We start from the raw sequence: 115,343 nt of genomic DNA, 5'->3' as shown, positions 1-115,343 counted from the left end.
GGAACAGGAACAGCGCAAATGCCGCCAGATAGGTCAGACCATACCAGTGCACAGCCAGGGGACCGATTTGCACGGCAACGGGATCAATTTGCGGATACATCAGCATGACAGGCATTGTGCCGTAGCCAGACATGCCCCCAGGAATGCGCCGCAGGAAAACCACTCGGGCCGGACTGCGGCGACCCGCCACCCTATGCCACATCAATGAAAACAGCCTCAAGCGCTTGATGGACAAGCGCGTCAAGCTATTGATTTCATTGCATCAAGGCTTGCGCACGGTTTCCAGTTTGATCAAGCCTTCTTTCACCATATCGCGCACGCCGCGGTTGGCCTCCTGCGTCATCTCTCGCAACTGCAGGGGCGATCCGCCCAGCACCTGAACCCCCATGGCCTGCAAGCGCTCCTGCATGACGGGCTCGTTCAACACGGCGTTGGCAGCCGTGTTGAGCTTGTCGATGATCTGTGGCGGCGTGCCTGCAGGTGCCACCAAACCGAACCAGGTAATGGCCAGATCGTTGAGAGCCGGATGACCCAGCTCTTTGAACGTGGGCACCTGGGGCAAGGCTGGCAGCCTCTCCTGCGCTGCCACAGCAATCGGTATCAGCCGACCCGAATTCACATGGGCGGCAGACGAGGGATACTGATCGCTCAGCACATGCGTCTCTCCCGATAGCGCACTGCTCACCACCGGCCCCTGACCTTTGTAGGGAATGTGGTGCAGCCGAATCTTGAGCGAGGCATTCAAGCGCTCGATGATCAGATGCCCCACCGAGCCCACGCCCGACGAACCAATATTGAGCAAAGAAGGCTTGCTGCGCGCCAGCATGACGAACTGGCCATAGTTGTGCACGCCCAGACTGGGGTGTACCGAGAGCACCGAGGCAATCGAGGTCAAGGCCACGATCGGCGCCAGGTCCTTGCTCGGATCTATGCGGGAGACATGGGCCAGCAGCACGGGATTGACGGCCAGGGTGCTGATGGTGCCAAGCCCGATGACATAGCCGTCGGGCGCCGCATGGGCCACGGCTTCGGCACCGATCAGGCCGCTGGCGCCGGCGCGATTTTCGACAATCACGGCCTGCCCTAGCGGGGCCTGCATGGCATCGGCCACCATGCGGGCGATGATGTCGGCAGAGCCTCCGGGAGTGAAGGGCACGATGAGGCGCACCGGACGCTGCGGATATGTAGCATGCCGCGCATCGACCAAGCCTTGCGCCCAGGCCACCGAGCCTGCCGAGCCTGCCGAGCCCAAAATGCAGACACTGACAACGCTAGCGAAAGCACGCCTGACCCTGGGGTATAGCTTGCTCCACTGAAGGCCTGTGGCCTGCTTCATGGCGAAAACTTCCTCATTGCAAAAATGACGACAGCCGCCCAACCCTCAGGGTTGCGGCGGCTGTCGGGATTGTCCATCAACGCTGGCACCAGCGCGGACAAAAAGTACAGAAACCTCAGTCGTCCAGCAGCGACAGATCGCGCACGGCACCGGTATCGGCACTGGTCACCAGCATGGCATAGGCCTTGAGCGCTGCGGAGATCTTGCGAGGACGGGCCTCCACAGGCTTCCAGCCCTTGGCGTTCTGCACTTCGCGGCGTGCCGCCAACTCTTCGTCGCTGACCAGCATGTTGATGGTGCGATTGGGAATGTCGATACGGATGATGTCGCCGTTCTGCACCAGACCAATCGCACCGCCAGCGGCCGCTTCGGGAGAGCAGTGGCCAATCGACAGCCCAGATGTGCCGCCTGAGAAGCGGCCATCCGTCAGCAACGCGCAGGCCTTGCCCAGACCCTTGGATTTGATGTAGCTGGTAGGGTAGAGCATTTCCTGCATGCCGGGGCCGCCCTTGGGGCCTTCATAGCGCACGATGACCACATCACCTGCCTTGACCTTGTCGGCCAGAATATTGGCCACGGCTTCGTCCTGGGACTCAACCACGTGGGCTGGGCCTTCGAACACCAGAATAGATTCATCCACACCGGCGGACTTCACTACGCAACCGTCCAGCGCAATGTTGCCGCGCAGCACGGCCAAGCCGCCTTCTTTGCTGAAGGCGTGCTCATAGCTGCGGATACAGCCTTCGGCACGATCCAGATCCAGGCTGGGCCAGCGGGTGTTCTGGCTGAAGGCAACCTGCGTGGGAATACCAGCGGGGCCTGCCATGTAGAAGTGACGAACGGCTTCATCTTGCGTGACGGTGATATCCCACTGGGCCAGCGCATCGGCCATGGTCTTGGCGTGCACGGTGGGCACATCGGTGTGCAGCTTGCCGGCGCGGGCCAGCTCGCCCAGGATAGCCATGATGCCGCCTGCGCGGTGCACGTCTTCGATGTGGTACTTGGGCGTATTGGGCGCGACCTTGCACAGCTGGGGCACAACGCGCGAGAGGCGGTCGATGTCGGCCATGGTGAAGTCGATTTCGGCTTCCTTGGCAATGGCCAGCAGATGCAGGATGGTGTTGGTGGAGCCGCCCATGGCGATATCCAGCGTGATGCAGTTCTCAAACGCTTTGAAACCCACGGAGCGTGGCAACACGCTGTAATCGTCCTGCTCGTAGTGCTGGCGGGCCAGCTCGACGATGCGACGACCGGCGCGCAGGAACAGCTCTTCGCGGTCAGCGTGTGTGGCCACCACGGTGCCGTTGCCGGGCAGGGACAGACCCAGTGCCTCGGTCAGGCAGTTCATGGAGTTGGCAGTGAACATGCCCGAGCAGGAACCGCAAGTGGGGCAGGCCGAACGCTCGACCTGCGCGACCTCTTCATCCGAGTAGCGGTCATCTGCCGCAATCACCATGGCATCCACCAGATCGAGCTTCTTGAATTCGATCACCTTGGTATCGGGATTGGCCAGCTTGGTCTTGCCCGCTTCCATGGGACCGCCGGAAACGAAGATCACCGGAATGTTCAGGCGCATAGCGGCCATCAGCATGCCGGGGGTGATCTTGTCGCAGTTGGAGATGCACACCAGTGCATCGGCGCAATGCGCATTGACCATGTATTCCACCGAGTCGGCGATCAGATCGCGGCTGGGCAGCGAATACAGCATGCCGTCATGGCCCATGGCAATGCCATCGTCAACGGCGATGGTGTTGAATTCCTTGGCAACACCACCCGCCTTTTCGATCTCGCGTGCCACCAGCTGGCCCAGGTCCTTCAGGTGCACGTGGCCGGGCACGAATTGCGTGAAGGAGTTGGCAATGGCGATGATGGGCTTTTCGAAGTCGCCATCTTTCATGCCAGTGGCACGCCACAGGGCGCGCGCACCGGCCATGTTGCGGCCGCCAGTGGAAGTTTTGGAACGATATGCGGGCATGGGGTTAACTTGGTCAGACGTTATCGTGGAATGAACAGCCAATTATGTCCCACTGCTTCCCGCATAGGTGCATGCATTGGTTTACGCGGCAGACAAACTGTCTTAAACAGTTTCGCCAGCCATCGTATTCCAAGAACCCCAGGTGTGGATGCGCGCTCTCAGCGCCGGCGCGAACCGGGCGCCAGCTCCTTCTTCTGGCGCTCAATGCGCTCCTTCTTGCGCTGATCCATCTTGTCCATGGCCTTGCGCTTGGTGTAGCCGCTGGCATCGGCCCAGGCCCACCAGGCCGCTGCAGCGCCATAAACGCCCAGGATGACCCACCAGCTCCAGGCAGCCACCGGGCCGATTTCTGCCACCTTGAGCAAAGACAACAGAATCGCCAGACCTAACAAATACATACACCCTCCTCACTTTTCTCAACAGTGCCTACATCAGTACATACACAATACCGCCACTACAATGACGATGTAATCGAACTTTAACAACTGCACCCAGGATTACCTCATGATGAAGCAAACACTGATCGCCTTCGCCCTGTCCGCAGCGGCGGTGGCTCCTGCCATGGCTGACCAGGCTTTGGCTCAGTCCAAGAACTGCATGGCCTGCCACGCAGTTGATAAAAAACTGGTCGGCCCTTCCTTCAAGGACGTGGCTGCCAAGTATGCCGGTCAAAAAGACGCTGTCGACAAGCTGGCTGCCAAGGTGATCAAGGGCGGCAGCGGCGTCTGGGGCCCCGTGCCCATGCCTGCAAACGCCCAAGTGAACGACGCCGACGCCAAGAAGCTGGTGACCTGGATTCTGACGCAGAAGTAATTACTACTGTTTGCATAGCAAAACAAAGCCGCACGGTATACGCCGTGCGGCTTTTTTGCATCTGCCATCAGATTTCGCCATGGAGCAAGTACCCCGTCCAGGCAATAAAAAAGGCCCCTGGGGGCCTTTTTTATGGATCTGACCGGCGTCAAAGCGCAGATCAGGAATCGCGGGAAGCACGCTTGCGGTCGTGTTCCTTCAGGTGGCGCTTGCGCACGCGCAGGCTGGTGGGGGTGATTTCCAGCAGCTCGTCGTCTTCGATGAATTCCACGCCGTATTCCAGCGACAACTCGATAGGAGGCGTGATCTTGATCGCGTCTTCCTTGCCGCTGACGCGGAAGTTGGTCAGCTGCTTGGTACGCGTGGCGTTCACCACCAGGTCGTTGTCGCGGCTGTGGATACCGATGATCATGCCTTCGTACACGGGATCGTTGGCCTTGACGAACATGCGGCCGCGGTCGTCCAGCTTGCCCAGGGCGTAAGTGAAGATTTCACCGTCGTCCATGGAAATCAGCACGCCGTTCTTACGGCCACCGATGTCACCCTTATGGGGTTCGTAGCTGTCGAAGATGTTGGCGATCAGACCGGAACCACGTGTCAGGTTCAGGAATTCATTGGTGAAACCGATCAGACCACGGGCGGGGATACGGTATTCCAGACGGACGCGACCGCGGCCATCGGGTTCCATGTTCACCAGCTCGCCCTTGCGCTCGCCCAGGGCTTGCATCACGCCGCCTTGATGGCCTTCTTCGATGTCGACAGTCACCAGCTCGATAGGCTCGTGCTTGACACCGTCAATCATGCGCATCACCACGCGGGGCTTGGAAACGGCCAGCTCATAGCCTTCGCGGCGCATTTCTTCCAGCAAGATGGTCAGGTGCAGTTCGCCACGACCCATCACTTCAAAGATACCGTCTTCATCGGTTTCCTTGACGCGCAGAGCCACGTTGGAACGCAGTTCCTTTTGCAGGCGGTCCCAGATCTGACGGCTGGTCACAAACTTGCCTTCACGACCGGCCAGAGGCGAGGTGTTCACGCAGAAGTTCATGGTCAGTGTGGGCTCGTCAATCTTCAGCATCGGCAGAGGCTGGGGATTGGCAATGTCAGTCACTGTTTCGCCGATACCGATGTTTTCAATACCGCTGACCAGCACGATTTCCGAAGGACCGGCTTCGGTGGCTTGCACGCGATCGATACCCTGGAAGGTGTGAACCTGGTTGATCTTGCCGTTGTAAGCCTTACCGTCGGGACCAGCCATGACAGCCACTTGCTGACCGGGCTTCAGAGTACCCTGGGTGATGCGGCCCACGCCGATACGGCCCACGAAGGTGGAGTAGTCCAGAGCGGAGATCTGCAGCTGCAGAGGTGCAGAAGCGTCACCTTGCACCGCAGGCACGTGCTCGAGAATGGTGTTGAACAGGGCGGACATGTCCTCACCCCACTTGGCACCTGGCTCGCCTTCTTCCTTGGAAGACCAGCCGTTGATGCCCGAGGCGTACACCACGGGGAAGTCCAACTGCTCGTCGGTGGCACCCAGCTTGTCGAACAGGTCAAAAGCGGCGTTCACCACCTTGTCGGGGTTGGCACCAGGCTTGTCCACCTTGTTGACCACCACGATGGGGCGCAGACCCAGGGCAAGAGCCTTCTTGGTCACGAAACGCGTCTGAGGCATAGGACCTTCTTGCGCGTCGATCAGCAGCACCACACCGTCAACCATGGACAGAGCACGTTCCACTTCACCGCCGAAGTCCGCGTGACCGGGCGTGTCGAGAATGTTGATGTGCGTACCTTGCCAGCTCACGGCGCAGTTCTTGGCCAGGATGGTGATGCCACGCTCGCGTTCGATGGCGTGGTTGTCCATCACGGTGTCCACGACTTTTTCGTGTTCAGCGAAGGTACCCGACTGGCGCAGCAGCTGGTCAACCATGGTGGTCTTACCATGGTCAACGTGCGCAATGATCGCAATATTGCGGATTTGTTTGCTCATAATGTTTTCCCATTGCCGCAATTCGTTATTGCGGCGTGCCTTCCAAAATCTGTTGAATTTCGAGCGGACTGAGCAGGCGCTCGGGAATCAGCTCCCCTTGCTCCACACGGCCGACCCCCAAAAGGGCTTGCGGACGCTCACCATACACGGCCACAGCCTTGGCGTCAGGCCAAGTCCCTCTGCGACGCATGCCTGACAAAAATCGTCTCGCATCCTCTTCGGACAAAGTGACAACTGCATGGCGATGCAGCAGCGCCTGCGCAGGCAATACCTGCGCCAGACGGTCCTCTTCACTCATGGCTTCCAGCGCCTGCAATGTCACGCAGCGCGAGACATCAATGCCACCGGTTTCCACACGGCGCAAAAAACGCAGGTGTGCGCCGAAACCCAGCGCCTCACCCACGTCTTCACCCAGCGTACGGATGTAGGTCCCCTTGCTGCAGGACACTCTCATCTTGATAGCTGGATACGCTTGATCATCCTGCGTCAGCGTCAGTTCCAGTGCATGGATCGTGACATTGCGTGCGGGACGCTCAACCTCTACGCCTGCGCGGGCGTATTCGTATAAAGCCTTGCCGTCTTTCTTGAGCGCACTGTGCATGGGGGGCACTTGCTGAATATCCCCCGTGAACTGCGCCTGGACAGCTGCCAGACGCTCCGGCGTGATAGCTGCCAGATCGACAGCACGCTCGCGCACCACATCACCTTCGGCATCGGCCGTAGTCGTGGTCTGGCCCAGTCGGGCAATGGCTTCGTATGTTTTTTCAGCTTCCAGCTGGAGCTGACTGAATTTGGTTGCAGCGCCAAAGCACAGCGGCAGCACGCCACTGGCCAGCGGGTCAAGCGTGCCGGTATGCCCGGCCTTTTCGGCGCGCAGCAGCCACTTGACCTTCTGCAAAATATCATTGCTGGACCATCCCAGCGGTTTGTCGAGCAGCAACACCCCATGCACAGGGCGCCGCTGCACCCGGGTGCGAGGGGCGTTCATGTGCTTAGCCTTCTTCAGGTCCGCGCGACGCCACTGCCTTGGCAATCAAGGCATTCATATCGGCAGCACGCTCGGTGGTGCGGTCGTAGATGAAATGCAGTGTGGGCACGGTGTGAATGTGCAGGCGCTTGAACAGGCCGTTGCGCAGAAAGCCTGCAGCCTGGTTGAGCGCCATTTGGGTTTGTTCAGGATCACCTACCAGCAAGCTGAAGAACACCTTGGCGTGGGCATAGTCAGGAGTTACCTCCACGCTTTGCAGCGTGACCATGCCAACACGCGGGTCCTTCAACTCGCGGGCGATCAGCTCCGACAGATCACGCTGGATCTGGTCGGAGACTTTGAAGCTGCGGTTAGGCGCAGCAGATTTCTTACGAGTAGCCATTAGAAATTACAGCGCTCACAAGGTGCGGGCGATTTCCTTGATCTCGAACACTTCGAGCATATCGTTCTCACGAATGTCGCTGTAGTTCTTGAGCTTGATACCGCACTCGAAGCCTTCCTTGACTTCCTTGACGTCGTCCTTCAGACGGCGCAGCGATTCGATTTCGCCCGAGTAGATGACCACGTTGTCGCGCAGCAGACGGAAATGTGCACCACGGGTGACATGACCTTGAGTGATGTAGGAACCCGCAATCGTACCGATCTTGGTTGCCACGAACACCGTGCGGATCTCGGCCATACCGATGATCTCTTCGCGCTTCTCGGGGGCCAGCATGCCGGACATCGCAGCCTTCACTTCATCTACGGCGTCGTAAATGATGTTGTAGTAGCGAACGTCCACGCCATTGCCTTCGGCCGTCTTACGGGCCTGGGCGTCTGCACGCACGTTGAAACCGATCACGATGGCCTTGGAGGCGATCGCCAGGTTGATGTCGGATTCGCTGATACCACCCACGCCGGAGTACACCAGTTGCACCTTGATCTCGTCGGTCGAGAGCTTGAGCAGCGAGCCGCCCAGTGCTTCTTGCGAACCCTGCATGTCGGCCTTGATGATGATGGGCAGTGTCTGCACATCGCCAGCACTCATTTCGGCGAACATGTTTTCCAGCTTGGCCGCTTGTTGCTTGGCCAGCTTGGTGTGACGGAACTTGCCTGCACGGTAGGTTGCGATTTCACGGGCACGGCGTTCGTCAGCCAGCACCATGAAGTCATCACCAGCCTGTGGCACTTCGCTCAGACCCTGGATTTCCACTGGAATCGAAGGACCAGCCGACTTGGTCTGCTTGCCGTCTTCATCCAGCATGGCACGCACGCGGCCATAGGTCTGGCCAGCCAGCACCACATCGCCAACCTTCAGCGTACCGGACTGCACCAGCACCGTAGCCACGGTACCGCGACCCTTGTCCAGCTGGGCTTCGATCACGATACCCTTGGCAGCGGCTTCCACCGGGGCCTTGAGTTCCAGCACTTCGGCTTGCAGCAGCACTTGCTCGAGCAGCTCGTCGATGCCCATGCCGGTCTTGGAAGACACGGACACGAAAGGCGAATCGCCACCGTACTCTTCAGGCAACACCTGCTCGGTCACCAGCTCTTGCTTGACGCGGTCTGCGTTGGCATCGGGCTTGTCCGACTTGGTGATGGCCACCACCATGGGAACACCAGCCGCCTTGGCGTGCTTGATGGCTTCCTTGGTCTGAGGCATCACGCCGTCGTCGGCAGCAACCACCAGAATCACGATATCGGTTGCCTGTGCACCGCGAGCACGCATGGCCGTGAAGGCCTCGTGACCGGGAGTGTCCAGGAAGGTAACGATGCCGCGAGGCGTAGTCACATGGTAGGCACCGATGTGCTGGGTAATACCACCCGCTTCGCCCGACGCCACCTTGGTGCGACGGATGTAGTCCAGCAGCGAGGTCTTGCCGTGGTCCACGTGACCCATGACGGTCACCACAGGAGCGCGAGGCAGAGCTTCGGCTTCCGACTGAGAAACTTCGTCGTCCGTGAAGGCTTCCAGGTCGTCCAGTGCGGCAACCTTGGCCACGTGGCCCATTTCTTCCACCACGATCATGGCGGTGTCTTGGTCCAACGGCTGATTGATGGTGACCATCTGGCCCATCTTCATCAGTACCTTGATGACTTCCGATGCCTTGATCGCCATCTTGTGGGCCAGTTCGGCCACGGTGATGGTTTCGGGCACGTGCACCTCAATGGAGCGGAACTCGGCTGGTGCGTGCTGCTGGTGTTGCTGATCGTCGCCACGGCCGCCACGACGGCCGCCCTTGGAGCCACCACGCCAGTTAGAACGGGAACCCACGCCACCGGAGCTGTCGCCACGGGTCTTGATTTCCTTTTTCTTGCCGTTGGCGTCGTTGGACCAGCTCGAGGAGAGCTTGGCCGACTTGACTTCCTTGCCACCAGCATTGGCGTTGCGTGCCCCGGCGTTGCCAGAATTAGCACCTGCACCGGCAGCGCCGGTCTTGGGTGCATTCTTCTTGGCGTCCGCCGTGGTTGCAGCAGGTGCAACCTTCTTGGGCTCTTCCGGCTTCTTGGCAACCAGCACCTTTTTGGGTGCGGCCATCATGGCGCGGATCGCTTCAGCTTCAGCCAATGCCTTGCGGCGGCGGTCATCGAGGTCCTTGGCACGACCGGCTTCTTCCTCGGCCTTCGCCTTGGACTCCGCCTCAGCCTTGGCGCGAGCCTCGGCTTGTGCAGCAGCACGAGCAGCTGCACCAGCAGCATGCTCACGCTTGACTTCTTCCTTTGCAGCCTTGGCTTCAGCAACCTTGGCTACTTCTGCAGCTGCGTAGGCAGCTGCACGCTCTTCAGCTTCGCGCTCACGGCGCTCGCGCTCTTCGCGCTCTTGACGTTCTTTGGCCAATTCCACTTCCTGATGGCGCAAATGCTCTACCTCATGGCGAGCAACTTCTTCACGACGTACCAGCTCTTGAGCAGCGGCACGTTCCTGCACTGCCTTGGCCATGCTTTCAGCATTGGCCTGGGCTTCTGCGGGTGTGTCTTCCCGCTTGACAAAGGTACGCTTCTTGCGCACTTCCACCTGGATGGTTCGTGCGCGGCCAGTCGCATCCGCCTGCTTGATTTCGCTGGTGGATTTCTTGGTCAATGTAATTTTCTTGGCGCCACTTCCGTGGCTGGCCTGCAGATGGCTGAGCAAGCGTTGCTTGTCGCCTTCAGTCAGTGCATCACCTGCACTGGCTATTTCCAGCCCTGCCGCCTTGAGCTGTTGCAGCAAGGTTTCAGGGGTCTTGTTGAGCTCTTTCGCAAACTCGGCAACCGTATTACTCGACATATATGCTCTGTACCTCCCTGACCTTACTCTTGCCCATCGGTGAACCAGTGCTCGCGCGCCTTCATGATCAATGCCTTGGCTTCATCTGCGGTCTGACCGGTGATATCGGTCAACTCGTCAATGGCCAGATCGGCAAGATCATCACGGGTGAGCACACCTGAAGTAGCCAGCTTGTTCACTATTTCGGGCGTGATGCCGTCCAGTGCCACCAGATCTTCAGAGGCCTTGCTCACATTTTCCTCGCGAGCGATTTCCTGCGACAGCAATGCATCCTTGGCACGGCTGCGGAGTTCGTTCACCGTCTCTTCATCGAACGATTCGATTTCGAGCATTTCCTGCAGAGGGACATAGGCCACTTCTTCCAGGGTCTCGAAACCTTCGTCGATCAGGATGTTGGCGATATCTTCGTCCACATCCAGCTTTTCCATGAACAGGGTACGGGCCACTACGGACTCGTCTTCCTGCTTTTGCGCCGACTCAACGGCGTCCATGATATTAATTTTCCAGCCAGTCAGCTCGGAAGCCAGGCGCACGTTCTGACCACCACGACCAATCGCGATAGCCAGGTTCTCCTCGTCCACTACCACGTCCATGGCATGCTTTTCCTCGTCCACCACGATGGAAGAGACATTGGCAGGAGCCAGAGCACCGATCACGAACTGTGCGGGATCTTCAGACCACAGCACGATGTCCACGCGCTCGCCGGCGAGCTCGTTGGTCACGGCATTGACGCGGGTGCCACGCACGCCGACGCAGGTGCCGATGGGATCAACGCGCTTGTCGTGAGAGATCACGGCAATCTTGGCGCGGGAGCCGGCATCACGTGCGCAGCTCTTGATTTCCAGCAGGCCTTGTTCAATTTCGGGCACTTCGTTTCGGAAGAGCTCGACCATGAATTCAGGGGCCGAACGCGACAGGATGATGGGGGCGCCGCGCAAGGTGGCATCCACTTCCATGATCATGGCGCGCACACGGTCGCCGCTGCGCAGATTTTCCTTGGGGATCATCTCGCCACGACGCAGACGGCCTTCAACACGACCGGATTCGACAATGATGTCGCCCTTGTCCATGCGCTTGACGGTACCGGTGAAGATTTTGTCGCCGCGATCCAGGAACTCGTTGAGCAGCATTTCGCGCTCGGCGTCACGAATCTTCTGCAAGATGACTTGCTTGGCTGCCATGGCACCAATACGGCCAATGGGCAGCGATTCGATCTGCTCTTCGATGTACTCGCCGACCTGAATACCGGGCATGCGGTCTTCCGCATCCATCAGCATTTCTTCGGCTTCCGGGTTTTGCAGACCGGCATCATCGGGCACGACGAGCCAACGACGGAAAGTATCGTAGTCACCGCCGTCGCGATCAATGGCCACACGGATGTCTACTTCACCTTGGTACAGTTTCTTGGTAGCCTGGGCCAGAGCGGACTCCACGGCACCGAACACCACATCGCGCTCCACGTTCTTTTCGCGCGAAATGGCTTCAACCAACATCAACAGTTCGCGATTCATGCGACGACTCTCCTATTTCAATCTCACAAAGAGGATTACATTGACGGCCTCTTTGTCCCAACGACTCGACACCCAAGCCAGCCTTAAACAGGCTTGGCCGCGCGCCCTTTGAAATTCACAATGGGGGCCAGACGAGCGTCTCTCAACTCATCCAGCGTAAACCCCAGAGCCTGCAACGGAGCAGGCTCGCGCTTCTTGCTGACGCGTACGCCCGGCTTGACGGGCGGCTCGTCACTCCAGACGATTTGCCAGCCACCTTCATCCGTACGTTCCAGTGTTCCGCGAAATTTTTTACGATTGGCATTGACCTGACCACCTGCAGCGCCACCAATGGGCTCCTTCAGGGTCAAATCAATCAAAGCACCGTTAAAACGGATGAAATCCTGTTCGTGACGCAGCAAGCGGTCGATACCCGGAGAGGAAATCTCCAGGCGTGCGTACTCGATGCCGTCGACCTCCAGCGCAAACTGCAGCTGACGCGTCACCTTCTCGCAATCTTCCACGGTCACGAACTGCTCGGGCAGCACAGGCGCACCTTCGACCGGTGCCTGCCAAGGCAAATCAATTGTGATGCGCAATAGGCCGCCCGCAGTGCGTTCTATTTCAACCAGGTCATAGCCCAGACCGGTCACGGTTTGTTCAACGATTTGCTGTAGTGCCACGTGTAATCAGTTCAGTCCCGAAATGTCCACCAATCCCTAAATAGCTGCTGTTGCAAGCTATTCACCAGGGAATTGCCCAAAAAAAACGGGCGGTAGTTACTCGCCCGTTTGGTCGTGAAGCAGCGATTGTAGCCGCAAACCGTTGTTTTCGCAAAAACGCTTTGCACAAAACAGGGCTCAACGCAAGACTTCGTCCAGGTCTCTGGCCGCCAGCAGCCTGTGCAGCAATTGCTGGGCTTCCAGAGCGTTGGCAGCCCGGGCCGCCGGATCATTGGGCAAGGACTGCAGCATGCGCGCAAGCACCTGAATTTGCGGCAGCACCGGCCCCAGGAAACGGGCTTGATTTGCATCGTCGGCGACCAGAACCGAGGGAAAGGTTTCGATGTCCAGATCCCCGGTCACATCTTCACGCTCCTCCACATCCACCCAGACAAAGCGCATCTGCGGAAACTGGGCCGCCAGCGCTTCAAAAGGCTGGCGGTACTGCTTGCAGGTACCGCACCAGTCGGCACACAGGCAGACCACCTGCCAGCCCTGTGCGTTTGAATCGTTTTGCATTTGTGTCATTGGCAAGCCCGGCATGCCGCCCGGCGCATCTGTCTGGATAGTTGCAGCACATCGCGCTGCTCTCATTGAGATGGTAACGACTATTGAATACACAAGAGGACGACCCACTTTTTCCATATCTGCCGGCAAGAGCTCTGGCAACGCCTGCTTTGGCTCTTGTCCCGCCAGGCATGGCGAACTATGCTTTCCATAGCGTGTTTAGCGTGCTGCACTGCGGCATGAGCGCCGCCTGCGGCCTTTTCTTTCCGACGGACTCAACAATGGATGGATCCATGGATCACAAGGACTACTACCAGATACTGGGCGTGGACAAGCACGCCAGCGCTGACGACATCAAAAAGGCCTTTCGCAAACTGGCCCGCAAATACCACCCGGATATCAGCAAGGAAAAGAATGCGGCCCAGCGCATGGCCGAACTCAACGAGGCCAATACCGTGCTCTCGGACTCTGAAAAACGCGCCGCCTATGACAGCATGGCCGACGCGCCGCGTTACGCCGGTGCACAAGGCGGCAGCGGAGGTTTTCAGCCACCACCTGACTGGGATCAGCACGACTTCCAGTTTCATAGCAGCACCCCCGGCAATGACGCCGACTACAGCGAGTTTTTCTCGCAGATGTTCGGCCAGGGTGCCCGCGCCAGACGCAGCCGCACCGGCAGCCGGGGCGACTTTGAGCAATCCACGCCCGATGTGCGTGGCCAGGATCAGCACGCCAGCATCGAACTGGAGTTGCAGGACAGCTACCAAGGCGCGGTTCGCTCGCTGCACCTGCGCACCACCGCCATCGACGAGTACGGCCAGCCCATCTACAAGGACAAGGAACTGCAGGTCACCATTCCCAAGGGCGTGCGTGAAGGGCAGATGATTCGGCTGGCCGGCCAGGGCGGTGCCGGCCTGGGCAAGGGCCCCGCGGGCGACATCTTGCTGGAAGTGCATTTCGTCAGCGACCCGCGCTGGTGGGCCGAGGGCAAGGATGTGTACCAGCATGTCGCCCTCGCCCCCTGGGAAGCTGCCCTGGGCGGACCGGTGCAAGTCAAGACCATTGCCGGCGAGCTGGAAGTGAACGTGCCTGCAGGCTACCGCGCCGGACGCAAGCTACGCGTCAAGGGCAAGGGCCTGCCGGCCTCCACGCCCGGCGACCTGTATCTGGTTCTGGACATTGCCATTCCCGCAGCCGAAACCGATGCCCAGCGCGCGGCCTACCGGGCATTTGCCCAGGCATTCCCCGGTTTTGACGCTCGCCAGCAAGGCCAAGGAGCATCACGATGAGCACCGCACCCTACCCTTTTTATGAAGCCGCCGAGCTGCTGGACCAGGCGGCCCTGAGCCTGCAGGATCTGGCCCGCCATTGCAGCACCAGCCCCGAATGGGTGATAGAGCATGTGCAGACTGGCGTGCTGACGCATGACGGCAGCACGGCATCAAACTCCGGGGCCGAGCAGTGGCGCTTCAGCGCCCAGACCCTGGTGCGGGCCCGGCGCGTGGCCCATCTGGAGCACAGCTTTGATGCCGACCCCCAACTGGCAGCCCTGACCACCGACCTGATAGAGGAAGTCCAACAGCTGCGCCGCCAGCTCAAGGCCTTGCAGCGCTAGATCCAGGCCTAAAAAACAAAAGCCCTCGACGCATGGCATCGAGGGCTTTTATCAATCTGCGGCAACACCAGCCAACGCTGGCGCGACTGCTGATTAACCGTGGCGCTTGCCAGGGTTCTTCTTGCTGCGAGTGTGCGAACCACGCTCCAGGCTGTTGCGGTTGCCACGGCCGGGAGTAGGCAGAGTCACGCCGTTAGGAGTCTGAGGACGGGGAGTGGCCTTGCGGTCTGCTTCGGTAACGATCTTATTGCCCATGTCTGATTCTCAAGGGTAGGTTGAAAAACTTCAATTAGGCCACAGCCAGAGAATTCGCGCCGAAGAAACTCGGACTTTTGCATGGGGGTTCTTGAAAAAACCCAGAAAACCCATCAAAAACAGAGCTTAAAGCGCTTATCCCCCTTCAAGAAAGCAAGGAAATCATGGTTGATTGGATAAAATTCATGCACTGGCAGCTATCAGTTTTGACTGTTTCCAGGCTTAAAGCGTCTGCTCCAGCACGCCGACCGCTTCGACCAGCTTGCGGGTGTAGCTGTTTTGCGGTGCGCTCAGCACCTGTTGCACGCTGCCGCTTTCCAGCACCTGCCCATCTTTCATCACCATCACCTCGTGGGCCATAGCGCGGATCACGTCCACATCATGGGTGATCAGCAGATAGGCCAGACTGCGCTCTTTTTGCAAGCGCTGCAGCAAGCTCAGCACCTGCTGCTGAATGGTCACGTCCAGCGCACTGGTCGGCTCGTCAAGCACCAGTAGATCGGGCTCCACAATCAGCGCGCGGGCAATGGCCAGGCGCTGCCGCTGCCCACCCGAGAATTCATGCGGGTAGCGCGCCAGCAGGCCAGGAAACTGCACCTCCGTCAGCCCAACGGCCTCCAGCACGGCAACGACCCGGGTCTGGCGCTGGGCATCGCTGAGCTCTGGCGCATGCACCAACAGCCCTTCGGCCACGATCTGCTCCACCGTCATACGCGGCGACAGCGAGGAAAACGGGTCCTGAAACACCACTTGCACCACCCGCCTCAGTGCCCGGTTATGCGGCAGGTTACGCATGGCCGGCTGCTGCCACTGCTGGCCTGCAATCTGCAGGCTGCCGCCAAAAGGCAGCAGGCCCAGAACCGCCTGGGCCAGCGTGGACTTGCCCGAGCCCGACTCCCCCACCACCCCCAGGGTGCGACCGGGTAGGATGCGGACATCGGCAGCTTGGAGCGCCACAAACTCGCCTTGCTTGAACCAGCCTTTGATGCCGGGCAGCGGCGTGGGATAGCTCACCCGCAGGCCCTGGCCTTGCAACACCGGCTGGGTACCTTCCGCCACCGGGCCCTCCAGCACATCACGCCGGGGACGGCTGGCCAGCAACTTGCGGGTATAGGCATGGCGGGGCTGCTGCATGACCTCGGCCACAGGCCCCTGCTCCACCAGCAGACCGCGCTCCATCACCGCCACCCGGTCGGCAAAGCGGCGTACCAGGTTCAGGTCGTGGGTGATGATCAGCACAGCCATACCCGTCTGGCGCTGCAGATCGCCCAGCAGATCCAGAATCTGGCCGCGTAGCGTGACATCCAGCGCCGTGGTGGGCTCGTCGGCCAGCAAGAGCTTGGGCCGACTGGCCAGGGCCATGGCAATCATGGCGCGCTGACGCTGGCCGCCGCTGAGCTGGTGGGCATAGGCGGCGGCGCGGCGCGCCGGCTCGGGAATGCCGGTAGTGGCCAGCAGCTCCACCGCCTGCGTCCAGGCCTGCGCCGGGCTCAGCGCCTGCTTGAGTTGCAGCACTTCGGCAATCTGCGCCCCCACTGTCATCAGCGGGTTGAGCGCCGTCATGGGCTCCTGAAAAGTCATGGCGATGTCGCCACCGCGCACGGCCCGCATCTGACGCTCCGACAATGTGAGCAGATCGCGCCCGTCAAACAAGGCTTGGCCTTGCAATTGAGCGTCACCCACCAGGCGCAGCAGCGCCAGCGCGGTAATCGTCTTGCCCGATCCAGACTCCCCCACCAGCGCCAGCTTCTCGCCGGCGCCGATCTCGAAACTCACATCGCGCACCACGGGCTTGCCGGCAAAGGCCAGCTGCAGATTGCGCACGGACAGCAAGGGTTGGCTCTCTGTCATGCTCATGCGCCCTCCTTGGCTGCAGGTGTTTGCGCCGCCTTGCGCGGGTCCAGCGCATCGCGCAGCGCATCGCCCATGAAGGTCAGCAGCAACAGGGTGACGACCAGCACGGCAAACGTGGTCAGCGAAATCCACCAGGCATCGATATTGTTCTTGCCTTGCGAGAGCAGCTCGCCCAGGCTGGGCGTGCCCGGCGGAACCCCCAGGCCCAGAAAATCCAGCGAAGTCAGCGCCAGAATGGCGGCACTCATGCGAAACGGCAAGAAAGTGACCACGGGCGTCATGCTGTTGGGCAGGATATGGCGCCAGATGATCTGCCCGTTGCCCACGCCCAGGGCCCGAGCCGATTTGACGTAGTCGAGCTGGCGGTTGCGCAGAAATTCGGCCCGCACATAGTCGGACAGGCCCATCCAGCCAAACAGCGACAGCAGCACCAGCAGCAGGGAAACACTGGGCGCAAACACGGCGCTGAAGATGATGAGCAGGTACAGCTCGGGCATGGAGCCCCAGATTTCAATGAAGCGCTGAAAGATCAGATCCGTCTTGCCGCCGAAAAAACCTTGAATGGCGCCGGTGATCACGCCCAGCGCCACGCCAATCACCGTCAGCGCCAGCGCAAACAGCACGCTGACCCGAAAACCGTAAATCAGCTGCGCCAGCAGATCACGCCCCCGGTCGTCGGTTCCCAGCCAGTTGGCGCGGGACGGCGCTGCCGGATTGGGCTGCTCGGCAAAGTAGTTCAACGTATTGGGCCCATAAGGGTTGAGCGTGAACAAGGCCCAGTTGCTGCCCGCAGTGAGCTTGTCGCGAATAAAGGGGTCTAGATAGTCGGTAGGCGTGTCGAAGTCGCCGCCAAAGGTTTTTTCGGGATAGTCCTGCCACAGCGGCCAGTACATCTGCCCCTCATAACGCACGGCCAGCGGCCTGTCGTTGCTGATCAGCTCCGCCCCCAGGCTGAACACCACCATCACGCAAAACAACAGCAGCGAGACAAAACCCAGGCGGTTGCGCTTGAAGCGCTGCCAGGCCCGCCTGCCCGGAGATACCGAAGCCGGCACGGCAGGTGCCACCGGTGGCTCCGACTCTGTTTTGATAGCTGCTTGCGCAGTCTGCACTTGCGTTTGAGCCATTTTTTAATCAAATTTCACGCGCGGATCAACCCAGACATAGCAAAGGTCGCTGACCAGCTTGGTCACCAAACCGATCAGGGTGAACAGGAACAAGGTGCCCAGCACCACGGGGTAGTCCCGGCGAATCACGCTCTCATAGCTGAGCAGGCCCAGACCGTCGAGGGAAAACAGAGTCTCTATCAGCAGCGAACCGGCAAAGAAGGCGCCAATGAAGGCCGCAGGAAAGCCCGTGACGATGGGAATCAGCGCATTGCGCAGCACATGCTTGTAGAGCACCTGCCGCTCGGACAAGCCCTTGGCCCGGGCCGTCAGCACGTACTGCTTGCGAATTTCTTCCAAAAAGGAGTTCTTGGTCAGAATGGCGGTGACGGCAAAACTGCCGGCCACCATGGCAATCACCGGCAGGGTGATGTGCCAGAGGTAGTCGGTGATGCGGGCCACCCAGCCCAGTTCTTCCCAATTCGTCGACGTCAGCCCTCTGAGCGGAAACCACTGCAGCTGGCCGCCAAAAATCACCAGCAGCGCCACGCCCAGCACAAAGCCGGGTATGGCATAGCCCACCAGGATCAGCAGCGTGGTCAGCAGATCGAAGCGCGAACCGGCGCGCACGGCCTTGGCAATGCCCAGCGGCACGGCCACCAGATAGCTGAGGAAAAACGTCCACAACCCCAGACTGGCCGAGACGGGTAGCTTTTCCTTGATCAGCACCCACACTTCCTTGTTCTGAAAAAAGCTGCGCCCCAGATCAAAGCGGGCAAACTGGCCCAGCATCTGAAAGAAACGCTCATGCGCAGGTTTGTCAAAGCCGTACAGCGCCTTGATCTGCTCTATGCGCTTGGGGTCCACTCCCTGCGCACCACGGTAGGCCATGCCCCCGCCTTCTGCGCCGCGACCGGGACCAGCCTTGGCCTCGGCCAGGTACTGCTCCACCGGGCCGCCCGGCACGAACTGCACCACCACAAACGTCATAAGCAGCACGCCCAGCAAAGTGGGAATCATGAGCAGCAGGCGTTTGAGGATGTAGGCAAACATAGGTTCAGAAAGCAGTCACAGACAAAAAGCCAGCACCATCATGCCAGCGAATACGCCAGCCGGGCACGCTGCGGCAGGCGGCGCTTTTCAAGCACATGCGGCGTCTCTCACTTGGCGGGCGGGCCCGGCGGCTGTCTGGCCCACCAGGTGAAGATGGCCCACAGCTCGCCGGTCGAATACGCCGGGGTCTGCACCGGCCGCGCCAGCCGCCAGTCGTCATACACCATGCGGTGCGTGGTGGAGTACCACTGCGGAATCAGATAGTGGCCGTGAACGATGATGCGCTCCAGCGCATGGCAGGCCGGCAGCAACTGCTCCTGGGTCTTGGCAGACGCCATGGCGGCAATCATGGCATCCACAGCCGGGCTCTTGAGCCCCACGTAATTGGATGCACCCTCCTGATCCACGGCGGCACTGCCAAACAGGTCGGCATACTCCTGACCCGGGTTGTGGGTGCCGGGCACGTTCAAAGAAATGATGTCGTAGTCGTACTTGTCGGCCCGCTGCTGGTATAGCGCATAGTCCACCACGCGCAGCTTGAGCGTGATGCCCAGTTTTTCCAGATTGCGCATCCAGGGGCTGAGCACCCGCACGCTGCCTTCGCTGCTATCGAGGTACTCGAGCACCATGGCCTGCCCCTGGGAATTGCGCAGCGTGCCGTCTTTTACGGTCCAGCCCGCTTCGCGCAGCAGTTGCTGGGCACGCCGCAGATTGGCGCGCAGACTGGAGTCGCCATCGGTTCGAGGTGGCTCGGTCATGGGACCCAGAGTGCCTTCGGGCAAGCCGGACTTGAAGGGCTCCAGCAAGGCCAGTTCGGCCGCACTGGGCTCGCCACGGGTTTCGCAATCGGTGTTGCCGAACAGCCCGCGCACGCGCCGGTAGGCGCCGTAGAACATCTGGCGGTTCATCCACTCGTAGTCCATGGCCAGGCCCAGGGCCTCCCGCACCCGCTGGTCTTGCAGCATGGGCCGGCGCACATTGAGAAAGTAACTTTGAAAGCCCGAGGGCAGCTGAGTCTCGAACACGCCTTTTTTCAGCTCGCCCGAGTCAAAGCGCTTGCCATAGAGGCGCCGCGCCCAGTCTCCGGCGCTGTTGAAGCGCATCAGATCGAACTCACCGGCCTTGAGCGCCTCCAGTCTGGCCGTGTTGTCCTTGTAGATATTGACCGTGATGCGCTCGAAGTTGGCGGTGCCCACCCGTACCGGCAAGGCATTGCCCCAGTACAGGGGGTCGCGCACATAGGTGATGTCCTTGCCGAACTTGACCGGGCCTATCTTGTAGGGGCCGCTGCCAATCGGGGTATCCATCACCACCTGATCAAAAGGCTTGGGTTTGCCCTGCTCCATACCCCATTCGCGGCTGAAAACCGGGATCGCCCCCACGATCAGAGGCAAATCGCGGTTGGGCTTTTTGAAGCGAAAACGCACCGTGCGATCATCCAGCACGTCACAACCGGCCACCTCGATCAACAGGCTTTGATAGGCGGGAGCCACATATTTGCTGTTGAGCGTTTCAAAGCTGTGCTTGACATCCTGGGCTTGCACGGGCTTGCCGGTATGAAAGCGCGCCTGCTTGCGCAGCTTGAAGGTGGCCGAAAGCCCGTCGGGCGCCACGGACACATCCTCGGCCAGCAAACCATAGCCGGTGGCTTTTTCATCCAGGCTGAGCGTGAGCAAGGTCTCGAACAGCATCTCCGACAGATAGGCCGGGGGCGAGCCCTTCAAGGTGAACGGGTTGTATTTGTCAAAGGTGGAGTAGCGCAGATTGCTGACCAGCCTCAGCTCGCCGCCCTTGGGCGCCTGCGGATTGACATAGGAAAGGTGGCTAAAGCCCTGCGGATACAGCGGTTTGCCCCACAGGGCATAGGCGTGATCGGCTCTGGCAGGAGCACTGAGCGAGGTGCTGGCAAGCAGCAGCGAACAAATCATCCAATGGCGCATGCGACAATTCTGCACCACACAAAGGTTTGCGTGCACTGCAAGCCGCGACGATTGCCAGGGCTGCCACCAGTTGCCAGCGCCGGGCGACGCCGAATTCCACTCATCTTTTTTGGAGAACAACAATGGGTTTTCTCGCCGGTAAGAAACTGCTGATCACGGGCGTGCTGTCCAACCGTTCCATTGCCTACGGCATTGCCAAGGCCTGCCACCAGCAAGGCGCCGAGCTGGCTTTCAGCTATGTGGGCGAGCGTTTCAAAGACCGTATCACCGAATTTGCAGCCGACTTCGACTCCAAGCTGGTGTTTGACTGCGACGTGGGCAGCGATGAACAGATCGAGAAGCTGTTTGCTGATCTGGGCCAGACCTGGGGCAAATTCGACGGTTTTGTGCACTCCATCGGCTTTGCTCCCCGCGAAGCGATTGCCGGCAATTTCCTCGACGGTCTGTCGCGCGAATCCTTCAAGATTGCCCACGACATCAGCGCCTACAGCTTCCCCGCTATGGCCAAGGCAGCCATGCCTTACCTGAACGACAAGTCCTCGCTGCTGACGCTGTCCTACCTGGGCGCGCTGCGTTCCATCCCCAACTACAACACCATGGGTCTGGCCAAGGCCTCGCTGGAAGCTTCCGTGCGCTACCTGGCAGAAGCCGTGGGCCGCACGGCCGACGGCCGCGCCATCCGCGCCAACGGCATCTCCGCCGGCCCCATCAAGACCCTGGCCGCCTCCGGCATCAAGGACTTCGGCAAGCTGCTGGGCCGCGTGGCCGATGCATCGCCTCTGCGCCGCAACGTGACGATTGAAGACGTGGGCAATGTCGCAGCCTTTCTGCTGTCCGACCTGGCCTCCGGCGTGACGGCCGAGATCACCTATGTGGACGGCGGCTTCAGCCAAACAGCCGGCCTGTCTGCCGATCAGGTCTAAAAGACTCGCCCATCAAACAGACCATCGCTCTTTAGCGATCCAGCCCCAAGGCCAAGCGCCACCGGTCCATTCCGGCAGCCCCGGCCCCCACAGCCCCGCAGCTTGCAAAGCCTGCGGGGCTGTTTTTATTTGCGCGGCCTCAAGCGTATTCAGCTCGCCACGAGCCAGCCCGACAGCCCAAGCCGACCCACAAGCATTCAACCCCGGCTCATGCACATGCCATGTCGACTTGCGTGGTTAATCTTAAATGCGAATAATTCTCATTAATGAATGGATTGTTTTCACCACTGCCTATCCATCTGAAAGAAGCTTGAGATGCAAACAGCACCTGCAATTACAGACTCCCTCTCGCCCATGCCTCAGGAATCGGCCAGCCTGCGCGCCTGGGAATATCTTGCGCAACGCGCTAGGCAGTTGGCGATCGCCGACAAGATCGAGTACGCGCTGCTGATCCAATCGCAGGCCTTGCAGCTGATACGTCGCCTGCTGTGCTGCCCCATATTGCAAACCCACCCCGACCGCTGTCTGGATGCCTGGGTGGCCAGCCACCACCATATTGCCCACTTGCTGACCAAGCGCCAGCAGTTGGCACTGGCCGCCAACTATCTGTGCGATGCGCATATGGGCTTGCTCAGCCTGATACAGCCGGACTCTCCCTGCATCGCGGTCCAGCAAGCCCTGTGGCGTCATCTGCGCGACACCCATGTCGCCCTGCTTCACTGGCAGCGCCAGCACGGCCACTCGGCGGAGGTGGAAGCGGCTTTGCAAGCCTCGGTACGCGAAAGCGATGCCGCAGTTTGCCGCTGCACAGCCCGCAGCGGCCGAGATTGCGATGCACTGCGCAAGGAATCAAGCAGGTCAAACGTCGAGTTCACCGATTTCACACCGATTTCGCTGCACTAACGGCCCATGTTTGCTGCGCCCCCAAGCGGTCCTGCTTGCCTACTCTGAGATCACCCGCCCATGAACTCTGCCTCCTCTGCTGAATACACCTCTGACAACACGGCCCAAGAACCGGCGGTGAACCCCGGCGAGAGCGCTGCCCCTGCGGGCCGCTGTGCTTCAGCACGCCCTCCCAGTCTGAAGGCCAGCATTCGATTGTGGATAGGCCTGGCCATCATGATGCTGGGCGCTTGGGCGCTGTGCCGCCAGTTTTGGGGCTACGCCCAGAATCATCCTGTGCTGCTGCAGGCGCTGGCGGGCGGCTCGGCGGCTGCGCTGGCCACGGCACTGGGCACGGTGCCGGTAATGTTGTCCCAGCGCATGTCGGCCAGAACGCAGGACAGCCTCTTCGGCTTTGGTGCCGGCGTCATGCTGGCCGCCTGTGCTTTCTCCCTGATCCTGCCCGGCCTGGCCTCGGCGCGCGAGCAAGCCCTGTTTGGCGGCAGCGGCTGGGCGGCCGGCGGCGTCATAGGCTGCGCCATCTTACTGGGCGCAGCAGCCTTGATGCTGATGGACAGGCTGCTGCCGCATGAGCATTTCATCAAGGGCCGCGAAGGCCTGGATGGAGCCATGGCCCACAAGCTGCAACGCACCTGGCTTTTCGTCTTTGCGATTGCGTTGCACAACCTTCCCGAAGGCCTGGCCATTGGCGTGGGCTATGCAGGCAACGATGGCCTGCGCGCCAATGCACTGGCCACAGGCATTGCCATACAGGATGTGCCCGAGGGCCTGGTGGTGGCCGTGGCCTTGCTGGCTGCGGGCTACAGCCGCCGTTTTGCCGTGCTGCTGGGCATGGCCAGCGGGCTGATCGAGCCCATTGGCGCCGTGCTGGGCGCCAGCATTGTCAGCGGCTCGGCCCACTTGCTGCCCTGGGGCCTGGGCTTTGCGGCTGGCGCCATGCTGTTCGTCATCAGCCATGAAATCATTCCCGAGTCGCATCGCCAGGGGCATGAGACCTGGGCCACCGGTGGCCTGATGCTGGGCTTTGTACTGATGATGGTGCTGGACACCGCCCTGGGCTGAAGCCCAAGTCCGCCATCGCCTTACAAGCGGGCGGCAGCACAGCCGCTATGGTTCACGGAGAAATGCATTTCCTGTTCCTTCCAACCAGAGAAAGAGGATGACCATGCCCTACCGTTTCCTGCTTCTAGGCCTTGCCAGCGCCGCACTGGTAGCCTGCGGTACGCCCCAGCCCAAGCCGCCACAGGCCATTGCCAAGCTACAGGCCATCTCCGGCAGCAAGGTTCGCGGCGATGTGAAATTCACCCAGGCCGAGCAGAAAGTGACGGTCAGCGCCGTGATTTACGGCCTCAAGCCCAATTCCGAGCACGGCTTTCACATTCACGAAAAAGGCGATTGCGCGGAAAACGGCAATGCCGCCGGCGGCCACTTCAACCCGCTGGGCAACAACCATGGCAAATACGATGGCCCGCAGCACCATATGGGCGATCTGCCCAGCTTGATGGCCGATGCCAACGGAGTTGCCACCGTGAACGTGGAGTCGCCAGACATCAGCCTGTTGGAAGGCCAGGGCAATATCATCGGGCGCGCGGTCATCGTCCATGCCCAGGCTGACGACTTTGTGACCCAGCCCACAGGCAACTCCGGTGCGCGCATTGGCTGCGCCGTCATCACGGGCAACTGATCGCCACAGGTAGGACAGGCGATCCATCTGCCGCCAAGCCACGGCCGCTGCCCAGTGCAGCGGCTTTTTCATGGCTTTTCGGCCAGTAGCGCCCATCCATCAAGCACACAACGCTATCGAATTCATATCTACATCGACAAAGCACCCGCCCGCAATTAGCATGAGCACCTAGCCCTTCCCGGAGCTTGCCATGCCTCTCATGCTTCGCTGCTTGCGTCATTGCTTGTGCCTGCTGCTAGCCGCTGCGCTCTGCAGCCCAGCGTTTGCGCAAAACACCGCGCCGCCGCTGATGCTGGCCCAGGTCTGGCGCAGCGGCATGCCGCTGCAAGACTACTGGGTCAGTGAAAAACTCGATGGCGTGCGCGGCTACTGGAACGGTCATCAGCTCCTCAGCCGTGGCGGCCATGTGATTGCGGCACCGCCCTGGTTCACCCAAGGCTGGCCCGCCACACCCCTGGACGGCGAGCTGTGGGCCGGGCGCGGCCAGTTCGCCCATGCGCAAGCCACCACGGCACAGGCCACGCCCGCTGACGCGGCCTGGCGGCGCATGCAATTCATGGTCTTTGATCTGCCCGCCGCCACGGGCAGCTTCGATGAGCGCCTTCCCCTGCTGACCCAGGCGATTGCCGCCATCAAGCAGCCATGGGCACGCAAGGTGGAGCAGCAAAAACTGAGCAGCGAAGCACAGCTGCAAGCCCTGCTGCGCAAAACCGTCAAGGCCGGCGGCGAAGGGCTGATGCTGCACAAGGGCAGTGCGGCCTATCGCAGCGGACGCAGTGACGACCTGCTCAAGCTCAAGCCTTATGAAGATGCCGAAGCCCGCGTGATCGGCTACAAAAGCGGGCGCGGCCAATGGCAGGGCATGACGGGTGCACTGGTGGTGCAAACCGCTGACGGCAGGCAGTTTGCACTGGGTTCCGGCCTTGACGCGGCGCAGCGCCAGCAGCCCTGGGCAGCTGGGTCACCTATCGCTACCAGGGTCTGCACGAAAAAACCGGCCTGCCGCGCTTTGCCCGCTTCATACGGGTGCGCGAAGAACTCGATTTTCAAGCTCCACAATAAGTCTGGTCACAAGCCTTGCTGTGCCAAAGAGATTATCGAATTTCATAGCAACCTGCGTTTTATTTTAAAGAGCTTGAGGCTGTTTTCATTCAAATCACCGGTTTTTTTGAGCACCGTACTCACGACTTAAGACGAGGGCAGCAGCGCACCCAGCTCCCGCGCCGCCGCCAGCACGTTTTTCACATAGCGCTCGTCATAGCGGTGCACCGGCATGGTCAGCGTCAGCGCGGCCGCCAGATCGCCATCACGGCGAAACACCGGTGCGGAAATCCCGGCAATCTCGCTATGGCGATCACCCACCAGGGCCTCGTAGCCATCGGCGCGCACACGCGCGTAATGGGCGCGCTCCTTCTTGAGCCAGTCGCCCAGTTCCGGGTCAAAAGCCACCAGTACCCGGCCGCCAGCGCCTTTGCCCAGCGGCAGCAAATCGCCTGTCCGCGCGTGGTCGCGCACGGGATGGGGGGAATCGACGCGGTACAGGCAAAGCCTCTCCTTGCCCTGGCGCACGTGATAGGCCGCACTCTCGCCCGTGGCCTGCACCAGGGCTTTGAGCACCGGCATGACCACGCTGTCCAGCGAGAAGTTCTCCGCATACACCGTGTGCAGCCGCGCCACGGCCGGTCCCACGGCGTAGCGGCCATCGTCCAGCCTGGAGATCCAGCCGCCGTGCTCCAGCGATGCCAGCAAGCGCAGCACCGTGCTCTTGTACAAGCGCGTGCGTTCGGCCAGCTGAGCCAGGCTCAAGCCGTCATCGCCGGCGCCAAAAGCCGCCAGCAAGCTCAAGGCGCGGTCGACCGCCGCCACACCACCCGGTGCGGCATTTTCGTCGGCAAGAGATTCCGTTTGGGATTTACGCGGCATGCAAACTCCGGCCCTGCCGCTTGACAGGAGATCAAGACGCAAGGCAATATTTCAACAGAGAGAACTTAGTTCTATTAGATAGAACTCATTACAACATTGCCGCTGCTGCAAAGCAAGCATTGAATTCAGGTCAGGCACCCCATGTCATCTCAACCCCGTTTCGACGTCTTGATCAGCGAAGTCGGCCCGCGCGACGGTCTGCAATCGGTCTCCGCCACCATGAGCACCGCCCATAAATGCGCATGGATAGATGCTTTGGTTGCCTCAGGGCTGCAGGAGATCGAAGTCGGCTCCTTTGTCTCGCCCAAGCTCTTGCCGCAAATGGCCGATGCCGCAGAGGTCGTTGCCCATGCCATCGGGCACAGCGGCGTCACCATCATGGCGTTGGTGCCCAATCTCAAAGGGGCCGAGGCGGCCATGCGCGCCGGCGCGCACAAGATCACCCTGCCCGTATCGGCCAGTCCGGCCCACTCCATGGCCAATGTGCGCAAGACGCCACAGCAGATGGTCGAAGAAGTGCGCTCCATTGCGGCACTGCGCGATGCCATCGCACCTCAGGTACATATCGAAGCCGGCATCTCCACCGCCTTTGGCTGCACACTGCAAGGCCTGGTACCCGAAGACGATGTGATCGCCCTGGCTGTGGCCTGCGTGGCGGCAGGTGCCAATGAATCTGGCCTGTCGGACACCACAGGCATGGCCAACCCGGCCCAGGTCAAGCGCCTGTTCACCCGCTTGCGCAGCGAGCTGGGCGACAAGTCCGGCGCCGCACACATGCACAACACGCGCGGCCTGGGGCTGGCCAATTGCCTGGCCGCTTATGAAGCCGGCGTGCTCACCTTCGACGCTTCTCAGGCCGGGCTGGGCGGCTGCCCCTACGCCCCTGGAGCCTCGGGCAATGTGGTGACCGAGGATCTGGTCTTCATGTTGGAAGCCATGGGCATTCGCACCGGTGTGGATATTGAGCGATTGCTTGCTGCGCGAAATGCGCTGGCCGCTGGCCTGCCGGGCGAAGCGCTCTACGGCATGCTGCCACCTGCAGGCCTGCCCAAAGGGTTTGTGCCGCATCCGTATTTCACGCACTGACCCGAAAACAACAAACGAGATTCACATGCACTCTTCCAAGCAATCCCACAGCTCTGCCACAGCCTTGCCCTATTCAGGCATTCGCGTGGTCGAATTCACCCACATGGTCATGGGGCCCAGCTGCGGCCTGATGCTGGCCGACCTGGGAGCCGAAGTCATCAAGGTCGAGCCCGTGGGCCACGGCCGCACGGGCGATGCCACACGCAAGCTGCTGGGTTCGGGCTCGGGCTTTTTCCCGCTGTTCAACCGCAACAAGAAAAGCCTGACCCTGGATTTACAAACCCCAGAGGGCAAGGAAGCCGCCCTCAAGCTGATTGCCACGGCCGATATCGTGACCGAGAACTTCAAGCCCGGCACCATGAAAAAGCTGGGCCTGGACTATGAAAGCCTCAAGCAGCAGTTCCCCCGCCTGATCTATGTGAGCCACAAAGGCTTTCTGCCAGGACCTTATGAGCATCGCACGGCGCTCGATGAAGTGGTGCAGATGATGGGGGGCCTGGCCTATATGACGGGCCGCCCCGGCGATCCGCTGCGCGCGGGCACCAGCGTCAACGACATCATGGGCGGCATGTTCGGCGCCATGGGCGCCATGGCGGCGCTGGCCCAGCGCGAAAAAACCGGCCAGGGCCAGGAGGTGCAAAGCGCCTTGTTCGAGAACAATGTGTTCCTGATTGCCCAGCACATGATGCAGTACGCCGTTACCGGCAAGCCTGCCGCCCCCATGCCGGCGCGCATCTCGGCCTGGGCGATCTACGACGTGTTCGAAGTCAAGGACGGCGAGCAGATCTTTCTGGCCGTGGTCAGTGACGGTGCCTGGCGCGAGTTCTGCAATGCCTTTGACCTGGGCGAGCTGCACAGCGACCCACGCCTGGGCAGCAACAACGACCGCGTTCAGGCCCGCGACTGGCTGATGCCGCTGCTGCGCGAAAAAATGGCGACCTACAGCGCCGCGCACATCGCCCAGGTATTCGAGAAAAAAGGCCTGCCGTTTGCGCCTATTGTGCGACCCCATGATCTGCTGGACGACCCGCATCTGAATGCCACGGGTGCACTGGCCCCCATCACCTTGCCCGACGGCCGCGACAGCAAAACAGTGCTGTTGCCGCTGACGCTGGACGGCAAGCACCTGGAGGTGCGCCTGTCGCCACCCAAGCTGGGCGAGCATAGCCTGGAGATTCTGACTGCCCTGGGCTATAGCCAGGAACAGGCCCAGGCACTGGCACAAGGCCAGGCCGCCTGAGCACACCCGTCAGTGAAAAGCGGGTGATGCCACCACAGCTGAAGCACCCGCGTCACTGAACCCCGCGCGAGCCTATCGCACTGCCCCAACCCAGCCCCGGAACAGGACGCTTGCCGTGCCTGAAGGGATGGCTGTTATCCAAAATTTCTAAATCTCAGGAGACAAGACCATGAAGCGCAACGCCTCTTCTCACCCCACAACACCTGGCATCAGCCGCCGAAAGGCACTGACTGCGGCCACCTTGATGGCTATTACCGCCGGTTCGGCACTGGCCCAGAGCGCGCCATGGCCCACCAAGGCGATTCGCATGGTCGTGCCCTACACCCCGGGCGGCGGCACCGATGCGGTGGCCCGCCTGATCAGCGAGCGTGTCGGCACGGCCAATCACTGGACAATCGTGGTGGACAACAAGCCCGGTGCCGGCGGCAACATCGGCCTGGACGCCGTGGCCAAGGCCGCACCCGACGGCCACACCTTCGGCATGGGCCAGACGGCCAATCTGGCCATCAACCCCGCCCTGCTGCCCAGCATGCCCTTCAACCCCAGAACGGATTTGCTGCCCGTGGCCCTGGTAGCTGCCCAGCCCGTGGTGCTGGTTGTGCCAGCCGATTCACCGTGGAAATCCATACAGGATCTGATCAAGGCCGCCAAGGCCGAGCCCGGCAATATCAAGCAAGGTCTGGCCTCTACCGGCACCGTGGGTCATCTGGCAGGCGAGATGCTGTCTTTCAAGGCCGGCATCAAGGTGCTCAATATTCCCTACAAAGGCGCAGCGCCAGCCGTCACGGACTTGCTGGGCAAGCAGACGCATTACATGTTCGGCACGCCGCAGGCCGTCTACCCTTTGCTCAAGGGCAAGCGCCTGCGCGCATTGGCCGTCAGCTCGGCCAGGCGACTGCCCATACTGCCTGAGGTACCCACCGTGGCCGAATCCGGTTTTCCTGGCTTTGAAGCCGTGGACTGGAAGCTGATCGTCGCCCCCAAGGGCACGAATGCCGAGATTGCCAAAAAGCTCAATGCGGCCGTCAACAAGGCCTTGCAGGATCCTGCCGTGCTCAAGCAGTTGCAGGAAGAAGGCAGCACGCCCATGGGCGGCAGCATGCAGGATGCGTTGAACTATCTGCAAAAAGAGCAAAGCAGCTGGGCCACGCTGATTCGCGACGCCAAGATTCAGCTGGAGTAATGCTCTGGCCTGACTCATCAATCCATAGCTAGCAGCGTCACATAACAATGGGTTTCAAGCATCAAAGGCCTTGAAATCCATTACTTACATGCGCTAGCTGCTAGCTTTTACAGAACACCTCAATCGATCTTTTGGCTTCACGCCTTGGTTTTTGTCTTGCTTTGCACGCATGACATTGCCGCCTGCCAGAACCCCACAGTCAAGCCGGCACCGGTCGCATTGGCCAAGGCATCAATCCATTCAGCGCTACGCGTGGCCGTAAACGCCCATTGCAGGCCTTCGATCAAGGCGCCAAAGCAGGCACAAAAAACCATGATCTTGAGCGCATCCCGCCCGCTGCCGAGCTTATACATGGCGCGCAAGCGCAGAAACTGGCTCCACCACAGCAGCGTTGCCAACACCGCATGCAAGCCTCCATGCACCAGCTTGTCGGTATAGGCAACATCAGCCAAAAAAGGCAACAGGCGCAGCACCAGTCCGCCACTGGCCCCTGACTCATTGAGACAGCCCCAGAGCATGAAGACCATCCACAAAAGGCTGGCAACGGCCATGAATTGCCATGCTCTCGAGCCGCTGGCGTTTGAATGTTCACAGTGCGTCATGACAGGGTAGTGAAAGCGCCACCCACAGAGCGGCCAGATGTGAAAAAGCCCGAAGCTTTAAGACTTCGGGCTGGGTGCGCATGGCGAAGTATCACAGGGCAGGGCCCTGCTTCTTACTCTGCCTTAACGCTCTTTTTACTGACCTTTTTTGCAGCAGCGGCTGGTTTGGCTGCAGGGCTCTTGGCCACAGCCTTGGTCGCCGATGCAGCCGGCTTCTTGGCAGCGGGCTTGGCGGCCGCGGTCTTGACAACAGAAGCCTTAACCGCGGTGGCCTTGTCAGCCGACGCTTTGGCAGACGCAGTTTTGGCAACAGGCTTTACTGCCACTTTCTTGGCGGCAGGCTTTTTCGCAGCCGGCAGCTTCTTCTCAGCCACAGGCTTGCTTTCGGCCACGCAGTCGGCGTAGTAGCGGACTTCTCCGTGCTCGTCTTCCAGCTCCACCAGACCGTGGATATCGGTCTCAAAGCCTGGAGCCAGCTTGGCAAATTCGCGCGCGAACAGCAGGTAATCCACGATCTTCTTGTTGAAGACTTCGCCGGGGATCAGCAATGGAATGCCGGGTGGGTAAGGCGTAACCAGACCCACGGTGGTGCGACCGACCAGGTTGTCGATCTCCACGCGCTCGGTCTTGCGCTGGGCAATGTGCGCGTAGGCGTCCGAGGGCTTCATGGCGGGACTGAGGTCCGACAGGTACATCTCGGTCGTCAGGCGCGCAATGTCGTACTTGGCATACAACTCGTGCACGTGCTGGCAAAGATCCTTCAAGCCCATGCGCTCGTAGCGACGGTGTTGCTGAATGAACTCGGGCAGGATGCGGGCCAGCGGCTGATTGCGGTCGTAATCGTCCTTGAACTGCTGCAGCGCCGTCAGCATGGTGTTCCAGCGGCCCTTGGTGATGCCGATGGTGAACATGATGAAGAACGAGTACAGGCCCGTCTTTTCAACCACCACGCCATGCTCGGCCAGGTATTTGGTGACGATGGAGGCGGGAATGCCGGTGTCGTCAAAGTCGCCATCCAGATCCAGGCCGGGCGTGACAATGGTGGACTTGATGGGGTCCAGCATGTTGAAGCCGTCGGCCAGATCGCCAAAGCCGTGCCAGTTGTCGAACTCCTTGCCGCTCTTCTTGGCACGGGTCTTGGTCGATTCATCCGTACCCCGGATGATCCAGTCCTGAGCCCGGCCCACGCCTTCTTCGGCCAGCGCTTCGGGTCCCCAGACTTCGAACCACCAGTCGTCGTCGCCAAACTCGTCCTCCACCTTGCGCATGGCACGGCGGAAATCCAGCGCTTCCAGGATCGACTCTTCCACCAGCGCCGTGCCGCCAGGCGGCTCCATCATGGCGGCCGCCACATCGCAGCTGGCGATGATGCTGTACTGCGGGCTGGTCGAGGTGTGCATCAGGTACGCCTCGTTGAACAGCGGGTGATCCAGCTTTTCGGTCTGCGAATCCTGCACCAGCACATGCGAAGCCTGGCTGATACCGGCCAGCAGCTTGTGGATGGACTGGGTGGCATACACCACCGAGTGCACTGGACGCTTACGCTTCTTGCCCATGGCGTGGTAGCTGCCATAGAAGGGGTGGAAGGCTGCGTGGGGCAACCAAGCCTCATCAAAGTGCAGATTGGCCACATAGCCGTCCAACATGCCCTTGATGGTTTCGGTGTTGTAGAGCACGCCGTCGTAGGTGGACTGCGTCAGCGTCAGCACGCGCGGCTTGACGGTCTTGGCATCCACGCCCTTGAGCAAGGGGTTGGCCGCGATCTTGGCCTGGATGGACTCGATCGAAAACTCGCTCTGCGGAATCGGGCCGATGATGCCGAAGTGGTTGCGCGTAGGCTTCAAAAACACCGGAATCGCACCCGTCATGATGATGGAGTGCAGGATGGATTTGTGGCAGTTGCGGTCCACCACCACCACGTCGCCGGGGGCCACGGTGTGGTGCCAGACGATCTTGTTGGAGGTCGATGTGCCGTTGGTCACGAAGTAGCAGTGATCGGCATTGAAGATGCGTGCGGCATTGCGCTCGCTCTCGCCAATCGCGCCGTTGTGGTCCAGCAGCTGGCCCAGCTCTTCCACGGCATTGCAGACATCGGCGCGCAACATGTTCTCACCGTAGAACTGGTGGTACATCTGGCCCACGGGGCTCTTCAGAAAGGCCACGCCGCCGGAGTGACCGGGGCAGTGCCAGCTGTAGGAGCCGTCTTCGGCGTAATCGAGCAGCGCCTTGAAGAACGGCGGCTGCACGCCTTCCAGGTAGCCCTTGGCTTCGCGGATGATGTGCTTGGCCACAAATTCGGGAGTGTCCTCGAACATGTGGATGAAGCCATGCAGCTCGCGCAGGATGTCGTTGGGCAAGTGACGGCTGGTCTTGGTCTCGCCGTAGATATAGATGGGCACATCCTCATTCTTGCGGCGCACTTCACCGATGAAGCTGCGCAGGCTGTGAATGATGGGGTCCTTGTCGCCGCCCAGAGTGAATTCCTCGTCGTCAATCGACAGGATGAAAGCACTGGCGCGGCTTTGTTGCTGGGCAAATTGAGAAAGATCGCCGTAGCTGGTCACACCCAGTACTTCAAAGCCTTCTTCTTCAATGGCTTGAGCGAGGGCGCGAATACCCAGACCCGAGGTGTTCTCGGAACGATAGTCCTCGTCGATGATGACGATGGGAAAGCGAAATTTCATGGACAGCCTCCGTACCAACCGGGCCTAAAAAACGAAACAGCCGCGAAGTGTAAGGAATATCCTTATTGCGGCTTTGAAAGCGGGTGTTTTTAACCCAGAATGTGGTGCACTAGACACACGAAAAGCAAGGGAGTCAAGGTATGGAATATTCCACCTTCTGGTGGTTGCTCGCAGGATTGCTGGTCATTGCTGAGTTGCTGACCGGCACGTTCTATCTTCTCATGCTCTCCCTGGGAGCCGTGCTTGGAGCCTTGACCGCCTATGCAGGCCAGACCCTGACCACCCAGATCGTGGTGGCTGCCGTACTAGGCGCAGCCGCCGTCTTTGCCTGTCATCTGCTGCGCAAGCGCAGCCCCAGCCGCCAACCGGCCTCCAGCAATCGCGATGTCAACATGGACGTGGGCGAAACCGTCATGGTGGAGCAATGGAACTCCGACGGCACGGCCCAGGTCCGCCACCGCGGCGCCATCTGGACCGTCATCGGCCGCCCCGGCGGCATGCCCACGCCGGGCCAGCATCGCGTTGCCGAAGTCATTGGCAACCGCCTGCTGGTGGATAAAGTCTGACGATTCGTTCGCTCTTTCGCCTTCTCATGTGCAACCATGCTGCACCAAGGCATGCAAGCACCCGCCTGGCAACACTTGCCTGTTTGTACGACCCTAGCCAATGCCCTCGCGGGCAGGAGACACCATGGAATTTGCCATCCCCATTGCTATCGCCATCATTGCAGTCATCTTTATCTCGCGCTCCGTCAAGGTCGTGCCCCAGCAGCACGCCTGGGTCAAGGAGCGCCTGGGCAAGTACGCAGGCACTCTCACACCCGGCCTGAATTTCCTCGTACCCTTTGTGGACCGCGTGGCCTATAAGCACAGCCTCAAGGAAATTCCGCTGGATGTGCCCAGTCAGGTCTGTATCACACGCGATAACACCCAACTGCAGGTGGACGGCATTCTGTACTTTCAGGTGACCGACCCCATGCGCGCCAGCTATGGCTCGTCCAACTACATCATGGCCGTCACCCAACTGGCGCAGACCTCGCTGCGCAGCGTGATCGGCAAGCTGGAACTGGACAAGACCTTTGAAGAGCGTGACATGATCAACGCCCAGGTGGTTTCCGCCATCGATGAAGCGGCGCTGAACTGGGGCGTGAAGGTGCTGCGCTACGAGATCAAGGATTTGACGCCACCTGCAGAAATCCTGCGCTCCATGCAGGCCCAGATCACCGCCGAGCGTGAAAAGCGTGCGCTGATTGCAGCTTCCGAAGGCCGCCGCCAGGAGCAGATCAATATCGCCACCGGCGAGCGCGAGGCTTTCATCGCCCGCTCCGAAGGTGAAAAGCAGGCCGTGATCAACAAGGCCATGGGTGAGGCCGAATCCATCAAGGCCGTGGCCGAAGCTACGGCTACCGCCATTGAGCGTGTCGCCACAGCCATCCGCCAGCCCGGCGGCGAGCAGGCCGTTCAGCTCAAGGTGGCCGAAAGCGCCGTGCATGCCTATAGCAAGGTGGCAGCAGACTCCAACACCACCCTGGTGGTGCCGGCCAATATGACCGAAGTCTCGGGCCTGATCACCTCCGCCATGAAGATGATGCAGGTCGGCAAGAGCGTCTGATAAAGCGGTCACCAGCAAGATGCTGCAAAGAACTTGTAGCACTTTGCTTTTGAGGCTCAAATTTCTGGTTAGAATAGCGGCTTCATCACACGGAGCGGTGGATGAGTGGTTTAAGTCGCACGCCTGGAAAGCGTGTGTGGGTTAATAGCCCACCGCGGGTTCGAATCCCGCCTGCTCCGCCAAGTTTGGAAACCAAGCTGAAAAGCTTGGTTTTTTGTTTCCCTTCCAAAGGAAGCAAGCGTTAGTTGTTGATGTGGAGCGGTGGATGAGTGGTTTAAGTCGCACGCCTGGAAAGCGTGTGTGGGTTAATAGCCCACCGCGGGTTCGAATCCCGCCTGCTCCGCCACAGATAAAAAGGTCTTGAGAAATCAAGACCTTTTTTGTTTTGCGCCGCCGATTTCAGTCTCTGACTTCACAGTTACGGACGACTCCAACAGCTTTGATACAGTTTTTGCGGGTATTGGGCTTTAAGCTTTCAACTTCCTGAATTCCCTCCCGCAGAACAATGAAGATATCGAATTTTCTGGCACTGTGCCTGCCATTGACCTTCGCGCTCGCTCCTCTGTCGGCCTTGGCCGACCGCGACGATGACGACCGTCACCACAATCACCGTCATCACCACCACCGCAAGCACAGCTACAAGCAGGAGTTCTGGGACGGTCATTGCAAGGTGGAGCGCAAATGGAAAAACGGCAGCTACAAGGAAAAGCGCAAGTGCCGGGAGCAACCCATGACCTACTACGCGCCGCCCCAGCCCGTCTATATCGCGCCTCAGCCACAAGGCCTGATCATCAACTCGCAAATCCATATCCGCCCCTGAGCGCAACAGCATTGCATGCAGCGGCCGAGCCTGCGGGACAGCTTGGCCTTGTTTTTTGACATCAAGATTCAGAAGCTGTGATTGAATAAGCGCTTTGTTTTTCGCAGAGCTTCCCAAAACGATGACGCGCCCCCGTTTCCTTCCAGACAACTTCACCCTGGCCCTGATGGCAACCGTCGCGTTGGCCAGCCTGCTGCCGGCCACCGGCAACTTTGCTGTATATGTGGAATACGCCACCACAGCCATCGTCAGCGTGCTTTTCTTTCTGCACGGCGCCAAGCTGTCCCGCCAGGCCATCTGGGCAGGTATTGGCCACTGGAAACTGCATCTGTGGATTTTCCTGGCTACTTTTGTGATGTTTCCGCTGCTCGGCCTTGGGCTGCGGCCCGTGCTTGAGCCTCTGGTAACGCCCGAGATATATACCGGCGTGCTCTTTCTCTGCGCCCTGCCAGCCACCGTGCAGTCAGCAATCGCCTTTACCTCGATTGCACGAGGCAATGTACCGGCCGCCGTATGCAGCGCCTCGGCATCCACTTTTCTGGGCATTGTCTTCACGCCCATTTTGGTGAGCCTGCTGCTGCACAAGAACGCCGAAAGCGGCGGCGCCTTGCAGGCCATTGGCAAGATTTCTCTGCAACTGCTGCTGCCCTTCATCGTAGGCCACCTGCTGCGTCCGGTGATCGGCGGTTTTCTGACGCGCCGCGCATCCATCATCAAACTGGTGGATCAAGGCTCCATCTTGTTCGTGGTGTATTCAGCTTTCAGCGCTGCCGTCATCAGCGGCCTGTGGAAGCAAACCCCCTTGCCCGCACTGTTCGGCCTGATTGCCCTTTGCTGCATCTTGCTGGCCGTGGTGCTGGCAATCACCACGTTTGGAGCCAGACGCCTGGGCTTTAGCAAGGAAGACGAAATCACCCTGGTCTTTTGCGGCTCCAAGAAAAGCATGGTCAGCGGCATTCCCATGGCCAATGTGCTGTTTGCCAGCAGCGCCGTTGGCGCCGTGGTGTTGCCGCTGATGCTGTTTCACCAGATTCAGCTCATGGTCTGTGCCGTGATGGCCCAGCGTTATGCCAAGCGAGCCCAGAGCATCGCCCAGGAATAAAAATGGCGCGTAATGCGCCATTTTTATGGAGAGCAAGCGGCCGCCTTTGAACTGCCAGGCGCCGCAGCGCATGGCTATTGCAGTGCCAAACGCATGGTGATATGAGGAATGCCAGCTTCCTCATAGGGCTCGCCCACGACGGAGAAGCCCGCGCGCAGATAAAAGACTTCGGCGTGGCGCTGAGCATGCAACACGACCTCCCGGTCCCCGCGCTGACGCGAGGCCTCAACCAGGCTATCGAGCACCATACGTCCCCAACGGCCACCGCGCACGCTGCGATCCACAGCCATGCGGCCGATGCGACCCACGCCCGGCGCATCGCTGACCAAACGCCCCGTAGCCACCGGCTGATTCAAACCATTGAACAGCACCACATGGCGCGCCACGGGATCGAGTTCATCGATTTCTATCTCGCGCGGCACGCCCTGCTCTTGCACAAACACCGCCAGGCGCAAGCGCTCAGCGTCACGCATCAGATCATTCCAGCTACCCGATTGCAGCTTCACCACTTCCCGCCCCGCCTCATAGGCGGTCAGCACATCGCGCAGCACTTGCGGCACAGGCTTGGGGGTTTGGGTCTGGGCATCGGCAAAAACATAGACCAGCTCCACTGAATTGAGCAGCTGCATGCCTCTGAAGATACCGGCCTCGAACACCAGCGAGGTATTGCCCTGCTTGACACAGCGAATACCCACGTCCAGCACATCGCCCAGGGTCGCCGATCCGTGATAGGTAGTCGTAGCCTTTTTCACGAACAGCTCTCCGCCCAGGGCCGAGAAGCCGCTCTCATAAGGAATGGCCAACTGACGCCAGTAGCGGGTGATGGCCACATCGGCGTACATCAGATAGTGGGCGTTGAACACAATCTTCTGTGCATCCACCTCCGCCCAGCGAACCTCGATACGTTGAAAACTCTGGAAATCGTCTCTTTGCATAGTTGCCATCTTTTTTCTTTAAAAACTCAAACCAGACCGAAGGCCGAGCGCAGCGCTGCAGCCATGTGGGCATGGGCGTGGCGGGCCTCGGCGATCACCCGCCCCATTTTGACAAACTCATGCGTCACGCCCTTGTAGATTTCAAGCTCCACGGGCACGCCGGCCATTCGCAGCTTGTCCGCATACTCCACCCCTTCGTCCACCAGCGGGTCGCACTCTGCCAAGCCTATCCAGGCGGGAGCCACATTGTCCACATCGGCAGCCAGCAAAGGGGCAAAACGCCAGTCCTCGCGATCTGCAGGATTGGCAATGTATTGGGCGAAAAACCAGGTAATGGCAGGCTCATCCAGCACCAGCCCATGGGCGTAACGACGATGAGAGTCCGTATCCTGATGAGCCGTGGTGCCCGGATAGATCAGCAGCTGCAAAGCCAATGCCAGCCCGATATTGCGCGCCTCTATGGCACACGCCGCAGCCAGCGTGCCACCCGCGCTATCGCCCCCCACAGCAATGCGCCGGATATCCACACCCCATTCGCCACCATGCGCGGCCAGCCATCGCAACGCGTCCCAGGCATCGTTGTGAGCCGTGGGAAACTGGAATTCTGGTGCCAGGCGGTAATCGAGAGAAATCACCATGCAGCCCGCCAGATGCGCCAGCTGGCGGCATAGCTGATCGTGAGTGGCCACGCTGCCCACCGTAAAGCCGCCGCCATGCAGATAAAGCAGCACCGGCAAACCTGCTGCCGGCGCTTCATCTCTGCCAAGCGGTGCATACAGCCGTGCGGGCAGCTGCGCGCCATCGCGCGCCGGAATCTGCAAATCCTCCACGCGGGCCAAGGCCTGTTTGGGAATTTCCAGCACGCCGGCGCCAGCCTCATAAGCGGCCTTCGCTGCCGCTGCACCCAGCTGATGCATGGGAGTACGCGCCGCCCTCTCCATGCGCCTGAGCACATCACGCATGGAAGGGGTGAGCTGTTCATGGCCGCTAGGGCCTGCCGGAATGGACACGTTCAAAACCTCTAGGCAAAAATCTCAGCCTGCATTGTGCCGCCATGAACGGCTACTTTCGCAGATCGGCCTGCCCAGAAAGCCCACTTCCCCCATTCCGCATAAGCAAGTTATCAGCACAAGCCTGTGCCTTCATGCATCTGCCTAGGCATCGCCTGCAGCGAACGGCATCAAAAAATTTGAAGCCGAACTCAGACACCTACCCTTGACGCATGAGTGCCGGTCAGCACCTTGCCCAAACCTGCACCGTCGAACGCCTGCTCCATATCCGCAATCAAATCCCGCGGATCCTCCAGACCGATATGCAGCCGCACCACCGGGCCACGCTGACTCCAGTCGGTCACACTGCGCGCCAGCGTCATCTGCGCGGAAGTCACCAGGCTTTCATAGCCCCCCCAGGAGGCCCCCAGACCAAACAGCTTCAGCTCGTCGATAAAGCCATCTACCACACTGGTGGAAGTGCCAGGCGGCAACTCAAAGGAGAGCAGGCCATTGGTGCCCGCGCAATCACGCTGCCACAGAGCATGCCCCTGATGACTGGGCAAGGCAGGGCAAAACACCGTCTGCACTGCGGGCTGCTGCTCCAGCCAATGGATCACGGCCAGCGCATGCTCCTCATGCATGCGCAGCCGCGCCGACAGGGTACGCAGGCCACGCAACACCAGCCAGGCATCGTCGGGACTGACCGTCATACCGAAAGCGTCGCAATGATCGGCCAATGGCTCCCAGGCAGCTTGCGTGGTGGCGACCGTGCCCATCATGACGTCCGAATGTCCGGACAGATATTTGGTCGCCGCCATGATGGAGATATCCGCCCCCAACGCCAGCGGCCGGTACTGCACGCCCGAACCCCAGGTGTTGTCGACAGCAACCAAAGCTCCGTGTGCATGGGCCATGGAAGCGAGCGCAGGCAGATCGCACATCTCGTAGACCAGCGAGCCTGGGCACTCGGCATACAGCATGCGGGTGTTGGGCCGCATCTTGGCCTGAGCATCGCTGCCATCTGCCGCAAAGAAGCTGTATTCAATGCCGTAGGGCTGCAGAAACTGCTGGACCAGATGCCGCACCGGCTGATAGGCACTATCGGTGATGAGCACATGATCGCCTGGCTTCAGATAACTTAGCAAGACCATGCCTGCAGCGGCCAGCCCGGTGGGCAAGAGCCGCGTGCGGTAGGCACCTTCCAGTTCGCTGACTGCATCTTCCAGCGCAAAGCTGGTCGGCGTCCCCCGCGCGCCGTAACTGAAGATGCGCTCCTGCCCGCGCCGAGCACGCATCTCGCGCTGCTGGGCACTGCTTTCAAACACCACGGTACTGGCCCGCACAATGGGTGGGTTGACGGCACTGCCGCCCACATAGGCGGGAGACGTGCCCATGTGAGACAGGCGCGTGCGCAGGCCGGGGGTCGACGCTTGTGGATCTTTGTTCGTCATGATGATGCCCCGGGATTCGGGTCAGTCCAGTTTGGCGCCGGACAGTTTGACCACATGGCTCCAGCGCTTGATGTCACTGCTCAGTTGAGCAGCAAAGGCCTCAGGGGTGCTCGCGACCACTTCGCTGCCGCCATCGGTGACCAATTTGCTGACCTCGGGCTTGCGCAGCGTTTTGACAATCGCTTCGTTCAGATAGGCCACGCGCTCGGGCGGAGTTCCCGCAGGGGCAAAAAAGCCATACCAGTCTTCAAAAGTGGTGTTTTTATAGCCCAGCTCTTCCAACGTAGGCACCTTGCCGAAAACGCCGACCCGACGCGGACTGGTCACGGCCAGGGCGCGCATCTGACCACCTTGAATCATGCCGGCAACCGATGAGGTTGACGTAATTAGCACGTCCACCTGATGACCCAGCAAATCATTGATGGCCGGGCCGGCGCCCTTGTAAGGCACATGGGTCATAGTCACGCTACTTTCCTTGGCCAACACCACACCGACCAAGTGCGACAGGGTGCCGTTGCCGGGGGTGGCATAGGTGACCCTGCCCGGTTCAGCCTTGGACTTTGCGGCCAGATCTGCAAAGCTTTTGAGCGTTGACCCAGCGGCAACCACGATTGCAAGAGGTGCCGCATTGACCTGAGCGACAGGAATGAAGTTTTTCAGCGGATCAAAGCCTGGCGCGCTGTACAGCGTGGGGTTGACGGCCATCAGAGAGACCTGCCCGGTCAACAAGGTGTATCCGTCGGACTTGGCCTCGGTCACGGCCTTGGCACCGATGTTGCCACCCGCCCCACCCTTGTTCTCCACCACAGCCGGTTGTCCCGTGACTTCCGGCAGACGTGTGGTGACCCAGCGCGTGGTGGCATCGTTACCACCACCCGGGGGAAAAGGCGAGACAAAGCGGATAGGCTGGCTGGGAAATCCATTGCGCTGCGGCAAGGTTTGCGCATATCCCTGCGCAACCAACACGACGCCCATGAGAACGGTAGCCAGAGAACGAATAGCAAGCATGGTTTTCTCCCGGAAGATGTGAAGCGGATTGCGCACTCAGATGGCGCTTGAATGGGTAGATTCGGGAGTCGGCAGCTGAAATGCCGCCAGCTCCTGCGCATCAAGCTGCTGCACCAGCCCGGTTTCCCAAGCCAGGTACTGACGGGCGGCGTCCTTGTTGCCGTCATGGCGGTCATGCACGAAGAACAGGTAGTCAATGCAATCGCGATTGGCAGGGATGTCGGCACTAGCCACTACCGGCAAACCGGCTTGCTGCCATGCAGCCATACCTCCTTGCAGCAGGGTCGCAGGTTGCGGCAAATCCAACGATGCCCATTGCGCCAAAGCTGGCTCGTCGGCCACCAACACAATGGCGCGTTTTTCATCCTGCAAGTTCTGGGCCAGATGTGGGCGAATCGACCAGACCGCGCCGGGAATATGGGCAGCGCGGTATTTCATGCTGACCCGCAAATCAACCAGCAGCACCTCGTCGCGCTCAAGACGCACCTGCAGCTCGGCAACCGTTACCGAAGGCAGTTGCGGCCTGCTTAGCTCCAAGGGGGCTGCCAGCTTCAAGCCGCTGTGCACGCCATCGATCAGCACGCTGGCGTCCTGCCCCATCTGGCGCAGCCAGCTGGCGATCACGGCAGCGCGCACGCCATCGCTATCGAAAAGCACCAGCCGAGCACCACGCACACCTACGAATTGATCGCCGGCCTGCACCAATTGCCCGCCAGGTGTGTGCTGGGCACCAGGCAAGCTGCCGGCCTCGAATTCCTCTGGCGTGCGCACATCGCAGAGAAACAGGCTGCGTTCGCCGTCCGCAGCCCATTGACTGACCGTCTGGGCATTGACCAAAGGCGCATCAAAACGCTGCGCCAGCTGCTGCGCCTGAGATTGCAATGCGCCGCTGCCTGAATCATCGGCATAGCGCTTACTACCACCATGCTCCAGCGGAAAATCGGCCAAAAACCAGCCCTGCGTGCCGTTTTCCAGAGCGTAAACAGGATTGGCGATTCCCAGATTGATCAGCGTCTGCGCCCCCAGAATGGAGCGTGTGCGCCCGGCACAGTTGATGACGATAGGCGTGCTGTCATCAGGCACCAGCGAACGAATGCGGTAGGCCAGCTCGCCATTGGGGCAGCATAAGGCGCCGGGTAGGTTCATCTTGTGGAATTCGGAAACCGGCCGGCCGTCCAGCACCACCAGGGGCTCGCCCGACGCCTGCTTGGCCGCCAACTGCTGGGCCGTGATGCGCGGCGTGCCATAAGCATGCTCTACCAGCTCTCCAAAGGTTTTGGAAGGTAGGTTCACTCCCGCGAACAGCACATAGCCTGCGGCCTGCCAGGCCTTGGTACCGCCTTCCAACACATGGACATCGGTGTAGCCCAAAGCCTGCAAGCGCTGCGCCGCCCGCAAAGCCACGTTTTCCGTATCGACTTCGCCGCTGTCATACACCACCACACGCACCTGTTTGCGCGGCACTAGGCGTGGCAGGTCGACTTCAAGGCGGCTATAGGGCAGCGGCGTGCCGTAGAACAGATGCGCCTCGCCATACTGGCCATGCTCGCGTACATCAAGCACGGCGATTTCCTGGCCGTCATGTAGCCAGGACTTGAGTTGGGAAGCGGTGACAAATTGGGTCATAACAGGTGATTTGGCAAATTTCAGGCAAAGCTGCGCCCGCGCACATCAAAGTGCGCTGCAAAGCAAAGAGGAATCAGGCTTGGCTGATCAGCAGCGCATCAACGCCGTGTCTGCACACCAATCGACATGGTTTGACATGTCCCGGCCTGCAGGTCGTAGCCGGTTCGGCCGTTCAGCGTCTCCAGGGCCTTGCCATACATGTGCAGATGACGAATCACCTGCTCACCCTGAATTTCCACGGAGTGGATGTCTTCCGCCATCAAGGCAATGCCAGTACCGGGCTTTACGACGACCAGGTCGACCTCCCTGAGCGTGCCCTTGCCTGGTACCGAGCCATCGTCGGTGCGTTCGTAAACCCGGTTGTGCTCCGTGCCTAGCACGGCTGCAATGCAAGCCCAGGTAGTGTGGTTGTGCGGCACGATACGCTTGCCGGGGCGCATGACGTTCAGATACAGCGCGTAGCTCTGATCCGCATCCTCGGCAATCATGTAGCGCGCCTGATGCTCATCACCCTCGGGTGGCGGAAAGTCCTCGACTCCCCACAGCTGGCTTTGCTCGGCCAAACCTATTAGCTGGGCCAGAACTATGTCTAGACTCTGGCGTGTTTCAGGGTCACTACCAATGGCGCTCTTCATTGCCGAAATTGCTGTCTGTACAGTGTTATTACGTTGTTCTGTCATCGTGGTCAAAGCAGGCTCCTTAGTTGAATCACAACCAATGTAGCCAGCGACTTTAATGCGAACAATCCCATAAAATCAACCATATACTTAAGACAAACTTATATATGGACACACTGGATCTAGACCAGTTGCGCACACTTGCGACCATTGCTCGCCGGCAAAGCTTTGCCGCGGCTGCCGTGCAACTGGGCTGCACGCAATCGGCAATCACCCAGCAGATGCAAAGGCTGGAGGAAAGAGTAGGCCACACGCTATTTGAAAAGCAGGGCCGCCAGAAGCGCTTGACCGACCACGGCCAGCGCCTACTCGGTTATGCCCAGCGCATGCTGGCGATTCACGATGAAGCACTCAGCAACCTTAGACATCAGCATCTGGAAGGTCTGGTGCGCATTGGCGCACCCCACGATGTATCAGACACCATGCTGCCGCCGGTGCTCAAAGAGATGGCCCTGAAATTTCCCGGCATGCAGATCGACATTCATATGGGACGCAGCCCGTTTTTGATGGAGTCGCTCAAGCAGGGTGAACTGGACATGGTGATATCCAACCGCGACGACACCACGTTCGAGAGCTTTGCTCTGCGCTCCAGTCCCACGGTCTGGCTGTGCGGCGCGAGCTATGTACATGACCCGAGCAAGCCTTTGCCTCTGGTGCTGGCGAGTGGGCCCAGTATTTTTCGCCGCCTCGCCTGTGACGCACTGGATGCCGCAGACATCCGATGGACTCCACGCCATACCTGCACCAGCCTGGTCGGCATACGTGCAGCCCTGCGCGCCGACCTGGGAATCACGGCACGCGGCGTAGAGCAACTGGACCCCGGCCTGCGGGTACTGGGCAGTGGCGACGGCATGCCCCCTCTACCCGATCTGGTCTACAAGCTCTACATACGCAGCCATGTGGTCAACCCGATTACACGCCAAGTGTTCGAAAACCTCAAAGCGCGCATGCGACTGGCAGGCGCTTGAAGCACTACAAGGCCCAATTGTCCAATCACAGCCTGCTGGGCCGTGGCAAGCGCTCATCAATGATGGACGTTTCTTCAATCCATTAAATGGTTGTACAGTGCAACAAAGGCTGCGCTATGAACCAAGCATCAGACACCACCGAAGCAATCCGCTCTGCCTCGCGCGCCATCGTACGAGAGCTGGGATTCATGAATTCAACGCTGGCTGCGACTCCCTATTCCGCATCGGCTGTCCATACACTTTTGGAACTCGATGCACACCAGGAGATGACGGCTGCTCAGTTGGTGCAAACGCTGGGGCTGGACAAATCCAGCGTTAGCCGGATGCTTGCCAAACTCGTAGAGGCTGGCGAATTGATAGAAGTACCAGACCCCGTTGATGCTCGAGTCAAGAAACTAGCCCTGACGCATCAAGGACAGCAACTCGTAAGCCATATTCATGAATATGGCCGGAGACAGGTCCAGTCTGCCTTGCAGCATCTCAATCCCACGCAGCAGCAGGCAGTACGCAGCGGTTTGGCGTCTTATGCACAAGCTTTGAAGTTGTGCCGTTCCGGAGCGACTGACACCCAACACGACCAAGTAGAAATCAGTTGCGGGTACCGACCTGGGCTGCTTGGTCGCATCACAGAAATGCATGCGGCCTACTACTCACAGCACTCTGGCTTTGGTCAGTTCTTTGAAAGTCAGGTGGCTACGGGTGTTGCAGAGTTCGCAACTCGCCTCAATCGTGATTGCAACAATGTCTGGGTCGCGACTCTTAACGGCCAAATCGTTGGCTCGGTATCTGTCGATGGACAGGACCTGGGCAACAACCACGCTCACTTGCGTTGGTTCATTCTTGATGACAGCTGCCGAGGACACGGGGTCGGCCGCAAGCTGCTCAGTCAGGCCATCGCCTTTTGTGATCGCATGAAGTTTCCGGCAACACAGCTATGGACATTCAAAGGGCTGAATGCGGCCCGACATCTCTATGATTCCTTCGGCTTTGAATTGACGCATGAGACCGTAGGCAATCAATGGGGAAGCGTGGTTACGGAGCAGCAGTTCACGCGAAAATATGGCAATGTCACGCCACTGCCGTGAGTAGATAGCGCCAATTCTCCGCTGAGAGGTTCAGCGCATGCCTTGCATCTACCGGTTGAATCCGCTACCAGAAGCAGCCATTTAACAGTTCATCAGGTAGGTGACCATTCTAGATGGCCCATCCAACTATCGAGGCTGCGCGTTTGTAACCCTTGAAGGCAGATGCGAACTGCAATTTAGCAAGTCCCGATCAAGCAAGAGCTTGCTTCCTGGCCAGATCCCACAGAGCTTCGGCCTTATCCGACATCTCTGCGCGCTGCCTGTACATCCGTATCTCCACAGGAATGCTCCAAGCCTTTGGACCCGCGACCACCAGCGACCCGTTGGCCAGTTCTGCCTCGATCAATGACTGGGGGAGCCAGGCAATGCCACGCCCCTCCAATGCCATGGTCTTCAGAAGCACGGCGTGGTGCGCGGTAAAGACCTCCTGAAGATCCGACTCTGATGTGTTGCGGCCGGTTTTAGGTAAATTGGGCCGCAGCAGCGACCTCATGATCCGCCCCAAACCGGAATCCTCGCTATAAGCCAGCACCGGCACCGGCGGTGCATTGCCAATGGCATGCAGCGCTTTTCCCATGGTTCCGTCTGGATGGGGTACACACACGGGCAGCAGCATGTCCCTGCCGAGCAAGAGCATGGGGTACTCCTGCTCGTCAAGCCTTCCAGGCGCATTCGCATGCCCATGGCAAAGCACGAACTGCACCCGCCTTTGGAACATCAGGAATTCACAACTGCGAGAGCTGTCCGACATCGTCTGCAAAGAGCCTATGTGCAACCGCGATTCTATTTCCGCGAGCCATCGCGGGAAAAACGTTAACGACAGGACATGAGTTGCAGCAAACCGCAGAGTGGACTCCTCTTGATTATGGGCAGCGAGAGCTTTGATTCTGGCGGCTTCAAGATCTCCAAGCACCGCTTCGAGCAAGGGCAAAAAGCGCTGACCGGCAGCGGTCAGTGCGGCAGGATGGGCGCTTCGGTCAAATAGATCGACTCCTACCCATTCCTCTAGTCCGCGAATGTGGCGACTGAAAGCCGGCTGGGCGATAGACCTCACCTCGGCCGCACGGGAGAAATTTCCGCTTTCAGCAAGAGCAATGAAGTCTTCAAGCCACTCCAAATCCAGATTGCGATTACCAGGTCCCATGCTCTGCGCTCGTAGTGTTCTATGAACTAGATAGTTGTATGCATTTCTAGTATTGGTGCTGATTTGCACTCTGAGAAATGATGGCACCTCAGATCAGCAACGCCAACGACCGGAGACTATACATGCCATCAATTTCCAACTACAAAGGGATCATCCCTGCGATCTCTTGCCCCTTCACCCCCGATCACAAGATCGATGAACCGGCACTGCGCAAACTCGCATCCTGGCTTGCCAGCCACGATGGCGTCGTCGCAATCATGACCAATGGGCACACCGGTGAAGTGTTTTCCCTGACCCCCTCGGAACGGGCGGAAGTCACCCGCATCGTTGCCGACGAGCTCAAGGGGCGCCTGCCGGTCATCTCTTCCATCGTCTGTGAAGGCCTGGCCGAAGCGGCACAACATGCCCGTGCCGCCAAAGAAGCCGGAGCCGTGGCTTTGGATGTGATGCCTCCCCACCACTGGCTGCGGTTTGGCTTCATCCCTGAACACGCATTGCAGTATTTCGAAGCCATTCACAAAGCGGCGCCTGACCTGGATCTGGTGTGCCATGTCTATCCCGCATGGACACGTGCCTCCTATTCTTCGCAGCTGCTTGCACAGCTGGCCCAGTTGCCCTACCTGCAAGCATTCAAGGTCGGTCAGCGAGACATGAACAAATATGCCCGCGATATCCAGGCCATCCGCGAAGCAGACCCCAGCAAGGCCATCCTGACCTGCCACGACGAATACCTGCTGGCCTCCATGGTGCAAGGCGTTGATGGTGCCTTGGTCGGATTCGCCACCTTCATTCCCCAATTGATCATCGACTTGTGGAACGCCGTAAAGGCCGGCGACTTGAAGAAGGCCATGGAAGTACAAGCCATCATCACCCCCTTGAAGGATGCCGTGTACGGCGGTGGTGAGCCTACCGGTGAAGCCCATGCCCGCATGAAGGGGGGAATGTACCTGGCTGGCGTGATTGATGACGCCACGGTGCGCCCTCCGACCGAAGCCCCCAACGAAAACGAGACGGCCGCCCTGCGTGCCGCCGTACAGAAGGCAGGCTTGCTCAAGCGCTGATAGCGATTTCGCTTGCCGTGGCGCACAAAAACGCCACGGCCATGGACTTTCCTAAAAAACGACAGGAGACAAAGAACATGCAACGCAAGAGTTTCATCAAGCTTGCCACGGGTGCCATCACCATGGCCATCGCCGGCATGGCTGCGGCACAAGCCTATCCGAACAAGACCGTGAAGGTCGTGATCCCGTTTCCGCCGGGCGGCACATTGGACACCGTGGGGCGGCAGCTGGCACAAAAGCTCAGCGAGCAAATGGGCCAGCCATTCATCATTGAAAACCGTCCTGGTGGCAACGGTGTGATCGGCGGCGATGTCGTGGCCAAAGCACCGGCTGACGGCTACACCCTGCTCTTCAACGCCTCGACTTTCACCACCGCGCCCATGACGATGAAGACCGTCCCCTATTCGGTGGACAAAGACTTCACCCCTGTGGCACTGGTCGCCAAAGCTCCTCTATCGGTTGCGGTCAACAAGAGATTGCCCATCACGGACATCAAGTCGCTGATTTCTTATGCAAAGGCCAACCCAGGAAAGATGTCATTCGCAGTGGGCTCCATTGGCTCGGCCGGCCATCTGTCCACCGAACTGCTCAAGCGCGCGGGCAATCTGAACTATCTGATCGTTCCCTACAAAGGAACAGCTCCCGCCTTCCAGGACTTGATTGGCGGCCAGATAGACGGGTTCATCGACCCCATCCTTGGCTCATTGCAGTATCACAAGAGCGGAATGCTGCGCGTGGTGGCCGTGACCTCTGCCGAGCGTGCGGCAAGCCTTCCAGACGTGCCTACCGTGGGAGAGACCATTCCCGGCTACGAGTTTTACAGCTGGTACGGACTGTGGGGGCCCGCCAAGCTGCCTGCCGACATCAGCAAAAAGCTCAATGCCGAGGTCAACAAAGCCCTGCTGGGCGATATGAAAGAGAAACTCAAGGAGCAAGGCATTCTGGCCACTACCGGTACGCCAGAGGAGTTCGCCAAATTTCAGAAGATGGACATGGAGCGCTCCCAGAAGATCGTGACCGAAGGGAAGATCCGTGTCGAATGAGGTCAAACAACTGCACGCTGTGGTCACAGGCAGCAGCAGCGGCATAGGCAAGGCCATCTGTGAAGAGCTGCTGGCTACTGGCTGGCACGTAACCGGTGTCGATTTGTCTCCAGCGACGATAGAGCACAGCAGCTTCACTCATCAGTCTCTGGATCTGAGCAATCACAGGCAGACAGACACCGTGGCAGCCGGTCTTAAGAACATTGATGCGCTGGTACATGCAGCTGGGGTGCTTCGAGTGGGTGCACTTGGAAAACTGGATGCAAACGCGGGCCAGTTGATGTGGAAGCTTCATGTTGACGCGGCCACCCAGTTGGCTGACGCCTTGGTCCCCGCAATGGCCGAGCGCGGCTTCGGTCGCGTGGTCTTCATAGGCAGCAGAGTCGCCCAAGGCCTGCCAGGGCGCGGCCAGTACGCGGCAACCAAAGCGGCCGTCATCGCCATGGCCCGCAGTTGGGCTGTGGAGGTGGCACCAAACGGCGTCACCGTGAACGTCGTCTCACCTGGTGCTACGGCCACGCCCATGCTCAAAGACCCGGCTCGTGCGGGCAGTGCTCCCCGCATGCCTCCTATCGGCCGCTTGATTGAGCCCCAGGAAATCGCCTCGTTGGTCTCCTACCTGTTGTCTCCCGCCGCAGCAGCCATCACTGGCCAGAACCTGAACATCTGCGGCGGATCGTCCCTGCCGCAATGAACATTAACGTGCACTGAGAAAAGCAACCATGAAAATCGTCAACATCATCGAGTCGACACGCCCCATCAAGTCGGACATTCGCAACGCATACATTGACTTCTCCAAGATGACCCTCAGCCTTGTGGCTGTGGTGACGGACGTGATCCGCGACGGCAAGCCGGTCATAGGCTATGGATTCAACTCCAATGGCCGCTATGGGCAAGGCGCCCTGATGCGTGATCGTTTCATCCCACGCGTTCTGGAAGCAGATCCGGCCACGCTGACTGACGAAAGCGGAGAGAACCTGGATCCCCACAAGATCTGGGCCTGCATGATGACCAACGAGAAGCCCGGCGGTCACGGCGAGCGCTCGGTTGCTGTCGGGACTATCGACATGGCCATCTGGGATGCTGTCGCAAAGATCGAAGGCAAACCGCTGTTCCAACTGCTTGCCGAGCGCTACGGCAACGGCACACCCAATCCCCGTGTCTTTGTGTACGCCGCCGGCGGCTACTATTACCCCGGCAAGGGGCTGGACAAACTCAAGCAAGAGATGGACAGCTATCTTGAGCGCGGATACTCGGTGGTCAAAATGAAAATCGGCGGTGCCAGCATTGCCGAGGATTGCGAACGTATCGAATCGGTGCTGAAAATCCTGGGCCCTGGGCAACAGCTGGCCGTTGATGCCAATGGTCGTTTCGACCTGAATACCGCCATCGCCTACGGCAAGGCCCTGTCTGAGTACCCTCTGTTCTGGTACGAGGAAGCCGGCGACCCCCTCGACTATGAGCTTCAAGCCAAGCTTGGTGAGGTATACAAAGGCCCGATGGCTACCGGCGAGAACCTGTTTTCCATGCAGGATGCGCGCAATCTGATTCGCCACGGCGGCATGAACCCCGAGCGTGACTTTCTGCAATTCGACTGCGCGCTAAGCTACGGCCTGGTGGAGTACCTGCGTACGCTGGATATGCTCAAGGAACACGGCTGGTCGCCAAGCCGCTGCATTCCCCATGGCGGACACCAGATGTCGCTGGCCATCGCTGCCGGCCTGGGCCTCGGCGGCAATGAAAGTTACCCCGACCTGTTCCAGCCCTACGGCGGCTTCCCGGATGGCGTGAAGGTGGTGAACGGTTATGTGACTCTCCCTCCACTCCCAGGTATCGGGTTCGAAGGCAAGTCGGATCTGATCAAGGAAATGCTGGCGCTGACGCGTTGATTCAGCGCGTCCGTCATATCGGGCTAGACAAAACCATGTCCTGGCTTGCGGCTGTCAGCAGCAACTGCGGACGTAGCAAGCGGTTCCTGGATTTGATCTTGCCCCGTCATGCCAGACTCTGCCTGCCAGCGCAGGCACAAACCCGCCACCCCGTCTGGTGCAGGTAAAGATCTCGGCCACCGAGACCTTGATCGTCAAGATCTCTGCACCAGGCTGCCTCTCCACACAGCAATGCGCAGCGTGGCCCAGGGTGGGGGGCGTTCAGGAGCAACAGCGAGCAAAGCACGACCAACTCAGCGTCTTCCGGCGCCACACCAGTTCAGTGGCTTTCCTTGGCGTGATTGATCGTGTACCTGGGGATCTCTATCGTCAGATCTTCGCCTGCAACGATGGCCTGGCAACTCAGGCGCGACTGAGCCTCCAGTCCCCAGGCTCGATCCAGCAGATCATCCTCGTCTTCCTCAACTTCATTGAGGGAGTCGAAGCCCTTGCGCACGATGCAGTGGCAGGTGGTGCAGACGCTACTTTTTTCACAAGCGCTACCTTCAGCACTTGGCTCTAGGCACCGGCTAAACGACGCTAGTTGCCCAGTAAAGGCGTGATTGCAGCGAGGTACGCTCGCTCAATTCGTTGGACGCATGCTGCCGGCGCGCGTCACCTCAGGACATCGCCGGCAATCAAGCTATCTCCAAAAAATTAGACTCGCCAGCCCAGCACTGGTGCGTCCATTGTGGGAAGTCAGTCTTTCACTCCCACCCACTGCTCAACACCCCATCCCTGCATACAAACAACGCCTCCGCCCATCAGGTTGGCTTACATAGGGCCCAGCACCACCCGAGCCGTGAGCAGCGTGCGACCAGGTCGGGAGTCAATGGCAAGTTCACCCCCTACCCGGGCAATGCGCACTGACATGGAGCTCATCCCTATGCCCAGGCCCGAGGCTTTGACAGCGGTCACATCAAAGCCCACGCCGTCGTCTTCAATCTCCAGCACCAGTTCGTTGGACTCAGCCTGAACAAAAGACAGGCGTACATGCTGTGCCTGGCTGTGCTTGATGACATTGGTCAAAGCCTCTTCAATCAGCCGGGTTAGCGCCAAGTACTGCAAAGCATTGGGAGCTGTGTGCCAACTGTGTGCGAAGTGCCAGTCGACAGTGATGTCCAGCGCATCGAACAGGTTGTTGAACCTGTGACGCAGTGGGGCCAGCCATTCTTGAGGTGAGGCCGGTACATGCACCTGGGTTGAGGAATGGCTATCGATGGTCTGACGCAAATCATTGCGGATAAGCTTGAGCATGGACAACACCCGAGCTTGTGTCGGCGTGTCCTTACTCTGCTCCACCGAGGTAATCATGTGCACCAGCGCGCCGCCCAGTCCGTCATGCAGATCATGGGTCAGACGCAGGCGCTCTTGCAGGAGTGCATTGGAGAGCTTCTGCGCCTCCAGCTCGGCATGCATTTGCTCGGCCTTCTTCTGTTCGGTGATATCAAAGGTAAAACCGATCAGCGCCGAAGTTTGCCCCTGCTCATCGCACAGCACATGCACGACCTCCTTCACCCAGACAAAGCCGTTGTCCTTGGTCAGCGCTCGGTACTCGGCCTCATGATCCACCCCCGCCAGAGATAGCTCCACGCAGCGAGTGACGGTTTGCTCACGTTCATCGGGATGAATACGGTTAACCCAATCGTCCACCGTTTGCCAACTTTCCAGGTTCCAGCCCAGCAGATCCTCAATCTGCGGACCGACATAGACATACTTTTTGCTTGCCCAATCAATCTTGAACGGGATCGCCAGGGTGGACTCCAGCAGTGTCTGGTAGAGGCCGTTGTCGGTATCGGGCTCCAGCGTGCGCAAGCGGGGACGTGTATCAAGCATAGGGCGTGTAACTCAGGTCAGGAGAGGATGGTTCGAAGGTAGATCATTCCAGAACCAGTGAAAATAAGCACCCTTTGTCTGCAACAATGTCTGGGTTTTTACGCTGGCTTGCCCGATACCTTTCCAGCAAGCCAGGGCCGAATTGCGGTTGCCATGCAAGTCTAGGCAAGGCTGACACTTCAGCTTGGGTCTGGGCGGAACGTACAAAGCTTTGCCACGGGGCACCCAGAGGTCTGCCAGACAGATCTTTTGCAACTCTGGCCAATAGCGTCCTACTGAAATTACCAGCGGAAGCTGTGGGTCCACAGAGGCAAAGACATGCGGAAAATTGTGGTGCTCCAGATCGGTGCAGACCACACCCAGCAAGCGGTAGCCCGTTCCTTGATAAGGTGACATATGCCCGGCAAACATACCGTACTCATAGTCAATCTGCTCTAGCTCAGATTCCGGACTGCTCACGCGAACGCCCTGGCTTTCTTCAACCAATGTCATTCCGAACGCAGCCGCAATCTCGCGTGTAGCGTACAAGGGCTCGTACTCGATCCGATCAGCAAGAAACTCCAACTGCGTCTGATCGCCATATTGAGGACTGGGCTGGGTCGTGGTCGCCGCAGTGACCCGGTACTCCCTACCGATGGCGACATCAGGATCGCTGCTGGCAGGCTCAAGCAACCGAACGCCAGCTGGAGGCTCTTTGAAATACTGCGGACGCCCGCCGATATTGCAGAAAAACGGTGTCCGCAAAAGATTCACGGCAATCGCCTCGCCCTCTTTGATGAAAAGGAGTGGATCAAAATATTCTTGCGCCATCGACGTAAGCCTCACAAAGCTTTATCTAATTGTGAAATGACTGACTAGGACAAGCACCCTCTCAGCTGCCAGTGCAGCCCAAGTCGCTGTTTACGACTTTATTTTTCAAGCATAACGATTCTTTTCTATAAATAAAGTCGTCAGCAGGAACATAGCACTCATGTGCCCCCGGAACATAATTTGCAGCGGCATATTTAGGCCAAGTCGGAAACACAAAGCAAACGCACAAAAACAGCCACTTATCAGATCATCTATCTAAGCCTTTTGCCAAACTGGTACCAGCCACGCAACGTGCTGAGAGCTCCTTGATATGGAAAGCGCCATCCAACCTTGCTGCAACTGCAGCCAACATCAATCCTTTCTCCGCAGATCATTGCGATGTTGCCATCAGCTTCCAATACGGAGTATCTGATAACGGTTGTTTGCAGAAACCGCTCAATGACTTCCACACTTGACCTGCGGACACCGCGAAACTCTGGCCAAGACCATCTCGAAATGCCAGACTACTGAACACATCAAAGAATGCCCTCGTCCTTGTTCTCCTAGGGTCTGCCCCATCAGGGCCTACAACGAGTAGTTCTCGCCTTTGCACTGGAAGAGAGCAGGCATGGATGCAAAGGTGTGATGTGATCACGGCTTTGATCAACAGCCTCGTTGGCCGCTTACGAGACCTCTCTTGCAAGCTCCCAATGTCCGGATCGCATCCAGGCACCTCTCCAACATCTTGGAGTCATGCCTGCCTGTACTACTTCGGCGTACTGGCCTCTTATCACTGCATAGCCACCATCCACCAAAGCTGACACGCGTGTTCGCCCACAGGTTTCCAGAAACCAGGCGTCGTCCGCATCAACAAACCTGATTCAGCTGTTCCAGAATCGCGGGATTCTCCAGCGTGCTGGTGTCCTGCGTGATGGCCTCGCCCTTGGCAATCGAGCGCAACAGACGGCGCATGATCTTGCCGCTGCGGGTCTTGGGCAGGTTCTCGCCAAAGCGGATGTCCTTGGGCTTGGCAATCGGGCCAATTTCCTTGGCCACCCAGTTGCGCAGCTCGTTGGCCAGTTGCTTGGCTTCTTCGCCATGGGGCACGGGACGCTTCAACACCACAAAAGCACAGATGGCTTCGCCGGTCAGATCGTCGGGGCGCCCGACCACGGCAGCCTCGGCCACCAGATCGGTCTTGGAGACCAGGGCCGATTCGATTTCCATGGTACCCATGCGGTGGCCCGAGACGTTGAGCACATCGTCGATGCGACCGGTGATGCGGAAGTAACCGCGGTCGGCACTGCGCACGGCACCGTCACCCGCCAGATAGGTCGTGCCGCCCAGCTCTTCGGGGAAATAGCTCTTCTTGAAGCGCTCGGGGTCGCCCCAGATATTGCGGATCATGCTGGGCCAGGGTTTCTTCACCACCAGCATGCCGCCGGCACCATTGGCCATGTCGTTGCCGGTTTCATCGACGATGGCGGCCGTGATGCCGGGCAGCGGCAGCGTGCAGGAGCCGGGCACCAGCGGTGTGGCACCGGGCAGCGGCGTGATCATGTGGCCACCGTTCTCGGTTTGCCAGAAGGTGTCCACAATCGGGCAGCGCTCGGCACCGATGTGCTTGTGATACCACATCCAGGCTTCGGGGTTGATGGGCTCGCCCACCGAGCCCAGCAGGCGCAGGCTGGACAGATTCCAGTTCCTGGGGTGTACGGCGGCGTCGGAATCGGCGGCCTTGATCAGCGAACGAATCGCCGTGGGCGCCGTGTAGAAGATGGTGCAGCCATGGCGCTCGATCATCTGCCAGAAGCGCCCGGCGTTGGGGAAGGTGGGCACGCCTTCGAAGACGATTTGCGTGGCGCCAGCGGCCAGGGGGCCGTAGGCCACATAGGTGTGGCCGGTGATCCAGCCGATATCGGCCGTGCACCAGAACACATCGCTGTCCTTCATGTCGAAGGTCCAGTCCACGGTCTGCTTGGCCCACAGCATGTAGCCGCCGGTGGCGTGCTGCACGCCCTTGGGCTTGCCGGTGGAGCCGCTGGTGTAGAGGATGAACAGCGGATGCTCGGCGCCCACGGCGACCGGAGCGCACTCCTTGGATTGGCCTTGCAGCAGCTCGCCAAACGTTTTGTCGCGGCCGGCCACCAGGTTGCAGGCCGTGGGCGTGCGCTCGTACACAAACACATTCTTGATGGCCTCGCAGCCGCCCAGCGCCAGCGCATCGTCGACAATGGCTTTGAGCGGCAGTTCCTTGCCGCCGCGCATCTGGTAGTTGGAGGTGATCACCGCCACGGCGCCCACGTCCACAATGCGCTCCTGCACTGCCTTGGCCGAAAAGCCGCCGAACACCACGGAGTGGGTGGCGCCAATCCGCGCGCAGGCCTGCATGGCCACCACACCTTCGATGGTCATGGGCATGTAGATCAGAACACGGTCGCCCTTTTGCACGCCATGGGCCTTCAGGCCGTTGGCAAACTGCGAGACGCGCTCCAGCAGCTCGCGGTAAGTGACCTTGGTGACCTCGCCGCCGTCGGCTTCAAAAATAATCGCCGTCTTGTGCTCGACGGGCGTGCCCATGTGCTTGTCCAGGCAGTTGGCACTGGCGTTGAGTTCGCCGTCGGCAAACCACTGGAAGAACGGTGCATTGCTCTCATCGAGCACCTGGGTGAAGGGCTTGCTCCAGACCACGTTCTCGCGGGCCAGACGCGCCCAGTAACCTTCATAGTCGCGCTCGGCCTCGTCGCACAAGGCCTGGTATTGCTCCATGCTGGCAATGCGGGCCTGGGCCGCAAAAGTTGCAGGCGGCGGGAAGACCCGGTTTTCGTCCAGGAGTGACTCAATCGTGAATGTACTGCTCATATGGTGTCTCTCGGTGACTGCGGCCAGTGCCATGCCTCAGGGCAACAAAGGCTCGATCATGGGGAAAATAAAATGCCAGCCGGCCAGGCCCACAGCACCTGCAGCGGCTATGCACAGCATGGCGGTGCATAGCTTCACGGTCAGCCGGCGTTCGCGCGTACGCAACACAAAGGACATGCTGAAAGCAATACTGGTAAGCGATGCCAAAACCGCCCCCGTACCAGCCGTTACGGGCGACAGACTGCCCTGAGATGCCAGCGCTGCCGCAGCGGCGACTGCACTGGCACTGGACATCAGTCCGCCCACAACGCTCACGAAATAAAACCCTGCATCGCCGAAATGGCGCTGCGTGAGCCCCCCAACGATATGCAGCACGAGAAACACCACACCGTACTTGAGCGCCAATGGCAACGAAAACGGCAAGTCCAACTGAATCTCTGGCGCAGGCTGCACCTTTCCTTGTTCCCGACGCCCATAACTCCACAGCACCAGGACCGCGCTGGCAAGCATCATCAAAGCAAAGGCTCCGGATGCGCCCAGCAGTGCAATCGGCGCCAGAATCAGCAACAGGCCTGCATTGCGCAAGACCATGGCAGAAGTCGCCAGCAAAATACCACGGTAGGCCGTGCCTACATAGGCTCCCCGCGTGGCAACAACCCGCGAAGACATTTCAATGACCGTGAAGTTGCTGTTGACCAGACCCCCGAGAAAACCCGAAAGCTCGGTACCGCGCGCGCCATAGAGTTTCCACAAGATGTAGTTGACGAAGCCTATGCCTGCGATGAGGATGACCGTCACCCAGGCGGCGCGCGGTTCAACGAGCTTCCATGGGCCCACAGCCCCCTCCGGCAGCGCCGGATAGATCACGATAGCAAGAATCGCTAGCAACAGCGCTGAACGCATCTCGCTTTCGGTCAAGCCTGCCGTAAAGCCCCTAAGACGCTCCTTCCATGCCAACAGAGCCGTCGCCAGCACCATAACGGCCGCAGGCGAAACAGTGTGTCCCTGCCCACAGAGCACCCCCGCCAAACAGGTCACCAGCATGGCGGCCGAAGTCGTCAGCTCAGCGCCTTGCCCGGCGCGCAGTGTCTGCACATTGAGCAGCACGGCAAGAACGCCCACCAAGGCCAGCACCAGCAGCGCGGCAGCCATGCCCAGCAGGCCACCCAGAGCGCCTAGCATGCAGATAAAGCCGAAAGTGCGCAGACCCGCCTCCTTGCCCCGACGCTCGCGCTCCAGGCCAATCAGCAGCCCCAGAGCCAAGCTCAGCGCGAGGCGCACCAGGATTTCAAGATATGGCCATTCGGGGCCTGTAGTCATTGCCATCGGTTGTTCAAGCACATTGCCGCCCTTTCCCTAGAAATTTCCTCATTGCCCACCGCACCGGGGTCAAGCCAGCCTGGGGCCCGCAACGCCGTCATCGACCACGAAGCGCGCCAACGTCGATATGCCGCTAGCAGGTTTTGCAACGTCATCGAGCACGCGCAGCGTCGTGGTCCAGCGCTGAGGCGTGACCTCGGCTACGGCATAGCCACGTCGGTCTGAGCGCGCCAGCAAAATGTGCGGATTGTTATCCGCTATTTCCTGAGCCCGGCTCTGGGGCACGCTGCTGGCCGAGGCGATGGACGTGCCACAAAACTCGCTGGCGATCACGGGAGACTGGGCATTCGAAAAATCGGCCAGCACCTTACACACGTAGTTCTGGTGGATGTCACCGCCCAGGAACACCGTGTTACGCGGTGCGGAGATGCGCACCGCATCCAGCAGCCTCTGGCGACACGCCGGATAACCGTCCCAGGTGCTGCTGTGATAGCTCTCTGCGGGCAAAGGCTGATAGTTGCGCCGCGAGAAGATGGTCTGCTGTGCCATGGCAGTCCAGTGCACTCCGGATGTCGCATCCTGGGCCAGCCCTTGCTCGGCCCAGCGCTCCTGATCAACCCCGAGAATGGAGCGGGCAGGGTCTTGCAGCTCAAGACAACCCTGGGGCGTAACGGTACCCTGTGCTTTTTCGCCTGGCACACGGCAGGCTTGGCGGTCACGGTACTGGCGCGTGTCCAGCATGTGAAAGCGCAGCAGCCGACCCCAGGCATGGCGCTCATGAATGCGCAGGCCATCATGCGTACCCAGCCCGGTCAGGCCATGGGTGAGCGCGGACGCCCGCAATGGCATGTTCTCGTAGAACGCTTGGTAGCCCGCATTGCGACGTGCAAGGAAAGCACTGGCCGTGCCGGTTCCCTCCAGGCCAGCGTAGTCATCCTGGACCTCATGGTCATCCCAGCTAACTAGCCAGGGGCAGGCACGATGAGCAGCCTGCAATTGCTCGTCGGTGCGATAAAGCGCATAGCGGTCGCGGTAGTCGCCAAGTGTCTTGGCCGCAACCAAGGTATGGGTGCGCGCCAACGTGTAACTGGGCGGTGTCTTGGGCATGGCGTACTCGTAGATGTAGTCACCCAGGAACAACACCAGATCCAGATTCTCATCCAGCATGTGGCGATAGCCAGCGTAGTGGCCTTGCTCCCAGCGCTGGCAGGACACAAAGGCAAAGCGCAGCTTTGCGGGCAAGGCATACGGAGCAGGCGCGGTACGCGTGCGGGCTGTTTGCGTGACGGCGTCGCCATGCATGAAACGATAGAAATACCAGCAATCGGGTTGCAAACCAGCCACTTCCACATGCACAGCGTGACCCAGGTCGGCCAACGCTTGAGCTTGGCCGGTGCGGACGATGCGCTGGAAGCTCTCGTCCTCGGCAACCTCCCAACGCACTGTCAGGGCATCGGGTAGTGGCGTGCGAGGCGTGTCGGCAGGCACGGTGCCCGGCACTGGGCCGTTCAGCAGCCGGGTCCAAAGCACAAAGCCATCCGGAGTCGGCGCGCCGCTGGCCACGCCCAGTGGAAACAGCTCGCGCTGATTCAGCGTGGCAGACCAGGCCCAGCGCGGCATGGAGGTGGCTGCGGCCGTGGTAACGGCTAGGCGAATGAGATCGCGGCGATGCATAGTGCTGCTCCTGGAATCGGTAAGGGCCTTCGCTCAGAACAGGTGACGTATTCCAAAGTTCTGGCCACTTGATGACTGGTTGGGGATGCCTGCCGGATCACCACCCACCGTGAAGGCTGCACCTCGCCGGTTTCGGATGTAGGCATAAGTGGCATAGAGCGCTGTGCGCTTGGACAGGTGATGAACATAGCCAAAGGCCAGCTTGTCGGCGCGGGACTGATCTTTGGGGTGGCTAAAAGCGACATGGCCGTAGCTCAGACGCCACTCGCCCTGACGCACTGGCACGGTCAGGCCTGCCGTCAGCCCCTCCAGGGTCTTGCGCCCCAAAGGCATGTCGACACTATCTCGGGCGTAGAGAGCCTCCACCGAGGCTCTCCCGAAATCGTAGGATGCGCCCAAACTAGCCGAGCGCAGGTCACGCGGACGGGTAGTCGGAGCCTTGGGGCCTCCCGTGGCACGGCTATAGGCCAGGCCCAGCCGCCAAGGCCCCTGCCCGTAGCTGAGCTTCCCGCCCAGGTAGCGTCCAGCCTGGCTGCCGTCCGTCGATTCGGGAAAAGCGTACTGCAGATGCCCGGTCAGTCCACCCAGGCTCTTAGGCAAGAAGTAGCCTATGGAATTGCTAGCGCGCACATGGGTGCTCTGCCCCCCATTGGAGCTGCCGTAAACCACAGCACGCGCCCGATAGACTAGGCTTTCACCTACGCCATTGGTGACCCAGGGACCAGAGAACTCTGACTGAATCATGTAGGTCGGCGTGTAGTCGCGGCCCAATCGGACCTCTCCCCAAGCGCCGGCCAGGCTGACCGTGGAGCGGCGCGCAAAGGTCAGCTCACCGGGCGCATCGGGCGCTATCGCGCCTTCCAGCCAAAAGCCTGCTCTCATTCCCTCACCCAGGTCCTCTTGACCCCGCAACCCTATGCGGCTGCTGGTTATGCCATCCGAGGCCAGCGCGGTCTGACTCTTGCCACCATGCACGCGATAGTGGCTGATACCAGTATCCAGCAGGCCAAACACGGTAACCGACGACTGGGCGTGACAAAGGTTCATCGAGGCCAGAGCGCTTGTAGCGAACGCAGGCAACCAGATATGTCTCTTCATGATCTTCTCCGTTTTAGGTTTGATGCGGCGCGGCCGAGCTGCTCTTTGCGATGTGCGTCAGGGAAAACGGGCAAAGCTGCGCCCTCGCGCTATCGCGCGACATCTTTTGATATGGGTTCAAAAAGTAGCTGCGGTGTCGCTACCGCAGCACGCGCCCATGCATGCAGTCGGCCGCGATCCCGAGGTGGTGAAGTACTGTCGGCGCTATGTCGACCAGCGATGCCGGTTGGCTCCGCTCGCCAGGAGGCAGCCCCCCGCCCCGTAGGTAGAGGAAAGGATGCTGCTCACTTGCCCCCAGACCACCGTGCTGGCCACATCCAGGGGGAGATGAATCGCTGAAGGGGCTGCGCACGGACACGCTGCAGCCCGTCACGCCATGGGAGTTGGCTACAGCGTCATGGCGTAGCGCCAGCGCAATGCCCAGCGGTCCACCGGTCGGCAGACCTAGATCAGCCAGTTGCGCTCCCCAAACCACGCGGCCCGAAAAATCCTGATCCTGAAGCCATTTGGCCAGCGCCGGTATGTCTGCGCGCGCACTGTCCGCAAAGTACAGCAGTGCAGCATTGCCGTTAGGTGCAACAACCACCTCCGAAGACTCGAGGCCGCTCTTCCAGCCGGCCTCTACCAGCAGCGTGTCTAGGTCTATCTGCCGGCCCACCGTCTCCATGCCATGGTCGGAACAAGCGACCAGCAAAATTTCTTCTCCTCCAGGATCCAACACGTCGACCGTACGCCGCACTTGATCAACGCAGGCATCCGCATGCGCAATCATCGCAAGATGCTCAGGCGAACCCAGCGCCACATGGTGAGCCGTGTGATCGGGTTCGGACAACCACAGCACGGCCAACGCAGGAGCCCGATCGCGCAACACCTCGCGGCAAAAACGCTCTGTCATCGCCGCATCGCCGACGGCGCCCACCTCTATGGACAACCCGTCTTCCAAAGCTATGCCACCCGGCCCACGCGAACCGCTGCGGTGGTAGACATGACCAAAACCATCGGGATCCTGCAGATAGGCGGCGCCTGGCGACACATTGGACATGACGATGGAGCCGCCATACGGTGCCAGCCGCTCGGCCCAGGTCGGACACCTAAGCGTTCGGCCTGTCGCACGGCGCAATCTGTCCAGAAAGCCTGGCTTGCCCACAGACAGGCGCACCAATTGACCGTCTTCATGTAACACCATGGTGTTGCCTAGCAATCCGTGTGCACTGGGTGGGCTTCCCGTGGCCATAGAAGCAGAGCTGGTGCGTGTGGTGGACGGGAACACGCTGCGAGCCGATGCAAAGTGCGCACTCTGCGCACGCAGCGCCGCCAAGGCGGGTGCGGTGTCAGGCCTCACCAGATCCGCAGCGAGGCTGTCACAAACGACCACTACGGCACGACGCGGCTTTTTCATTTTGCCCCCCCCGTGGGTGCGACCAAGGTGGATCTATCAAGATAGTCATGGAAGTGCACGGTAACCTGGTCCGCATTCAGGAAGGCCACGGCGTAAGCGGGCGGCTCGTGACTCTTGGGTACCGGCGAGACCGTGTGCAGATCGAACGGAACCTGATGGTTCAAGCCACGCATGGTGGAATAGGGAATTCCGCGCCAACTACCGCAGACGGGACGGTGCACATGACCGAAAAACAGGTGGCGCAGGTTGTTGCGCCCGGCCGTGATACGAGCAAAGTCCCCAGGGTTGGCCAGACTCATGCGATCTAGGCAGGGAATGCCAATGTCGAACGGCGGATGGTGCATAAACAGAAAAACGGGACGGTCACCGAGCAGATCCAGCTCTCTGGTCAGCCAGGCCTGGCGCTGCTCGCAATACAGGCCGCCGTTGCGCCCTTCGTCCAAGGTATCAAGCATCAGCAGGCTTGCGTCACCCAGGTCCAGACGCCCCTGGATAAAACCGTTGCCGTCGTTCAGCACGTGCGGCAATGCGGTATTGACCAGAGTGCGGATATCGTGGTTGCCAACCAGAGGAAAGCAGGGAAATGGCAACCGGTCGATCTGCGTGCGCAACGCAGCGTAGGCTGCGGCCTCCCCCCGATGGGCGAGATCGCCTGTGATCACGCAGCAAGCTGCGTCACTGTGGTGCTCCAGGATGTCGTCCACGCAGGCCGTCAGGCGGGCATAGGGGTCGAGCCCATGCAGCATCTCGCCCTGCGGCACCAAATGGGGATCGGTGATGTGGATCAGCTTGGTCATGCAACAGCCTTGTCGGGGTGGGTGCTCACAGAATGCAGCGCCGTGGCCTGCAGCAGCAGGCGGGTGTACTCGCTCGTGGGGGACTTGAAGACCTGCTCGGTCGGGCCGGCCTCGCAGACCTCTCCATGGCGCAGCACGATCAGGCGATCGGCCATACGCCTAATCACTCCCAGATCGTGGCTGATGAAGAGGTAGGCTGTACCGGTCTTACGCTGCAACTCCAGCAGCAGGTCAAGAACCTGGGCCTGCACCGAGACATCGAGGGCCGAAGTAATCTCATCGCAGATGATGAGATCAGGCTCGGCGGCAAAAGCCCGTGCAATGGCAACGCGCTGCTGCTGCCCACCGGAAAGCTGGCGCGGATAGCACTCCAGCAGCGCTGGATCCAAGTGCATAGCACGCATCAACTCCTGGGCTCGTTCGCGCAGCGCGGGGCCCCGCAGCGGAGTAAACATCGTCAAAGGTCGCTCCAGGATGGTGGCAATACGCTGACGTGGATTAAGCGAGGACAAAGGGTCCTGGAACACAATCTGGATGCGGCGGCGAAGCGCCAGTGAACGTCCCGTGGCCTTGGCCGCCAATGCCTGTCCATCGAAATTCAGGACCCCGCCCGAAGGGGGCATCAGGCCGGCCACCAAGCTCGCAGCGGTGGACTTGCCACTGCCCGACTCGCCAACGAGACCCAGGGTCTCGCCCCTGGCGATGGAGAACGACAGCTTGGTCAATGCCGGCTTCACTTCGCGGCCCGCTGGTTTGACACGCTGAAACCAGCTTCGACGCCGGGCCCCATAAGAGAACGCCAACCCATCCGCGCTCAGCAACGGCGGCGCTCCGTCCGGCTCGCTCACAACTGCACGCGGCGGCGGCTCGGCATCGAGGCGCGGGATGGCGGCAATGAGCTGCTGTGTGTAAGCATGCGCTGGCGCACCAAATATCTTGGTGGCAGCCCCTTGTTCAACCACAACACCTTTGTGCATCACGATGACTTGGTCGCACATGCGCGAGATGACCCCCAGGTCGTGACTGACGTAGATAAGCGAGGTGTTGAAACGATGACGCAATGTTCGCACCAGCTCCAGAACCTGGACTTCGGTGGTCTTGTCAAGCGCCGTGGTGGGCTCGTCCAGAACCAGTAGACCCGGATCCCCTGCCAATGCCGCAGCGATCACCACACGCTGACGTTGACCACCCGAAAGCTCATGCGGATAGCGCGCGCAGATGGCATGAGGATCCGGCAGATTGGTGGCTTCGAACAACTCCAGCGTGCGGGCACGAGCCCGCACGGCGTCGAATCCGCGCAGATGACGCACAGCCTCATCGACCTGCTCACCAATGCGCATATGCGGCGTAAGCGAACTTAAAGGGTTCTGAGGCACAAAGGCAATATGTCGGCCGCGCAACCGGCGTCGGCCCGCCTCATCCAGCTGCAGGATGTCCTGCCCCGCGATGCGTACCGAACCGGCGGTGATTACACCGCCTGCTCGGCAATGACCCAAAAGGGCGCGCGCCACGGTCGATTTCCCCGATCCACTCTCGCCGACGATGCCCAGGCTGGCTCCGGCCTGCACAGTGAATTCAACACCTTTCACCGCACCGATCACCTGGCCATCGCTGCGCCGGTAGCCGATGTCCAACCCTCTGACTTCCAGCAACCCCGTACGGAGCACGCTGTCCTGTTGCCGCTTCAGCAACGTCGATTCCGGATATTTCATGGAAATTTCTTTCTTGAACTTGAGGTTTGACGAAGCGACTCTCATGCCGCGTCCTGGCCACGCGTGGCATCCAGCCCCAGAGCCCGGGCCAGCGCCTCGGCGCCAAAGTTCAGGCCCACCACCAGCGTGGCGATGAAGAGAGTCGGCGCCAATACCAGCCATGGCGCATAGGCCAATTGACCTACCCCCTCTGATACCATCAGGCCCCAGTCAGGCGTGGGTGGAGAAATGCCCATCCCCAGAAAAGACAGCGAACTCAGCAGCAAAATGGCGTGCGACATGCGGATAGCGAACTCGACGTAGACCACATCCAGCGTGTTCGGGAGTAGCTCGCGCAAGATGATGGACAGCGTGCTTTCGCCGCGCAGCTGCGCCGCCTTCACATAACCCAGATTCACCTGAGTCAGGGTTTGCGCTCTCACGATGCGGATGACGCCGGGGAAATAGACCACGCCGATGAGCACGATCAATACCGGCAGCGACTCTCCGAATCCGACCGTAAACAACGCCACGAACAGGATTCCGGGCAAAGCAAGCTTGAGATCGACAATGCGCATCATGACGTCGTCGAATACGCCTCCCAGGTAGGCGGCGGCTACGCCCAAAATACTGCCTATCGTCACTGCGACGACCACACCGGTAAATGTGGCCAGCAAAGCCGTGCGGCCACCCCAGAGCAGGCGCGATAGGTAGTCACGGCCCAACACATCGGTTCCCAGCCAGAATTCAGCGCTGGGCGGTTCGGCACGCCCGCCATTGAGTGCCATAGGGTCATAGGGTGCCAGCCAGGGTGCGGCCAGGGCAAGCGCCAGGTGCAGCAGCACAAGACCGATGCCAAAGATGGCGGCCGGACGAAGTAAGGCGTGGTGATTAATTTTGAGCATCATGGTTCAACGACTCCGGGCGCGTGGATCGAGAGCGACTACAGCCAGGTCTGCCAACAGGTTCATGGTGACGACGGCAAGTGCTGCCAGCAGGCTGACGGCCTGGACAATGGGCACCTCACGCTTATCCACAGCCTGCAGCAAAATCATTCCGAGACCCGGATAACCGAACACCTTCTCGACGACCACAATGCCTCCAAGCAGACCAGCGACATACAACGCCGCCGAATTCAGCGCAGGAATCACGGAGGCCGGTAGCGCATGGCGCAAGATCAGTCTTAGCTCTCCCAAACCTGTGAAGCGGGCCCGTTCAACATAGTCGCTGGCCAGTGCCTCGATAAGACCTGTGCGTATCAACTGCACCAGATGGGCAATTGAGCCAAAGACGATGGTTGCCACGGGCAACACCGAAACTGCAAGCAGCGTCATAGGTGGAGCGTCGGCAAACGCCAAGATAACGGCCGGAAACAGCGGGATCCAGATCGCGAACACCAGCACCAGCAGATTTCCCGAGGCGAACTCAGGGATCGAGTAGCCAATCACGGCGCCCATGGATGCCAATGTGTCCGGAAGCCTCCCACGCCAATAGGCGGCAACGATACCCAACAACAGTGATGCCGGAATAGCTACCAAAGCCGTCACAGCGGCCAGCAACAGCGAGTTTTTTACCGGTTCGCGGATGATCTCAATGACAGGCGTTCCGCCCAAGATTGTCTTGCCGAAATCTCCGCGAACAGCCCCGGCCAGCCAATCGAAATAGCGTACCGGTGCGGGCTTGTCCATGCCCAGCTCGCGCCGCTTGCGCGCCAGGTCCTCGGGATTCATCATTGCGATCTCGTCAGCCGTCAAACTGACCTCCAGCGCATCGCCCGGCAAGACCTCTGTTGCGACGAATACAAGTAACGAGGCCAGGAAAAGTGTCAGCGCGTAAAGGCCAATGCGCCGCAGGAATGTGGAAAGCATGGTGGGTCGCTCAATGTGAAGTTGAAGGGGCGGCCATAGTCAGGACTTCCAGACCTCATCGAAGCGCATGGACCAGAATTGCGGGTGGCTGCGCAGACCTTGCACGTTCGGCTTGTGAATCAGCAGATTGCGCCTTCCGCCTGCCGAGATCGTGGGGACCTCTTCGCGCAGGATCTCCTGCATGCGCACATAGTTGGTACGCCGCTTTTCCGCAGAAGGCTCGGCCAGCGATTTTCGGTACAGCGCCATGTACTCGTCACAGCCGGTACCGCTCCAGTAACCGCTCTCGTTGTTGTCCGGGCGCAGGCGGTACAGGCTCACGCCTGGATTTCGCGGGCCTGCGGGCGTATAGGCAAAACGGTGTTTGCGGGTCTTTTCCGCATCTTCAACACGCCACTGACGGTAGCCATCACTGGGCCGTTGCTCGACTGGCAGCGTGATACCGGCCTCCTTCACAGACTCAGACAAAACCTGGAAAACACGCGGCACCTCGGGCCATGTTGCTGCGAAATAGAAGGTCGGAAGCTTGATCCCGTTCGAATAGCCGGCCTCGGCCAGCAGCGTGCGAGCACGAGCAATGTCATGACTGCGCTGCAGCGCCAAGAACGAAGCGTTGGCGGGAGTGAGATGGGAGTCGTTCCCCACCCAGCCAGCCTTCTTGCCATACACGATGCGGATGATCTTGTCGCGATCTATGGCCAGTGCCAGCGCCTGGCGCACACGCTTGTCGTTAAGTGGCGTTCCCTCGTGCTTTGGAATAACCATCAAGGCCTGGTCACCACTGCTGGACAAGCTGTACTTGAGGTCGGGCGTACGCTCCAAGTCTGGCAGCAGGCCGGGATCGACACCGATCACCGCATCGAAAAGCCCCCCCCGAAATCCATTGAGTGCGCCTTCCATACGACCCGGAGAACTCACCACTTCCAGTCGATCGAGATAGGGGAAGCCTGGGCGCCAGTACCTCTCATTACGTTCCAGGATAATGCGCCGTTTCGGATCGATGCTCACGATCTTGAAAGGCCCGGTTCCCATACCTGCAAGACCAATTCTCTCTTTGTCCCCGGCTGGCATGATCATCAGATGGTATTCGGCCAGCACATAGGGAAACTCACTATTGGGTGCATCCAGGGTCATGCGCACCTTTTTGCCGACTTTCTCCACGTTGACAATCTGTTTGGCATAGCCAGTTGATGTCTGATGAAATCGATAAGAAGACACCACGTCATCGGCAGTCATCTCGCGCCCATCGTGGAACATCACCCCCTCGCGCAGCGTGATGTCCCAGACCTTGAGGTCATCGCTAGGCACCCAGGCCGTCGCCAGCTCCGGTTGCACCTCCAGGTTCTCGTCTACCCAGGTCAGCGCGTTATAGGCACTGCGGTTATTCAGGTCCAGCCAGTGCTGAGGGTGGCGCCCGGTGCGAGCATCGCCCATGCGGTTGTTAGGGTAGGTGTTGGTGTAGACGAAGCTGCCACCGCGCTTTGGCTGCATGGCGTGTGCCTGCGTGGGCCACAGCAATTCGCCTAAAGTCAGCGCCGTCGTGGCTCCGGCCCCCATAAGCAGCTGGCGGCGCAATACGCTCATCGGGGTTGTCTCGCTTGGTTTCATCGTTGTCTCCTTTTTGGTGTAGACGCTTCGTGCGCCTCTTGTGCGCCTATTCTCCGGTCTCAGGGCAGCACAGAGGCTCCGAAGCGCCGAGTCCTTGCCTAGGCCAGCCTCATCACCAAGGCAAAGTAAAGGTCTTGCAGTTGGTGAAGGACTTTATGGCCTCCTGCACACCCTCCTTGTAGCCCAGCCCGGAGTCCTTGATGCCACCAAATGGCGTCAGTTCTATGCGATAGCCGGGAACCTCCCAAAGATTCACGGTGCCAACTTTCAGCTCCTTGGCAAATCGCGTCACATCATCCGTACGATTCGTGCAAATGCCGGAAGACAGGCCGAAGGCCGTGCCATTGGAGATGGCGATGGCCTCGTCAATATTGGAAAAGGTCAAGATCGGTGAGACCGGGCCGAAGGTTTCCTCACGTACCACCGTCATCTGCGGATGCACACGATCCAATACCGTTGGCGAATACAGAGCACCCTCGCGCTGGTTACCGGTCAGCAACCGTGCGCCCTGAGCCACGGCTTCATTCACCACCTGCTGAAAACGTCGGGCTGCCGCCGCATCGATCACGGTCCCCATGTCGTTGGCCTTGTCCATGGGATTGCCCCACTTCCAGGCCCTAGTCTTTTCCACCACACGCTCGGTAAAGGCTGCCGCCACCTTCTCGTGGACCAGCATGCGTTTGACGGCCGTGCACCGCTGGCCTGAGTTCTTGTAGGAGCCCTGAACAGCGAGGTCGCTAGCGCGATCCAGGTCGGCATCGTCCATCACGATCAAGGGATCGTTACCCCCCAACTCCAGCACCACGCGCCGGTAGCCGGCCTTGGCGGCAATGTATTTGCCGATTTCCACGCCTCCCGTGAAGGTGATCAGGTCTACGTGTGGGTTGATCAACAGCTCATCGGCTATTTCTCGTGGGTCGCCGGTGATGACCTGCAGCATCTGCGGCGGCAGACCAGCCTCATACAGCAGGTCGGCGAAGTAAAGAGCCGACAACGGCACCTTCTCCGAGGGCTTGAGCACCATGCGGTTGTTGCTGGCGACCGATGGCACCACCTTGTGCGCAACCTGGTTCATCGGGTGGTTGAAAGGCGTAATGGCCGTGATCACTCCCAGCAAGGGTTCGCGCGTAGTGATGACCTTTCGGCTCTTGCCATGCGGCGTAAGGTCGCAGGAGAAAACCTGACCGTCGTCGCGCAGTGCCTCATTGGCACCGAAGTTCAGCACGTCCGCGACACGGCCTATCTCATAGATGCTGTCCTTTTTGGACAGACCCGATTCGCTGGTGATCAGCGTGGACGCTTCCTCGGTGCGTTCGCGCAGCAGCGCCGCTGCACGGTTGAGAATCGCCGAGCGTTCATAGCGTGACAGCTTGGGCACATAGGCGTGAGCGATCTCGTAAGCACGCCGCACATCCTCCAACGTGGCCATGGCCACTGTGCCCACACGCTCGCCATCGTAGGGATTGCACACATCCATGGTGCGTTGCGTGTAAACCTTTTCACCGCCTATGCGTAGCGCCTCGGCGCGAAAATCCTGGCTTTCTAGAACGGCGTTCATGCGGCCTCCTTTTGTACGATACCAATGAAATTCTTGCCCCGCGCGCCGGTTAGTGCGTGGGCCACCATCTGCGCTGCTTCCTCGTCGGGCACGCCGTAGTCCGCGAAGCGCGTCCTGACGCCCAGACTTTCGATGAAGGCCGACAAGCGCTGCGGTGCTCTGTCCAAAGGACCCAGCGCCTGCGCCAGTACAGCGTCGCGAGTCGCCACCTGTCCTATGGCACGCTGCAAGACCATAGGCAGCGGAAATGAGCAAGCGATGCCGTGCGGCAGGCCATAGCGCAGCGTCATCTCGTAGGAAATGGAATGCGCCAGCGCTGTACGCGTGTTGGAGAACGCCATACCGGCCTTCAGCGCAGCCAACGCCATTCGCCCGCGCAGCTTCACGTCATCCAGCCGCGGCATCAGCTGCGGCAACGTCTCCAAGATCTCCTTCACGGCAGCCACGGCGAAGGTATCCGACACCGCATTGGCATTGACGTTCCAGATCGACTCCAGTGCATGCGACAGCGCATCCAGCCCGCTTTGAAGAGTCACCGACGCCGGCAACGAAAGCATGAGCTCAGGATCCACTATGGCAATGCTCGGCCAGGTCTCAGGCAGGTGCAGCGAGTATTTCTTTTGCGCATTGCGGTCCCAGATCGTGGCCCAGGGTGTAACTTCGCTACCCGTGCCAGCCGTCGTCGGTACGGCGATCAGGGTCTTGAGGCGCGCTGGGGTAAAAGGCTGGCCCGAGACCAGCGCCGCAACCAGGTCCTCGAAACGACCGCTTTCGGTCCCCACCATCAGTGCCTTGGCCGTGTCTATAGAGCTACCACCTCCGACGGCAATGAGCACCTGGGCATTTTCCGGGTTGCGCCAGAATTCCTCGTAAAGTGCCTGCAGTTCGGCCACATCGGGATTGGGCAGCACCGAATCGATCACACCAACCAGCAGATCACCGAGCAGTGATTGCAGACGATCTACCAGTCCGAACTGGCGCGCCTCGGGGAAGGTCACGATAACCGCCTTTCGGCCATCGAGCAGCTTCGGCAGGCCAGACAAGGCCCCTGCCCCGTACATGCTGTGCACGGGATTGAAAAATTCGTGAGACATGGAGGACCTTCAGAGAGTGACTTGCTCAGTGCTCTTGGATGACATCGCAGCTATGGTCTGCACGCTCTCGGAGGCGTCCGTATGGTTCAGCACCAGGTCGAACACATCGAAATTGCGCAAACGCCGGCTCCGGCCTACACCATGCAGCGGACGGTTGAACAACAGAGGGACCTTCTGCTCTGAGATGCCACCGTGCGAGCGCAAAGGCACGGTCAAGCCACTAAGGTCATGTCGCACAGCGCAGGTGCCCAGCACTGTCAAATGATCGGCCACAACGATCAAGTCACCAATGCGGTCGCCAGCCAGTTCGAAGCGTCGTACCGCCTCATCACGTGTCAACACCTGTTCCACACCTGCCATTGCCTGCAGCATTTCACGCACCTGATCCAGCGGTGCACCATGGGCGTACACGGTGGCAAACGAGCCCAGCGCGCCGTGGTGCACCACATAGGGGTCGGTGATCGGCAAGATGACTCGGGTACGGCCCTCTCCCAGCTGCATATCCAGTTCCTGCTGCAGATAAAGCACACGTGGCTTGCCTGACGCGTCGGTCTTAGGACTCATACCGTGGTCGGCCGTCAGACCGATCACGGCACCCAGTTCGTCCAGTCGGGCCAGGTAGCCGTCCAGCATGGCGTAGAAGGCGTTTGCCTCTGGCGTTCCCGGGGCGCACTTGTGCTGCACGTAGTCTGTAGTGGATAAGTACATCAGATCGGGCCGACGCGTCTCCATCAGTCGTACGCCGGCGGCAAAGACGAATTCGCTCAAATCGCTGCTGTACACGGATGGCAAGGGCCGCCCCACCAGTTCAAGCACATTGTCTATGCCACATTCAGCGACTGTGGCCTTGTCTGCCTTCTCGGCAGAGAAGCAGATGCCCTTGAGGCCATGACCCAGCAGTGTGCGCAACTTGTCCTTGGCTGTCACCGCTGCCACCAGAGCACCGGCGTTCGCAAAGGCGGAAAGCAGGGTTGGAGCGCGCAGATACTCGGGACCATTCATCATCACTTCCTGGTCTGCAGCCTGGTCATAGAAGTAATTGCCACAAATGCCGTGCACAGAAGGCGGAACGCCCGTGACGATGGAGACATTGTTGGGGTTGGTGAAGCTGGGAATCACACAGTCCCCCAGCAAGCAACTTCCTTTCTCCAACATGCGCTTGAGATAGGGTGCCACGCCCGCCTGGATCGCCTGAGTAATGTAGTCTGGCTCGCATCCATCGACGCATACCACTACCACGGGAACATGCGGTTTGGCGTAGCTTCGTCCGTTGGACTGGATGGCTTCAGCTTTCAGTGTCATGAGTGATCTCCTTCTTGAACTCGTGAATACAGGTAGATCAGCGGAAGATTGATGGCTGCGCTAACGGCAGCGACATAACGACTGAACACCATCAAGTCCTCCATGTTCACAACTGATCCATTACCTGAATCTGCGCAGGACTCTTCCTAACGCATGGGTTCACTGTGGCCGATCAGAACCTATTTATCTAATTCAAATTTTTTCTATTTGGTATTGAGTAAATATATAGTTACGCAGGGAAAATGCTGAGGATCAATTCATGCGCCTGACACAATTGCGTTCTTTCCATGCTGTGGCCAGCACCGGTAGCTTTACCGCCGCAGCCGAAAGCCTGCATGTGAGCCAACCTACTGTTACGACCCAAGTCGGCCAGCTCGAAGACTTGTACAAAGTGGAGCTCTTCTATCGAGCAGGTCGGCGCGTAGTACTCACCGAAATGGGCCAACGGCTGTTGCACCTATCACGACAGATCTTCAGCCTCGAGGCGGAAGCCAAGCAGCTGCTGCATGAATCAGGTGAACTGCGCAGCGGCCATCTACGCGTTGCGGCAGTCGGCCCAGCCCAAGTGACGACGGTACTGGCGACCTTTCTTCAGCGCTATCCTGGTATCAAGGTCTCGGTTACGACAGGCAATTCACAGGACGTGCTGGACAGACTGCTTGATTACAGTGCGGATGTCGGCGTGCTCGCGCAAGTGGCCCCAGATAGGCGCTTCGTCTCGGTACCTTACAGTGACCACCCCGTGGTCATCTTCTGCTCTAGCGAACACCGTTTTGCAAAACGCCGCCGCATCCGCATTGCCGAGCTCGCAGGCGAACGATTGATTCTTCGTGAGAATGGTTCGACGACGCGCAGAGCCATTGAAGCGGCATTAAAGGATGCAGATGTCGTGCCCGGCGAGGTCATGGAGATTGGTAGCCGAGAAATCATCCGCGAAGCCGTGGCGCAAAACCTGGGGGTGTCAGCTGTATCCGAGGTGGAGTTCGTTCCCGGCCCCGGCTTGCATGCTGTAAGCCTTGCAGACGTGCAGGTTCGTACCTATGTGCATATTGCCTGCTTAGCGGAAAGACAGGACATGCAAATAGTGCGCGCTTTCTTCGAAATGGTTGGCAGGGAGGCTTGAACTTGGGCTGCACGGCTCCAGTGGACATATCTCAACTTGCATAGGGATTACTCACACGCCTCTGGGCTGGACTGTCACCCATTTCGGCCATTTTTCGGGGCTATCGAACAGTTCAAGTATTGTTGCTTTGACCTTCTTCACGGCATTACTCATTAATGCCGTATCGCGCCAGCAAAGTGACAAATCGCGCGAGAACAAGCGATGGTCAACCATAGCAAGCTTGAGCTTATGCTCACTAAGCTCGATATGCGCTGCGCTCCATGGCAGGATCGTCACTCCTAGCTTCGCCATTACCGCAGCGAATAGCAAAGCCGTTGAACTGGCCTCAAAACGAATCTCGCACGGCAATCCAGCTTCGCGCAGCGCCCACTCGACATGACTGCGAATCGTGTTTGGCGCGCTCGGCAGCAGCAGCGGCATGCGCGCCAGTTCTGCGATAGAAACGGGTTCAACCGGCATGGGAAATTCCGGCCATGCGATCAGGTATAGCGCTTCCGTCAGCAAATGCTGCATCACAATGCTGCGCGCTTCAACCGCATCGACCATCACGGCGAGATCCACTCGTCCGCTGGTAAGCAGACTGACAAGTTCCGCACTCGGTGCCTCCACCAATTCCAGCGCGATGCCAGGGTAGCGATCACGAATCATGCGCGCCAGCGGAATCGCCACCATCCGCGCCGTGCTCGACGGCAGAGCGACCGACACGCGGCCTTGCGGCAACTCCGCATCCTGTCGCAGTAGTTCGCGCGTGCTGTCAGCCTGCCGGAGCAATTCCATCGCGTGCCGATAAAGCGTCTGGCCCGCTGCAGTGGGTGCCACGCCATGCACGCTGCGTTCCAGCAGCCGCACTTCTAAGTCGCGCTCCAGATTGCGCATCTGCTGGCTGACGGCTGGCTGCGCTATATGCAGCGCCTCGCTCGCGCGCGTAACGTTACCGCACTCCACCACCTTGACGAAATACCGCAGCTGTCGCAGGTCCATTTTTGTTGCTCATCAATAAGAAATTCCGATCGAACAATAAAAATATCATATTTTAAAATTATTCATCGCACTCGTACATTGACTCCATAAAAGATGAAACGTGTCTTTCTGATCTGTACAGCGCCGCTTCAAAACGGCCAATGTCAATAGTCCGAAAGACACGGATGTTCATGGCAATGGCTGCATGGCAGCTCTGACCAGAGAAAACCAAGATCTAAACCAAAGGAGACAAGACATGTTTAAAAAAGCGTTGACTGCTGTGCTGGCCGTTGTCGCAGGCACGGTCGCATTTGCGGAGACATACCCTTCCCGGCCGATCACGCTGGTCGTGGGTTTCCCTGCCGGTGGCGGTGCGGATGCGGTGGCACGGATCGTGGGCGAAAGACTCAGCCGCCTATTGTCTCAAGCGGTGGTCGTCGACAATCGGCCTGGTGCAGGTACCACGCTGGCTTCGGAGCTCGTGTCGCGTGCGCAGCCAGACGGCTACACGCTGCTGCTGGGTACCGCAAATCTCTACGGATCCGACCAGCTTCTGTACAAAAGTGCGCGTTACGACGGTGTGAAAAGTTTCACGCCGATCACGCGCTGGAGCAATTCGCCAATGCTGCTGGCGGTCAAGAAGGATTTCCCCGAAAAATCCGTCAAAGGCTTGATGGAGCAGGCACGCAAGAATCCGGGGAAGTTAACTTATTCATCCTCCGGTGCAGGTGTCGTGACGCACCTGGCCGGCGCTGCATTTGCCCACGCGGCGGGCATCGATATGCTGCATGTGCCGTACAAGGGTGGCGCGCCGTCGATACAAGCTGTTGCCGCGGGCGATGTGGATATGACTTTCGGCACGCCGCCCTCAGTCATGCCAATGGTCCTGGCCGGAAAGTTGAGACCACTGGCGGTAACTACGGCCGAACGCTCTCCACTGTTTCCCGACCTGCCAGGCATGAATGAGTCGGGCATCAAGGACTACGACTTCAGCCTGTGGCTCGGTCTCTACGGTCCTGCCAAGCTACCGCCGGAAGTGATCAAGAAACTGTTCGATGCCAGCGCACAGGTGTTGCGCGACCCAGAGGTAAAGGCCAGGCTGGAGAAACAGGGCAACGCGGCCTGGCCGTCTGTCTCACCGGAAGATTTCAAGGACTGGGCAATCAGCGATGGCGCAAGGCACAAGGCCATCACGCAGCGATCCGGTGCGGGCGCGGACAACAAGTGAAGTGAGTGAAACATGCATGATGGCTCTTTCACCAGTGCATCCGTTACGGATCGGCTTGCCGCGCTGTTCGATGCCGGTTCCGAAAACATGCTTTCCGCAGACTCCGGCCTGCGCCTCACCGCAGCCAAGATCGGTAGCCGCCAAGTTCTGGCCGCAGCTACCGATCCGGCACTCGACAAGGGCGTACTAGGCACCGCCGAATGTACCGATCTTCGCCGCATCGTCCGCCTCGCGCTGGAAACCAAGCGCCCTCTGGTGCTGCTAATTGACTCGGCAGGTGCCCGGTTGGACGAAGGACTGGCGATCCAGGGCGCGCTGCGCGGACTGATGACAGAGCTGCTCGACGCCAGCCTTGCTGGTCTGCCCATGATCGCCCTGCTCGGACGCAATGTCTTTGGAGGGGCCAGCATGCTGGCTTTCGCGGCCAGCAAGCGCTGCTACGCACCTGGCACCCTGCTGGCAATGTCAGGCCCCAGGGTACTGGAAAGCGCTGGCGGCGGCTCCTTGACCACAGTGCGAACCTCCATCGGCGGCCTTTCTCGCTGCCGCCATGGGGACGCAGAGTGCCTTCTCGACGACACGTTGCCCGCCTATGCGGCAGCGCTGCATCAATGGGTGAAAAGGCTACCAACCAGACCTTTGCCGGACACCCTGGACCACGAGCGCCACTTGCTCGGCATGCGCCTCGGCAAGACAAACCCTCCAGCGACAGCGTACATCGTCAGCAGCCCGGAAACTGGTTCCCTGAGCGTCAGCGGGCGGGCCTCAATCGGTGCCGCAGACGCGCTGAAGTTCGCCACAATGGTCGACGCGACCCAAGCGCCCATGGATCTATACATCGACTGCGTCGGCCATAGCCTGCACATGGCTGACGAAACCCTGATTCTCAGCCAATACCTGGTTCACTTGGCGCGAACCTTGCGACGCCACGCACACCGGGGACAGCAACTGCGGCTTCGCATTGCCGGCGAGATCTCCGGCGGAATCTACATTGCCACCGCAGGCGCTGCATCCTCGGTGGATATCGCTCCTGGCGGCAGCGTACGAACCCTGCCCCAGGCTTCGCTGAACAGCATCCTGACCCGCCCAGATGCGGCCATATCGAATGCCAGCGCGGATTTCGCCCACTACGTCGAGTTGGGCGTGGCGGACACCGTCAGCGCGCTTTCTTGACCCGCTCCCTCCAAAAACGCCGCAACGTCAGCTAATGCCATGAACTCCAATATCTTCGCCACCTTTGAAACCATCGCCCGAGAGGGCAATGACGCACCGTTCCTCGAAACCGACGACGGCCAGATTGTCAGCTACGCCCAGATGCTGGGCACGACCGCTCGCTACGCCAATGCCCTAATTGGCCTGGGCGTGCAACCCGGCGACCGGGTTGCGGTACAGGTCGAAAAATCGGCACGGAACTATTGCCTCTATCTTGCGACCTTGCGCATGGGCGCTACGTACCTGCCCCTCAATACCGCATATCAGCTGAACGAACTGGCGTACTTTCTCGAAGACGCCGAGCCCCGGGTGCTTGTGTGCGATCCAACGGATCTTGCGGCCAAGAGTGAACTGGCGCGAAGCCATGGCGTGGCCCATGTCATGACGATGACTGACGAAGGCAGCGGCACCCTTGACGTGATGGCCGATGCGCAAGCCGATGTATTCGACACGACTCAGGTGTCGGGGGATGAGGTGGCCGTCATCATCTACACCTCGGGCACCACCGGCCGCCCTAAGGGAGCCATGCTCACCCATGCGAGCCTGCTAAGCAACGGCCGGGCACTGACAAAGCTATGGGGCTTCACCAACCAGGACGTGCTGCTCCACGCGCTACCCTTGTTCCATGCCCACGGGCTGTTCATCTCCAGCCACTGCGCCTTGCTTTCGCGCAGTCGGCTCCTTTTTCTGAAGAAGTTCAATGCGGAACAAGTACTGTCCTTGCTTCCTCGGGCAACGGTGATGATGGGTGTGCCCACCTTCTACACCCGCCTACTCGACCAGCCGGAGTTAACAGTCACCAGCGCCGCCAATATGAGGCTCTTCGTTTCTGGCTCGGCGCCCCTGCTGGCCGAAACCAACCACGACTTCCAGCGGCGCACTGGCCAGATCGTGTTGGAACGCTATGGCATGACTGAATCAGCCATCATCACCTCCAACCCCTACGTGGGCGAGCGACGTATCGGCTCCGTCGGCAAGCCTATTGACGGCGTCGAAGTGCGGATCGCCGACAACAAGGACCAACTGCTGCCCCACGACCAGATCGGTGGCATCCAGATCCGCGGCAGTGGCGTGATGAAGGGCTACTGGCGCAAGCCGAAAAAAACTGCCGAGGAGTTCACCTCAGATGGTTGGTTCCGCACTGGCGACCAGGGAACCCTTAGCAGTGATGACTACCTGACCATCGTCGGTCGAGCCAAGGATCTAGTCATCTCGGGAGGCTATAACGTCTACCCCAAGGAGGTGGAGATGGCCATAGATGCTCTGCACGGCGTGAGAGAGTCTGCCGTCATCGGTATCCCTGATCGTGATTTTGGCGAAGCCGTAACCGCGGTAGTCGTGTGCAAGAACGAGAGCCTCACGGGCGATCAGATCATCAAGTCTCTCAAGGGGCAACTGGCCAACTACAAGATTCCAAAGTATGTCTATTTCGCACCTGAGCTGCCCCGTAACGCTATGGGAAAAGTGATGAAGAACATACTGCGCGACACCTACAAAAAGTGAATGATTGAGCCCCACCGCGGATGCGGACGAGAACCTAGCCGGCTGGTGGGGGCCGCTCGGGTCTGCACCAATCGAGTAAGCGCATAACTACATCCTGCCTTTGTGCATGTTCACATAGATGATGTCCCTTGTCCCTACAAGGCCTGACAGACGGATGCCTTGTTCGTCACCGAACGGAACCGTCTGAGCTCGAGCTGTATCTTGAGTTTTGCAAGGCAATCCTTCAGGCTGCAACGCAAGCGACGACAATGGATCCTCATGGACTTGCGCACTCTTCGTTATTTCATTGCGGTGGTCGAGGCAGGCAGCTTGTCGCGGGCGGCGGGATCGTTGTTCATTGCGCAGCCCGCGCTGACTGCGCAAATCAAGAAGCTGGAAGGTGAACTCGAGGCCAGGCTGTTTGAACGCTCGCATGCGGGCGTGACACCCACGCCCGCAGGGCTACAGCTATATGAGGACGCACGCCGATTGCTGTCGGATGCGGATGCGGTACGTGAGCGCATTCAGCGGCTGCCACAGGGCCCGGAAGGGTCGGTGACAATTGCGATGCCGTTTTTGCTGGCTTCACTGCTGCTCGGACCGGTGCTGGCGCAACTAAAGCAGACGCATCCACGCATTCGTGTGTTTGTACTCGATGATCTGAGTCTGATGGTGAAGAACGCCATGCTGGATCGGCGAGCCGATGTGGGTATCTTGGTGAATACTCCACATGTAGATGGGCTGCGTTGCAGGCCCTTGGCGTGTGAACCCATGTACATCAGTGGGCTGGATGCTGAAGGCTCGGTCGCAGCACTTTTGCAACCGCCGCCCGCGGGCAGTCCGTTTGCGCGGCCCGACATTGAGTTCGCCCTGGCCGTGCAACTGCCGCTACTGCTGCAATCACGGCGGTTTTCGATTCGGCAGAACGTGGAGGATGCTGCCGCTTCGTTGGGCGTAACGCTCAACGTGGTACATGAGCACGACTCGGTGCGCGTGATACGCTCACTCTACATGTGTGGAGCGGGCTTCACTTTCACACCGGCTTGTTCACTGCCCGATTCGCCGCCACCCGCGAGCAATTGGATTATTGCCCGCGTAGTGCGTCCGGAACTGCCGCGCAGCTATCACCTCGCAACACTGGCAGATCGCACGCCTAACGCGGCGACACAAGTAGTGATCGAGGCCATCGAACAAATCTCGCGGCGCTTGGTCCATCAGCGCGTCTGGGAAGCCGAGCTGCTCCTTTCCGCGCAGGATTCGCCCTCTTCGAATTGAAAGCCAAGGCCATCAATTCAATTGATGGCCAAGCATCATTAAACGCTATTTCCTTTATCTCCTTGGGTTTGGGACACTGATTGCGCAGGCACCGCAAACGGTCTAAAAATCAAGGAGAGCATGTGAGTCAGCCCCCACTTTTTGTCGCCAATATCGGCGAACTCGTCGCACGTTGTGCGCGCACTTTTGCGAGCCGCGTGGCCATCAAGAGCGTCACGCGCAGCACCACTTATGCAGAGCTGGAGCAACGCTCCAATCGTTTGGCCAACGCGTTGCTGGGCGCAGGCCTTAAGCGCGGAGATCGCGTTGGCATCTATCTGCCTAACTGTATTGAAGTCGTAGAGGTAGAGCTGGCGTGCTACAAGAGCGCACTCATCAAGGCACCGTTCAATTCAAGGCTCTCGCCAGCAGAAGTGGGCGACATCGTTGCCAACAGCGGAGCCACCCTGGTGGTGACCACGGCGCAGCGCGCTGAGGCTTTCCGCGCACACCTCAAAGGAGAAATGCCCCGTCTGTTACTACTGGACGAAGAGACGGACCCTGTCACTTCGTATGAGCGTGCGCTGCAGCAGGCCAGCGACGCTTTTACACCCGTGCAGGTGACAGTCGATGAGGTCGCGGTGCTGCACTATACGTCGGGGTCGTCAGGCATTCTCAAAGCAGCGATGCAGACGTTCGGTAACCGCCTGGCGCAGTTGCGCAAGTTTCTCTCGCGCTCAGAAGGAATGCAGGCCGGAGACATTCTTGGACTGGTGGGACCGATCACGCATGCTTCCGGAATGCAGATCGTGCCCGCTCTGTGCAGCGGCGCGACAATCCGGCTGTTTTCCGCATTTGAACCGGGGCGCTTTCTGGCGGATATGAACGCTGATCGCGTCACGCACACTTTCATGGTGCCGACGATGATCAACATGCTGTTGTCGGAGCTCGGAAATCAGTATCGTCCCTTACCCGACTTGCAACGTCTGGGTTACGGCGCGGCGCCTATGGCACCTGCACGGATTCTTCAGGCCATGGACGTGTTCGGTCCCGTTCTCTCGCAGGGTTATGGCGCGGGGGAGACAACTTCAGGTGTGTGCGGTTTGACGGCCGCAGACCATCTGCACGCACGCGCCGCACGCCCGGAGCGTCTGGCCTCTTGTGGCCTACCGTTTCTGGAATCGACGGTAGAGATCGTCGATGACGATGGCATCGCGGTGGGCGCGGGCGAGATAGGCGAAATCGTAGTCAGTGGAGCCGATGTGTTCGCAGGCTATTGGCAGGCACCGGAGCTCACGGCGGAGGTGCTCAAGAACGGACGCTATCACACGGGTGATCTGGCGCGCATGGACGAGGACGGCTACATCTACATCGTGGATCGCAAGAAGGACATGGTGATCAGCGGAGGTTTCAACGTCTATCCGTCAGAAGTAGAGGCCGTGCTCTATCAGCACGAAGCAGTGGCCGAAGCCTGCGTGTTCGCCATCCCAGATGAAAAATGGGGCGAGGCTGTGGCCGCGCATGTGGTGCTGAAGCCGGGCTGCGCTGCCAAAGCTGAAGTGCTCGATGCATTTTGCGCGCAATTGCTGGCGGGCTTCAAACGTCCACGCCACTTCGAGTTCGTTGCTTCGCTGCAGAAGAACGCTAACGGCAAGGTGGCTCGCAAGGCCATTCAAACCCCGTACTGGGCTGATCGTAGCCGAATGGTCAATTGAGCAGGAGCGCACGCAAGATGAAGACTGCAACTACACCTTCGCCAATCGCCGAAGCTAACTCGCCCCCCCTCTTTCACACGGTTTTCGAAGGATCGCCACAAGCGGCCAATTTAATCGCACGTATCAACGATTTTTTGCATGGAGAGCTGGCGACGCTGGCCGCAGAAAGAGGCATAGACCACGAGCACAGCCCGGACCGCGAAACGCTGCGTAAGGTCTGGCAACGCTCGCATGCACTAGGTTTTTACGGAATGACGCTGCCGCCACAGATGGGCGGCACCCCGCTGTCGGTGCTCGACCATGTGCTGATCAAGGAAGCTATTTACGCCAGCGGCTCGCCATTTTCGCCACATGTACTGGGTGAGCTAAGCGGCCCCCCTCGGGTGGGAGCACTGGCTCGCCAGGCAACGCCTTATCACATGGAGCATTTCATTGCTCCGGTCGCGCGTGCCGAAAAAGCCATCTGCTTTGCGCTGACCGAAGTGGAGGCTGGCTCCGACGCAGGAGCGCTGCAAACGCATGCCGTGCGCGATGGCGATGAGTTCGTGATCAACGGGCGCAAGCGCTTCATTTCCGGCTCTCCATTTGCCGACTTTGCTGTGCTGATGGTCACCACCTCGCCCGAGCCGAAACAGCGCGAAATCAGCGCATTTTTTGTCGACTTGATGCAGGCGGGTGTGCACGTGGAGTCGGGCTACAAGACCATGGCTGGTCAATCGCACACGGGGGATATCGTGCTGGAGAATGTACGTGTTCCAGCTGCGAATCTCATTGGCGCGCAGGGACGTGGCTTGGCACTGGCTCTGGGTCGCATCAACGTCAATCGCTTGCTGCATTGCCCGGCAATGGTGGGGCTGGCCTCGGCCGCTTTGCGTGATGCGCGTGACTACGCGTGTCAGCGCCGCCAATTCGGCCGAACGATTGGCGAGTTTCAAGCCGTTCAACACATGCTCGCCGACATGGCCACCGATCTTGCTGCCGCGCGCGCTTTGATGATGGCGACAGCGCGCCAGATCGATGCCGGCGGGGAGGCCCGCGCCGAAGCGTCCATGACCAAGTTGTTTTGCTCGGAAGCAGGGTTCCGCATTGCCGACAAAGCGGTGCAAATTCACGGCGGCGAAGGCATTGTGCAGGGCCGCCGCGTGGAGTTTTTGTTCCGAATGTTGCGCATGTACCGCGTGCTGACCGGGACCAGCGAGATTCAGCGCAACACGATTGCGCGTGAACTACTTGACGTCACGGGTGACGCACAGCGCTGAGCCATCCAGGGCGGAGTTCATATACATCAAGGAGACATACATGATTGATTCACAACGCCGTGCTTTGATGGGCCGTGCCTTGGCCGCCGCACTGCTACCAACTGCTTGGCCAGCACTGGCGGCAGAGGCCTGGCCCAATCGACCTGTTCGCTGGATAGTGCCATATCTTGCAGGCACCGGCCCGGATATCACAGCGCGGATCTTGGCCGAAGCCGTCTCGCCGATTCTCGGGCAGCCAATCATCATCGACAACAAAGGAGGGGTAGGAGGTAATCTGGGGGCGAGACTCGCTGCCAAAACGATGCCTGACGGCTACACCTGGATTTACTCCGCAGCTCCCATGGCGGCGAACATGCATATGTACAAGGTACCGGGGTATGACGTACTGAAAGACTTTCGCCATGTCACGCGTATCTCCGCATCTGACATCGTCCTGCTGGTCAATGCCAAGTCGTCTGTTTCGAGCTTGAAAGACTTGACTGCCCGCATGCGCGCCGCGCCCGGCAAGCTGGACTATGCATCGGGGGGCGTGGGCACGCCTTCGCATCTGGGCGCCGAGTTATTGCTCAATTCCCTTGACGTACATGCCACCCATGTTCCGTACAAAGGAGCATCCGAGTTGCTCAATGCAGTGCTTGGCGACCAGGTGCAATTCGGCATGCCGATCTTCGGTGTGGCCTACCCTCATATCCAGGCCGGAAAGCTCAAGCCGCTCGCTGTTGCAGGCAGCATGCGCAATCCGCTGCTGCCCGATGTGCCCACGTTGACGGAGCTTGGTGTGCGAGGAGTAGAGCTCACGTCCTGGGGAGGTGTCTCACTTTCTGCGGGCACGCCAGATGTCATCGCTGAACGTGTTCGCACCGCTTTCGATGCGGCGCTCAAACAAGCCAAGGTGCGCGAGCAGATTGAAGCCAATGGCGCGAACGTACGACCTTCCGTCAACTCACAGGAGTATGTGCAGGACTTCGTGAAGGAAATGGCGTTCACCCAGGCCATGATGAAAGTCGCCAAGCTGGAGCCTCTCTAACTAGTCGAAACCGATGCTCTGATAGCCAAAATTCAATCACTCGGTTAGGCAGTCACAAGAATAATCAGGAGACAAAAAAATGAAGAAATCCATTCCAGCCCTCGCGGCATGGGCTGTGTGTGCCTGCGCGTCTGCACAGAGCAATGTGAGCATTTTCGGCACTATCGACACATATGTGGGGCGTGCCAAGTCTGGGTCCAACTCGACGATGCGCGTCGACAGTGGTGGCAACGCTGCATCGCGGATCGGCTTTCGCGGCAAGGAAGACTTGGGCGGCGGACTGTCCGCGCGTTTCGTACTGGAGGCAGGACTTGAATCCGACACGGGCACAGGCAACCCTGCGTCCACATTTGCCTTCACGCGACAATCCTACGTTGGCCTCGTTGGGCCTTGGGGTGCACTCGACATGGGGCGCATGTACACGCCGATGTTCCAGGCCGTGACGCGTGCCGATGCCTTTGGTTTGAACACGGTTTTTTCTCCGATGAATCTGGCAGCTGTCGTTGATGCTCAACCCGGCATGCGCTCCTTTGTGCCTCGTGCAAGCAATATGCTGCGCTACAGAACGCCGGTGGGAACAGGGCTTTATACCGATCTGGCATATGCACCCGGCGAGGCAGCGACGCTGAGCAAGAAAAGTGGTGACCTGTATAGCGCCAGCGTGGGTTGGGCACTGAACCCCTTGTATGTGGCGTATGCGTTTCAGCGCGCGCGCTCAGGCTCTGCTACTGCGCCGGTGGCGGAGCCGACCAAATCCACTTACCAATCGCTCAGCGCTGCATACAACGGCGGCGTGTGGCAAGTCTTCGCTACCGTAGCCCGCAATGGTTTGAACAAGACCAGCGTAGGCGATGCGCGTATTTTTAGCCTGGGCGCCACATGGAATGTCACCACGCAATCTCGACTGGCACTGGAGGGCGCGCATCGCAAAGTCAGCGGCAGCGATCGCTCCCAGTTGGCGTGGACGCTGGGCTACGACTATGCGTTGAGCAAACGCACCGCTCTTTATGGGCGCTGGCTGCATCTGGACAACCGGGGAGGATCTTCCGCCTCGTTGGCGCAGATACCGGTCGATATCAACAGTGGTGATTCAGCCAGTCTCATCGCCGTGGGCATGCGTCACAACTTTTGATGCCGTACTCCCCTTCAGCAGATTCCGCGTCAACACGTGTCCTATTCAAACCCGCCTATGTTGCCTCGATCCAAGAAATTTCTTCTCCGCTCCGCTGTCGTTGCAGCATGCTTATGCGTAGAGGCAGTTGCTCACGCGCAATCACTGGGCTTATCCCATATGAATGAGCAGCCGGCAACCGAAAAATCCCCGCTTCATCCCACCTCTGCCCAGCCCGTGACCAAGGCCAACTGGCTTGCCCCGGCCCATATCCGTTGGGCTATGCGCAACGCCCGCATGGTCGTTCCGACTGCGGGAGTGCGCCATTCGAACGATTCCCAGATATTTGCTCAGGGCGATGCATTGTCTTTGGACGATCTCACACTTCAACTGCCGCACGGCCGCTCGGCCACTTGGGCGCAGTATCTAGACGGTAATCGAGTCGACGCCCTGCTGGTGCTGCATAAGGGCCGCGTAGTGTTCGAGAGCTACTACGGCGGCATGCAGGAGCACGATGCGCATGGTTGGGCATCGATGTCAAAATCCGTCATTGGTTTGCTCGCTGCGCAATTCATCGAAGAAGGGCGCATGGAGGCCTCCGCGCCCCTTGCGCGCTATGTGCCGGAGTTGGCCGGAACACCGTTTGGTAGCGCCACGGTACAGCAAAATCTCGATATGGAAGTGGCGCTGACCTATTTGCCCGAATTGCCACCCGATATCGGGCTCTTCACCGCAGCGGGGCTCATGCCCGCGCGCGAAGGTATGCCGAACTCGATCAACGACTTTCTGCTCAAAGCCACGCGCTCGGTCGATTCGCCGCATGGCAGCATTTTTTACTACCAGAATGGGTCCACGGAAGCCGTCGCCCGGGCGTTGAAAAACATCAGCAGTCGCACGCTCGCGCAACTGGTGTCCGAGCGCATCTGGCAGCCCATGGGGGCAGAAGACGACGCTTACTTTTCCGTAGATTCAAGCAGCGTGGAATTGGCCTCCGGTGGCCTCTCCAGCACCTTGAGAGACGCCGCGCGTTTTGGCGAGTTGGTGCGCAATCGAGGCCAGCGCGACGGGCAGCAAGTGGTCGCCATAGCAGCGCTGATGCGCGTGCTTCAAACGCCATCGGCAGACAACCAGGAGCGCCTGTCCCGGGCCGGCCGCGCCCAAACCGGCTACGGAAATTTCTGGTGGCATCCGGCAGGCACTGATGGAGCGCTCTATGCCTCGGGCCGCTTCGGACAGCGCCTCTTTATCGATCCAGCCAATGAACTCACCATAGCGCAATTCGGCTCCTATGCAGACACCCGCGCACGTACCATCTCCGGAGACCAGGGGGTGGCGCCCCACGAGAACTCGCTGCGCAGTGGCGACAGCCTGGTAGCCTTGGCGCGCGCAGTCGCGACTCGTCTGCGCGAGACGGGAAAGTGACAACCAAGTGATGGTCGGGTGCTACCCATAAGCTCTTTCGTATGGCCTGAGCGCACCGCTATCGCAAGAGAGCAGACTGTCATTCAATAGCAAATCTGAAATCCAGCTGCTCTCTCAGGTGTACTAGTGGCTGAAGCTTTCAATGAAGCTGCCAATTACCTTAGCAAGACGTTTCTCCTCAAATTCGCTGAAAGCCATGCTTTCTTCCTCTCCCTTGGATTGCTAAAACAGTTCCTGCTGAGAGGAGGTCAGAGTGGCGAAATCATCCCCCAGGGGCACCAGGATCGAGTCGGCAATGGGCCGAATCTGCTTCGTCAGGTAGTGCTCATAGTCGATGTGTGAGCGGCGAATCTCCAGCGGCTCCGGTCCATTGTGGGTCATGACGTACTGGATCCAGCCGCCATTCTGGTACTGCGGGGGCCGTTCCGTGCGTACGTTGTACTCATCGGCAATGCGCGCCGCACGAACCTGAGGAGGGACGTTCGCCACGTAAGCATCCAACCGATGCCGCAGGCGCTTGCGGTAGATGAGCAGATCATCTTTCTTACCTGCCAGCGTGGAGCGCGCGTACTCGATCACGAAGTCTCGATATGGAGCGCCTTGGAAGACGCGCGAGAGCAAGCCCTCCTGGAACTGCCGCGCCAGAGGCGTCCAGTCGCTGCGTGCCATTTCCAGGCCACGGTAGACCATCGTCTCTTTGCCCTCAGCGTCGATGCTGAGTCCCGCATATCGCTTTTTGCTGCCAACGTCCGAGCCTCGGATGGTGGGCATGAAGAATTTCTTGTAATGCGTATCGAACTCGATTTCGAGAAAGCTCTCCAGGTCCTGCTCGCCCCGCAAGGTTTGTGTCCACCAGGCGTTGATGTCCTTGACCAGTTCTGCAGCAACAGCATGAGCCTCTTCGTTGGTGTGGGTACGCTTGAGCCAGATGAAAATGGAGTCTGTGTCCCCGTAGATGGCTTCGTATCCGCGCTTCTCCACGAAGTCCCGGGTAACCTTCACCATCTCGTGACCACGCAAGGTGATGGCTGAAATCAAATCCGGATTGAAGAACCGGCACTCGGATGCGCCCAGCACCCCGGCAAACGAATTCATCACTAGTTTGAGAGCCTGTGACAGTGGCTCGTTCCGCGCTCGCTTGGCCTCGTCACGAGCACGCCAAAGAGTGGTGACGATCTCCGGCAGGCAATGTTTCTCACGCGAAAAGAGCGTGCCCCTTGGCCCCTTGATGAGCCGCTCAGGATTGCTGGCATGCTGGCCCTCGGCCAATCCCACAGGGTCCACAAGAAAGGTGCGGATGATCGAGGGATAGAGGCTCTTATAGTCCAGGACCACCACGGAGTCGTAAAAGCCAGGCTTGGAGTCCATCACGTAGCCGCCAGGAGAGGACTTCCCTTGAACATCGCCCACGTTGGGTGCCACATAGCCCATGCGGTGCATGCGCGGCAGATAGTGGTGGCTGAACGCCGCGATGGAGCCCCCGAAGCGGTCGATCTGCAGGCCCGTGGTGTGGGCGCGTTCCATCGCAAACTGCAACAGTTTCGCTTTTTCGAAAATGCGCAGAACCAGCTCGCAGTCCCGGATGTTGTAGACGGCGAGCGCGGGCTTGTCTTCTTGGTAGCGCCGCTCGATCTCCGCCATCTTGTCGTAATCGTCCCCGATATCCTTGCCTTCGCCCAGGAGCTCCTGTGCGACGTTCTCGAGGCTGAATGAGGGGAAGTTCCAGATGGCCGCTCTGAGCGCTTCAATGCCGTCGATGACCACCCGGCCAGGCATGGGGGCGAATAGATAACCTTGCTTGCCAGGATGGGTTCGCCATGCGATGGGCTTTAGCTCCCGACCCAGGAGCAAAGGAGTCGCGCAGTCATCGGCTGTTTTTTGCAGCACGCGCAGGTCGAACTGAATGACGTTCCAGCCAATGATCACGTCCGGATCATTGCGTACAAACCATTCGCTGAGCTGCTCAATCATGGCTTTGCGGGTCATGCAATAAATCAGCTCAAACCCGGGTGGTTGTATGGGCACGGGAGGAGGCTCACCCAGCATGAACACCACGCGCTCTGCCATGCCGTCCAGCGCAATGGAGTAGAGATCCTGGTGCTGGCTGGTCTCGATGTCTAATGACACCACCTTCAGCGGCGGTCTGAAATCGGGCGCAGGCAAGAGCTTGCAATCCACAAGCGTTGAGCTCTCGATTCGCCCGCCTTCCAGCCTCACGCCTGCGGTGATGAAGCGTTCCATCAAGTAGCGCTCGTGGGGGCGAACGTCAGCCTCCAGAAACGATACGCCTAGCGGTTGCAAGGAGCGAGCAAGCCGCCCCAACTGGCGAAAATGCTTGGCGTAGACGCCAAAAACCGGTTCTTGCTGAAAGCTTCTCAGCTCCAGTTCACGCAACTGCACATCTGACATGGCCAGAAGATGCGCCTGTACCGTAGCCTTGTGCCTGGTCTCGACGAAAGCCACTGAAGTCTGGGCAGTCAGGAGTACCTTCAGAGGCCCGGAATCTGTCGCCAGCCAATACTCGAGCTCGGTGCCCGCCGGCGTGTCTCGCCAATTGCGGGTAAGGATGAATCCTTGGCGTTTGTTGAATGACACGAAAGTTGAGAAAGCAAAGCAAAGCGAAAGTTTGACAGACTTGGGTCGCAATTCTTGGATGTGGCAACGTATGCGTGCAGAGCAAGCGGGAAGAATGACGTGCTTTTACGCAAGCTCGCTGTTGAATGACGACTCACCGGTCGTCATTACCCTTTCCAAGGCTGCTGTCTCAGTGACTGCATGTAGGCCAAGCCGTGATTTCAAGATCATGCTGCAAAGAACGGAGACCTCAGTTAATTCAGCGCCAGACGGAGAACCGTCATAAATTTCTAGCTGGTCAATGACTGCTGATGCCCAAAGCTGATATTGCGAAGCGCCTGGGCCTGAACTTTCACTACCGTTACCAAGCTCATTGATAGGCCCAGTAAGAGCTCGATACCCACTTTTGCACGCATCGAATGGTGCTGCCGATCTATAGCAGCCGGTCACAGCGCATCACGAATGCAATATTGATGCACCTCAATGAACAGTGTGCTCACCGCGCTCCGCTACTAACCCCTAACATGATCCCGAACACGACCAAGAGTCCTCCGAAGGCTCGGTCAATCCAGTGGCGCATGGCGAGCAAACGATCACGTACAACGCCACTTGAAAAGCAGAATGCGACCAGTGCAAACCAGGCCATGTGTGCCGTAGAAATGAAAATCCCATAGCCAATTTGTACGGGAAGCGGCGTGTCTGCCCGCACTACCTGCATAAAAAGGCTCACGATGAACACCGTGGTCTTCGGATTCAATGCGTTTGTTAAAAATCCGATGCGCAGTGCGGCAAGGTCTGACATCGGTGGTGCGGTCCTTGTATCGACCAGATCGCCGGCTGGCTTGGTCCTGAGCATTTTCAAGCCAAGGTAGATCAGATAGGCAGCGCCAAATAGCTTTATGGCATCGAACAGCCACAGAGACTGCTGGATCAGCAGGCCGACCCCCACCAAGGTGTAAGTGACATGGACCAGTACACCCAACCCGATTCCCAAGGCGGTCAGCGCACCGGAACGTCTGGAAATCAGCAAACTATTACGGCTAACCATCGCAAAATCTGGCCCCGGACTGATCACGGCGAGCAAGGTGATAGTGATTACAGCTAACAATTCAGTCATTGAGAATATAGTTTCAGATTTGGAATAAGGCTAATACTATTGATTCCAGATCCGTATGAATAACGATGTTTTATGACATGAATGGTGAGTCAAATTCACAATCAACGGATATGCGCCTGCCTTCTCTGCTGGCGCTGCGCTGTTTCGAAGCTGCGGCACATCATGAGAATTTCAGTCGTGCTGCAGATGAGTTGCATTTGACGCATGGTGCCGTCAGCCGTGCTGTGCGCCTGCTGGAAGATGACCTAGGCATTGCTCTATTTGAACGGCGCAGCCGACGGGTGTATCTGACTGACGCTGGGCGTACCCTCGCACAAGCTGTCAATGGTGGCTTCAGTCTCATGCGGCAAGCTGTTGGCGAGCTGCGCGTCAATGCACGCCAGAAAAGGCGCTTGGTGCTGTCTTGCGAGCCCACGCTGCTGATGCGCTGGCTCATTCCACGTTGGCCGGATTTTCAATCACGCTACCCCGGAATCGAGGTCCATCTCGTTGCCGGTGGTGGTCCGTTTTCGTTTGCCAATGGCATTGACCTTGCCATACGCCGGGATGACTTCCCTTGGCCGGCGAACTATCACACGGAGCCCCTGTTTGCTGAAAAAGTCGGGCCGGTCTGCAGCCCTGGCAAGGTAACGGCTTGGAGCACCACGAAGGAGAGGCGCATAACGCTAAGTCCCGACGCGCCTTTGCTGCACACACGTACGCGGCCAGGCGCATGGCAGGACTGGGCAACTGCTACAGGCCAAACCTTGGCCAACGGAGCTGGACAAACCTTCGAGCATTTCTACTTCAGCTTACAGGCGGCTGTCGCAGGCCTGGGGGTTGCCGTCGGTCCCTGGCACTTGGTTCGCGGCGATCTCGACAACGGCTTGCTAGCTGCGCCCTTGGGCTTTGTTGAAGACGGTTCGCGTTACTGCCTGTTTTCGCCAAGTTCATTGCGTGCTGACAGCCCACAGGCCTCTTTGCTTGAATGGCTGAGGCAGATGGCGTAGCACAACTTACCCGGAAATGCCAAGGCGGACACACAGATCAGGACAATCTTGCCCAAGTCGTTCCCCTGGTGAGTCTCTTCAAGCGACGATCTCCCCGTTGCGGATCGCAACGCTGATCGCCTGAGCCGTCGTGGCGGCGCCCAAGCGCTTGCGGATGCGGAGCAGGTGGTTTTCCACAGTGCGTTCGGACAGGCCAAGTGCCGCACTCCACCTGCCGCCGGCCGCCCACGCGAGCACCTCACGCGCGCGATCGGGAAAGGGTACCTAACTCGTCTTCCGAGGGCAGTTCAAGCGGCCTGAGCGATCAGACCCAGCGCCAGCCGTACCTGCGCGAGGCATCGATGCGCTCGCCGCCCAGGCTCATGGAGCCTTCCCTCCCCAAGAGGCCAAAAACAACACTTGCAGACGGTGGGATCCCTGGCCTTGCAGCGCGCTGACCGCGTGCACCGCGTCCTGGGTCGCGGCGAGGCTGCAGGCCCCCTGCTCCGTGGAGTGCCGCCCGCGCGATTGCGGTGGTCATGTCAGGCCTTTACTTCCTTGAGCAAGGTTTCTGCCGCGAGCTTGCCAAGCGCATTGCCAGCCAGCGGGCTATCGCCGGTGATGAGTTGGCGGTCCCGGTGCACGGCACCCGAGATGCCTTCGTTGACGATCTCAAAACCCAGGGTCTTGAGCCTTTCGCCGAACTTCCAGGTCAGGTGGCCCGGCATGTAGCCGATCTCGGGGGTCTGCGCATCGAGCGCGTCGGGGAAGGCACAAATCTTGTAGCCTTGGTAGATGTCGCTGTCGCCAACCGCGAGGAAGGCCGCAGGGCCGTGGCACAGGGAGATGACAAACCGGTTGTTGGCCGCCGCCCATTTCAGCACCGAGCCCACGTCGCGGCTGTCCGGTATGCCGATCAGCGCGCCATGTCCGCCGGGGACGAAGATAGCGGCGTACTGGCCCAGGCCTTGTTCAATCACCGTCGACAGGCGCAGCGGCTCTTTGAACTGTGAATGGTACTTGTTGAAGAAGCCCTTGACCGTCTCGTCTTCGGATGGCATCGCCCAGAACTCGAACTTGACGGGATTTCCCGACAGCGTCGCCACGTCGAACGCGAAGCCGGCCTTGTCAAGGTGGTACATGGGCAGCAGTGTCTCGACCGGGTGGTTGCCGGTGGAGAAGAAGCTGCCGTTGTCGGTGAGCAGGTAGCGCTCATCCGCACCGATCATCAGGATCTTCTTGCTGCCTTGGTAGGCTTTCGCGTAGTCGGCATCGCTCAGATCGGACTTGGGCGACGTGAACTGGCTGAGCGAGTAGCGGGAGGGGAAGAACGCATTGAGTTCGGCCGGATCGGGTTGCGGTTGCTTGTCTGGAGTCGTTTGTTCAGCCATTGGGTACCTCCGAGGTAGTTTGCGGAATGCACAACGATGCGGCGGCAAGAAGCCTGTGGCAATGAGGGATTTCCGTCAATACGGTTTCGATAAAGTCCGCGGCGCGCACTTGTCAAACAGTGGGCAGAATCGTATGGTCATCAAATGCCGCACTTGTCACGTCCGACTCTCCTACCCCACCTGAAGCCTCCTCGAATCTTCGCGCCACGCCTGTGACTCTGGCGAATTGGTACCCCAGCCTCAAAGGCGACGTTCGTCATTTTTTGATTCTCAAACTTACTGAACGTCGAAAGCCGCAGATAGGAACTCTGCCACAGCTCGAACCCTAGCCGTGCGCTGCAGATCGGGATGCATGACCTGCCAGACCTCGTATTCGTTCGGGCGTTGGCGTTGCGGCCAGATACGCACAAGCCCTTCTCGTTCCCCCATCCACAACGGCATTTCCCCAATCCCGATGCCTGCAGCAACCGCCTTGCGTACAAGAAGGCTGGAACGGACCGACATGGCAATCCTGGCCTGACGTGCCGGAACTCCGGCCATGGTCAGGAATGGACTCTGCTCCAGATATGGGCCATATGCCACCAGGTGGTGGCCTCGCAGCTCGTCTTCGACAATGTGCGATCGCTGGCCATCGGCGGACGCATGGTGATGGTGGGCCTGCTGGGTGGCTCCCAAGGCTCTTCATTGCCTATGGACGTGGTGCTATACCGCCATCTGCAGATCTTCGGAACCGTGATGAAGTCACGCTCCCCCGAAGTCAAGCAGGCGATGGTCCGGCGCTTTGCCGAGCGATGGCTTTCTGCATTGGAAGCTGGAGCGATCCGACCCGTGATTGACAGCACCTTCTCGTTGGCAGACGCTGCGCAAGCGCATCGACACATGGAGTACGGGACCAGTATTGGCAAGATTCTGTTGCTGCCCTGATGCACTGAACATTGAAGTGAATTCCAAAGTCAGGCCAGCCGCGAGTTGGCGTATGTTCCAGCCGTTGGAGGTGAACAACATCTTGCGGCCAAGGCTGCTGCTCCTGGGCCCCAAATGCCATTTAGTACGCAATCTGTGGCGGGCAGCAAACGCAGCTACAGCGGGCATAGACAGACCGAGCTCAAGCGACAGCTGCCACCAGCCAAGAGCGGACAAACTTTATGGAGCTGCCGCTTTGCCAGCAGAGCGATAGCAGATGCTTACCAATGGCAGAGAGCGCATCATTTTCTTCCGCACGACAGATCGATGAACTTGTCTGCTCGTGGCGGTAAGTTGTGCCTCGCCTTGCTTACAGCCCTCCCTTGTTTGCTAACCAGACCGGGGATGTCTACCGGCCTAGGCTCAGTCCAGATATCAACGCTTGAATCCATCTCTGATGCGACACGAATGCAGAGCAAATTGACTTAAATAATATAATACGAATTATTCTCATTACTTTTTATTGACGCACAAACTCTCCAAAGCAGAAGCGAGCGATGGCTATGCACGACTTCTGAACGGCAGTACAACCAAGAAAGCATGCACCTGAAAATGGACACACTCACCAGCTATCCAGGCCCACGCATGCTGATCGCGCTGCGAATCTGCGCCGCCATTTTTGCGGGCTACGGTTTCACCTGGGGCTTTATCGCTGGGGCAACCGCCGGGTTGTTTGCGCTGGGCATGGCCTTTCATGATGCCGAACACCTGAGCGCCATTTTGGGGCTTGTGGTCTATCTGTGTGCATTTCTGTGGTCCTTCTCGGCCCGCAGTCTTGGTCGTGTGTGGGCCGTTCTGCTGGGCGGTGGCGCTGCGATGGCGATTGCAGCTTCGCTGCTTCAGCGCCACCTGATCTGAGGAAAGAGACGACGCCAATGTTCCAGAATTTCCGTCTCTCCATGGCATGGCTGCACACGTGGTTCGGACTCACGCTTGGCTTTGTTTTGATGGCCTGTTTCTTCTTTGGATCACTGTCGGTTTTTGACCGCGAGATCGATCGCTGGGCGATTCCTTCATCGCGCTTTGAACCACAGCCCATGCCCTCATTTGAGAAAGTGCTGCGCCCCGCTTTCGAACAGATGCAACCGAGCAAGGCAAGCCTTGATTTCATGCGGGATCGTGTCAACGGCCCCATGCCGGAGCGCTTTGACACAGTCAAAAGCTGGGCTGCATACACCACGCACCGCGACCCGGTGCTCAGTCTTTTTTCAGGCTACGAAGTGTCCAACGCTAAAGATCCGGAAGAAGGCGTCTGGGGCAATCGCACCATCGATCCGCGCAGCGGAATTGCGCTGTCAGACGACCAGCTCAAAATCGGCAGCCGCTTTTTCTATCCATTGCACTACAGCCTGAACCTGCAATGGAAAAGTGTCGGCTATTGGATCGTCGGATTTGCTGCGCTGGCGATGCTTGCTGCATTGGTCAGCGGCGTTGTCATGCATCGCAAGATCTTCCGCGAGTTCTTTACCTTTCGGCCGGAAAAAGCGACGCAACGCAGCACACTTGATCTGCACAACATGACCGGCGTTCTCGCGCTCCCGTTTCACTTCTTCTTCGCATTCACAGGCTTGGTGATTTTTGCTGGCATCTACTTTCCCGTCACACATACGCAACTTGAACCACTGCACGAATTGCACGAAAAAATCGAGGCACGGGAGACTGGCCTGCCACATGATCGCGCGGGCATTGCAGCTCCGCTGGCATCGGTCGATAACATGATGAACGAAGCGCGCCACCGCTGGGCCGACAAAGGCATGGCAGGTGAAGTGGGCCTGCTCTCACTCAACCACGTGGGCGATGCCAATGGCTACGTCAGCGTCTTCCGCGCAGGCACCGATCGCATCGCGCTGGTGGGCGACGGCATCCACTTCAAGGCCAGTACCGGGGAGGTGCTTCGCGAAGATCCGCCTCGCACCGTAGTGGACAGCATCAACACGTTTTTGACAGGTCTGCACCTGCAGCACTTCCGCCACTGGCTGCTGCGCTGGATGTATGTGCTGGGCGGGCTGATGGGCTGTGTGTGCATAGCCACCGGCTTTATTTTCTTTGTGGAGAAGCGCAAGAAGCAGCATGCCAGAACAGGACATCAAGGGGCCCGGGTTGTGGATGCGCTGGCTGTCACCACGGTCACCGGCATGGTGATTGCAACCCTCGTCATCTTGATCGCCAACCGCTTGCTGCCGCAAATGCTGCCGGCAAGCTGGCCCGCTCGCAGCGATCTGGAGCAGTACCTGTTCTGGACAGGATGGGGCCTGGCAATGGCTCACGCGTTTATGCGCAGTGCACCCGTTGCTAAGGGACTGATGAATCCCGCGTGGCGCGAGCAATGCAGGGCGATTGCGGCTCTCGCCGTACTGGCCGTGCTGCTGAACTGGTTCACAACGGGTGATCACCTCCTCAAAACCGTTTGGAGCGACACCTATTGGCCCGTCGCAGGCGTTGATCTATTCCTGCTCTCGGGTGCCTGGCTGGCGTGGGTATCAGCGCGCAAGCTGAACCAGCGCACCGCAGCGACACGTTCCGCCCCCCACATCAAGACCAGCCATGCGTGAAGCCATTTTTCTCGGGGCAGCGCTGATCACCAGCTTGATCGGCATGGGCTGGCTTTCACTGGCCATGGATACTCATTGGCAGCAGGTGCGAAGCGAGCCGATCTCGCCTCCGACCACCGTACGTCTGCGCATTCTCGGAGCGCTGCTGCTCATATCCAGTCTGGGCTTTTGCCTTGCAGCTGATCACGCGTCGATGGCCATGCTGGTTTGGGTGATGGGGCTGGCCGCCTCAGCGCTCACCATCGCGTTCACGCTCACATGGCGACCCAAGTGGCTGAAAGTCTTGACGCGGCCAATTCAGCCCTCACTGCACCTTAAATGATATTGAATATCATTTGCATCGTATACTTGCCCCGACGTGGCGGCCGGTCGGAAAGGCCTGATACGCTACGAAGACGCCGACATCCATCCCTGATCTTCCTGTGCTCGCACACTATTACCGAGAGTTGTTGAGGTTTCTGCAGGGAGCTGTCAGAGATCGCGATACGGCCGCAGACCTGGCGCAGGAAAGCTATGCTCGAGTGCTGGCCGTGCAGCAGTCCGGCGAGACCATCACCGAGCCACGCGCACTGCTCTACCGTACCGCTCGCAACCTGGTGATCGATCAGTACCGCCGCAGCGAAGTGCGCGGCGCATATGCGGCGGCGGAAGGCGACCCCTCCATCGACGCAGCTGATCTGGCTTCTGGCCCTGAAGCCCTCGAACCAGAGGTGGCCGCGATGTCTTCTCAAACGGTAGATGCACTGTTGACTGCTATCGGCGAGCTACCTCTGCGCTGCCGCGAGGCGTTCATCTTGCACAAGTTCGACGGGTTGTCTCAGTCCGAAGTGGCCCGGCAGATGGGTATTTCCGTGACCATGGTGGAACGCCATATCAAACTGGGAATTCAGGCCTGTCGAGCCTGCCAGGAGCGAATGCAGGGCGGCACAGACTTCCGCCCTCCTGCAGCTCAGCTCAGGAGCGGCAAATGAGAATTTGCGCTTTCTTTTCTTTTCCAACGTTGGGTTTTGTCAGACTCGTGCGTCTACCTTCATATCGCCTCTGGCTTTTCGCATCCGCATGACTGATCGCACCATTGCCCAATCGCCAAACAGCGACCTTGATGCCGAGGCCCTGGAATGGTTTGCGCGCTACAGCGATGCACCCGATGCGGCCTATTCAGACGCGGCCTTTCGCAACTGGCTGGCCGGGCACCCGGATCATGAAACCGCATTCAGCCGCTGGCAGGCCGATTGGCGACAGCTCGATGCCCTACCGCAATCGGGCGTTGAACGCTTGCGCCTCCAGTTGAAGAAGGACCAGGCGGACTCAGCAAAAAAAAGCCGCGCCTCGGAGCGCAAATCATCACGCTGGTCAGCGCTGATCCCGCAAGCGGCACTGTCCGCCGTAGTCATGGCGCTGGTGATCGGCAGTGGCTATATGGCCTGGGACCACTGGCAGCAGCAACCCTTGTTTGCGCACATATACCAAACCGAGCGCGGACAGCAACTGAGCGTGCAGTTGCCCGATGGCAGCCGCCTGAAGCTTGATACTGCAACACGCGTCGAAGTCAGCTTGTACCGCCAGCGCCGTGAGGTGAAGTTGCCTCAAGGACAGGCCATGTTCGAGGTGCAGAAAGATGCCGCCCGGCCATTCGACGTGGTGGCTGGCAACATCAAGGTAACGGTGGTGGGCACGCGCTTTTCTGTGCGTAACACCGCAGGAAACCCCGTGCAAGTCGCCGTAGAGGAAGGCAAGGTGCGCGTGAGTCCGTGCGGCAGCGCGCCCGAGTCTGCTGCCGTGCTGCTGACGTCTGGTCAGCAGGTGATTGCTGGTGCCGATGGCCATGCGGGCCCCGTGGGAGCGATTGCGACTGCCGGAATCGCCCCCTGGCGCGACGGCCGGATCACCCTGGAGAACGTGCCTCTCTCCGAGGCTTTGGCAGAGTTCGAACGCTACGCACCCACGCACATGGTGGTGCGCGACACGACGGTGGGTGCACTGCGCCTGTCGGGCACCTTTGACCCACAAAAATTGGCCCATTTCCGCTATGCCCTGCCCAAGGTGCTTCCCGTTCGTTTGAAGGTAAACGGGGATCTGACGGAAATCGTTGCGCGCCACTGAGCATGCCTTGGGAGCAATCACGGCATTGTTGCGGAATTGGTCATCGCGACACGCTAAAAAAATTTGCTTACGGGTTGGGTTTTTGCATTGCCATGCGTCCTCCTGAGAACGATTCTTGTTTCGTTTATTTTGGAGAATGTCTGCATGTCCCATTTCCGATTCAATCTTGCGCCGCTAGCAGCGGCTGTTACTCTGCTTTTGGTGACCTCAGGTGCTCAGGCGCAACCGGTCAGCGCGCCCGCCGCGCTGACCGCGCCGGTTGAAATCCAGATCACGGCTCAGCCGCTGGCGCAAGCTCTGGTGGTTCTCGCACGCCAGGCGCACCTGGAATTGATGGTGCAGCCAGCCTTGGTCGAAGGCCGAAGCGCGCCCGCAGTTCAAGGTCGATTCACCGTGCGGGAAGCGCTGAATCGCTTACTCGCGGGTAGCGGCCTGCATGCAGAAGTGGAGGGAAAATCTGTCGTTGTGCAACGCCTGTCACAAAGCACGGACACTGCCACCATGCCGACGGTGACCGTGTCGGCCCAAGAAGAGCGCGGAGCCACCACCGAGGGCACTGACTCTTTCGCTACGCGTGCCGTCAGCATCAATAAGGGCGATCAGGCGCTCAAAGACATCCCGCAATCCATCAGTGTGGTCACGCGCAAGCAGCTCGACGAACAAGGTATCACGGACCTCAAACAGGCCGCCAACATCGCCACCGGCACCGTTGGCGTTACAGGTGTCGGACAGGGTATGGTTTTAGCCGCACGCGGCTTTCAGATCGACAACTGGCAATACGACGGCGTGGCGATTCCCCGTAACATGTACTCGCTCGGAAACTGGGCTGCAGAAGGCATGGCCTTTTATGACCGACTGGAAGTCCTGCGCGGCGCATCGGGCCTGATGCAAGGCACTGGCAGCCCCGGCGGCGCTGTCAACCTCGTTCGCAAGCGCGGCCAAAGCGAGAAGACCGTGACACTGACCACGCGTGCCGGTTCATGGGATCGCTACGGCGTTCAACTGGATGCTGGAGGCCCGCTCAACGCGGAAGGTACGCTGCGCGGTCGAGTAGTCGTGGACGAGGCCCGTAGCCGTTCCTTTGTCGACTATGTGAACGAGCGTGCTCGATCACTGTATGCCGCGCTGGACTATGACATCAGCCCGGATACGACAGTTGGCCTAGCAGTGAGTCAGCTGGACAGCAAGGGACGGCCCTTCATCTACGGCGTGCCTCTGCGCGCTGACGGCAGCGATGTGGGACTGCCCCGCTCCACGTTCACGGGTGCCTTGTGGAACCGCGACAACCTCAAGCAGACTACGGTTTACGCCGATCTGAATCACCGTTTCAATGCGGACTGGAAGCTCAAGGTTTCGGCCTTGCACATGAGCGAGACGAACAACTCCACGCACCAACGCATGCACGGCACCGTGGCCGCGGACGGCAGCGGAATGACCTACGCGGACTGGATCACCCACTTCGACTCCAACAAGGTCGGGCTCGATGCGTTTGTGAACGGCCGCTTCGATGCCATGGGGCTGCGCCATGAAGTGACGCTGGGCGCGGATTACTCCAAGTACAAATCCGACGACATGTATGCACGCAACTTCACCTCGGGCGGCAACCTCTTCGACATCAATCACAACCGCCCCAAGCCAACCGTGGACAGTCTGCTAGCGGCCGGCGGCCGCAAAGCCTACTCCTCCTACGATGTGCAGCAAAAGGGCGTCTATGCCAGTTGGCGTGCTCAACTCACCGAGCCGCTGACTGCCATCGTGGGTGCCCGCGCCAGCTGGTATGACCTCCTATACAAAGGATCGCTGTTCGACACTCGCGAAGTCATGCACGCATCGGGCGAAATCATCCCGTACGCCGGTTTGGTCTACGCGCTGACTCCCCAGTGGTCGGCCTACGGCAGCTACACCAGCGTGTTCGAACCCCAATCGGCACGCACGGCCGCAGGCAAGGTGCTTGACCCCATCATCGGATCGAACTACGAGCTGGGCATCAAAGGCGAACTGATGGACAAGCGCGTCAACACCTCGCTCGCTGTGTTCCGCTACGACCACAAGAACCGCGGCGTCAACGATATCGCATCCGGTTATGCCTGCGACGGCTGGTTCTGCTCCACTGCGTCCGGCAAGGTTCGTAGCCAAGGCCTTGAAGCCGAGGTGAGCGGTGAAGTGCTGCGCAATCTGCAATTGGTGGCGGGCTACACCTTAAATACCACCAAATTCTTGCGCGACCCCGATAACCAGGGCAAAGTCTTCAGCACTTGGACCCCCAAGCACATGCTGCGCGTCTGGGCATCTTACCGCCTGCCTGGCGACTTGAGCCGCCTCACCACAAGCGCCGGCTTCGCCACGCAAAGCCATACGCTCGGCTATGACCGCTCATTCGACATTCCCGGCTTCACAACCTGGAACATGCGAATCGCGTATCAAGTCACGCCCGAGGTCAACGTAGCGATGAACCTAAACAACATCTTTGATAAACGCTACATTGTTCCCGGCTACACCGGGTACACAGGCGCCAACTACGGCGATCCGCGCAACATCATGCTCACCTTGAAATACACCCCTCGCCTTTAACGACTCACGAGGTACCTGGGCCAAGGAATTTAGCAACTTCTGCGGCCATTTTTCAACGACGTTTCCCCTCCGATTCGTATACCGGGTGCCGCTTGCGCAGCGAGCTAGGCGTCATACCGTTCACGCTTGCTTTCGGAAAAATATGAGTCATCGCCGACGCAATGTGTGACGACTTCCACCGAATAGAAGGCATTAACAACTGAGAATGAAACGGCCACAAAGGGTTGTCTAGGGCCAATGCTCTCCCGCTAGAAGCTGCCGATTGCGTTGGGTTCCAAACTCGAGTTCCTATCAAATATAGGAAGACGCCACTGACTCAATCGGTGCTTCCAGCCTGCCTCATCAGCTCACAACATATCTCTCCAATCTGGCCCACCGCCCCCAACAGCCGAGGAGTTGTATCGTTGGCGCAATTCAGGCGCAGGTAGTTGGGAAGATCGGCCTGCGGTGTAAACAGCTGCCCGGGGCTGACGCCTATGCCCAGCGCCAACGCATGTCGGTACACCTCGATTGCATTGATCTGCGGAGGCAACTGCACCCACAGTAAAAAGCCTTGGCTGGGCGTTGACACTCTGGTGCCTGCGGGAAAGCTGGATTCCACACGCGCCATGATGGCCTGTACTGCGGCTTGCATGCGGGGTTTCAAGCGCCGCAAGTGCCTGTCGTAGTCGCCACTGCCTAATACCTCGCTCAAGGCAGCTTCCAGCAGAGGCACACCAGCCCAGTCTGCGGCCAGACGCGCTTTTAGCACTTGTTCTTGAAAACGCCCTGGCGCAATCCAGCCAATGCGCCAGCCCGGTGCCAATGTTTTAGAAACGGAGCTGCAATACAGCACGTTGCCACTGATATCGAAGGCTGTGCAGGCAGGCGGGCGCAGGGTGTCACCTGCGAGATCGCCATACACGTCATCCTCAATCAAGGGTACGCCAGCCTGCTCCAGCAAGGCCACCAGTGCACGCTTGCGCTCTACCGGCATACAGGCCCCCAGTGGGTCTGTACAGTGGGTGAAGCCAGTACCGCTTTGAGTTTGTGCTTTGCCAGGGCCGTTGCCACAGCATCTGGCAACATGCCAAGGTGCGGATCAGTAGCGATCTCTAGTGCCTTCAGGCCTAAGTCTTCCAGCACCAACAATGTGCCGAAATAAGCCGGGCGCTCAATCGCAACCACATCGCCAGGCTTGCAGACAGCACGCAGCGCCAGTCGCACGGCTTGTGTGGCGCCAGCGGTCACAATGACATCGTCCGGGCCAAACTGTCCACCCCATTGAGCCGCCCGTGCCGCAATCTGGGCGCGCAGCTCCGCTCGCCCCGGCGGCATGCTGTAGGTCTGGCCGTGCCCTTGCAAGCGACGTCCCGCCGTCTGCAATGCGCGCTGCAATGTGGAGGCCGGCAACCAAGCGGGATCAGGCAGCGCAGCGCCCAGCGGTATCAACTGCATGTCAGCACTGCTGAACAAGGAGCGCGCCAAGCCCGCCATAGTCACCGGCAAAGGGCGCGATGACGACCGGGAATGCGTTCGAAATGACAGGCTCAAGTCGCCGCTGTTCGCTTGAGGCACGAAGTAGCCCGAACGTGGTCGAGCAACGATCAGCCCCTTTGCCTCAAGACAACGCAGCGCCTCCAGTGCCGTGGGTAGGCTAACCTGTTCCCGCTGAGCCAGCTTGCGCGCAGAGATCAGGCGGTCGCCGGGACGTAATGCGCCCGAGGCCAGTGTCTGGCGCAACGTCTCGGCAATTCGCAGATAGTGCGGAGATGAAGGCCTGGCTATAGGCACCGAGTTCTGCATAGACGTGTCACTCAATCTGTATAGGTAAATTTTTACTCATTCTGCTTATACAGATAATTCAAGCCATGTTCTATCTTTCTGGCTGCAATCTTGCGAAGGACTTTTTCATGCATGCCAGCAATTTCGATCTACCCACCTACTTGCAACGCATTGGCTACACAGGTCATGCCATCGCTGACACCGCCACCTTGCTCGCGCTGATGCGGCAACAGCTATTTACGGTTCCCTTTGAAAATCTGGATGTTCAAGCAGGCAAAGTCGTCTCGCTGGCGCCTGAAGAGATCGCCGAAAAAATTCTCCGGCAAGGCCGGGGAGGCTACTGTTACGAGGTAAACGGTCTGTTCGCCATGGCGTTGCAAGCTCTGGGCATTCCCTACCAATTTGTCGCGGCGCGTCCCATGTTCTACCCGGCCCGCAGGCCTCGAACCCACATGGCCGTGATTGCCGAGGTCGAAGGTCGACACTGGCTGTGCGACCTGGGCTTCGGCAGCTACGGCATCCGTGCTCCGATGGATCTGGAAATGGTGGACGTGAATATTGCGCAGGACAGCGACACCTTTCAGCTCACCCGTGACGAGCGCGGTGAGTACCTGCTCAAAGCCCGAGTAGATGGCGAGTGGGCCAATCAGTACAGTTTCGACCTGTCACCTCAGGAGTGGATCGATTTCGTTCCCGCCAACTATCTCAATTCCACGCATCCGGATGCGATCTTTGTGCAAAAACTGGTAGTTGTGCAACACCACAGCAGTGGCCGTAGCATTTTGCTGGGCGACATGCTCAAGACGATCACAGACAGCCGTATCGAGAAAAAGCAGCTGAGCCCGACAGAGCTAAGCGAGGTGCTGCTCCACCAGTTCAGGCTGACCCCAGTCATCGAGATGTAGGCTCGCGCCAGCCGTAAGATCACCGGTGCGATTCAGTTTTTATTGAGCCGGTATTGTGTTTGCGACTTTAGCGGCGTTGTTGCATAAACACCGAGCCTGTGCTCTGTAGGCTCGGTGTATGAGCCAGCCCACACCCAAGAAACGTTATCGCACCACCAATTGGAAGCAGTACAACTCGTCCCTAAAGGCTCGTGGCTCCCTGACGATTTGGTTGGATAAGAAGATGTCTTGGTTTGCCGCAGCAAGCGGCAAACGCGGGCGTAGCCCGAAGTTCTCGGATGCTGCCATCCAGTTTTGCTTGACGCTCAAGAATCTGTTTGGCTTGGCCCTACGGCAGAGCACGGGACTGGTGCAGTCCGTGCTGCAATTGTCGGGGCTTGCTTGGCCTGCCCCTGACTTCAGTACTTTGTGCAGACGCCAATTAGGGCTGAACGTTCAGGTGCCGTACACACGCAGCCAAGGCGGGTTGCACCTGCTGGTGGATTCGACAGGAATCAAGTTCCTGGGCGAAGGCGAGTGGAAGTGCAAAAAGCATGGGCCTGAGCGTCGCCGCCAGTGGCGCAAGCTGCACATTGGCATTGATGCCCAGACATTGCAGATCAGGGCCATCTGCGTGACGTCCAACAATGTCAGCGATGCTGCGGTGTTGCCTGACTTGCTGCAGCAGTTACCGGAGGATGAAGCGCTTGAGAGCCTGACGGGCGATGGAGCGTATGACACACCGCCCGTGTATGAGGCGGTGATTCAGCGGGGTGCCGTCCCCATCATTCCTCCGAGAAAGAACGCCCGGATACGCAAAGGCGATGCGTTCGCGTGTCGCAATGCGGCGCTCGTTGCATGCAGACGTTTGGCTCGAAGGATATGGAGAGTGTGGAGTGGTTATCACCGGCAAAGCCTGGTGGAAACCAAGATGAACTGTATTAAACGACTAGGCGAAAGGGTCATGTCCAGAACCTTTGAACGCCAAGTGAATGAGCTGCATATCCGTGCAGCGATATTGAATCGATTTACAGAACTGGGCCGTCCTCAGACGGCAGCCGTGGCATAGCCACGGCTGGGGTTTGGGGTGGTTCGCCTCAAGTTGGAGTTATGCAACAGCGCCCCACTTGGCGTGACCACCCTCCCTCCGCTGATCCGAGTGACCGTAGTGCGGTGGAGGTTCAGCATTGCTTTTAGCTTTCATGATCTGGACAAGCGACCCGACATCGTTCACCCATCCAGCCGAGCGCCACTCCGAAGCGGCCATGCCGACCACTTGTGCCAGCGCTACCGCAGGTAATCCGGTCTCGTCACCCCCTCGGTCATAGAGACCAAGTGGTCTGCAACGAGGGTCGCCTTGAGAATTCCGTGTACCAGCTCGCAACAGCGGGATGACGGGCGCGCCAGTTAAAGTCGTCGAAGCGTAGATCCAGGTACCACAGAGCGCAGGCCACCGTGATCGTTCCTATATCCACACGATCCGGTGCAATGAGGTCAGGATTGCTCGACAGATGGCCTATCGAGGTCTCAGCCTTGTCCAGCTGCGCATTGCGCCAGTCGGACCAACGCAATGCCTCGGGGCGGGCCACGTCTTCATAGCGTGCGATGAGGGCGCCGTCAAGCATGCCGTCGCCCAGGGCCTGCAGCGTTAGTGTCGCCCAGCGTGCGTCGCCACTACGGGGAAAGAGCCGACCATTGCCCACCTCGTTGAGATACTCGCAGATGACTCGGCTGTCGTACAACACGGCGCCGCTATCGGTGATAAAGGTAGGCACCTTGCCTAGCGGGTTCTTAGCAATGATCTGCTGGTCGCGCTGAACCGGGTTGGCATTTGACGGCAGTAGTTGTATGCGGTCGTTAAAGCCCAACTCATGGGCAGTTACCAGGCACTTGCGGACGTAGGGCGAGAAGGGGGAGAAGTATATTTTCACGATCGTTCACATTTTCATCATTCATGGGCTGTCAGCGCTGATTCAATTTTGAGCATCCGAGCCGACCAAAATTAACCAGAGGTTGGAAGCCGACTCGTCGTTGGTCGACTGTGCATAAATTCACTATTCGGGCAGCTTGTTGACCTCCTTGACAAATGGACTTATGCAACAACGAACCTCCTTGCGGGCACTGGACACCACTACCACACCAACTTATGCGTAGGCAACGGCACGACCGATCCCATGCCCCGCACGGTGATTACGGCCACTTTGTGGTCGAGAGTCTTGGCTCTTGTAGTGGGAGGTATCTGCTACTTACTCATATCAATCAAAGTACGCCCGCGGATCTGCCCCGCCAGCGTACGATCCAAGTAGCTCGGCAGCTCATCCAGTCCGATAACGCGGGCGATTTGCGCCAGGTTTTTTGGCCGGTACTCATTGGCAATCTTGTTCCAGACAATCTGTCGCACCGGCATGGAAGCATTGGCATTGACGCCCAGCAAGCGAATACCCCGCAATATGAAGGGCAGCACCGTAGTCTCCAGCTCGGCGCCGCCCGCATTTCCAAAGGAGGCAATCACCCCACCGGGCAGCATGGTGCGGGTCAGCCAAGCCAGAGTCGCTCCACCCACGGAGTCCACAGCACCCGCCCACTGGGCCTTCTCCAGTGGCTTGGGCTTGTCTTGCGGTGCAAGACGTCCGATGACAATGCTTGCCCCTAGGCTCTTCAGATACGGTATTTCATCTGCTTTTCCACTCATGGCTGTCACCTGGTAGCCGCGCTGGGCCAGCATGTCGATCGCCACACTAGCAACGCCACCTGTGGCGCCGTCGACCAGTACCGGCCCCCGATCGGGCTCAAGTCCGTTGAGTTCCATCAGGTGCAGCGAATAGGCTGCGGTGAAGCCGGCGGCACCTAGGACTGCCGCATCGAAGAGGCTTAGCCCTTTGGGAATGGGCAACACCCAGTCACCAGGCACCCTGGCGACCTGCGCATGCCCCCCATCGTGCTCCACTCCAATGCCGAAGCCATGCACCACAACCTCGTCACCACTCTGGAAGCGCCCATCAGCAGACTCCAGCACGGTGCCAGCCAGGTCGATCCCCCCGATGCGGGGCCAGGCGCGGATGATGCCGTTCAGACCCTTGGATGCGAGCGCATCCTTGTAGTTGATGCTGGAGAAGGCGACCTGAATGACGACGTTGCCCGGGCTGAGATCGTCAACAGACAACTCGGCAAACTGGCGAATCGGTGCACCCTCGCCGGCCAACAGTCGAAAGGATTTGAATTTGTGCATTGCGGTGTTCGATCAAGGTTGAAGATTGGATTTAAGAATTCGCCGCGCCAGGGTGGCGCGGTGCAGCTCCGATGCGCCGTCATAGATCCGAAATGGACGAAGCTCGCGCAGGATCAAAGAAACCGGCGTGTCCTCAGACATGCCCAATGCGCCCATCATCTGTGCGGCGCGATCCGCCACCCGACCCACGGCCTCGGACACGAACACCTTGGCCATGGCCGACTCATGCTTGACCGATTCCCCTAAGTCCATCTTGGCCGCCGCATGCCAGGTCATCAGCCTGCTGGCGTGTAGATCAATGTGCGAGTCGGCCACCATGGCCTGAATTTGCTGCAGGTCTGCCAGGGGCTTGCCAAAGGAAAAGCGGGTCTTTACATACTCCTGCGCTATTTCCATAGCGCGCGATGCGCGCCCAATGAAGCGCATACAGTGCGAAAGACGTGCCGGCTCCAATCGCCTCTGCGCATAGATGAATCCTTGCCCCACTTCTCCCAGCACGGCGTCGTCAGCCACTTCGCAAGCATTGAGCTCGATCTCGCCATGCCCTCCGATCTGAAAGCCGTCGATGCTCGAAATATTTCTAACGACGCGATATCCAGGGTTGTCCGCATCCACGATAAAGGTAGTAGCCCCCTCCGAAGTTTGCGCCAACACAATGGCGAACGCCGCATCGACCGCACCGCTGATGAACCACTTTCGGCCGTCAATCACCCAGCCCCCCGGTCGGCGCCGCGCAGTGGTTTGCAGCATCGAAGGATCGGAGCCCGCACCTGGAGACGGCTCCGTCATTGCAAAGCAAGAGCGAACATCTCCACGGATCAGTGGCTCCAGGTAGTTGCTGCGCTGCTGGCGTGATCCGTGCTCCATCAAATTGATCATGTTGGGCTGATCGGGTGAAGCACAGTTCATGGCGATCGGCCCAAGAAAGCTTCGGCCCGACTCTTCAAGCACAACGGCACGGTCTCGCCACGACAGGCCGAGGCCACCCAGTTGAGTCGGCAATTGCGGCGCGTAGATACCCGCAGCCATGGCCTTCTTGCGTAACTCTCCTGCCACGCGATCCAAGGCCGGAACATCATGGGCTAATTCTGGGCACTCTCTCGGTATCGCTTCGTGGTCTACAAAGTGGCGCACGCGCTTTCTGATTTCTATCAGTCGCTCGCTGTGGCCAAAGATATTGCTTGTCTGCACGGTAGCTTCCTCTGAAGGCCTGGATCAATCTAAGGAAGTGCCTATGGATTTCACCACTGCCGCCCATTTCGATGTATCGACCTTGATAAGTTCGCCAAACTTCTCCGGCGTACCGCCGGCAGGCTCCGCCCCTAAATCGATCATTCGTTGCCGTACGTCTGGCATCGCGAGCATCTTGTTCATTGCAGTATTCAGCTTGTCAATGATTGGCCGGGGCGTTCCCGACGGGGCCATCACCCCCTTCCAGGCCGGAACAACATAGCCAGCCAGACCAGCCTCGTCCATAGTGGGGATTTCTGGCGCCGCAGTTGCACGATGCTCACTCGCGACGCCCAGCGCGCGAAGTCTTCCAGCCTTGACCTGTGGCAGCAAGGCCGGCATGTTATCGATCGCCATGGTCACATGTCCTGCCAGGAGATCACTCACTGCAGCGCTTGTGCCTTTATATGGAACATGCAGCATCTTCAAGCCGGCGGCCTGATTCATGAGCTCACCAGCCAAGTGTGCAGGAGTCCCTTGGCCCGGCGAAGCAAAAGTGACTGCCGTTGGGGCTGACTTGACATAAGCAATGAACTCTTTGAGAGTCTTCGCAGGAACTGAGGGAGTGACCACCATCAGGTTGTGCTCGTTCTGCACCAATATGACGGGCACTAAGTCTTTGATCGGACTGAACGACATTTTCTTGTACAGACTCGGATTAATCACGATCTGTGACGTCGATGCCATGAGCAACGTGTAGCCATCTGGAGCAGCTCGGGCGACCATCTCAGCACCGATATTTCCTCCAGCACCAGGACGGTTTTCCACGATGACCGGCTGCTTCAGCTCCATGGTCAGTTTTTCAGCAGCAAGGCGAGCCGCGATATCTGCAGAGCCTCCTGGCGCAAAGCCGACGACGAGTTTGATCGGCTTGTTCGGATATGGCTGCTGCGCCACGACTGGCGAAATCGCCAGCGATGCCAGAACGCACAGAGCAAGCAACTTACGTTTTTGCATTGTTTTGTCTCCAATTTCTACGGCTTACTGAATAGGCCTGTCGCTTAAACGATCGAATGGCTATCCACAGCGATGCGCTGTCGCTGGCAGTTCAGCCCTTGAGGTCGTACCCCGCCTGGCTGAAGGTTCGCTTGGCAATGTTGATTTGATGAATCTGGCTGGTGCCTTCATAGAGCCTGAACAGCCGCACATCGCGATAGAAGCGCTCCGTGCTGTTGTCCGCGATGAAGCCATAGCCGCCGAGCATCTGCACACAACGGTCGGCCACGCGCCCGCACATCTCGGAGGCAAAGTACTTGCAAATGGATGCCTCCATCGTGACGTCGATCCCTGCGTCACGCTTGCGCGCTGTATCAAGGACCAGTGCACGAGCCGCGTGAATCTCGGTCTGACAGTCTGCTATCAAGGCTTGCACCAGCTGAAAAGCGCCTACGGGCTGGCCGAACTGCTTGCGCGTTGCGGTGTACTGCACTGCGTCCTCCAGCATGCGGATAGCTGGACCAATGCACAGCGCTGCCAAGTGAATGCGCTGCTTGTTAAGTACCTTCATTGCAATTTTGAAACCACGCCCCTCTTCGCCACCAATCAAGCTCGCTGCCGGCACGCGGCAGTTGTCGAAATGCACTTCCGATACGGGCGAGCCCGCTTGCCCCATCTTCTGATAGGGCTTGCCCGTGGTCAGCCCCGGTGTGTCGCGTTCAACCAAAAAAGCCGAGACACCGCCCGCACCCGGATTGGCCGGGTCGGTGCGAGCCATCACGGTGAACAGTCCCGCGATCGGCGCGTTCGTGATGAAGCACTTGGTTCCATTGAGGATGTAGGAGTCGCCATCGCGTCTGGCGCTCGTCTTCAGCGCGGCCGCATCCGAACCTGCTTCGGGCTCGGTGAGAGCAAAGCAACCGGTCAGCCGGCCGTTCGCCATGTCGGGTAGGTAGCGCTGTTTCTGCGCTTCGGAGCCTTCGATCACCAGTGCTTCTGAACCAATCCCGGTGTTGGTGCCAACACGCGCGCGAAAGGCCACCGAGCATTGGGATATCTCGATGGCTGCCAGCACGAGCTCCTCGGTCGTCATACCGGCACCGCCGTATGCCTGCGGAATCGAATAGCCGAACATGCCCTGAGCTGCCATCTCAGCCACCACCTCGGCCGGCACTTCATCGGCATCTGCCACACTGGCCTCATGCGGCACCAAGCGCGTGCGCACAAAATTCCGCAACTTTTCGAGAAAAATCTCAAAGCCCTGGGCATCTCGAATCATTTCTGCTCCTGATCTCTATCCCGCAACAACTTCGCGGGTTCATGTGAATATAGGCAGGAACAGAATTCATCGACACTAGTATTTTGCTATATTAAACATCAGCCCCCATTGATCGTTAGCTCAGTGAAATTTCCCGTTCTGAAGAGACCATTCCGCATATGAAGACAACGTACCCTGGGCGGCATCAAATGTTCGCCACCAGCCTGGCCAACGGATTGCTGATTCTCAAGAGCTTCAGGGTGGGCGAGCCTGCACTTGGAAATCTCGAATTCGTTGAAAGAACCGGCCTATCCAAAGCCACGGTGTCTCGGCTAACCTATACCTTGGGCGAACTGGGCTTTCTTAAGTACGACGCCGAGCAACGACGCTACCGCCTTGGATCAACGACGCTCGCGGCAGGCTATCCCTTGTTGGCAAGCCTAACTATCCGACAAGTAGCGCGCCCTTTCATGAAGGCACTGGCCGATCACGTGCACGGTTCGGTGTCGCTGGGCATGCGTGATCGCACCAACATGGTGTACATCGAAACATGCCGTGGCCATGAGGCGATTGCTTTTCGTCCTGATATCGGTGCATCTCTTCCCCTGCTAACGAGCGCCATGGGGCGAGCCTGGCTAGCTGGCGTCGATGAGGAGCAGCGCAACCGGGTTCTCGAGCAGATACAAGCGGAAGACCCCGACGCTTGGAAGCAGTACGGCCGAACCATGCAAGAGTCACTACGCCAGCACCCGGCTTTTGGCGTTTGCTACTCGCTTGGCGATTGGCAGCAGGATGTTCACGCCGTTGCCGCGCCCATGCAGTTGATCATCGATGGCGAAATACTGGTTTTCAACTGCGGCGTGCCGGCTGTGTTGTTGGGAAAACATTCGATAGAAACAGATATCGCCCCACGACTTTTGGAAATGGTCAGCAACGTGGAACGGGTCTATCTAGCGCAGCAGCACGACACGCATTGAGACCAGTAAACATCAGTATGCGCCTCAACAACATCCCACAAGACAAGCAGTTCGCTAGCACCCTCGCGAAGGGGCTTGAAATCCTCTTATGCTTCAAACCCGACGAACCCTTGTTAGGAAACAAAGAATTTGTCGCCCGAACGGGCCTAGACAAGACAACGGTTTCACGTCTGACCTACACACTGCTCCAGTTGGGCTATCTGCGCCATGACGCACAGCTGAGCAAATACCGGCTTGGTGCCCTCGTCTTGTCTATGGGATACCCTCTGCTGGCCAGCATGACCTTGCGCCAAATTGCACGGCCGTTGATGAACAACTTGGCGAATGAAGTGCACGGCACCGTAGGCATAGGTATTCGAGACCGCGCGGAAATGGTCTACATGGACACCTGCCGCGTAGAGGACGGGAATGCGCCGCTAATCGATATTGGTGCCTCCATGCCAATGCTTGCGACCGCTATAGGCCGATCTTGGCTTGCCAGGGCTGAACCCGCTGAGCGAGAAATGGCACTCAATCAGATCAAGGTTCAATATCCAAAGCTATTCGCCGAGCACGCTCACAACCTGCCCCAGGCGCTGCATGACTTCGCTACATACGGCTATTGCACAAATCATGGCTACATCGACCGGGATCGACTGGCAGTCGCAGTGCCGATGACAAAGCCCGTGAACTCAGAGATCGTGGTGTTTAACTGCGTTGTCCCCTCCTCTCAGGCTACAACGCCAGACCTTCCGCAGCGCATCGGCTTGCGACTAGTCACGCTGGTGCGAAGTGTGGAGGTCGCGCTGGGGCTGCGATGAACTCTGCTCAGCTGGCACCAAATCGCCTCTGCACCCATTCGGCAACACAACAAGGCTTTTCCTGCCCCTCCTGTTCAATACTCGCCGACCACGTCAGTTGCACGCCGCCATCGATGGGCTCCAGCGACACCAGCTTAAAATGTGCACGCAGGCGCGCGCCCGCCTTGACCGGCGCCGTGAATCGCACGCGATTGACACCACAGTTGACACCCATGCGCACACCATGAATCTGCACCGTGTCATTCAGGAAGCGACTGAGCAAGGCCAGCGTAAGGAAGCCATGAGCCACCGTGGCGCCGAAGGGCGACGCCGATACGCGCTCCGTATCGACATGAATCCACTGATGATCGCCCGATGCCTGAGCGAACTGATTGATACGCTCCTGAGTGATAGCCAGCCAGTCCGAAGGTGGAACGGGTTGATCAATCCATTCGGAAAGTGCAGACAGGGAGGAAATTTCTAGTTGAGGCATGGTGGCTTCCGTACAAAAATCAAATGACCTGAGTGTCTTTAAGTCGTTGCAGCTCGGCGCTGTCCAGCCCCAACATTGAATAAATCTCACTGTTATGCGTCTCCAACGCTGGGGCCTGATCGCGGCACAGGGATAGCAATTCCGGAAAACCTCGGCACAACGCAAGGCGCAGGCACACTACCAAGGTCTGGATCGGGCAGGCGGATGATGGTTTCACGCGCCTGGAAGTGCGGATCGGCCAAAACGTCGTCGATGCCGTAGACCTTGCTGAAAGGGACTTCATACGAGCCCAGCGCTGCTGCGAGTGATTCAAAGGTCCGCGCCGAGCACCACGACTTGACGATGCCGTCCAGTTCCTCGAGATTGCGTACCCGATTGATGTTGGTGGCAAAGCGAGGCTCGTTGAATAGTTCGGGCCGACCTATGGCCTGGCAGATCCGGCGAAAAATAGTTTCGGAGGTACCCACAATCGTGACCCAGACCTTGTCCGAAGTCTGGTACATGTTGGAAGGTGCCGTATAGGTGGCGCGGCTACCCGCGCGCTGCCTCACCTCCCCGAGCTGCTCGAACTCCACCGCCAGCGGCTCCAGCAAGCGCATCATGGCCTCCGTCGCCGATAGGTCGATCTCGCGGCCGGGGCCATTCGGGTGTTGGCGACGCTCCACCATTGCGGAGGCAATGGAGAAGGCACCGAACAGGCCCGCGACCACGTCACCGAGCGGATAGTTCATGTGCTGGGGACTGCCGTCCGCTTCACCCGTCAGGTGCGCGAATCCGCTCATGGCCTCGAAGATGCGGGCGAATCCCGGACGCTGTGCATAGGGACCCGTTTGACCAAAGCCAGTCAGGCGCAATACGGTCAAGCGCGGGTTGACCTTGTGCAGCGTCTCCAGATCGAGGCCCCAGCGGTCCATGGTGCCCGTGCGGAAGTTTTCGACAAGCACGTCAAACTGCGGCAGCAAGCGCAGGAAGAGCTCCCGCCCTTCCGGCTTGCGCACATCCAGCGTAATGCCACGCTTGCCGCGATTGGTCACCTTCCAGTAGAGCGCGTTCCCATCCTTGACCGGTGCAAGCGTCCGCAGGGAGTCGCTGCCATCGGGTAGCTCAAGCTTTACGACTTCAGCCCCTAGGTCAGCGCACAGCGTTGCCGAGAATGGCGCGGCAACAACCGTCGCCATGTCGAGAATGCGAACACCGACAAGCGGTCCGCCTTTCACTGTAGAAATACCCGAATTTTGCGCAGAGTTGGTCATGGCACATCGATCCTTTAGAAGTGCCATGAGTTTGTTTCACTGCTGCATATAATGCAATTTCAGTTTTAATATATTAAACAAATATTCGCACACCAACTCAGCGGGCTTGCCGCAAAGCCGCCATCTGGGCAAAGCGCTCAAAGAGAAAGGAAAACAGCAAGCAGAATTTGCGTCACGGCGTCTGGATCAGCTTCCTCGTTCGAAAGCAGGATGAGGCACTGACAGAGATCATTGCTCCCACGGGGAAAAAACGCCAATTCAGCTCGTGATGGCAGATGCAAGTGCGACAACACACGCCAAAAACGTGACCGCCGCCACGGCAGTGATGGCGTGCGCCGACGGTGCCACCACTCCATGACCACACAACAGGTGTCGCCGGCGCCAAGCACCATAAAAAATGATGGCGCCTGAGGCCATCAGCAATACCAGACCCAGACCCGTGATCGGCGCATGTTGCCCCACCCAGCCAGAGCGAAGTGCCAACAGCGCATTGAGCAACATCGCCAAGCCGGTGCGACTCCAAGCCAGCGCGGTGCGTTCGGGCTGCAGGCCGGGGTCCCGGGGCCGAGCTAATGAGTTCAAGCTTGTACCACCAGCAAAAATACGAGCACAGCCGTAATGCTCAGCGTGCCTGCAGAGATCAGCGGAATGGCCAGCGTGCCAGGCAATCTGCATGAATTGCGCATAGCAATCTCGTTGGCGCGCCAGCGCACATAAGCCAGTCCGCACAGCGCGGCAGCCAACATGCCCATAGCGATGGCGAGGGACACGATCACCTGATGCGAAGCAAGCTGAGTAGAGAACTGCTCCAACAGAACTCCGCCGGCCAGCAGCGCTAGGGCTGTACGAATCCAGGCGAGAAAAGTGCGTTCATTGGCCAGCGAGAAACGGTAATCAGGCTCTATTCCTTCTCGCCTCCATTGCGGCTCGCCCACAAAACCTGTTTTCTTGGGTGATTTCTCAGAGTGCTCATTCACCATCGCCTTACTTTCTTATGTCGAAGAGCGTGCGCTCCAGTTAGGTGAACGGTTCATTCACGCCGCTCAACTGGGAAATGCCTATACAGGAGAAATCTAGCTGGATGACGACGTTTCCCAGATTGAGCTCGCCCACAGACAGGTCAGTTACCCCCGGTGCGGCACATCGGCTCCAAGCACCAAACGAAAAGCTTAGAGTCCAATGTCCCCGTTGAAGGCCCGATAGGCCGCTCACAGCGGCCGACGATAACTCCCCTAAAAAAAGGGGCGATCAATCCAAGGTGGTGCCTGTGGACTTCACCAGCATCGACCATTTCGCTGTTTCAGCTTTGATGAGTTCGCCAAAGCGCTCGGGCGTTCCGCCTGCGGGCTCTGCGCCGATATCGACCATTCGCTGTCGCACGTCGGGCATTGCCAGCATCTTGAGAACGGCCGCGTTCAGCTTGTCGATGATTGGCTTGGGCGTTCCCGCCGGGGCCATCAAGCCCTTCCAAGCCGGAACAACATAGCCGGCTAGACCGGCCTCATCCATGGTCGGGATATCGGGCGCTGCCGCAGCACGGTGCGTACTCGCCACTGCCAGTGCACGCAATTTTCCAGCCTTGACTTGCGGTAGGAGTGCAGGCATGTTGTCGATCGCCATCACCACATGTCCGGCCAGAAGATCACTCACGGCGGCGCTGGAACCCTTATAGGGTACATGCAGCATCTTCAAACCAGCAGCCTGGTTCATGAGCTCACCAGCCAGGTGTGCCGGCGAGCCCTGACCTGGCGATGCAAATGTGATCGGCGTTGAGACGGTCTTAGCATAGGCAACGAATTCCTTGAGCGTCTTCGCAGGAATTGAAGGGTTGACCACCATCAGGTTGTGTTCGTTCTGTATCAGGATGATGGGGGCTAGGTCCTTCATCGGATTGATCGACATCTTTTTGTAAAGACTCGGATTGATCACAATCTGCCCCGTTGACGATACGAGCAGGGTGTAGCCATCGGGTGCAGCCCGGGCAACTAGCTCGGCACCGATGTTGCCGCCGGCACCAGGACGGTTTTCCACAATGACCGGCTGTTTGAGCTCCTGAGTCAGCTTTTCCGCAACTAGGCGTGCCGCAATGTCTCCCGAGCCGCCTGGAGCAAAACCCACCATCAATTTAATGGGCTTGCTGGGATAAGCCTGCTGCGCTATGGCAGGCTGAATCGCAAGTGCCGCCAATGCGCACAGGGCGAATGATTTGCTTTTTTGCATTGTCTTGTCTCCAGTTTTTTTGAGTGAGTGACCTGCCAGGCCCAACGAGGGCCGGCTTATCCGGCGCTGTGGTTGCTCACCTGGACGAATCGCTCCATGCGCACCTGCATACGCAAACGCATGGGGTGAATGGCCGTTTCATGCATTTACCTGCCCTATTTACAGCTCCCTACGGGCCAGGCTAAAGCTCTGACCTGTCGGACCTTGCGTCGGTTGCGCCGCTATGAAGAGGGCCATAGGGACCACTTCGTCTGGTTCCTTCATCCATTCGCCGCCCGGGCCACCTGCACGTAGCGCCTCCTCGCGGCCCTTGATGAACGCGGTCATTACCGGCCCGGGAACGAGCTCATTAACACAGATGTTGTGCTCGGCCAGCTCCTGCGCGAGCACCCGAGTCAACATCCACACGCCCGCCTTGGAGACTGCATAGGCGGAACGCGTGGCTGAACTACGGTGCCCCATGCCCGAGCCGATGAAGATCAGCTTCCCCGCGCCACGTGCGCGCATGTGGGGGATGGCCGCCCTGGCCGTGTGGTAAGCACCGATCAGATTGGTATCGATGGTTTGCTTCCAGCTGTGCAGGTCGGACTCTTCCACGAGCATGTTCTCTGCGGAGCTGCCGGCGTTGGCCACGATGATGTCGACCCCCCCCAAGGTGGTTGCGGCATGGCTGAACGCGGCCTCCACGCTGGCGTAGTCCGTAACGTCTATCGTGACGCTGGTCGCCTTACCCCCGGCACGGACGATCAGTGCCACGGTTTCATCGATTTCAGCGGGCGAGCGTGCCGCGCAGCAGATGTCCGCGCCAGCCCTGGCGTAACCCAG

101 protein-coding genes, 2 tRNA genes and 4 pseudogenes (2 of these 107 cut by a window edge) are annotated in these 115,343 nt (G+C 59.2%); 46 read left to right on the top strand and 61 right to left on the bottom strand.

Annotated features, from left to right (window positions below; genetic code table 11):
* From lgt to EAO39_RS10225, 4 genes are all read right to left on the bottom strand, one after another.
* On the bottom strand, positions 1-115 hold the beginning of the coding sequence (gene lgt / locus EAO39_RS10240; RefSeq protein WP_120967289.1) for a prolipoprotein diacylglyceryl transferase. Its footprint begins 728 nt before the window's first position; 115 of the gene's 843 nt are visible here — the first part of the coding sequence; its start codon is at positions 113-115; its stop codon lies off the left edge, out of view.
* Positions 116-262: 147 nt separating this feature from the next.
* Positions 263-1,336 carry a tripartite tricarboxylate transporter substrate binding protein gene (locus tag EAO39_RS10235; RefSeq protein WP_120967288.1) on the bottom strand — a complete coding sequence of 358 codons (1,074 nt, stop codon included), beginning with the start codon at positions 1,334-1,336 and terminating at the stop codon, positions 263-265.
* A gap of 115 nt (positions 1,337-1,451) precedes the next feature.
* Complete coding sequence (gene ilvD, locus EAO39_RS10230) at positions 1,452-3,311, bottom strand: dihydroxy-acid dehydratase (protein WP_120967287.1); 1,860 nt, start codon at positions 3,309-3,311, stop codon at positions 1,452-1,454.
* Between the two features lie 158 nt (positions 3,312-3,469).
* A complete protein-coding gene (locus EAO39_RS10225; protein ID WP_120967286.1) occupies positions 3,470-3,709 on the bottom strand; it encodes a TIGR04438 family Trp-rich protein in 240 nt (79 codons plus the stop codon).
* A gap of 109 nt (positions 3,710-3,818) precedes the next feature.
* On the opposite strand from EAO39_RS10225, the gene EAO39_RS10220 reads away from it, so the two are divergent.
* Entirely contained in the window at positions 3,819-4,124 is a 306-nt protein-coding gene (locus EAO39_RS10220) for a c-type cytochrome (protein WP_120970918.1), read from the top strand.
* A 160-nt stretch (positions 4,125-4,284) separates the two neighbouring features.
* Here EAO39_RS10220 and typA read toward each other — a convergent pair whose 3' ends face one another.
* The 7 genes from typA to EAO39_RS10185 all read right to left on the bottom strand — a co-directional run bounded on the left by typA (position 4,285) and on the right by EAO39_RS10185 (position 13,077).
* Entirely contained in the window at positions 4,285-6,111 is a 1,827-nt protein-coding gene (typA, locus tag EAO39_RS10215) for a translational GTPase TypA (RefSeq protein ID WP_120967285.1), read from the bottom strand.
* Between the two features lie 25 nt (positions 6,112-6,136).
* Positions 6,137-7,099: a tRNA pseudouridine(55) synthase TruB gene (truB, locus tag EAO39_RS10210; protein WP_120967284.1), complete on the bottom strand. Its 963-nt coding sequence runs from the start codon at positions 7,097-7,099 to the stop codon at positions 6,137-6,139.
* 4 nt (positions 7,100-7,103) lie between these two features.
* Positions 7,104-7,481, bottom strand: coding sequence for a 30S ribosome-binding factor RbfA (gene rbfA / locus EAO39_RS10205; RefSeq protein ID WP_120967283.1), 378 nt, complete (start codon positions 7,479-7,481; stop codon positions 7,104-7,106).
* A gap of 15 nt (positions 7,482-7,496) precedes the next feature.
* A complete protein-coding gene (gene infB, locus EAO39_RS10200; RefSeq protein WP_120967282.1) occupies positions 7,497-10,346 on the bottom strand; it encodes a translation initiation factor IF-2 in 2,850 nt (949 codons plus the stop codon).
* 23 nt (positions 10,347-10,369) lie between these two features.
* The gene (nusA, locus tag EAO39_RS10195; RefSeq protein ID WP_120967281.1) at positions 10,370-11,857 is read right to left on the bottom strand and encodes a transcription termination factor NusA; all 1,488 of its coding nucleotides are present in this window, start codon (positions 11,855-11,857) and stop codon (positions 10,370-10,372) included.
* 83 nt (positions 11,858-11,940) lie between these two features.
* Positions 11,941-12,519 (bottom strand): ribosome maturation factor RimP, encoded by a 579-nt coding sequence (gene rimP, locus EAO39_RS10190; RefSeq protein ID WP_120967280.1) that lies wholly within the window; start codon positions 12,517-12,519, stop codon positions 11,941-11,943.
* Between the two features lie 177 nt (positions 12,520-12,696).
* Positions 12,697-13,077 (bottom strand): thioredoxin family protein, encoded by a 381-nt coding sequence (locus EAO39_RS10185; RefSeq protein WP_240466947.1) that lies wholly within the window; start codon positions 13,075-13,077, stop codon positions 12,697-12,699.
* Positions 13,078-13,358: 281 nt separating this feature from the next.
* Between EAO39_RS10185 and EAO39_RS10180 the strand changes: the two genes are divergently transcribed.
* Both EAO39_RS10180 and EAO39_RS10175 read left to right on the top strand, forming a co-directional pair.
* Entirely contained in the window at positions 13,359-14,354 is a 996-nt protein-coding gene (locus tag EAO39_RS10180) for a J domain-containing protein (protein WP_120970915.1), read from the top strand.
* Entirely contained in the window at positions 14,351-14,680 is a 330-nt protein-coding gene (locus tag EAO39_RS10175; protein ID WP_120967278.1) for a chaperone modulator CbpM, read from the top strand. The genes EAO39_RS10180 and EAO39_RS10175 overlap by 4 nt, the downstream gene beginning before the upstream one ends.
* Before the next feature lie 93 nt (positions 14,681-14,773).
* On the opposite strand, the gene EAO39_RS22520 is transcribed toward EAO39_RS10175, so the two are convergent.
* The 5 genes from EAO39_RS22520 to EAO39_RS10155 form a co-directional block, all read right to left on the bottom strand.
* Positions 14,774-14,935, bottom strand: a complete 162-nt coding sequence (locus EAO39_RS22520; RefSeq protein WP_162989521.1) for a hypothetical protein — start codon at positions 14,933-14,935, stop codon at positions 14,774-14,776.
* 222 nt (positions 14,936-15,157) lie between these two features.
* The gene (locus tag EAO39_RS10170) at positions 15,158-16,792 is read right to left on the bottom strand and encodes a dipeptide ABC transporter ATP-binding protein (protein WP_120967277.1); all 1,635 of its coding nucleotides are present in this window, start codon (positions 16,790-16,792) and stop codon (positions 15,158-15,160) included.
* A complete protein-coding gene (locus EAO39_RS10165; protein WP_120967276.1) occupies positions 16,789-17,916 on the bottom strand; it encodes an ABC transporter permease in 1,128 nt (375 codons plus the stop codon). Before EAO39_RS10165 ends, EAO39_RS10170 begins: the two co-directional genes overlap by 4 nt.
* Positions 17,917-17,919: 3 nt before the next feature.
* Positions 17,920-18,948, bottom strand: coding sequence for an ABC transporter permease subunit (locus tag EAO39_RS10160; RefSeq protein WP_120967275.1), 1,029 nt, complete (start codon positions 18,946-18,948; stop codon positions 17,920-17,922).
* 107 nt (positions 18,949-19,055) lie between these two features.
* Positions 19,056-20,888: an extracellular solute-binding protein gene (locus tag EAO39_RS10155; protein ID WP_205589368.1), complete on the bottom strand. Its 1,833-nt coding sequence runs from the start codon at positions 20,886-20,888 to the stop codon at positions 19,056-19,058.
* A 122-nt stretch (positions 20,889-21,010) separates the two neighbouring features.
* On the opposite strand from EAO39_RS10155, the gene fabI reads away from it, so the two are divergent.
* From fabI to EAO39_RS23095, 6 genes and pseudogenes are all read left to right on the top strand, one after another.
* Complete coding sequence (fabI, locus tag EAO39_RS10150) at positions 21,011-21,811, top strand: enoyl-ACP reductase FabI (protein ID WP_120967274.1); 801 nt, start codon at positions 21,011-21,013, stop codon at positions 21,809-21,811.
* Between the two features lie 315 nt (positions 21,812-22,126).
* Positions 22,127-22,714: a hypothetical protein gene (locus EAO39_RS10145; protein ID WP_205589367.1), complete on the top strand. Its 588-nt coding sequence runs from the start codon at positions 22,127-22,129 to the stop codon at positions 22,712-22,714.
* A gap of 216 nt (positions 22,715-22,930) precedes the next feature.
* Positions 22,931-23,776, top strand: a complete 846-nt coding sequence (locus EAO39_RS10140) for a ZIP family metal transporter (RefSeq protein ID WP_162989636.1) — start codon at positions 22,931-22,933, stop codon at positions 23,774-23,776.
* 103 nt (positions 23,777-23,879) lie between these two features.
* Complete coding sequence (locus EAO39_RS10135) at positions 23,880-24,398, top strand: superoxide dismutase family protein (RefSeq protein ID WP_120970911.1); 519 nt, start codon at positions 23,880-23,882, stop codon at positions 24,396-24,398.
* Positions 24,399-24,588: 190 nt separating this feature from the next.
* Positions 24,589-25,311 (top strand): annotated as a pseudogene (locus tag EAO39_RS10130) (DNA ligase); the annotation flags it as partial.
* A gap of 35 nt (positions 25,312-25,346) precedes the next feature.
* Positions 25,347-25,460 carry a hypothetical protein gene (locus EAO39_RS23095; RefSeq protein WP_346427108.1) on the top strand — a complete coding sequence of 38 codons (114 nt, stop codon included), beginning with the start codon at positions 25,347-25,349 and terminating at the stop codon, positions 25,458-25,460.
* A gap of 126 nt (positions 25,461-25,586) precedes the next feature.
* Here EAO39_RS23095 and EAO39_RS10125 read toward each other — a convergent pair whose 3' ends face one another.
* Positions 25,587-26,321: an IclR family transcriptional regulator gene (locus EAO39_RS10125; RefSeq protein WP_120967272.1), complete on the bottom strand. Its 735-nt coding sequence runs from the start codon at positions 26,319-26,321 to the stop codon at positions 25,587-25,589.
* A gap of 141 nt (positions 26,322-26,462) precedes the next feature.
* Between EAO39_RS10125 and EAO39_RS10120 the strand changes: the two genes are divergently transcribed.
* The 3 genes from EAO39_RS10120 (at position 26,463) to EAO39_RS10110 (ending at position 29,830) form a co-directional block, all read left to right on the top strand.
* The gene (locus tag EAO39_RS10120; RefSeq protein ID WP_120967271.1) at positions 26,463-27,407 is read left to right on the top strand and encodes a hydroxymethylglutaryl-CoA lyase; all 945 of its coding nucleotides are present in this window, start codon (positions 26,463-26,465) and stop codon (positions 27,405-27,407) included.
* Positions 27,408-27,432: 25 nt separating this feature from the next.
* Positions 27,433-28,647 (top strand): CaiB/BaiF CoA-transferase family protein, encoded by a 1,215-nt coding sequence (locus EAO39_RS10115; protein WP_120967270.1) that lies wholly within the window; start codon positions 27,433-27,435, stop codon positions 28,645-28,647.
* A gap of 244 nt (positions 28,648-28,891) precedes the next feature.
* Positions 28,892-29,830: a tripartite tricarboxylate transporter substrate binding protein gene (locus EAO39_RS10110; protein ID WP_240467090.1), complete on the top strand. Its 939-nt coding sequence runs from the start codon at positions 28,892-28,894 to the stop codon at positions 29,828-29,830.
* Between the two features lie 137 nt (positions 29,831-29,967).
* Here the strand turns inward: EAO39_RS10110 and EAO39_RS10105 are convergent, their stop codons facing one another.
* Together EAO39_RS10105 and EAO39_RS10100 are read right to left on the bottom strand one after the other, a co-directional pair.
* Complete coding sequence (locus EAO39_RS10105) at positions 29,968-30,381, bottom strand: hypothetical protein (RefSeq protein WP_240466946.1); 414 nt, start codon at positions 30,379-30,381, stop codon at positions 29,968-29,970.
* Between the two features lie 164 nt (positions 30,382-30,545).
* Positions 30,546-33,116, bottom strand: a complete 2,571-nt coding sequence (locus tag EAO39_RS10100) for an arginine/lysine/ornithine decarboxylase (protein ID WP_120967267.1) — start codon at positions 33,114-33,116, stop codon at positions 30,546-30,548.
* A 140-nt stretch (positions 33,117-33,256) separates the two neighbouring features.
* On the opposite strand from EAO39_RS10100, the gene EAO39_RS10095 reads away from it, so the two are divergent.
* The 6 genes from EAO39_RS10095 (at position 33,257) to EAO39_RS10070 (ending at position 36,649) form a co-directional block, all read left to right on the top strand.
* Positions 33,257-33,682 carry an NfeD family protein gene (locus tag EAO39_RS10095; RefSeq protein WP_120967266.1) on the top strand — a complete coding sequence of 142 codons (426 nt, stop codon included), beginning with the start codon at positions 33,257-33,259 and terminating at the stop codon, positions 33,680-33,682.
* Positions 33,683-33,806: 124 nt separating this feature from the next.
* Complete coding sequence (locus EAO39_RS10090; RefSeq protein WP_120967265.1) at positions 33,807-34,727, top strand: stomatin-like protein; 921 nt, start codon at positions 33,807-33,809, stop codon at positions 34,725-34,727.
* 91 nt (positions 34,728-34,818) lie between these two features.
* A tRNA-Ser gene (locus EAO39_RS10085) sits at positions 34,819-34,909 on the top strand.
* Between the two features lie 73 nt (positions 34,910-34,982).
* Positions 34,983-35,073, top strand: a tRNA-Ser gene (locus EAO39_RS10080).
* A gap of 159 nt (positions 35,074-35,232) precedes the next feature.
* Positions 35,233-35,547 carry a hypothetical protein gene (locus EAO39_RS10075; RefSeq protein WP_240466945.1) on the top strand — a complete coding sequence of 105 codons (315 nt, stop codon included), beginning with the start codon at positions 35,233-35,235 and terminating at the stop codon, positions 35,545-35,547.
* A gap of 121 nt (positions 35,548-35,668) precedes the next feature.
* The gene (locus tag EAO39_RS10070) at positions 35,669-36,649 is read left to right on the top strand and encodes a bile acid:sodium symporter family protein (protein WP_120967264.1); all 981 of its coding nucleotides are present in this window, start codon (positions 35,669-35,671) and stop codon (positions 36,647-36,649) included.
* Positions 36,650-36,723: 74 nt separating this feature from the next.
* Here EAO39_RS10070 and EAO39_RS10065 read toward each other — a convergent pair whose 3' ends face one another.
* The 6 genes from EAO39_RS10065 to EAO39_RS10040 form a co-directional block, all read right to left on the bottom strand.
* Positions 36,724-37,584, bottom strand: coding sequence for a GNAT family N-acetyltransferase (locus EAO39_RS10065; protein WP_120967263.1), 861 nt, complete (start codon positions 37,582-37,584; stop codon positions 36,724-36,726).
* Between the two features lie 26 nt (positions 37,585-37,610).
* Positions 37,611-38,546, bottom strand: a complete 936-nt coding sequence (locus tag EAO39_RS10060; RefSeq protein WP_120967262.1) for an alpha/beta hydrolase — start codon at positions 38,544-38,546, stop codon at positions 37,611-37,613.
* A 239-nt stretch (positions 38,547-38,785) separates the two neighbouring features.
* Positions 38,786-40,027 (bottom strand): cystathionine beta-lyase, encoded by a 1,242-nt coding sequence (gene metC, locus EAO39_RS10055; RefSeq protein ID WP_120967261.1) that lies wholly within the window; start codon positions 40,025-40,027, stop codon positions 38,786-38,788.
* Between the two features lie 21 nt (positions 40,028-40,048).
* Positions 40,049-41,002, bottom strand: coding sequence for a tripartite tricarboxylate transporter substrate binding protein (locus EAO39_RS10050; RefSeq protein ID WP_240467089.1), 954 nt, complete (start codon positions 41,000-41,002; stop codon positions 40,049-40,051).
* Positions 41,003-41,071: 69 nt separating this feature from the next.
* Entirely contained in the window at positions 41,072-42,661 is a 1,590-nt protein-coding gene (locus EAO39_RS10045; RefSeq protein WP_120967260.1) for a rhodanese-like domain-containing protein, read from the bottom strand.
* A 98-nt stretch (positions 42,662-42,759) separates the two neighbouring features.
* Complete coding sequence (locus EAO39_RS10040) at positions 42,760-43,350, bottom strand: cysteine dioxygenase family protein (protein WP_120967259.1); 591 nt, start codon at positions 43,348-43,350, stop codon at positions 42,760-42,762.
* Positions 43,351-43,445: 95 nt separating this feature from the next.
* On the opposite strand from EAO39_RS10040, the gene EAO39_RS10035 reads away from it, so the two are divergent.
* Together EAO39_RS10035 and EAO39_RS10030 are read left to right on the top strand one after the other, a co-directional pair.
* On the top strand, positions 43,446-44,306 hold the full coding sequence (locus tag EAO39_RS10035; protein WP_120967258.1) for a LysR substrate-binding domain-containing protein: 861 nt from the start codon (positions 43,446-43,448) through the stop codon (positions 44,304-44,306).
* Positions 44,307-44,422: 116 nt separating this feature from the next.
* The gene (locus tag EAO39_RS10030; protein ID WP_120970905.1) at positions 44,423-45,391 is read left to right on the top strand and encodes a helix-turn-helix domain-containing GNAT family N-acetyltransferase; all 969 of its coding nucleotides are present in this window, start codon (positions 44,423-44,425) and stop codon (positions 45,389-45,391) included.
* 190 nt (positions 45,392-45,581) lie between these two features.
* On the opposite strand, the gene EAO39_RS10025 is transcribed toward EAO39_RS10030, so the two are convergent.
* Positions 45,582-46,535, bottom strand: coding sequence for a LysR family transcriptional regulator (locus EAO39_RS10025; protein WP_120967257.1), 954 nt, complete (start codon positions 46,533-46,535; stop codon positions 45,582-45,584).
* A gap of 122 nt (positions 46,536-46,657) precedes the next feature.
* On the opposite strand from EAO39_RS10025, the gene EAO39_RS10020 reads away from it, so the two are divergent.
* The 4 genes from EAO39_RS10020 (at position 46,658) to EAO39_RS10005 (ending at position 50,528) form a co-directional block, all read left to right on the top strand.
* Positions 46,658-47,596 carry a dihydrodipicolinate synthase family protein gene (locus EAO39_RS10020; RefSeq protein WP_120970903.1) on the top strand — a complete coding sequence of 313 codons (939 nt, stop codon included), beginning with the start codon at positions 46,658-46,660 and terminating at the stop codon, positions 47,594-47,596.
* Between the two features lie 77 nt (positions 47,597-47,673).
* Positions 47,674-48,639: a tripartite tricarboxylate transporter substrate binding protein gene (locus EAO39_RS10015; protein WP_120967256.1), complete on the top strand. Its 966-nt coding sequence runs from the start codon at positions 47,674-47,676 to the stop codon at positions 48,637-48,639.
* Positions 48,629-49,333: an SDR family oxidoreductase gene (locus EAO39_RS10010; protein WP_120967255.1), complete on the top strand. Its 705-nt coding sequence runs from the start codon at positions 48,629-48,631 to the stop codon at positions 49,331-49,333. The genes EAO39_RS10015 and EAO39_RS10010 overlap by 11 nt, the downstream gene beginning before the upstream one ends.
* A gap of 28 nt (positions 49,334-49,361) precedes the next feature.
* The gene (locus EAO39_RS10005) at positions 49,362-50,528 is read left to right on the top strand and encodes a mandelate racemase/muconate lactonizing enzyme family protein (RefSeq protein ID WP_120967254.1); all 1,167 of its coding nucleotides are present in this window, start codon (positions 49,362-49,364) and stop codon (positions 50,526-50,528) included.
* Between the two features lie 319 nt (positions 50,529-50,847).
* Here EAO39_RS10005 and EAO39_RS10000 read toward each other — a convergent pair.
* The 16 genes and pseudogenes from EAO39_RS10000 to phnA all read right to left on the bottom strand — a co-directional run.
* A pseudogene (locus EAO39_RS10000) lies at positions 50,848-51,066 on the bottom strand (2Fe-2S iron-sulfur cluster-binding protein); the annotation flags it as partial.
* A gap of 275 nt (positions 51,067-51,341) precedes the next feature.
* Complete coding sequence (locus tag EAO39_RS09995; protein ID WP_120967252.1) at positions 51,342-52,403, bottom strand: PAS domain-containing protein; 1,062 nt, start codon at positions 52,401-52,403, stop codon at positions 51,342-51,344.
* Positions 52,404-52,415: 12 nt separating this feature from the next.
* A complete protein-coding gene (locus EAO39_RS09990) occupies positions 52,416-53,213 on the bottom strand; it encodes a hypothetical protein (protein WP_120967251.1) in 798 nt (265 codons plus the stop codon).
* A gap of 846 nt (positions 53,214-54,059) precedes the next feature.
* The gene (gene acs / locus EAO39_RS09985) at positions 54,060-56,054 is read right to left on the bottom strand and encodes an acetate--CoA ligase (RefSeq protein ID WP_120967250.1); all 1,995 of its coding nucleotides are present in this window, start codon (positions 56,052-56,054) and stop codon (positions 54,060-54,062) included.
* A 36-nt stretch (positions 56,055-56,090) separates the two neighbouring features.
* Positions 56,091-57,380 (bottom strand): MgtC/SapB family protein, encoded by a 1,290-nt coding sequence (locus EAO39_RS09980; protein ID WP_205589366.1) that lies wholly within the window; start codon positions 57,378-57,380, stop codon positions 56,091-56,093.
* Positions 57,381-57,443: 63 nt separating this feature from the next.
* Entirely contained in the window at positions 57,444-59,048 is a 1,605-nt protein-coding gene (locus tag EAO39_RS09975; RefSeq protein ID WP_120967248.1) for an alkaline phosphatase D family protein, read from the bottom strand.
* Positions 59,049-59,081: 33 nt separating this feature from the next.
* A complete protein-coding gene (locus EAO39_RS09970; protein ID WP_120967247.1) occupies positions 59,082-60,146 on the bottom strand; it encodes a porin in 1,065 nt (354 codons plus the stop codon).
* Positions 60,147-60,285: 139 nt separating this feature from the next.
* On the bottom strand, positions 60,286-61,545 hold the full coding sequence (locus EAO39_RS09965; RefSeq protein ID WP_120967246.1) for an alkaline phosphatase family protein: 1,260 nt from the start codon (positions 61,543-61,545) through the stop codon (positions 60,286-60,288).
* Positions 61,542-62,342, bottom strand: a complete 801-nt coding sequence (locus EAO39_RS09960; protein WP_120967245.1) for a phosphodiesterase — start codon at positions 62,340-62,342, stop codon at positions 61,542-61,544. The genes EAO39_RS09965 and EAO39_RS09960 overlap by 4 nt, the downstream gene beginning before the upstream one ends.
* Positions 62,339-64,054, bottom strand: coding sequence for an ABC transporter ATP-binding protein (locus tag EAO39_RS09955; RefSeq protein ID WP_162989520.1), 1,716 nt, complete (start codon positions 64,052-64,054; stop codon positions 62,339-62,341). Before EAO39_RS09955 ends, EAO39_RS09960 begins: the two co-directional genes overlap by 4 nt.
* A 41-nt stretch (positions 64,055-64,095) precedes the next feature.
* Positions 64,096-64,941: an ABC transporter permease gene (locus EAO39_RS09950; protein WP_120967243.1), complete on the bottom strand. Its 846-nt coding sequence runs from the start codon at positions 64,939-64,941 to the stop codon at positions 64,096-64,098.
* Positions 64,942-64,944: 3 nt separating this feature from the next.
* Positions 64,945-65,901 carry an ABC transporter permease gene (locus EAO39_RS09945; RefSeq protein WP_120967242.1) on the bottom strand — a complete coding sequence of 319 codons (957 nt, stop codon included), beginning with the start codon at positions 65,899-65,901 and terminating at the stop codon, positions 64,945-64,947.
* A gap of 39 nt (positions 65,902-65,940) precedes the next feature.
* Positions 65,941-67,509, bottom strand: a complete 1,569-nt coding sequence (locus tag EAO39_RS09940; protein WP_120967241.1) for an ABC transporter substrate-binding protein — start codon at positions 67,507-67,509, stop codon at positions 65,941-65,943.
* A gap of 112 nt (positions 67,510-67,621) precedes the next feature.
* Entirely contained in the window at positions 67,622-69,067 is a 1,446-nt protein-coding gene (phnY, locus tag EAO39_RS09935) for a phosphonoacetaldehyde dehydrogenase (RefSeq protein WP_120967240.1), read from the bottom strand.
* On the bottom strand, positions 69,064-70,161 hold the full coding sequence (gene psrA / locus EAO39_RS09930) for an iron-containing alcohol dehydrogenase PsrA (RefSeq protein WP_120967239.1): 1,098 nt from the start codon (positions 70,159-70,161) through the stop codon (positions 69,064-69,066). Before psrA ends, phnY begins: the two co-directional genes overlap by 4 nt.
* 9 nt (positions 70,162-70,170) lie before the next feature.
* Positions 70,171-71,463, bottom strand: coding sequence for a phosphonoacetate hydrolase (gene phnA, locus EAO39_RS09925; protein WP_120967238.1), 1,293 nt, complete (start codon positions 71,461-71,463; stop codon positions 70,171-70,173).
* Positions 71,464-71,722: 259 nt separating this feature from the next.
* On the opposite strand from phnA, the gene EAO39_RS09920 reads away from it, so the two are divergent.
* Complete coding sequence (locus EAO39_RS09920) at positions 71,723-72,586, top strand: LysR substrate-binding domain-containing protein (protein WP_120967237.1); 864 nt, start codon at positions 71,723-71,725, stop codon at positions 72,584-72,586.
* Between the two features lie 51 nt (positions 72,587-72,637).
* On the opposite strand, the gene EAO39_RS09915 is transcribed toward EAO39_RS09920, so the two are convergent.
* Positions 72,638-73,567, bottom strand: a complete 930-nt coding sequence (locus EAO39_RS09915; RefSeq protein WP_120967236.1) for a LysR substrate-binding domain-containing protein — start codon at positions 73,565-73,567, stop codon at positions 72,638-72,640.
* Positions 73,568-73,802: 235 nt separating this feature from the next.
* Between EAO39_RS09915 and EAO39_RS09910 the strand changes: the two genes are divergently transcribed.
* From EAO39_RS09910 to EAO39_RS09870, 9 genes are all read left to right on the top strand, one after another.
* Entirely contained in the window at positions 73,803-74,774 is a 972-nt protein-coding gene (locus EAO39_RS09910) for a tripartite tricarboxylate transporter substrate binding protein (protein WP_120967235.1), read from the top strand.
* Positions 74,775-74,786: 12 nt separating this feature from the next.
* Positions 74,787-75,947, top strand: a complete 1,161-nt coding sequence (locus tag EAO39_RS09905) for a biotin-independent malonate decarboxylase subunit gamma (protein ID WP_120967234.1) — start codon at positions 74,787-74,789, stop codon at positions 75,945-75,947.
* Between the two features lie 39 nt (positions 75,948-75,986).
* Positions 75,987-77,489 (top strand): AMP-binding protein, encoded by a 1,503-nt coding sequence (locus EAO39_RS09900; RefSeq protein ID WP_120967233.1) that lies wholly within the window; start codon positions 75,987-75,989, stop codon positions 77,487-77,489.
* A gap of 258 nt (positions 77,490-77,747) precedes the next feature.
* Positions 77,748-78,743 carry a LysR family transcriptional regulator gene (locus EAO39_RS09895; RefSeq protein ID WP_120967232.1) on the top strand — a complete coding sequence of 332 codons (996 nt, stop codon included), beginning with the start codon at positions 77,748-77,750 and terminating at the stop codon, positions 78,741-78,743.
* 122 nt (positions 78,744-78,865) lie between these two features.
* Complete coding sequence (locus tag EAO39_RS09890; RefSeq protein ID WP_120967231.1) at positions 78,866-80,437, top strand: AMP-binding protein; 1,572 nt, start codon at positions 78,866-78,868, stop codon at positions 80,435-80,437.
* A 17-nt stretch (positions 80,438-80,454) separates the two neighbouring features.
* Entirely contained in the window at positions 80,455-81,696 is a 1,242-nt protein-coding gene (locus EAO39_RS09885) for an acyl-CoA dehydrogenase family protein (protein ID WP_120967230.1), read from the top strand.
* 40 nt (positions 81,697-81,736) lie between these two features.
* Positions 81,737-82,723, top strand: coding sequence for a tripartite tricarboxylate transporter substrate binding protein (locus EAO39_RS09880; protein WP_120967229.1), 987 nt, complete (start codon positions 81,737-81,739; stop codon positions 82,721-82,723).
* 79 nt (positions 82,724-82,802) lie between these two features.
* Positions 82,803-83,855, top strand: a complete 1,053-nt coding sequence (locus EAO39_RS09875; protein ID WP_120967228.1) for a porin — start codon at positions 82,803-82,805, stop codon at positions 83,853-83,855.
* A 159-nt stretch (positions 83,856-84,014) separates the two neighbouring features.
* Positions 84,015-85,256, top strand: coding sequence for a serine hydrolase (locus tag EAO39_RS09870; protein WP_162989519.1), 1,242 nt, complete (start codon positions 84,015-84,017; stop codon positions 85,254-85,256).
* 222 nt (positions 85,257-85,478) lie between these two features.
* Here the strand turns inward: EAO39_RS09870 and EAO39_RS09865 are convergent, their stop codons facing one another.
* Positions 85,479-87,851 carry a DNA polymerase II gene (locus EAO39_RS09865; protein WP_120967226.1) on the bottom strand — a complete coding sequence of 791 codons (2,373 nt, stop codon included), beginning with the start codon at positions 87,849-87,851 and terminating at the stop codon, positions 85,479-85,481.
* Between the two features lie 475 nt (positions 87,852-88,326).
* Positions 88,327-88,947, bottom strand: a complete 621-nt coding sequence (locus EAO39_RS09860) for a LysE family transporter (protein ID WP_120967225.1) — start codon at positions 88,945-88,947, stop codon at positions 88,327-88,329.
* A gap of 65 nt (positions 88,948-89,012) precedes the next feature.
* On the opposite strand from EAO39_RS09860, the gene EAO39_RS09855 reads away from it, so the two are divergent.
* A complete protein-coding gene (locus tag EAO39_RS09855; protein WP_120967224.1) occupies positions 89,013-89,936 on the top strand; it encodes a LysR family transcriptional regulator in 924 nt (307 codons plus the stop codon).
* A 78-nt stretch (positions 89,937-90,014) separates the two neighbouring features.
* On the opposite strand, the gene EAO39_RS22950 is transcribed toward EAO39_RS09855, so the two are convergent.
* The 3 genes from EAO39_RS22950 to EAO39_RS09840 form a co-directional block, all read right to left on the bottom strand.
* Positions 90,015-90,173: a LuxR C-terminal-related transcriptional regulator gene (locus EAO39_RS22950; protein ID WP_240466944.1), complete on the bottom strand. Its 159-nt coding sequence runs from the start codon at positions 90,171-90,173 to the stop codon at positions 90,015-90,017.
* Between the two features lie 284 nt (positions 90,174-90,457).
* Positions 90,458-91,306, bottom strand: coding sequence for a glyoxalase III HchA (hchA, locus tag EAO39_RS09845; protein WP_120967223.1), 849 nt, complete (start codon positions 91,304-91,306; stop codon positions 90,458-90,460).
* A 276-nt stretch (positions 91,307-91,582) separates the two neighbouring features.
* Positions 91,583-91,888: a LysR substrate-binding domain-containing protein gene (locus EAO39_RS09840; protein ID WP_346427104.1), complete on the bottom strand. Its 306-nt coding sequence runs from the start codon at positions 91,886-91,888 to the stop codon at positions 91,583-91,585.
* A gap of 30 nt (positions 91,889-91,918) precedes the next feature.
* Here EAO39_RS09840 and EAO39_RS09835 point away from each other — a divergent pair.
* From EAO39_RS09835 to EAO39_RS09805, 7 genes and pseudogenes are all read left to right on the top strand, one after another.
* Positions 91,919-92,230, top strand: a pseudogene (locus EAO39_RS09835) (zinc-binding dehydrogenase); the annotation flags it as partial.
* 591 nt (positions 92,231-92,821) lie between these two features.
* Positions 92,822-93,127, top strand: coding sequence for an iron uptake protein (locus EAO39_RS09830; protein ID WP_240466942.1), 306 nt, complete (start codon positions 92,822-92,824; stop codon positions 93,125-93,127).
* Between the two features lie 17 nt (positions 93,128-93,144).
* On the top strand, positions 93,145-94,821 hold the full coding sequence (locus tag EAO39_RS09825; RefSeq protein ID WP_120967222.1) for a PepSY-associated TM helix domain-containing protein: 1,677 nt from the start codon (positions 93,145-93,147) through the stop codon (positions 94,819-94,821).
* Positions 94,814-95,143, top strand: coding sequence for a DUF3325 domain-containing protein (locus EAO39_RS09820; protein WP_120967221.1), 330 nt, complete (start codon positions 94,814-94,816; stop codon positions 95,141-95,143). Before EAO39_RS09825 ends, EAO39_RS09820 begins: the two co-directional genes overlap by 8 nt.
* A gap of 100 nt (positions 95,144-95,243) precedes the next feature.
* Positions 95,244-95,792 carry a sigma-70 family RNA polymerase sigma factor gene (locus tag EAO39_RS09815; protein WP_120967220.1) on the top strand — a complete coding sequence of 183 codons (549 nt, stop codon included), beginning with the start codon at positions 95,244-95,246 and terminating at the stop codon, positions 95,790-95,792.
* An 88-nt stretch (positions 95,793-95,880) separates the two neighbouring features.
* Positions 95,881-96,924 (top strand): FecR domain-containing protein, encoded by a 1,044-nt coding sequence (locus EAO39_RS09810; RefSeq protein WP_120967219.1) that lies wholly within the window; start codon positions 95,881-95,883, stop codon positions 96,922-96,924.
* A gap of 144 nt (positions 96,925-97,068) precedes the next feature.
* A complete protein-coding gene (locus EAO39_RS09805; RefSeq protein WP_120967218.1) occupies positions 97,069-99,495 on the top strand; it encodes a TonB-dependent siderophore receptor in 2,427 nt (808 codons plus the stop codon).
* A gap of 316 nt (positions 99,496-99,811) precedes the next feature.
* On the opposite strand, the gene EAO39_RS22945 is transcribed toward EAO39_RS09805, so the two are convergent.
* Together EAO39_RS22945 and EAO39_RS22940 are read right to left on the bottom strand one after the other, a co-directional pair.
* Positions 99,812-100,471, bottom strand: coding sequence for a PLP-dependent aminotransferase family protein (locus EAO39_RS22945; RefSeq protein ID WP_240466941.1), 660 nt, complete (start codon positions 100,469-100,471; stop codon positions 99,812-99,814).
* Positions 100,462-101,280, bottom strand: coding sequence for a GntR family transcriptional regulator (locus tag EAO39_RS22940; RefSeq protein ID WP_240466940.1), 819 nt, complete (start codon positions 101,278-101,280; stop codon positions 100,462-100,464). The genes EAO39_RS22945 and EAO39_RS22940 overlap by 10 nt, the downstream gene beginning before the upstream one ends.
* A 107-nt stretch (positions 101,281-101,387) precedes the next feature.
* Between EAO39_RS22940 and EAO39_RS09795 the strand changes: the two genes are divergently transcribed.
* A complete protein-coding gene (locus EAO39_RS09795; RefSeq protein ID WP_120970899.1) occupies positions 101,388-102,164 on the top strand; it encodes an arylamine N-acetyltransferase in 777 nt (258 codons plus the stop codon).
* Between the two features lie 118 nt (positions 102,165-102,282).
* Complete coding sequence (locus tag EAO39_RS09790) at positions 102,283-103,212, top strand: IS5 family transposase (protein ID WP_120967217.1); 930 nt, start codon at positions 102,283-102,285, stop codon at positions 103,210-103,212.
* A gap of 253 nt (positions 103,213-103,465) precedes the next feature.
* On the opposite strand, the gene EAO39_RS09785 is transcribed toward EAO39_RS09790, so the two are convergent.
* From EAO39_RS09785 to EAO39_RS09765, 5 genes are all read right to left on the bottom strand, one after another.
* Positions 103,466-104,074 (bottom strand): glutathione S-transferase, encoded by a 609-nt coding sequence (locus EAO39_RS09785; RefSeq protein ID WP_120967216.1) that lies wholly within the window; start codon positions 104,072-104,074, stop codon positions 103,466-103,468.
* 311 nt (positions 104,075-104,385) lie between these two features.
* On the bottom strand, positions 104,386-105,372 hold the full coding sequence (locus EAO39_RS09780) for an oxidoreductase (RefSeq protein WP_120967215.1): 987 nt from the start codon (positions 105,370-105,372) through the stop codon (positions 104,386-104,388).
* Between the two features lie 12 nt (positions 105,373-105,384).
* On the bottom strand, positions 105,385-106,548 hold the full coding sequence (locus EAO39_RS09775; RefSeq protein WP_120970897.1) for an acyl-CoA dehydrogenase family protein: 1,164 nt from the start codon (positions 106,546-106,548) through the stop codon (positions 105,385-105,387).
* 39 nt (positions 106,549-106,587) lie between these two features.
* Entirely contained in the window at positions 106,588-107,559 is a 972-nt protein-coding gene (locus tag EAO39_RS09770) for a tripartite tricarboxylate transporter substrate binding protein (RefSeq protein WP_120967214.1), read from the bottom strand.
* Between the two features lie 91 nt (positions 107,560-107,650).
* The gene (locus tag EAO39_RS09765; protein WP_120967213.1) at positions 107,651-108,817 is read right to left on the bottom strand and encodes an acyl-CoA dehydrogenase family protein; all 1,167 of its coding nucleotides are present in this window, start codon (positions 108,815-108,817) and stop codon (positions 107,651-107,653) included.
* Positions 108,818-109,005: 188 nt separating this feature from the next.
* On the opposite strand from EAO39_RS09765, the gene EAO39_RS09760 reads away from it, so the two are divergent.
* Together EAO39_RS09760 and EAO39_RS09755 are read left to right on the top strand one after the other, a co-directional pair.
* Entirely contained in the window at positions 109,006-109,773 is a 768-nt protein-coding gene (locus EAO39_RS09760) for an IclR family transcriptional regulator (RefSeq protein WP_240466939.1), read from the top strand.
* Positions 109,774-109,790: 17 nt separating this feature from the next.
* A complete protein-coding gene (locus tag EAO39_RS09755) occupies positions 109,791-110,573 on the top strand; it encodes an IclR family transcriptional regulator (protein ID WP_120967211.1) in 783 nt (260 codons plus the stop codon).
* Positions 110,574-110,580: 7 nt separating this feature from the next.
* Here the strand turns inward: EAO39_RS09755 and EAO39_RS09750 are convergent, their stop codons facing one another.
* The 6 genes and pseudogenes from EAO39_RS09750 to EAO39_RS09725 all read right to left on the bottom strand — a co-directional run.
* A complete protein-coding gene (locus EAO39_RS09750) occupies positions 110,581-111,045 on the bottom strand; it encodes a MaoC family dehydratase (RefSeq protein WP_120967210.1) in 465 nt (154 codons plus the stop codon).
* Between the two features lie 19 nt (positions 111,046-111,064).
* A pseudogene (locus EAO39_RS09745) lies at positions 111,065-112,298 on the bottom strand (CoA transferase).
* A 258-nt stretch (positions 112,299-112,556) separates the two neighbouring features.
* Positions 112,557-112,973 carry a DUF202 domain-containing protein gene (locus tag EAO39_RS23065; RefSeq protein ID WP_120967209.1) on the bottom strand — a complete coding sequence of 139 codons (417 nt, stop codon included), beginning with the start codon at positions 112,971-112,973 and terminating at the stop codon, positions 112,557-112,559.
* Positions 112,877-113,233, bottom strand: coding sequence for a DUF202 domain-containing protein (locus EAO39_RS09735; RefSeq protein ID WP_120970895.1), 357 nt, complete (start codon positions 113,231-113,233; stop codon positions 112,877-112,879). The genes EAO39_RS23065 and EAO39_RS09735 overlap by 97 nt, the downstream gene beginning before the upstream one ends.
* Before the next feature lie 313 nt (positions 113,234-113,546).
* Positions 113,547-114,518 carry a tripartite tricarboxylate transporter substrate binding protein gene (locus tag EAO39_RS09730; protein WP_120967208.1) on the bottom strand — a complete coding sequence of 324 codons (972 nt, stop codon included), beginning with the start codon at positions 114,516-114,518 and terminating at the stop codon, positions 113,547-113,549.
* Positions 114,519-114,677: 159 nt separating this feature from the next.
* Positions 114,678-115,343, bottom strand: the 3' portion of a protein-coding gene (locus EAO39_RS09725; protein ID WP_120967207.1) for an SDR family oxidoreductase. The gene runs 75 nt beyond the window's last position; 666 of the gene's 741 nt are visible here — the last part of the coding sequence; its start codon lies beyond the right edge, outside the window; its stop codon occupies positions 114,678-114,680.

The organism is Comamonas sp. lk (assembly GCF_900564145.1).
Classification (GTDB): domain Bacteria; phylum Pseudomonadota; class Gammaproteobacteria; order Burkholderiales; family Burkholderiaceae_C; genus Comamonas.
This window is presented reverse-complemented; position numbering and strand designations above follow the sequence as displayed.

Excerpts from the sequence above, each read along its gene's own strand:
- EAO39_RS10225 (WP_120967286.1), bottom strand. The coding sequence starts at position 3,709 with ATGTATTTGTTAGGTCTGGCGATTCTGTTGTCTTTGCTCAAGGTGGCA.
- EAO39_RS10155 (WP_205589368.1), bottom strand. The coding sequence starts at position 20,888 with ATGCGCCATTGGATGATTTGTTCGCTGCTGCTTGCCAGCACCTCGCTC.
- EAO39_RS09910 (WP_120967235.1), top strand. The coding sequence starts at position 73,803 with ATGTTTAAAAAAGCGTTGACTGCTGTGCTGGCCGTTGTCGCAGGCACG.
- EAO39_RS09780 (WP_120967215.1), bottom strand. The coding sequence starts at position 105,372 with ATGCACAAATTCAAATCCTTTCGACTGTTGGCCGGCGAGGGTGCACCG.
- EAO39_RS09765 (WP_120967213.1), bottom strand. The coding sequence starts at position 108,817 with ATGATTCGAGATGCCCAGGGCTTTGAGATTTTTCTCGAAAAGTTGCGG.
- EAO39_RS09810 (WP_120967219.1), top strand. The coding sequence starts at position 95,881 with ATGACTGATCGCACCATTGCCCAATCGCCAAACAGCGACCTTGATGCC.
- EAO39_RS09900 (WP_120967233.1), top strand. The coding sequence starts at position 75,987 with ATGAACTCCAATATCTTCGCCACCTTTGAAACCATCGCCCGAGAGGGC.
- EAO39_RS10095 (WP_120967266.1), top strand. The coding sequence starts at position 33,257 with ATGGAATATTCCACCTTCTGGTGGTTGCTCGCAGGATTGCTGGTCATT.
- EAO39_RS10175 (WP_120967278.1), top strand. The coding sequence starts at position 14,351 with ATGAGCACCGCACCCTACCCTTTTTATGAAGCCGCCGAGCTGCTGGAC.
- EAO39_RS09895 (WP_120967232.1), top strand. The coding sequence starts at position 77,748 with ATGGACTTGCGCACTCTTCGTTATTTCATTGCGGTGGTCGAGGCAGGC.
- EAO39_RS09855 (WP_120967224.1), top strand. The coding sequence starts at position 89,013 with ATGTTTTATGACATGAATGGTGAGTCAAATTCACAATCAACGGATATG.
- EAO39_RS10160 (WP_120967275.1), bottom strand. The coding sequence starts at position 18,948 with ATGTTTGCCTACATCCTCAAACGCCTGCTGCTCATGATTCCCACTTTG.
- EAO39_RS09920 (WP_120967237.1), top strand. The coding sequence starts at position 71,723 with ATGCGCCTGACACAATTGCGTTCTTTCCATGCTGTGGCCAGCACCGGT.
- EAO39_RS10050 (WP_240467089.1), bottom strand. The coding sequence starts at position 41,002 with ATGGGCGTCGTGTTGGTTGCGCAGGGATATGCGCAAACCTTGCCGCAG.
- EAO39_RS22520 (WP_162989521.1), bottom strand. The coding sequence starts at position 14,935 with ATGGGCAATAAGATCGTTACCGAAGCAGACCGCAAGGCCACTCCCCGT.
- EAO39_RS10065 (WP_120967263.1), bottom strand. The coding sequence starts at position 37,584 with ATGCAAAGAGACGATTTCCAGAGTTTTCAACGTATCGAGGTTCGCTGG.
- EAO39_RS10115 (WP_120967270.1), top strand. The coding sequence starts at position 27,433 with ATGCACTCTTCCAAGCAATCCCACAGCTCTGCCACAGCCTTGCCCTAT.
- EAO39_RS10180 (WP_120970915.1), top strand. The coding sequence starts at position 13,359 with ATGGATCACAAGGACTACTACCAGATACTGGGCGTGGACAAGCACGCC.
- EAO39_RS10025 (WP_120967257.1), bottom strand. The coding sequence starts at position 46,535 with ATGGGACCTGGTAATCGCAATCTGGATTTGGAGTGGCTTGAAGACTTC.
- EAO39_RS10185 (WP_240466947.1), bottom strand. The coding sequence starts at position 13,077 with ATGCAAAACGATTCAAACGCACAGGGCTGGCAGGTGGTCTGCCTGTGT.
- EAO39_RS09955 (WP_162989520.1), bottom strand. The coding sequence starts at position 64,054 with ATGAAATATCCGGAATCGACGTTGCTGAAGCGGCAACAGGACAGCGTG.
- EAO39_RS10235 (WP_120967288.1), bottom strand. The coding sequence starts at position 1,336 with ATGAAGCAGGCCACAGGCCTTCAGTGGAGCAAGCTATACCCCAGGGTC.
- EAO39_RS09960 (WP_120967245.1), bottom strand. The coding sequence starts at position 62,342 with ATGACCAAGCTGATCCACATCACCGATCCCCATTTGGTGCCGCAGGGC.
- EAO39_RS09730 (WP_120967208.1), bottom strand. The coding sequence starts at position 114,518 with ATGCAAAAAAGCAAATCATTCGCCCTGTGCGCATTGGCGGCACTTGCG.
- EAO39_RS10075 (WP_240466945.1), top strand. The coding sequence starts at position 35,233 with ATGAAGATATCGAATTTTCTGGCACTGTGCCTGCCATTGACCTTCGCG.
- EAO39_RS09750 (WP_120967210.1), bottom strand. The coding sequence starts at position 111,045 with ATGCCTCAACTAGAAATTTCCTCCCTGTCTGCACTTTCCGAATGGATT.
- EAO39_RS10145 (WP_205589367.1), top strand. The coding sequence starts at position 22,127 with ATGCAAACAGCACCTGCAATTACAGACTCCCTCTCGCCCATGCCTCAG.
- EAO39_RS10070 (WP_120967264.1), top strand. The coding sequence starts at position 35,669 with ATGACGCGCCCCCGTTTCCTTCCAGACAACTTCACCCTGGCCCTGATG.
- EAO39_RS10165 (WP_120967276.1), bottom strand. The coding sequence starts at position 17,916 with ATGGCTCAAACGCAAGTGCAGACTGCGCAAGCAGCTATCAAAACAGAG.
- EAO39_RS10125 (WP_120967272.1), bottom strand. The coding sequence starts at position 26,321 with ATGCCGCGTAAATCCCAAACGGAATCTCTTGCCGACGAAAATGCCGCA.
- metC (WP_120967261.1), bottom strand. The coding sequence starts at position 40,027 with ATGACGAACAAAGATCCACAAGCGTCGACCCCCGGCCTGCGCACGCGC.
- EAO39_RS10015 (WP_120967256.1), top strand. The coding sequence starts at position 47,674 with ATGCAACGCAAGAGTTTCATCAAGCTTGCCACGGGTGCCATCACCATG.
- EAO39_RS09875 (WP_120967228.1), top strand. The coding sequence starts at position 82,803 with ATGAAGAAATCCATTCCAGCCCTCGCGGCATGGGCTGTGTGTGCCTGC.
- EAO39_RS09830 (WP_240466942.1), top strand. The coding sequence starts at position 92,822 with ATGGACACACTCACCAGCTATCCAGGCCCACGCATGCTGATCGCGCTG.
- phnA (WP_120967238.1), bottom strand. The coding sequence starts at position 71,463 with ATGACACTGAAAGCTGAAGCCATCCAGTCCAACGGACGAAGCTACGCC.
- EAO39_RS09915 (WP_120967236.1), bottom strand. The coding sequence starts at position 73,567 with ATGGACCTGCGACAGCTGCGGTATTTCGTCAAGGTGGTGGAGTGCGGT.
- ilvD (WP_120967287.1), bottom strand. The coding sequence starts at position 3,311 with ATGCCCGCATATCGTTCCAAAACTTCCACTGGCGGCCGCAACATGGCC.
- EAO39_RS09980 (WP_205589366.1), bottom strand. The coding sequence starts at position 57,380 with ATGGCAATGACTACAGGCCCCGAATGGCCATATCTTGAAATCCTGGTG.
- EAO39_RS09945 (WP_120967242.1), bottom strand. The coding sequence starts at position 65,901 with ATGCTTTCCACATTCCTGCGGCGCATTGGCCTTTACGCGCTGACACTT.
- EAO39_RS09805 (WP_120967218.1), top strand. The coding sequence starts at position 97,069 with ATGTCCCATTTCCGATTCAATCTTGCGCCGCTAGCAGCGGCTGTTACT.
- EAO39_RS09880 (WP_120967229.1), top strand. The coding sequence starts at position 81,737 with ATGATTGATTCACAACGCCGTGCTTTGATGGGCCGTGCCTTGGCCGCC.
- rbfA (WP_120967283.1), bottom strand. The coding sequence starts at position 7,481 with ATGGCTACTCGTAAGAAATCTGCTGCGCCTAACCGCAGCTTCAAAGTC.
- EAO39_RS09860 (WP_120967225.1), bottom strand. The coding sequence starts at position 88,947 with ATGACTGAATTGTTAGCTGTAATCACTATCACCTTGCTCGCCGTGATC.
- fabI (WP_120967274.1), top strand. The coding sequence starts at position 21,011 with ATGGGTTTTCTCGCCGGTAAGAAACTGCTGATCACGGGCGTGCTGTCC.
- EAO39_RS09970 (WP_120967247.1), bottom strand. The coding sequence starts at position 60,146 with ATGAAGAGACATATCTGGTTGCCTGCGTTCGCTACAAGCGCTCTGGCC.
- EAO39_RS09905 (WP_120967234.1), top strand. The coding sequence starts at position 74,787 with ATGCATGATGGCTCTTTCACCAGTGCATCCGTTACGGATCGGCTTGCC.
- phnY (WP_120967240.1), bottom strand. The coding sequence starts at position 69,067 with ATGAACGCCGTTCTAGAAAGCCAGGATTTTCGCGCCGAGGCGCTACGC.
- EAO39_RS09820 (WP_120967221.1), top strand. The coding sequence starts at position 94,814 with ATGCGTGAAGCCATTTTTCTCGGGGCAGCGCTGATCACCAGCTTGATC.
- EAO39_RS09990 (WP_120967251.1), bottom strand. The coding sequence starts at position 53,213 with ATGGCGCAAGAATATTTTGATCCACTCCTTTTCATCAAAGAGGGCGAG.
- EAO39_RS10135 (WP_120970911.1), top strand. The coding sequence starts at position 23,880 with ATGCCCTACCGTTTCCTGCTTCTAGGCCTTGCCAGCGCCGCACTGGTA.
- nusA (WP_120967281.1), bottom strand. The coding sequence starts at position 11,857 with ATGAATCGCGAACTGTTGATGTTGGTTGAAGCCATTTCGCGCGAAAAG.
- EAO39_RS09755 (WP_120967211.1), top strand. The coding sequence starts at position 109,791 with ATGCGCCTCAACAACATCCCACAAGACAAGCAGTTCGCTAGCACCCTC.
- EAO39_RS09975 (WP_120967248.1), bottom strand. The coding sequence starts at position 59,048 with ATGCATCGCCGCGATCTCATTCGCCTAGCCGTTACCACGGCCGCAGCC.
- infB (WP_120967282.1), bottom strand. The coding sequence starts at position 10,346 with ATGTCGAGTAATACGGTTGCCGAGTTTGCGAAAGAGCTCAACAAGACC.
- EAO39_RS10220 (WP_120970918.1), top strand. The coding sequence starts at position 3,819 with ATGAAGCAAACACTGATCGCCTTCGCCCTGTCCGCAGCGGCGGTGGCT.
- EAO39_RS10035 (WP_120967258.1), top strand. The coding sequence starts at position 43,446 with ATGGACACACTGGATCTAGACCAGTTGCGCACACTTGCGACCATTGCT.
- EAO39_RS10045 (WP_120967260.1), bottom strand. The coding sequence starts at position 42,661 with ATGACCCAATTTGTCACCGCTTCCCAACTCAAGTCCTGGCTACATGAC.
- EAO39_RS09770 (WP_120967214.1), bottom strand. The coding sequence starts at position 107,559 with ATGCAAAAACGTAAGTTGCTTGCTCTGTGCGTTCTGGCATCGCTGGCG.
- EAO39_RS10005 (WP_120967254.1), top strand. The coding sequence starts at position 49,362 with ATGAAAATCGTCAACATCATCGAGTCGACACGCCCCATCAAGTCGGAC.
- EAO39_RS09825 (WP_120967222.1), top strand. The coding sequence starts at position 93,145 with ATGTTCCAGAATTTCCGTCTCTCCATGGCATGGCTGCACACGTGGTTC.
- EAO39_RS09790 (WP_120967217.1), top strand. The coding sequence starts at position 102,283 with ATGAGCCAGCCCACACCCAAGAAACGTTATCGCACCACCAATTGGAAG.
- EAO39_RS09760 (WP_240466939.1), top strand. The coding sequence starts at position 109,006 with ATGTTCGCCACCAGCCTGGCCAACGGATTGCTGATTCTCAAGAGCTTC.
- EAO39_RS10120 (WP_120967271.1), top strand. The coding sequence starts at position 26,463 with ATGTCATCTCAACCCCGTTTCGACGTCTTGATCAGCGAAGTCGGCCCG.
- EAO39_RS23065 (WP_120967209.1), bottom strand. The coding sequence starts at position 112,973 with ATGCAGATTGCCTGGCACGCTGGCCATTCCGCTGATCTCTGCAGGCAC.
- EAO39_RS10020 (WP_120970903.1), top strand. The coding sequence starts at position 46,658 with ATGCCATCAATTTCCAACTACAAAGGGATCATCCCTGCGATCTCTTGC.
- EAO39_RS09940 (WP_120967241.1), bottom strand. The coding sequence starts at position 67,509 with ATGAAACCAAGCGAGACAACCCCGATGAGCGTATTGCGCCGCCAGCTG.
- EAO39_RS10105 (WP_240466946.1), bottom strand. The coding sequence starts at position 30,381 with ATGGCCGTTGCCAGCCTTTTGTGGATGGTCTTCATGCTCTGGGGCTGT.
- psrA (WP_120967239.1), bottom strand. The coding sequence starts at position 70,161 with ATGTCTCACGAATTTTTCAATCCCGTGCACAGCATGTACGGGGCAGGG.
- EAO39_RS22940 (WP_240466940.1), bottom strand. The coding sequence starts at position 101,280 with ATGCAGAACTCGGTGCCTATAGCCAGGCCTTCATCTCCGCACTATCTG.
- EAO39_RS09965 (WP_120967246.1), bottom strand. The coding sequence starts at position 61,545 with ATGAAAAAGCCGCGTCGTGCCGTAGTGGTCGTTTGTGACAGCCTCGCT.
- EAO39_RS10140 (WP_162989636.1), top strand. The coding sequence starts at position 22,931 with ATGATGCTGGGCGCTTGGGCGCTGTGCCGCCAGTTTTGGGGCTACGCC.
- EAO39_RS10100 (WP_120967267.1), bottom strand. The coding sequence starts at position 33,116 with ATGAAATTTCGCTTTCCCATCGTCATCATCGACGAGGACTATCGTTCC.
- EAO39_RS09885 (WP_120967230.1), top strand. The coding sequence starts at position 80,455 with ATGAAGACTGCAACTACACCTTCGCCAATCGCCGAAGCTAACTCGCCC.
- acs (WP_120967250.1), bottom strand. The coding sequence starts at position 56,054 with ATGAGCAGTACATTCACGATTGAGTCACTCCTGGACGAAAACCGGGTC.
- EAO39_RS22945 (WP_240466941.1), bottom strand. The coding sequence starts at position 100,471 with ATGCCGGTAGAGCGCAAGCGTGCACTGGTGGCCTTGCTGGAGCAGGCT.
- EAO39_RS10060 (WP_120967262.1), bottom strand. The coding sequence starts at position 38,546 with ATGCGTGATGTGCTCAGGCGCATGGAGAGGGCGGCGCGTACTCCCATG.
- EAO39_RS10110 (WP_240467090.1), top strand. The coding sequence starts at position 28,892 with ATGGCTATTACCGCCGGTTCGGCACTGGCCCAGAGCGCGCCATGGCCC.
- EAO39_RS09795 (WP_120970899.1), top strand. The coding sequence starts at position 101,388 with ATGCATGCCAGCAATTTCGATCTACCCACCTACTTGCAACGCATTGGC.
- EAO39_RS09995 (WP_120967252.1), bottom strand. The coding sequence starts at position 52,403 with ATGCTTGATACACGTCCCCGCTTGCGCACGCTGGAGCCCGATACCGAC.
- hchA (WP_120967223.1), bottom strand. The coding sequence starts at position 91,306 with ATGGCTGAACAAACGACTCCAGACAAGCAACCGCAACCCGATCCGGCC.
- EAO39_RS09870 (WP_162989519.1), top strand. The coding sequence starts at position 84,015 with ATGAATGAGCAGCCGGCAACCGAAAAATCCCCGCTTCATCCCACCTCT.
- EAO39_RS10170 (WP_120967277.1), bottom strand. The coding sequence starts at position 16,792 with ATGAGCATGACAGAGAGCCAACCCTTGCTGTCCGTGCGCAATCTGCAG.
- EAO39_RS09950 (WP_120967243.1), bottom strand. The coding sequence starts at position 64,941 with ATGATGCTCAAAATTAATCACCACGCCTTACTTCGTCCGGCCGCCATC.
- typA (WP_120967285.1), bottom strand. The coding sequence starts at position 6,111 with ATGAGCAAACAAATCCGCAATATTGCGATCATTGCGCACGTTGACCAT.
- EAO39_RS10030 (WP_120970905.1), top strand. The coding sequence starts at position 44,423 with ATGAACCAAGCATCAGACACCACCGAAGCAATCCGCTCTGCCTCGCGC.
- EAO39_RS10090 (WP_120967265.1), top strand. The coding sequence starts at position 33,807 with ATGGAATTTGCCATCCCCATTGCTATCGCCATCATTGCAGTCATCTTT.
- truB (WP_120967284.1), bottom strand. The coding sequence starts at position 7,099 with ATGAACGCCCCTCGCACCCGGGTGCAGCGGCGCCCTGTGCATGGGGTG.